Genomic DNA, 115,343 nt, shown 5'->3' on the forward strand with positions numbered 1-115,343 from the left:
GAAGTTGCCAACAACGCGCCTACCGCAGCCTGAAGCGCTGACACCACCGGCCTCACACCGACACGGCCAGGTCCTCCAGGCGGACCGTGCTGAGCGACTGCTCCGCACGCTCCCCGCCCACCGGCTGGGCACCAGTCTGACCAGTCACCTTGCTGCTCCGTCGATACATCAGGCGATCGCGCTCGATCCGCGCGACCAGCGCAAGTCAGCCTGAACGATCAGTCCCGCTGACCAACCCAACGCGACACATGTGAACGATTTGATCTGAAACACAGAAGCGAAGCAGGAAACGAGACACATGACCGTCCGATTCGGACTCGGATCCGTACGGCGCAAACTCGCCGGACCTGGACACGGTCTCATCCAGACACGGCCACTGCGGCGAGAAGTTGTCCGTTCGCATGCGGTCGATCGCGCCGAGCGCGTGTCTTTGACGGGTATCTGCCGATCGGCAGATACCGCCGACCGGCCGGGAACAGCACCATCGAACGTATGCGAAAGATCTTTACCGTTCTCGCGGTCGCGGTCAGCGCCGCAGCGGCACTGCCCGTGCCCGCCGCCGCCACCGTCGGCCTGTCCTGGGGCGACTGCCCTTTCGAAGGGCCGGCTGAGTGCGCGATCGTGGACGTGCCGCTCGACTACCGGAACCCGGGAGGTGAGCGGCTCGGTGTCCACGTCTCCCGGCTCCGTAGCACCCGCCTGGACCTGCGCCGGGGTGTGCTGGTCATGAACCAGGGTGGGCCGGGCCCGCATCTCGCCGACACCGCGACCATCCACGAGCTGGTGCCCAGGAGCGTGCTCGACGCCTACGACATCGTGAGCTTCGACCAGCGCGGCTTCGGCGCCAGCGCACCCGTCCGGTGTGGACTCGAGCCGTCGGAGCAGTTCACCTTTCCGTGGCCGCTCCCGGGCGGCGAACCCGCGATGCGGCAGCGTGCCCGCCGGATCGCCCAGAAGTGCGCCGGTCAGGCACGCATGCCGTTCCTGGGCACCGCCAACGTCGCGAGGGACGTGGATCGGATCCGGGCCGCGCTCGGGGAGGAGCGCGTCAGCTTCCTCGGCGTCTCCTACGGCACCTATCTCGGCGTCGCGTACGACAGCATGTTCCCCAGGCGGGTCGACCGCATGCTGCTCGACAGCAACGTCGACCCGACCGCCGCGTGGCGGGGCACCTTCCGCGAAAGCATGACCACCGGGGTCGAGGTCCGGTTCGGCGACTTCGCCGCCTTCCTCGGGCGCGACCGTGCCGAGCTGCAGCACGAGTACCTCGACCTGGTGCGGCGGCTCGACCAGGCCCCACTCCCCACGCCCAGCGGCATGCTGACCGGCAGCCATCTGCGCATCACTCTGTTCGCGAGCCTGTACGACGACGACACGTTCCCGCTCGCCGCGCGCATGCTGGTGGCCGCCCGCGACCGGGACGCCGCGGCCACCGCCGAAGTCGGGGACCAGCTCGGGGTCTGGTACGACGACGACAACGACGCCTCCGGCGAGCTGGGGGTGTTCTGTGCCGATGGCACGTTTTCCCGGAACGCCGCGACCTACGCCGCGCAGGCAGCGGTCGATGCCCGCCGGTACCCCTTGACCGGCGGGGCCGGCGCCGCGATCGTGCCGTGCGCGTTCTGGGCGAGCGACCCGATCGACCAGCCGATCCGCGCCAACCCGCGGGGCCGGTCGAACATCCTGCTGGTCAACAACCTCCGCGACCCGGCGACCACCCATGGCGCCGCGACCGCGCTGCGCCGCCAGTACGGCGACCGGGCCCGGCTCGTCGGCGTCGACAAGGGAGGGCACGCCGCCTACCTGTTCGGTGGCAACGCGTGTGCACAGCGGATCGGCACCGACTTCCTCACCCGTGGTGCCCGTCCACCGGACCTGACGTGCCCGAGCAGGCATGCCGCGCTGGCCGGGGACCTCGAGCATCTCACCGGTGTCGAGGGGGCGCCGGGTGCGGCCGCCGAGATCCGCGACTCCGCCGGGGTGGTCCGGTTCCAGAGCGGGGTGGCCGACCTCGCCACCGGCAGGCCGATGCTGGCAGGCGACCGGGTCCGGGTCTTCAGCAACACCAAAACGTTCGTGGCGACCGTGGTCCTGCAACTGGTCGCGGAACGCCGCGTCGAGCTGGATACCCCGGTCGAGCGGTACCTGCCAGGATTGTTACGTGCCACCGGCAACGACGGCCGGGACATCACGATCCGCCAGCTGCTCCAGCACACCAGCGGCCTGCCGGACTTCGACTCCGCGGTGTTCGGGCCCGGCGGCTACCCACGCCACCGGTTCGACCACCACACCCCGGATGAACTGGTCGCCGACGCCGTCACACGGCCCCGGTTGTCCGTGCCCGGCACCGAGTTCCACTACACGACCACCAACTACGTGGTCGCCGGCATGATCATCGAGAAAGTCACCGGCCGCCCGTACGCCACCGAAATCGAGAACCGGATCCTGCGTCCGCTGGGGATGCGGGACACGACGCTGCCCGGCGATCGGGCGACGTTGCCGGGCAGGCACGCCCGCGGATACGCGCACCTGGACGGTGACGGCCGGATCAGCGACACCGGCCGCCGGATCGACGTCACGGTGCTCAACCCGTCGCTGGTGTGGGCGGGCGGCGAGGCGGTGTCCACCCTGTCCGACCTGAACACGTTCTTCGCCGCGCTGCTGGCCGGACGGCTGCTGCCGCCCGCGCAGTCCGCCGAGATGCGCCGGACGGTGCCCGCGGACCTCATCCCTGGTGCGGCCTACGGGCTCGGACTCATGCGGGTGCCGCTGTCCTGCGGCGGCGAGTACTGGACGCACGGCGGCAGTGGCCTCGGCTACCAAACCCGCGAAGGCGCCACCGCCGACGGTCGCCAGGTCAGTATCGTGATCACCACGTCGCCTGCCACCCGCGCCCAGTCGGACGGAATGCTCGAAGCCGTGGACACCGCGCTGTGCGCGGCGCGGTAGGGGAGGATACGCATCCGTGGTCCCGCTCGTGCTTTCGACGGCGGTCGCCGCGACGACCGCCGTCGGCGGCGCCTTCCGGTGGCCCCGCTACCTGGTGCACGGGGCAATCGTCGCTTTCGGACTGTCCGTCGTGGTCACCGCCGCCTACCGCGGTCCCGGCGACAACGCCAGCGCCGCCTGGCTCCTGGTGGAGACCGTCGGGCAACTGTGCGTGCTCGTCCAGGTCGTGCGCAGACCAGTGGCGCGCATCGCGATCGCCATGGCCGTGTTCGGGATCGTCGCGGTCGGCAGTTCCCCGCTCCGGATCGGCCTGTGGCTCACTCCGCCTTCCCCGCCGGTCGAGATAGTCGCCCTCTGCGCCGTGTGGACGCTGGCGGCCACCTCGGTCGTCGGGATCGGCGCCTACCTGCGGTCACTGGACCGAGAACGCGACAGATCGGTCGCCACCGCCCGGCGGGAACAGCGGCTTCGCCTGGCGCGGGATCTGCATGACTGGCTCGCCCACGAGATGACCGGGATCGTGCTCGCCTCCCAGGCCGGGCAGCTCCACGAGGCGGACCAGGCCCACACCCTCCACCAGATCGAGGAGGCCGCTACCCGTGGGCTCGCCGCGATGGACCGCGCGTTGCGGCTGCTCCGTTCCGCCACAGACGGGCCGGTGGACAACGCCGCGACCCTCGACGAGGTGCACGAGGTCGTGACGCGGTTCGCGCACACCAGCCGCGCGACGGTCACCTGTGTGATCGCCGACCTGGGCACACCGCGCCCGGAGATCGTGGCGACCGTGCACCGCGTGGTGGTCGAGGCGCTCACCAACGTGCGCAGGCACGCGCCGACCGCGACCACCGTGCTGGTCAAGGTCGCCCGTGCCGGCACCGACGTGGCAGTCGAGGTCGCCGACGACGGCACCACCCGCCCACGGAAGCAGCGCCGCGACGGCGGCACCGGCCTGGCCGGGCTGAGCGAATGGGTCACCGCGCTGGACGGCTCGCTCACTGCCGGGCCGACGCACCCGAGCGGCTGGACGGTGCGTGCCGTGGTGCCGACGTGATCCGGGTACTGATCGCCGACGACCAGGAAATGGTGCGGCACAACCTGCGGCGCATCCTCGAGTCGGCGCCGGACCTGCGTGTGGTCGGCGAGGCGGCGGACGGTGTCGCGGCCGTCGAGCGGGCCAGGGTCCTGCGCCCCGACGTGGTGCTCGCCGACATCCGGATGCCCCGCCGCGACGGGCTCGCCGTGGCCCGGGAACTCGCCGGACCGGACGCGCCCGACCCGATGCGCGTCGTCGTGATCACGACGTTCGAACTGGACGAGTACGTGTACGCGGCACTACGGAACGGCGCGTGCGGCTTCGTGCTGAAGCGGTCTGGCCCCGCGCTGCTGATCGAGGGCGTGCGGGCGGCCGCCGCCGGGGACATGCTGGTCAGCCCACAGCTGACCCTGCGGTTGCTACGCCACCTCACCCAGCAGCGATCCCCCGACGGCGACGTGTTGACCGAACGCGAGCTGGCAGTGGCCCGACTCGTCGCCCGAGCCAGAACCAACGCCGAGGTCGCCGCCGAACTGTTCATCACACCCGGCACGGTCAAAACCCACCTCGCGAACATCCAGCGCAAAACCGGCGCCCGCAACCGCGTCGCGATCGCGGCATGGGTGTGGGAGACCGGCAATGCCGGCTGACCGGTGTCACCGCGGTCACCGCCGCCGTCATCGACGTCATCGACGACGAGGGGGAGCCGACCAGGGAGGAGTGAGCACCCGGTCAAGGGTTGCAGGCAATCCGGGCCCACACCGTCTTCCCGCCGGTGCGGGGATCATCCGGTGTCCCCCAAGCGTCGGAACACTCGTCCACCAGCTGCATTCCCCGGCCATGCGGAACCAGGCCAGCCGGGTGTCGAACCACCGGCTGAGCAGGGGAAAGATCGTAGACCTCGACAACTACCCGGCACGGTACCGGCCGGTAGGCCAGCCGCATACACGACGGGCCGGACGTGTGCTCGTAGGCGTTGGCGAGTAGTTCGTCCGCGACCATGAGCACATCAACCAGCTGATCCTTGTCGAGGTCCCGCAGTGTCCGGGACATCCAGTGACGCACTTGGTGCAGCTCCGTGGACTGTGTTCCGCGCAAATCCAGACCCCACGATCCGGCATACCCGCCGGGCTTTTGTTCAGGCATACAGATCGCATTCCCTCGCATTCGAACGCCAAACCCCGATGTCACCGCAGCAGCACCGATCGTTTCGAGCCCTCACCTGGTCGAAGGAACACCTTCGACCCATGGCGAACTCCGCGTCGAATGCGTTCGAGATCGCCTTCGATGGCGCCTCACCGTCGGAGGCAAATAAGCTTCCTCCCATCGGAGCCGCGGCGTTCGTTCGGAAACCCCGTTCTCGTGCGTTTCGTCTTTTATCGATGTGGTCGATCACGGCCGCAGGTCCTATTTCGGTAATAGCGGCACGATCCGACCCGGTCCGGCACCTGTTTTCGATGATCCGCTGCTGCTGCAGCGTGTTGGTGCTCCCTGCGCGACTTCGACGATTTATAACGCTTCAGCAGTGCTAATCAAGAATGTGTAACAAGAGGGCTGATGTGGTCGACTTCATGGTGACGGCACACGGATTCACCTGCTCGGTAATGATCGAGACACTGAATGGGTAGCCGCCAGCTTCAACAATCGGTGAACGCGACTCTGCGAGGCATCGCCGCACGCCGGTTTGCCACCCCCATGATGTGGCGAGGGTGCGAATTTCACTTTTCCACGGACAGCCGAATCAACTCGGCCCGGAATTCCAGCGAGGAAGAACGACCCATCATGCCTACAACGGGCCAGCGGTTCGCAAGTCCCCCACCGAACGATCGTGGTCGTCGGCGTGCCCTTCGGCGGGGCACGGTCCTTGCCCTGACCGTCGCCGTCGAACTCGGCTACCCGGGAGCCGCGGTCGGTGTGGCGGGGGCAGCCGGGTTCGACCGGATCATGGTGACAGTGTCGATCGACGGCACCACCGGAACCTGGGCACCGACCCAAACCACGGCCACGGCACCAGCGGCGACCGAGACCACGACGGCATACCCCGGACCTCTTCCGGATCAGCCGGGCACTCCGGCCGCACCCGAGACGACACCGGCCACACCTACACCGTCCGGCACCACACCGGTCGACGAACCACCCGGCCCAAGCGAGTCGGAACCGCTGACCCGGCCCTGACACATCGGGCCACCCACCCCGGCCGGTGCGACCTGCCCCACCCATGCGGCCTCCCGGCCACGGTTTCCACCTCTAGAAGGAGAATCACCATGCGCATCACCAAGAGAGCCAAGCCTGTCATCGTCGTCGCCGTCGCCGGCACGGTTTTCGGTCTCAGTGGCTTCGCGATCGCGTCGTTCGTCCAGGACAGCACCGCGGGCGGAGTGTCCGGCTCGGCCGAGGCGATGTCTCCCGCCACCGTGACCGGCGCGCAAACCGGTGTCCTGCTGCCAGGGGAAAAGGGATACGTCATCTTGACGCTGTCCAACCCGAACGCCAACGTGAAGATCAAACTGGTGTCCGTCACCGCGGGCCAGGTCGTGATCGACACCGTCGCGAACGAGACCGACAAGCCCTACTGCCAAGGCCAACTCGAACTGTCCACCGCGGGCGCGGACCCACTGCAGCCGACCCTGGCGGTAAGCGAAGCCAACTTCCCCTACAAACTGACCGACGCCGTGACACTCAAGCCCGACACCGACATTCGCTGCCAGGCCATGACCTACCACACCACCTGGATCACCCAGTTCCAGGCCGTCCGCTAAGCCCCAGGGCGACAATCAGGAGGCCAACGGGCTCGTGATTGTCGCGCGGACCTGCACCCACTGGCCTCCCGGCCGCCCGGCCGGGAGGTTCCGGCTCCAGGCAAGGAGAAAGTCCATGACTGGCACCAGGAGGGTCACCCCTGTACTCGTCATCACCGCCGTGGGTCTCAGCGCTGTCATGCTCGCCGCGTTCGTTCAGCACACCACCGCGGCCGAAGTGGCGGGCTCGCCGGAAGCCGTCACCCATGCCACGGTTCCCGGCACTCAGGTCGGTGTTCTGCTACCCGGGGAGAAGGCGTACATCACTTTGACTCTCACCAACCCACACGCCAACGTGAAGGCCAAATTGCAACCCGTCTCCGCCGGGGATGTCGTGATCGACACCGTCGCGAATCCCGCCGACAAGGCCTACTGCCACGACCAGATCGAACTGTCCACCGTCGGCGCGGCCCTCCACCGGCCCACGCTCGACCCGAACGAAACCAATCACCACTACAAAATGGTCGACGCCGTTGCTCTCAAGGCAGATACCGACATTCGCTGCCAAGCCATGACCTACCACACCACCTGGATCGCCCGTTTCAAACCCGTGCACTGAGCCCCTGGGCCCCACCGCCTGAGCGGCCGCGGTCGAGGAAACCTCCAGCCGCCCACGCCTCTCCAGCGGTCGGGGACCGCAACGCGATTGGTGTTTCCCGACCGTGGTTGCCGGTAGCTGTAGCCGGTTCACCCACCAGCACCGGGCAGGAATAATTCTGCCTGTGTCGGCGACATGAAAAAAGCTTGGTAATTCCGCCTTGTAAACAAGGCGGACAACCCTCGTGAGTGGTCGTCGACCGGAGGACCGGCCTGGGTGATCCTGGCCGTATTACTTCCGCGCTCGAGACCGGCATCCGAACGTCACCCCAATGCCGAACGGCCGCGCCGTTCCCGAGGCGCGGCCGTTCTCATCGTCCCTGTTTGTCCGGGTCAAGTGACTGGATCAACGGATGGAGTGGGTGGCTTGTGGCGTGGCCGGTAGGAGGCAGCTGTAGCTCAGCGGAAGCAGGTTCACGAACGTTCCGCCTGCTCCGACGCAGATGCCGCCGGCTTCCTGGACGCGGCGGTTGGCTGGGTTGAGGGGGTTGAACACGCAGACGTAGCCCACCGGGTTCACGGTGAGGGATAGAACGCCGCCGGTCGCGGTGCACAGTTGGGTCGCGTTTCCCGTACCCGAGCCTGGCCCCGTTGTCGGCGGCGTGCTCGTGTTCTCGCAGCTGGCGTGAATGTCGGGGTCAGGCGCGGGACCTTGGCAGGTGTCGATGCCGTCACCGCCGTCGAGACTGTCCTGGCTGCCGTCATTGGAAGCGCCGATGAGGGTGTCGTTGCCCGTGCTGCCGGAGATGGTGTCGATGCCAAGGCCGCCGTTCAGGGTGTCGTTACCGGTGCCGCCGGTGATGGTGTCGTTACCGTCGCCGCCGTTGATCGTGTCGTCGAAGTCCGAGCCGGTGATGGTGTCGTTTCCGCCGTTGCCGTTGATCGTCTTGGCGGGGTTCGTGCCGCCGCAGTCGATCGTGTCGTTGCCGGGACTTCCGGTCACGACCGTACTGGTCTGGGTCACGCCGGCGCTGACGACGCAGTTGACGGCGGCGTGGGCGGTCAGCGGGGCAGCCACCCACAAGGCCGGGGCCGCGAGGGTTCCGGCCAGCATGGCGACGATTCCCCGGCGGACCGGATTCTGATGAAATCTCATGATCTTCATTTCCCGAAACAGAGTGAGCGATGACTCGCACGGGCGCGGTGCGCCGGCGGAATAGAGTGGTTCGAACAGTGCGCCGCTGCGTGGATATATTGTCGACGTTCGCCTCGTTCGCACAAAAAACCTCGGTTCGTGATCTTGAACCGCGATCTTCGCGGATATGTCACGTCACCGAGGTCTAGGGGTACAACAGGCAATTTACTCCAGCGGTCGCGGAAACCGATACGGCTGTACCCCGAATGGGCGCACGCCGTCCGGGGTCGACACGAGACTGTGTTGTCCAGGCTCGGCCGAGTTCGGCATGACGGACTTCGCCTGCTGACGGAGTTCGACGCGACATCATTTCGCGAATTCCTGGTGAAATAAGGGAATCGAGGCTTCACCTCTGGGCCACCCTCGGTCTTCCGGATCGTCCGGTGGCGCTCCTGGGGACGCGTGTGCGACACCGCGCGGCCAGCGCCTCGGCTACCTGGGCGCCGCCCTCGACCCGGAACACAACGGATCCGCACACGGCGCCACCGACCTCACTTCCGCGGGACGCCGGCAGATGCACCGGATAAAGAGAGGGGCTAAACGAGTTCGGTCGGTTCATTCTTCGATTTCGAGCCTGACGTGCGGCGAAAGTGTTGTATGCGGCGGGTGAGAGGGCGCCTCGCGGCGGATATGGCCGACGGCTGACGAGGCCGCGATCGCTGGCATCCGTGGGGTTTGGTCGCGTATGGGTGACTGGCCACGGTTGCGCTTGCAAACCCTGGTGAAGGGGCGAAGGGTCGGTCGTGTCGAGGGTGTCGGTTGGTCCGGTGCCTTTCAAAAACGGCATTGGGCAGTGGCCCCAGACTTCCGGTCATCACACCACCTCGCAGGTTCGTGGCATCAGTCCCGGATTCCTTTTATCCCTTGGAAGGTTGATCATGAGATCGACAACACGCATCAGTACGGCAGGCCGGGTCGGCCGGGCCGTGATCGGTTTGGGCACCGCGGCCGGGTTCGCTCTCGCGGTTCCCTCGCAGGCGTGGGCGCTCCCGCCGGGATGTACCCAAAGCGGCGCCAACTTCACTTGCACCGCCGGGATTCCCGCCGGTCAGGTGCTGGACGGCACCGCGGGGAACAACATCATCACCATCACCGGTGGGGCGGTGAACGGGACCGTGAATGGTCTTGCCGGTAACGACACGATCAGGGTGACCGGCGTCGCCGGGGCCCTGGGCGCCAACGGTTCTCCGGGTGCGGCCGGTAACGCGGGCACTCCCGCGGGTACCGCGGGTGGCAACGGCGGGGCCGGGAACGTCGGCGGGTCCGGGGTGGGGGCGACCGGTGTCATCAACGCCGGTGACGGCGCGGACAGCGTCACTGTCCTCGGTGGTGCGGGAGGCAACGGCGGGAACGGCGGCCAGGGCGGGGCGGGCTTCGCCAGCGGTGCCGGTGGCGCCGGTGGGAATGGTGGTGTCGGCGGGATCGGTGGTGCCGGTAACGCCGGGACTGTCACCGGCGGCGTCGGCAACGACACCGTCGTCCTCACCGCGGGCAGGGGCGGTAACGGCGGTCTTGGTGGACTTGGTGGTAACGGTGGTGGTGTCGCCGGGGGTGCGGGTGCCGGGGGTATCGGTGGCGCGGGTGCGGCCGGTGGTGTCGGGAACTCGGGAGCCTATAACGATGATCTCGTCGATCCCGGGCTCGACAACGTCACCGCCAACGGTGGTGCCGGTGGTACCGGCGCGGCCGGTGGTGTCGCCGGCTGCGGTCAGGGCGGTGGCGCTGGTGGTGTCGGTGGTGCCGGTGGAGCGGGTGGTGTCGGGAATTCCGGGACCATCGGTGGTGGTGCCGGTGCCGACACGGTGAAGTCCAATGGCGGGGTCGGCGGTAACGGTGGTGTCGGTGGCAAGGGCGGCAACGGGTCCGCCTCTGTTCAGCCCGGTGGCGCCGGTGGCGTCGGCGGTGCGGGTGGTGCCGGTGGGATCGGGAACTCCGGCACCCTCACCGGCGGAACCGGTGTCGACGTCATCACCGCGACCGGTGGCAAGGGCGGCAATGGTGCCGTCGGCGGTAATGGTGGCACTGGTTGCAGTGGTCCTGGTGGTCCTGGTGGCATCGGCGGTGCCGCGGGTGCCGGCGGTCTCGGGAACTCCGGGACCATCAACGACGGGGCGGACACCATCACCACCCCGTCCGGCGCCAGTGGCCTCGCTGGCGGCAACGGCGTCGCCGGAGTCAACAACGGCGGCGTCTGCACCTGCTGACCAATGATCTCGAACCGAAGGCGACATCACCGGCAACACCGGGGATGTCGCCGTCGGCAAACCTGTCCCACCGTTGTTGCCGTACGACCACCGCCACGCCTCTGTTCTCTGGCACCCGGCCGGGAGGACCCACGATGAAGATGCCGGACCGCGATCGCACTCCGATACGGTTCGCCGTGCTGACCACGGTCACCGGTGGTCTCGTTCTCGCCGGGGTTCTCGCGATGCTCCGTAGCGATGTGCTGATCGCGAAGGTGCCAGCGTGGACTCTTCTGGTCGCGGGCGTGCTGGCCGCAGCTCCACTTCTGCGGCGGGTGCTGTGGACCAGACGCACACGTCGGGCATTCATCGTGACGTCGGCCTTCAGGCAGAAGTACTGGCTGGCGGGCTTCGTGCAACGCCTGCACCGCACGCTGGACCGCGACAACATCGACCTGGTGCTGAAGGTGCCCGACCGGGATTACGACTCCGCCGCACAGGCGCATCACTTTCGAAGGATCTTGGCCACGCGCCACAGCTACCTCGGCGGGGTCATCGTCGCGACCGAAGTAGACCGTCTCCGGCCGGATCTGGTCGACTTCTGCTCCGAACTGACCTTGCCGGTGGTCTTCACCGACATCGAACCGTTCGACGACGAGAATCAATACCCAAGCAACGCCGCCTTCGTCGGCTACCTCAGTTCAGACCTCGGAACTCTCGCGGGCCGCTGGCTGGTGGCACACCTGCGCAAGGGCGACAGACAGCGAGCACACGTGCTGATCGTGGCCAGCGGGCAACATCAGGCCCGGCAAAGCCAGTGCACGGCTGTCTTGCAGGCCGAGTTGCCCGGCGTTTCGATCACCGTCAACGACACCTGCGCCTTCCATCGCGCACGCGCCTACGACGCCGTGCTGTCCCACACTCGACTGCTCGACTCGCGGCAAGATCGTCTGGATGCCGTGTTCTGCACCAACGACGAGATGGCGCTAGGCGCTGTCGACGCCCTCCGAGCGATCAACTCCTTTGTCACGACGGACACCGTGGTCATCGGCGTTGACGGAACCATCGAGGCGCGGACCCTGATCGACGCCGGCACGAGCCCCCTGCGAGCCACCGTCGTCCAGGACTCTCATCGCCTTGCCGAGAGTGTCGTCGATGTCCTGGAGAAGATGCACAAGCGCCGCAAGACAACGAAACGCACCATCCTGGACCCGGAAGTCCACGAAACAAAATAGCGGTTGCTTTCAGGGGAGTCGCTTGTTACGTCGGCCTACCGAGTGAAGACTAGTGTCGCGTGATCCTGCCTGCTTGATGTTGGGTTTTGTTCCTCGGACGGCGATCTCGCGTGATCAGACGGCGGTTACGCGTGATTGGACGGCGATCTCCGGAGATCGCCGTCTGATCACGGGTAAGACCTGCAGGATCACGCGACACTAGGTTGTCACAGGCCGATCGTGAGGCCGAGCACACCGGAGATCAACGCCAGGATCGTGTCATTCGCGTATGAGTACTCACATTCGAATATATCGCTAGTTGCCAGGAGAACGCGACGGTTCTGTCCACCGGTCCTGCTCGGGTTCGAAGAAGTTGCTGACGTTCCTCACGCGACCGACCACGCAACTACTCTTCTCGCTCAGGATCACGCCGCCGCGGATTGCGTTGTCTGCCTCGCTCTCCCCGCCGCGAAGCTGAGGAGCCGGAGCGTGACCACGTGGAACCGGTGGACGGTTGCGCTGGTGGTGCTCACCGCCGGAGCGAGGGTGGTCGTCTTGACGTCACGTTCCCCTGCGGGGCTGGACTCCGCAGCCAGAGACGGCCTGATCGCCGGACTGGTAGCTGTCGCGCTGGCGATCACCTATTAGGTACGTCGAGCACCGAAACCAGTGGACGACGGACCCGATCTCGGTGTCCGAGGCGGTCGTGATGACGAGTCCCTGACCGCCACCAGAGGACCTGCGCCGCTGTCGCACGCAGACGGCAGCACTTTGGCCCACAGTCGAACCGGCGGTAACAGGATGCGGGCCGAGCGCGACTGGGGGAGGGGATCGCTTCGATGAGGGGTGGCTGAGTATGAGGCTGGCTGTCGGAGGGGTCGGCGGTTGGCTGGTCCAAGCGTTGCCCGATATCTCCAGCAATCTGATCGCGGCGGCCATCGGGGGTGTGCTGGTCTGGTTGTCGACGACTGTGAGACGGCGCCTCAGGCTGGTCCGCGCGCGGAGGTTCTGGCGGGCGTTGGGGGGCCGTCACCCGTTGATCGTCTTGGGGGCTCATGACTTCGGGCAGCAGCGGCGGTGGGCCAGAGCCGGTGTGGTGGGCATGGGGGATATCGGGGCGCTGGTGGAAATCGAGGCCCAGCTTCGCAAGCTGGGCTTCGCTGGAAGGATCGCGGAGTCGAAGCAGTTGTCGCCGCGTGAGCTGAGTTCGGACCTGGTCCTGATTGGTGGGCCGGTGGCGAATGCTGTGACGAGGACGATGTTGGCGAAGCTGAACGGAGTGGTCTCCTTCGCTTTCGCCGAAGATCCGGAGCACGCGGCGGCTGTGGTGCGCGATGTGAGCACCGGCCGCGTGTTGGCACCGCGATACGACGAGTCAGGCTATCCGGTCAGTGACTATGCCTTGATCATCCGGACGCCGAACCCGCTGGCTCCGGATACGTCGGAGATCGTCATCGTGGCGGGGTGCTGGGAACATGGCACCGCGGCCGCCGCGGAGAAGCTCGGAGACCGGAAGTTTCTCCGCAGGATGAAGAAGATGAAGCATTTCGAGGTACTCGTCGAGACTACGGTCGTGAACGGTGCCCACTACAACGCCAAGCTCGTCGAAACCCGGCGGATCCCGGCAGGTTGACGCTCCGGGCCTCCCGAGAAATGGGCCTCCCGAGAAATTCACGGGCTCCGTAGAGCACGTCGGTGACACCTTCGGTGCGGAGTCGTCGACGCCACTTGGACATCCGTAGTATCTGGCCTCGTCTGTCGCGGTCTGGTCATCCAAACTATGGGGCCGCAGAACTCGCCCGAGCCCAGGACTTCTCGAGTGTGGTGCAATCGACACAAGCTCTGGACCGCACGATCGTCGGGTGGACGGCGAGGGCTTCACCTCCCGGGGCTGGAATCTGCCAGCCCCGGCGCTCGCGGAGAACTCACCAGGGATGCTGCTCTCGCACTATGCCTTGGCGCAGGCGACGAGGACACCGATGGTCGCGGTGGCGGCCGTGGCGTACGCGGCCGCGCTCGCCGCCGCGGCCGTGGCGGCAGCGGTGCTGAACGCACCCAGGTTGGCCGCGGCATCGTTGATCGCGGCGGGCGTCCCGGTGAGCACACCCTCGGCGAACGCCTTGGCCGCGGCGGCGGCGGCGGCCGAGTCGGCGACCTTGGCCGCGGCGACGGTGGCCGAGTTCGCGGTATCGACCGCGGCGGCGATAGCGCTGGCACAGCTTGCGGGAGGGGCGTTCGCCGGTGCCAGATCCGTAGTGGACGCAGTGGCACTGGCCGGCGCCATGGTCAGCATCGCGAGGGCACCGACAGCGAAGGACGAGGCCGCGATACGGCGAAGGTTCATATTCATCAGCGGAACTCCTGGATCAGGAATGAAGAGCGAGTCCCGGCCGACCCGGTGAAAAACCGAACCACCGGAACAAAGACGGCTGAAAGTGAACCGGCTCATACAACAAGTGGAGCACCGAACGCATATCAAATACGAAAAGGCACCCGTACGTGTCCACCTGGCGAGAGTGCTCGGCGCCGGTGTTCACCGGCCGATCTCCGTTCAGTGGCGCGACGACCTCGACGAGTTCAACTCGTCACCGAGCACGTCTTCGCGCTCGGTTCAGCAGCGTGCCGGCAGGACTCACGACTCCGTCGTGGCTGCGGTCTCACCGACGAACCGCGATGCTCCGCCTGGTCGTCAGCCACCGAAGCTGGGCGTTCGCGCTTACCGGGCTCGGCAGGTCCTGAGGTAGCTGAGGAACGAGGCTTGCAGGCCGGTCACGTGCGTTTCGCGCAGGACCGCGCTGGTGACGGCTCCGCCGCGTGAGGTGAGACGGTGCAGCAGGGTGGCTGTGTTCTTCGTGAGGTTTTGGTAGATGGCCAGGTCTCCGAGCAGCTCTCGCTCGTTGAGGGTCACGTGAAGCTTGACGGCATGCTGCCTGTCGCCCATCTCTTGGAGCTGGGTGAAGATCTGACTGTTTTCACTGGCGACGCCGGGGCTGCCCGCTCCGATGCTCTCGAAGAGCGTGCCGCCGGTGAGCCAGGTGTAGAGGCTGAAAAGGCCGCCGTAGGAGTAGCCGAAAAGGCCGTGACCGCTCGTGGCTGTGCCGTAGTCGCGTTCGATCCGCGGGTGCAGTTCCGCGGTGAGGAAGCTCAGGAACGCGTCGGCGTGGGTGTCGCGCAGTTCGGCGAGGTAGGCGTCGGATTCCTCGCGTGTCCTCGCGCCCGCTTGAACTCCCATCTCCACGGCGTCGATGAGTTCCTTGGCGATGGGCTCGCCGGGTGGCACGAGGTCTCTGTTGCGCAGCCGATCCCAGTGCTGCGCGTCTTCGCCCGCGTAGCCGACGCTGACCTGGATGTAGGGCTGGATCCGCTGCATGGGGTCCGCCTGGGTGACGATGAGCGGAGCCGTCATGCCCACGGCCCAGTTGCCGTCGAGCACATACACGGCAGGCGCTCGCGTCGTGGCGGGGTCGTAGCCCGGTGGCGTGGTGACCCAGACGCCGTAGTCGTGCCCACCGCTGGAGCGCATCTCGAAGTAGTCGGTGTCGGCGAGGCAGCCGTGCCACATGGTGCTCATCGGAGGTCCTTCACAATACGTCCGGCTTGGACGACGAGTACGGCGTTGGCGGGGTCGGCGAAGAGCTTCGGATGTTCGAGCGGGTCGCCGTTCCAGAGCGCGCGGTCTGCCCGCGTGCCGGGAGCGATGGCCCTCACCCGGCTGGCCAGGCCAAGAATCTCGTGGCCGCGATGAGTGCTTCCATCGGCGTCTCCAGCTCTGCGCGCACCATGAGTTCTTCGCCTCGACGGTCCTGAGCCGGACCGAGGAGATCGGAACCGGACTACCTGAAAACTTCTCACGAGTCTTTCCCTCCACCGTTGCGAGCCGACTGCGACCATGTGCGAGGCGGCACGGCGCCGTCGGTCTCTCTTTTCCAATGGATAAACTGTGGGAGTGATCCTGTCAAGCACGGAACGCAAGGGCGACGCACGCGAGCGGCTCCTGGCTCGGCTTCTCGACGCCTTCGACGAGGACCTTCCCGCACCGGAGGTGTCGCTGCGCGAGATCGCCGCCCGGATCGAGACCAGCCACGCCCTCCTGCGATACCACTTCGGGTCGCTCCCGGGCGTCTTGGCGGCCATGCTCAAGGCCCAGCGCGCTCGTGACAACGAGGCGCTTTTCGAGGTCGCCCGGCAGGGCACCTTCGACGACCTCGTCGTGGCGATCTGGCGGACCTACACCCGTCCGGAGCAGCTGTCGCGTGTCCGCGGCTTCTTTCACGTCGTAGGTCTGGCCGCGTACAGCCCGCAGGACTTTCGGGAGTTCATCGACTCACTCGACGACCTGACCAAGACTCTGGCCTCGCTCGCGGAACGCGGAGGGCTCGACGCCAAGGAAGCGCTGACCACGGCCTCCGTCACCATCGCCGCGATTCGTGGCCTGCTCCTCCAGGAGGTCCTGACCCCGGCGGTCGCCTCGGAGGACGCGGTCGCCTTGATTCTGCGCATGAACAAGGGCCAATCCGTTCCACGGACACATCCGGAGCCTTGAATAATTTGGGTTATCCCAGGGCGGAGTTCTTCACTGCCACCCTTCCGTAATTGGCTGGCCAACAGATGTATGCGCGGCTACCTGAGCCGGATTCGTTGTTTCGCAGAGAATTGGCGAAGAACCTCGCCGTATTACGTCGAACGCCGCGTGGCGTTCGATTATAGGCACAGTTTGCTCGCGTGACGACATGACCTCGCCTTGGCGCTTGTGGTTGCCGGCGCCACTCGTTCATGCGAACAACCCGGTCCGGAAGATCACGCTGAGAGCGCCTCAAGCCGCCATCCGGATGACCGAATCGTGCCGAAGGCAACCTGTGCGTGTGAACTCTCCTCGCTCCGGCGGTTTTACACACGGTGACTGTTAACGTGCCGAGAGAAGTCGAATCCGGAAGTGGAGGCATGCGATGAATCGTCTTGTCCACGCGGCGCTGTGCGCGGCGTCCGCGAGCGCACTGCTGGTCGCGTCGAGTCCGGCGGCCCAGGCCGCGACGGGCAACGTGGTGGTGTTCTCCACCGAGTTGGAGCGGCTGGAGACCTACGAGAATCCCGAAGGCTGCACCAAACTCGCCCCCTCCGCCCATGTGCTGGCCAACCTGACCTCCTCCAAGCTGGTCGTGCACGGAGATCCGCTCTGCCTGACCCCCGGCGTGACGGTCGACCCGGGGTATGGCTCGCACGTCCAGCCGGGCAGCGGTGCCTTCTCGATCAGCCGTTGAGCGTTTCGAGTGACGAGACCGAGAAGGGCTCAAGTGTCTGTCGACCTTGTCGTTGTTGGAGTCGGTTACGTCGGACTACCGCTGGCGGAAGCCGCCAGTGCGGCGGGGTTGTCGGTCCTCGGATACGACACCTCGCCGCTGGTGGAGGCCACCGTGGCCGCGGGCCGTTCCCATGTGCCCGACGTGTCCGCGAGCCGGTTACAAGCCATGCGGGCACGAGGCTTCACGGTGACGACCGACCCCGCGATCCTCGGCGACGCGGACACGATCGTGATCTGTGTTCCGACCGGCTTGACCGCGAACGGCGGTCCGGATCTCGCCGCGGTGCGGGCCGCGGCGGCGACGGTGTCCGAGCATCTGCGGCCCGGCACGCTGGTGGTGCTCGAGTCGACGAGCTTTCCGGGCACCACCGACGAGATCGTCCGGCCCATCCTGGAGAAGCACGGCCAGACAGCGGGCGAGGACTTCTCCCTGGCCTATTCACCCGAGCGGGTCGATCCGGGGAACCACCGGTTCGGTGTCCGCAACACGCCGAAGGTGATCAGCGGGCATACCCCGTTGTGCGCCAAGCAGTGTGCGGCGTTCTACGACCGGTTCGTCAAGAGCGTGGTGGTGGCGCGGGGCACCCGGGAAGCGGAGATGGCCAAGCTGCTGGAGAACACCTACCGCTATGTGAACATCGCCCTGGTCAACGAGATCGCGATCTTCTGCGACCGGATCGGCGTCGACGTGTGGGACGTGCTGCACTGCGCGGCGACCAAGCCCTTCGGCTTCATGCCGTTCGTGCCGGGCCCCGGCGTCGGCGGGCATTGCATCCCGGTCGACCCCAAATACCTGCTGGACAAGGCCGAGCGCGAAGGAACGCTACTCGGCGTCGTGCACGCGGCTCGGCTGGTGGACGACCAGATGCCGTCGCACGTGGTCGACCGAGTGACGCGTTTGCTCGCCGAGCACGGCAAACCCCTGCGAGGAGCGAAAGTTCTGTTGCTCGGCGTCGCCTACAAGGCCGATGTGCCCGATACGCGTGAATCCGCCGCCATCCGGATAGCCGTGCGGTTGCGCGCGCAGGGCGCCGAGCTGTCCTACCACGATCCCGTGGCCGCCGCGGTGCCCCAGCTGGGGCCACCGGCGGACGATCTCGACGCGGCGCTGCGTACCGCGGATGTCGCCGTGCTACTGGTGGCGCACGGTGCTTACGACCTCGGCCGGCTGAGTTCGACGGCCAGGCTGCTGTTCGACGTGACGGGACAGGTTCCCGGAGAGGAGGTCGTTCGTCTTTGACCGTGCCGCCCGGAGATCAAAATCCGGCGGCCGCGTACCGCAAATTCTTCTGAAATTCCGCGAAAAGGAGAGTGCACGAATGACCACTGCGGTCAAGAACGACAGGCTCAAGAAGCGTTTCGAAAAGTGGGACGTCAACGGCAACGGCAAGATCGAGAAATCCGACTTCGAGGCCGAAGCCACTCGGATCATCGGCGCGTTCGGCGAGGATTCGTCGTCACCCCAGGCTCGCGCGGTGAAGGACTCGTTCGCGACGATGTACGAGTATTTGGCGACCAAGGCGGGCGTCGGCCCGACGGGCTCGTTGAGCGAGCGTCAGTTCACCGAAGTGATCGAAGCGCAGATCTTCCAGGGAGGCGACGCGGGATTCGATCGAGTGGTCCGGCCCACCATCGCGGCGATCGTCGGATTGTGCGACACCGATGGGGACGGTGAGGTCAATCAGCGGGAGTTCGCCAAATGGCTGGACGCCATCGGCGTCGAAGCCTCGGCGGCGGCACCGGCGTTCCGCGCCATCGACGTCAATGGCAACGGCAAGCTGACCGTCGACGAACTCGTGCGCGCGGTACGCGACTACCATCTCGGCAAGATCGACGTGCCGCTGCTGGGCAAGTGACCGAGGCATAGCCCTTCGGTGGTGAGTGGCCCGTTCCGGGCCGCTCACCACCGGCCGCGGAACCGCACCTCCAGTTCCGGTTTCAAGCCGATCTCCTCGCCCGAAACCGGTACCGCGGCGTGAATGAGAATGTTGTAGTGGTTGGGAAAATGGCATCCGTCGAAGCCGAGCACGGTGCCGATCAGTTCGGTGCCGATCCACACTTCGTCATCTCGGTCGATCACACCGGCGCGCTCGATTTCCGCGAAGCCGAGGAAACCGACACGGTCGATCCGTGTGCCCGGGGCCGTTTCATGGTGGCTCGTCGTCACCAGCTCGTGGACCTCGCCGACGCGAACGCACCGGCTGGCGAAGGGTTCGAGGCTCATCCCCCGGTCGTCACGGCGGTGCACAAGCACTTTCACCACCACGCCGGTGATCTCTCGCTTCGGCCCGTCCTCCCGCATCGCGCTCCCTTCGGTAGCATTCGTCCACCATGGACAGTATGGTGTGGCCCGTGTCGTGCCGGGGTTCTCTCCCACGCACCGTGTTCGCGAACTCGCGGAGCAACCCCGCGTACTCGTGCCAGAGCGATCCCTTGAACTTCGGGAAGCCTGCCAGCATGTCGGCACACAGAACGGTGCCGTCTTTCAGCCGGACCTCGATGTCCTTGGTCTCCCCGGGAAACGACCAGTCGAGTTCCACGACCGCGCCGTCGAGCACTAGCGTCGCCTGCCGGTCGACCCCGTCCGCGTCCCGCTCGATCCGTACGTCACGCAGCGCCACCGGGCCCAGGAACAACTGGACGAGGTCGAGCGCGTTGGGGCCGTTGTCCGCCACGCAGCCGCCGCCGCAGCGCGCCGCGTCGAGGTACCAGCGGTCGCGGCCGACGTGCTCTTCGATCTTTTCCAGGTACCGCACGGTCAGCGACTCGATCGGTGCCCCGCCCGCGAGCTTGTCGTGCAGGGCACGCACGTTGCCGTTGTATCTCCGATGAAACGCGGTGAACAGAGCGACACCCTGTTCCGCGGCTCTGGCCACGAGATCCTCGCCGTCCTCGAGCCTGGTGGCGAGTGGCTTCTCCACGCAGACCGGCAGGCCCGCGTCCAGCACGTCCCGGCACACGGTGGCGTGCACATCGTTGGGCGCGGTCACGAGCACCGCGTCGAGGCCCCCGGCGGCGAGCAGCTCACGATGATCGCCGTAGCCCGGCACCGGGATGTCCCGCAACGCGGCAGGATCGAGATCGCAGACGGCGGCGAGTTCGATGTCCCGCGACCGCTCCACCGCGGCGAGATAGAACCGCGAAATGACCCCGAGACCCACGATACCGACCCGCATCATCCGGTCGTCCTCTCCATCGCCGCGGTCAATTCCCCGTACACCGCGTCGGGCACCGGCACACCCTGCGCACGACGTCGGGCGGCGCGCTCCCCTTCGTGCCAGCCGGGGTAGACGATAGGGGCGGCAGGATCCTGAGCCGGCCAGTCCCGCACCGCGGCGAAGAGCGCGGCCGCGTCGTCGGCGAACCCGGCGCGCAACAGGTCCGGAGCGAGCGCCAGCGCCATCACCCCGATGTCGTCGTCGCGGTCCCCGTCGGCCGACATCGCGCCGAGCGCGGCACCGGGTAGCAGCGCTCCCAGCACCTCGACCAGCAGGCCGAGCCCGAATCCTTTGTAGGCGCCCGTTTCCGGATCACTCCCCAACCAAAGCAAGCGGGCCTCACCCCGGTCGAACGCGGCGGGGTCGGTCACCGGCGAACCGTCCTCGGCGGCCAGCCAGCCCGGCGGGATCGGCTTGCCCTCCCGGGCCGCGGCACGCACCCGGCCGGTCGGTACGACCGTGGTGCTCATGTCGAGCACGAACGGATGCGCGTCACCGGCGGGACAGGCCAGCGCGAGCGGATTGGTTCCGAGCATCGCGGCGGCGCCACCCGGTGGCGGAGCTATCCGTTGCCCCCCACAGTTGGACGCGATCAGGCCGATCATGCCGTGGGTGACGGCCCGCCCGGCGTGATGGCCGGCGCAGCCGATGTGGGTGGCACCGCGCAGCGACACCATGCCGATGCCGTGCCGGGAGGCCCTGGCGCACGCCAGTTCCACGGCCTGCGAGGCCGACCACAACCCGAGCGTCCGGCGGGCGTCGGCGAAGACACACGCGCCGAGGTCGGTCCGGACGACCATGTCCGCCCGCGGGTCCGCGCGCCCTTGGTCGAGCAGGGGCAGGTACAACCGGGCCAGGTTGACCAGGCCGTGCGAGGTCACCCCGGTCAAGTCACCATGACACAGCGCGGTGGCGGCGATCGCCGCCCGATCTTCCGGAACACCGCGGCAGGCGAAGATCCTGGCGACCATGGACAGAAGCGCGCGGTAGGGCACCAGTACGGTCATGCTCCTCCGTTCCGGCTGAAGCCGACGACGATTTCACGTACGAGGTCGCTGAAGTGGTCGAGTTCCGCGACGTCGGCATATTCCCCGCTCGCGTGGGCGTTGTTCGCGCCCAAGGAGCCGGGACCGAGCACGGCCGTCCGGGTGCCCGGGACACCGGCGAGCCAGATGGCGTCGCAGGTGAAGCCGGGTTCGTCGTCCGGCCACCGCGGCACGAACTCGTCCAGCAGCGGGATGTTCTGCGCGGGCAGGGCCGGAAGGCCCCGTTTCGGCCAGTGCAGGCCGGTGATCGCCGCGGCGTCGACCGCGGTGCGGCGGAAGGGCGGTGAATCCCGGAACCGGGTGCGGAACTCGGCGATGCCGGCCCGTAGGCCGTCCTCCACCGCCGCGGTCATCTCCGACGCCGCTTCTTCGCAGTCGTAAGGCAGGTTGAGCAGCAGCTCTCCCCGGCCGTACACCCTGTTGTGCAGGTGCCCGGTGTGCAGGCCCGCCACACAGATCCGGCCGTGCGGCGCCAGGTCGTGCGCGAGGTACTGGGCGAGGAAACCCAGCAGGACCGTCGCGTTGTGCCCTCGGTGCGGCTCGTCGTCGATCGCGTCGTCGCCGTCCACCCGCAGGCACGCGGTCATCGACGCGGAGCAGCGCGGCAGGTACCGCGACCCCGTCGGTTCACAGAAGATGTTGAGCTCGCCGTGAAATCCCGCCTCCACGAGCGGCCGGGTGCCGAACGTCCCCATCGCGCCGCCCTCCTCCCCGGCGACCGCCTGGATGAGCACCCCGGTGTCCTTGCCGACCGCCGGATCCGTCGCGATCGCGGCCCGGACACCGGCCAGCAGGGCCACCGCGGGCCCTTTGGCGTCGATCGCGCCACGGCCGGTGAATCTGCGCCCGTCGAAACCCGCCGGTTCGAACGGCGCCACGGTGTCGAGGTGCACGTTGAACATCACGGCCGGAGCGGCCGGGCCGATCCGGAGCACGAGGCTCGGCTGGCAGGCGAGGAAGTCCGGCCCGGCGTCGCGGACCGCGTCCGGAACCCCAGGCCGGTCCAGCACCGACGGTGCCGGGGCGGCGAGGTGCACTGTGCCGAAGCCGATCCCGGCCGCCGCCTCGGCGTAGACGCGCATCGCGTCCCACAGACGGACTTCACCGGACGTTTCGAGTGGACCGGCCGTCGGCAGGTCGAGCAGCCGGAGCAGCAGGTCGTGGTCTTCTCCGATCACCGGACCAGCCCGGCCATCGCCCGGCCGGCCGCGACGAACGTGGATGCCGCGTCCGGCGCCAGCTCACCCGGCTCATGCGGCTTGATCGCCAGATGCGGTTCCAAGGACCACGCACCGCTGTATCCGCCGGCCCGGAGCAGTTGCACGCAGTCCGCGACCCGGGCGGCGCCCTCACCTGGGAGGGTGAAACCGCGCTCGTCGGCGTCTTTGATGTGCACGTGTTCGACATGGTCGACGATGTCGGCCAGGAGATCGAAGCCGTCATAGCCGTGGGCGACCCCGTTCCCGGTATCGAACAGCAGCTTCAGCGCCGGGCTCGCGACCTCGTCCAGCAGTTCGAGCATCCGTTCGGCGCTCGTGCCCGCCCAGCCCGAGCAATTCTCGTGCAGCAGCGTCACGCCGTGGCGCTCGGCACGGTCGGCGAGGTCGGCGATCCTCGCGATCACCCGCGAGCGCCAGTCGGGATCGGGGAGACCGTCATTGGGATACGACATGATCCGTAGGTAGGGCGTGCCCAGGACACGGGCCCGCTCGGCGAGAATGTCGAGTTCGGTGAGGTCATGATGCAGCTCGGTGGTGACCGGGCGGGCCCAGCCACCGATCCGGGACGCCAGGCAGACGACGCGCAAGCCGCTGTCCGCCAAGGCCGTCGACACGGCCGTGAACCGTTCGTCGGTGAGCTCGGCGACGGCGACTCGATCGACGGTGCGCAGTTCGATCCCCTGCCATCCGAGGGTGTCCAGTACCGAGATCTGGCCGCCGATGTCGTACGCCGCCTCGTCGGTGATTCCGGCCAGTACCGGGTCACCCAGCATATGTCGCCACCACTCCGGGTTCGGGGGTCGCGACCGGTTCCGCGCAGATGTTCTTGGCCACCGAGAGCAGTTGCACCACCTCGGTCGCGAAGGTGAATCCCAGTGTCTGCTCCCCGCCCAGCCGGAACTTGTGGTAGGCCTGGAACATCCACTCGGTCATCGCGTCGTCCCGCAACACGGTGTGTTCGGACCGGCCGTTCGCCCGCAGGGTCAGCTGGGAGTGGTGGTCATCCCCGCTCACGGCGAAGTGGCCGACCGCGCCGCCGTTCTCGAATTCGACGGTGACCCGGCGTTCACGCACCGGGGAAGTCAGATCCGACCGGATCTCGGTGTGGATACCGGTGTTGTGCCGGAGGCCGATGGTGGCCCCGCCCATCCGCGGGCCGAGGTTTCCTTCCACCTCGAGATCAGTTCCGGACGCGTGGGTGACCCGGGCGGCGCCCGCGAGCCGTAGCGCGAGCGCGACACCGTGCGGCAGTTCGACGTCGAAGGCGGTCGGATGACCGGGCATCACGAGCGAACGGCGGAATCGCGGTTTGTTCTGCACGATGTCGATCGACTTCGGAGCGCCGAACCTGCCATCGCGGATCAGTTCGACCAGCCGCCACGTGAGGGTACTGGTGAGCCACGGCTCGACGACCTCGATGTGCAGTCTGTGCTTGCGGCGCAGGCGGATGATGCGGGCGAGATCGTCGATGTCGGCGGCGAGCGGCTTCTCCACGATCACGTTGCGGAAGCCCAGCGCGGCCAGTTCGGCGAGCACCGTGAGGCGTTCGGTCGGCGGTGTGCAGACGTGCGCGACGGTGTCGGCGGGGTCGAGACCGGCGGCCGCGGCATCGAGCGTCGACGCGACCACCAGACCCGGCCGGTCGGCGATGTTCTGTCGTGGTTCACATGCCGCGATGGGCGCGTCGCCGAACAGCGGCGGAGTGCTGGTACGAAGTTTGGCCAGGACGGGGAGATGCAGTCCCGCGCCGGCTCTGCCGAGTCCCACGACGAGTGAACGCACTGATGAGCCTACCCCTCGAGTTTCGCATTCGAAATCCACGGCAAAAGTGACACCCGGGAAGATGAACTGTCAATACTTTCCCTTGAGTTCACCAGGAAGTGCGACTCTGCCGAGGTAGCCGGATTAACTGTCCTACGCTCGGGAACGGTTCCTGTCCCCCCGGAGGTGGGTACGCTGGCGGTGTCTTTCTACGACCAATCGACCACATTCGCGCAACTGTGGGCCACCACTAGGCGCCATATTCTCGACGTGCTGGAAAATGGCAAGTATTCGCATGGCCGCAAGGTGGCCGAACTCGAGGCCGCCCTCACCGCCTACACGGGTGCGCGATTCGTCATCGGGGTGAACAGCGGAACGGACGCGCTGGTCCTGCTACTGCGGGCGGCGGGACTGAGGCCGGGCGAAGAGGTGGTCGTTCCCGCGTTCTCCTTCGGGGCTTCGGCGACCTCGGTGGTGCTCGCGGGCGGACAGCCGGTCTTCACCGATATCGAACAGGACGGGTACGGGATCGACCCAGCCACAGTGGCCGGGGTGGTCGGCGAACGCACGCGGTTCATCATGCCGACGCACCTGTTCTCGCAGCTCGCGGACATCGACGGGGTCCTCGGCGAGGCTCGGCGGCTCGGCCTCACCGTGGTCGAGGACAGCGCGGAGGCCATCGGCATGCGCCGTCGCGGCACCCACGCGGGATTGTTCGGCGCCGGTGGGGTGCTGTCGTTCTTCCCGACGAAGACGCTGGGCGCGATCGGGGACGCGGGCGCTGTCGTCACCGACGACCCGGGGATCGCCGAGAACGTCGACGCGCTTCGCCATCACGGTCGGTTCGGCGCCCCGCTCGGCGACTTCCCCGCCATCTCCACCACGACGGGCCTGCCAGGGGTGAACAGCAAGATGGACGACATCCAGGCCGCGGTCCTGCTGGCGAAACTCACCAGGCTGGACAGCGACATCGCCCGCCGCGCGAGCCTGGCCGCCCGGTACGCGGAATCGCTCGCGGACGTGGCGGGCGTGCGCAAGACGCCGGTGCCGCGGCCGGACAGCGTGTTCTACGTCTATGTGGTCGAAGTCGACTCGCGGGACGACTTGGCGGCGCATTTGTCGGCGAAGGGCGTGCAGACCGAGGTCTATTACCCGACGCCGCTCCACCTGCAGCCCTGCTTCGCCGGACTCGGATATCGGGAGGGTGATTTCCCGAATGCCGAGAACGCGTGCCGCCACACCCTCGCTCTGCCGTTGTATCCGGATATGTCGACCGGCGATGTCGACCAGGTCTGTGCCTCGATCGGCGATTTCTATCACGGGCGGCGGGCATGACACTTCCGTTCTTCCCGCCGGATTTGTTCGAGGACGACCGAGCGGCACTGTTGGACATCGTCGAGCGCGTCGGTCTCGCGCCGGAGCAGAAGTTCATCCTCGGCGAGTACACGGCCCGGTTCGAGGCGGCCATCCGGGATTCGATCGGCGCCGCCGACGCGATCGCGTGCGGCAGCGGCACCTCGGCCCTTCAGCTGGTGCTGCGCGCGATGGACGTCGGCGCCGGGGACGAGGTGATCGTGCCCGCCTTCGGCTGCGCTCCGCTCGCGGCCGCACCGGCGCTGGCTGGCGCGACACCGGTCTTCGCCGATATCGACCCGTGGTCCATGGTCGTCGATCCCGGCGCGGTCGCCCGGCTGATCACCCCGCGCACCAAGGTGATCATGCCGGCGCACATGTTCTCGGTCATGGCGGACATGCCTGCCTTGCGCCGGATCGCCGACGGCGCGGGCGTACGGCTGCTGGAGGACTCGGCGGTCGCGCAGGGAGGAATGCTGGCGGGTACGCCTGCCGGGCGTTGGGGCGACGCGGGGGTCTACTCGTTCGTCCAGGTCAAGACGTTCGGTATGCCAGGTGAAGGCGGCATGGTCGTCACCGGTGACCGCGAACTCGGGTCGGCGGTGCGGATGCTGCGCAATCACGGCCAGGACGGCAAGACCCGGTTCCGGTATCACCGCATCGGTTACAACAGCCGCTTCGACGAGATCATGGCGGCGTTCCAGCTGCACCGGTTCCCGACCCTGCCGCAGCGGCTCGAACGCCGGGCCCGCATCGGCGAGTATTACACCGGACGATTCAGCGAGTTGACCGGGTGCGGCGTGCTCGCGCCGCCTCCGGCACGCGACGGGCGTTGCTACTACGTCTATTCACTGCTCAGCGAGCGCAGGGACGAACTGCGTGCGTTCCTGGCGGCACGGGACATCGGTTCGCATGTCTACTACCGGAATCCGCTGCCCCGGCAGCCTGCCTTCGCGCCCTACGCCCGGCCAGGTGACGCATGGCCGTCGGCGGAACTCGCCGCGCGGCGGGCACTCGCCATCCCGATCTACCCCCATCTAACGGATCAGCAGGTCGAACGCATCGCGGACGCGGTGTGCGAATTCGCGAAGGAGTCGTGATGCAGCAGGTCACCCGGACGCCCGCACCGAGCGAGGTCGCCGACGAGTGGCGCAGGCGTGCCGAGCGTCCCGGGCTGGCGCGTGTCATGCGTGCCTCCCAGCCGGCCGCACTCGCGGCCGAGACGACCGACCGCACCATTCGCCTGGTCACCGGCCTTCTGCGGTCCCTCGGCGAGGTCGAGGCCGCGCTGGAGATCGGATGCGGGATGGGCAGGCTCACCCCCTCGATCGCGGCGCGAGCGCGTACGGTGACCGCGATCGACCTGACCCCGCGCATGCTCGCGCTGGCCAGGGAGAAGTGCGCCCAGCTGTCCCATGTGGACTTCCGGCATGCGGCGGTCCAGCGGCTTCCCTGGAAGGACAAGCGATTCGACGTCGCCGTCTGCGTATGGGTCCTGATGCACGTGCTGGACGACGACGAGATCGCCGAAGCGTGCCGGGCGATCGCCGCGGCGGCACGTCATCTCGTTCTCGTCGAATACGAGGAGGCCGACATCCCGGTCGGGAGGTTCTCCCGGTTGCGGACCCTGGAGGACTACCTGGCCTTGCTTCCCGGCGCCCGGTTGCTGGAACGACGGGAACTGCTTTACGGCGGCGACCGGTCGTTCGTGGCGCTGATCGCCTTGGACGATCCGCGATGACGACCTTGGCCGTCACTCGCGGCAAGGCGTATTTCAGGCTCGCGAAACTGGACATCGTCGACTACTACCTCGGTGTGGCCGTGGTGTGGACGCTGCTCGCACCGATGTCGAGGTTCGATCCCGGCGTCCTCTTGGCGATCGGCGTGTTCCTGCTCGGCGAGGTCTTCGTGATCGCGGCGATGGTCGCGCTGGACGACCTCACCGGATACCGTGACGGCAGCGACATCACGAACTACTCGCCGGACGATCCCCAGCGCAAACGGTATCGCAAACCCCTGGTCGCGGGCACCCTCGGCGAGGCTCAGGTGCTGCGGTTCGCGTGGGTGACCGCGGTCATCGGGGCGGCACTCTGGCTCACGGCCATCATGCTGGCACCACACCGGCCCGCGTGGACCGTCCTGCTGATCGTGGTCACCTATTTCTTCTCGTTGCAGTACTCCTGGGGCGTGAAGCTCAGTTACCACGGCTTCCAGGAGTTCTTCATCGCGGCGCTCGGCTGGGCGCTGGTGCTGGCGCCCTACGGCCTCGCCACCGGTGAGTTCACCGGGTTCGCGCTCGCGCAGGCCTTGCTCTTCGGGCTGGGACCGCTGCTGTTCGGCGTCTACTCCAACACCAACGACGTCGACGGTGATCGTCGGGTCGGCAGACCGACGGTCGCGGCCCTGACTTCTCCGCGCGGCAACATGTTCTTCGTCATCGCCGTGTCGGCGGCCGAATTCGCGCTGATCGTCGCCGTGCCCGCGCTCGGTGGTCCCTTGTGGTTCCCCTTCGCGCTGCTTCCCACGATCGGGTCGCGGATGCGGCAGGTGTGGCTCGGGTTCGCGCTGGGCGACATCATGCGGGCACGGATGCTCGGCATCCGGATCCACCGGATCACCGTCCTGACGCTGGTCGTGGTGAACCTGGCGGTGAGCACATGACCGACGTCGACGTGGCGGTGGTGGGCGCGGGCGTCGCCGGGCTCACCACCGCGTACCGGCTGGGCGGGTCGGGGCGCGAAGTGCGAGTGTTCGAGGCGGCCGACGTGGTCGGTGGCCGGATGACGACGGTGCGCGAGGACGGCTATCTGATCGACACCTGCGCCGAGCAGCTGGCCGAGCGGGGGTATCCGGCGACGTGGCGGCTGCTGGCGGAACTGGGCATCGACGCCACCGCCGCGCCCAGAATCGGCCGCGGCATCGCGATGTGGCACGGCAGGGCCCGGCCCGGCGTCGCGCAGCCGCGAGGGTTGCTCACCGGAGCGGGGTTGTCCCTCCGGGCCCGGCTGGACGGGGCGCGGGTGATCCGGGGGAGTTTCGACACCGAACGTCCGGAGCTCTCCCGGCTCGGTGACCGCACCGTCGCGGAGTTCGCCGCGCCGCACCATCCGGATTTGCTGGACTACCTGCTGCAGCCGGTCGTTTCGGGCTTCTTCGGCTGGAATCCGGCGCGTTCGGCGGCCGCACCACTGCTCGCCCTGCTCACCTCGGTGGGCTCGCCACGAACCTGGCGGGCGTACCGCGACGGCATGGACACTTTCGCCCGTGCCCTCGCCGAGCGAGTGGACGTCCGCACCGGGTTCCGCGTCGATCAAGTCGTCGATGACGGTGGCACGGCTCGCATCATCAGCGGTACGCAGGAAATCAGTGCCAGGGCGGTCGTCCTGGCGGTACCCGCCCCGGTCGCGGCCGAGCTGTACCCGCGGCACGGATCCGAGTTCCTCGGCGCGTGCTCGTTCACCCCGGTGGTCAAGGCGCACCTGCTGCTCGACCGCCCTCTCGGTGGTCCCGACTACGCCCTGCTGGTGCCGACCGCGGAGAACGGCACCGTCTCCACGGTCATCTTCGACCATCTCAAACACCCCGGACGCGCGCCGTCCGGACGGGGCCTGGTCACGCTCATGGCCCATCCGGCCGTGCTACCGGACCTGCTGGCCGCCCCCGACGAGGAGGTGGCCGTCCGCTTGACCGACGCCGGCGAGCGTCTCGTTCCGGGCCTGCGAGCGGCGACGCGTCGCGCGATCGTCCGGCGGGTGCGGCACGCGGCACCCGAGGTGACGCCCCGCGCGCTCGCTTTGCGTGCTTCCTTCGAGGCGGGTCTCGGTGGCGGTGCCGTCGACTACGCGGGCGACTGGGTGTTCCTGAGTCCGTGCAGTGAGGCGGCGGTCCGCTCCGGGCTGCGCGCCGCGCAGCGCCTCGCCCGCCTCGCCGTGCACCCCAGTGGCCGATGAGAAGGACCCGATGAAACCACACGACATGGGAACGTTGTTCGACGAATGCGCGCACCTCCGGACGACCGTGCACCTGGACCGGCCGTTCGACCTCGCTCCCGCGCGCGGTACCACCTACACGGTCGCTCAACTGGCCGAGCTGGTACGGGACGCGGCGGGCTGGTTGCACGAAGCCGGTGTACGGCCTGGAGACCGCGTCGCCATCGTCAAACACAACCACTGGGACTACGACCTGCTGGCTTGCGCCGCGGTGCGGATCGGCGCGGTCGCGGCGAAGCTGTCCGGCCACCTTCCGGACGAGACGCTGGAAGTCCTGGTGAAGCGCCTGGATGCCGCGCTGCTGGTCACCGATCGCCGGTCGCTGCGAGCGGACCGGGTCCTGCTCATCGACGATTTCGCCGCCGCCCGGCCGCCGTCGCCCTACCGAAGGCACGACGACGAACCGTTGATTATCTGCCACACTTCGGGAACGACCGGCACCCCGAAGCTGGTGGTGCACACGACCAGGACGATCATCGACCGGCTGGCCCGGCCGGAATCGGTGCGCTGGCCCGTGCTCGGCGTCCGGCGCGACGATGTACTGGGCAACGCCAGCGCGTATGCGCATGGCCGCACGTTCTGCTGGACGGCTTCGGCGGTATGCCTCGCGCCACGCGAACTGGTGATACTGAGTGAGCACGCTTCGGCGGCCGAGGTGTTCGGGCGGCATCGGCCGACCGTCGTCGAGGCCCTTCCCTCGGCGTTCGTGCGCTGGCGCCCACTCGTGAACACCCCGGCCAACCCGTTCCGCCGGGTACGGAGGTTCGTCAGCACCTACGACGCCGTGCATCCACCGGTGATCAGGACGATGCTGCGCGCCACCGACCGCCGGCGTCCACTGTGGATGCAGGGCTGGGGGCAGACGGAGACGGGACCGCTCTCGTTCCGGTTCTTCACACGGCGTTCCGTACGCGCGACGCGTGACCTCGGCAGGCCGTTGCCCGGCCTCGCGAAGCTCCGGGTCGTCGACCCGGAGACCGCCGAGCCGGTGCCGCACGGCACGGCCGGGCTGCTGCTGGCACGTACCCGCGCCCGCTGCGTGGGCTATGTGGGTGAGCAAGACCGCTGGGAAGCCAAGGTTTCCGGACCGTGGTGGAACACCGGCGACCTCGGTGCGGTGAGCCGGACCGGTGCGGTGACGCTGCTGGACCGCGAGGTCGACACCGTTCCCGGGGTGAGCTGCCTGGCGGTGGAGGACACGGTCGAGGACCGTCTTCCCGCCATCGCCGAGTGCGTGGTGCTTTCCGCGGCGGGCCGGGAGCCGATCCCGGTCGTGGTGACCGACACCGGGCTGGATCCGGCACAGTGGCGGGCCGCGGTGCTCGGCCTGCCACCGATGGGGGAGCCGGTGGTGCTCTCGTGGGACGACGTACCGAGAACCGGGACCGGAAAGGTACGGCGTAGGGAACTGCTGGCGCGGCTCACCGGGACGGCCGACACGAACGGATCGGGAAGGTGGACGTGACAACGGCCTACGTGTTCGACAACCACAGTGGACACGCCACTGAGCAGCATCGGTGCCTCTCCGAGGCGTACGATCCGATCACTCTCGCGCGGCTGGCGCAGACCGGCGTCGGGGCCGGGTGGTCCTGTCTCGAAGTCGGTGCGGGTGGCAGCGGCGTCGCGCATTGGCTCGCCGCGAAGGTGGCACCGACCGGGTCGGTACTGGCGACCGACATCAAACCCGACCACATCGCACCCGGGCCGGGCCTGACCGTCCTGCGGCACGACGTCGTCCACGATCCGTTGCCAAGTAGGGAATTCGACCTCATCCACGCCCGGCTGGTGCTGCAGCATCTGCCCGAGCGGGAGGCCGTGCTCCGCAAGCTGGCGCGTGCCTTGAAACCGGGTGGCTGGATGCAGATCGACGAGTTCGACCTCTCCTACGGTCCGGTGCTGCTGGCGCCGGACGCACGGGCGGCGAGTCTCTACGAGGCGTTTCTGACCGCCAAGGAAAGGACGTTCAAGGCCGCGGGCGGGGACGGCACCTGGGGCCGTCGCGTGGCCGCGTCCATGGTCGCCGCGGGCCTGGTCGACGTCGACCCGGTGCCGCTGCTCTTCCCGTGGCAGGCAGGCTCGCCCGGCGTGCGGCTGCTGATCCACCACACCCGTCATCTGCGGGACCGGCTGCTCGCGGCGGGCATGACCGACGGTGACCTCGCCGAGGTGCGCGCGGTACTGGCCGATCCGCGATTCCGGGCATCGTCGTGTGTCGTGTACTCCGTGCACGGACGGTGTCCCGAATGATCACCGCACCGGACACCGTGACCGTGGCGGGCCCGGTCGGCCTTTCGCTGGCCGGTGAACTCGACGTGCAGGCCGCCTGCGGGCTCATGCACGTACACGGCCGGAGATTCGGTGCACCGACCCCGCTCGGCCTCGACTATGCGTCCCTTCTCGCGGCCGAACTCGCCGAAACGGGCCACACCGCGCTGAGCCTGGCCAGGAACCGGGGAATCCCTCTGCGTGCCGTCTCGACTTCGCTGGCACAGGCCGCTTTGCTGGCGATCTCCCAGTACCTCGCGGCGGCGACCACCGTGGACGACCACCAGGAACCGTTCCTCCCCGGCGGCCCGCCGTTTCGCTCGGCCGACGGTGTCGCGTTCGAGGTGGAGACCCTCGATCCCGCGGTGTGGCAACGATTCTGGACCGCCCTCGGCGCCGCCGAGGGGGCGATTTCGAGCGGCTGGCGGCCGTTCATGCACAGGTTCGCGACCGCGACCTGCCCACTGCCGCCGCAGTTACCGGAAGTACTCGCCACCCTGCCGATCGCCTCGCTCGAACGGGCCGCCGTCCGCACGGGCATGACGCTGGTGCGGGTGGCGGACCGGGCGCTCGACGGGTTGCCAGCCTTCGTCGTGAGCGGGAACGGACGCGGGCACCGGCCCGTCCGGCCGACTGAGCCGCTTCCGTTGTGCGGCTTGGTGGTTCTCGAATCCTGCCGCCGGGTGCAGGGGCCCATGGCAGGGCATCTGCTGCGGCTTCTCGGCGCGACGGTGCTGCGGGTCGAGCCACCGGGTGGTGACCCGCTGCGGTGGGTGCCACCGATCGCCGGTGACACCTCGTCCAGGTTTCGCGCGCTCAACCAGGGCAAGGAAGTCATCGAGCTCGACCTGAGTACCTCGGGTGGCAGGCGGCAACTGCTCGAGGTCGCCAACGGGGCCGATGTGTTCCTGCACAACTGGGCGCCGGGCAAGGCGGAGCAGTGGTCGTTGGGTGCGCATGACCTGGCGCGCGCCCGACCGGGGATCGTGTACGCCCAAGCGTCGGGCTGGGGCACCGAACTGGGACCGAAACCTCCGGTGGGCACCGATTTCGTCGTGCAGGCCCACGCGGGCGTACCGCCGTCGCTGATGACGATCGTCGACGTGTTCGGCGGCGTCGTGGCCGCACATGGGATCGTGACCGCGCTGGCCCGTGGTGCCACGCGCGTCGACTCGTCGCTCCTGTCCGCGGCTTGCCTGCTCAACGCGGGCGCTCGGCGGCGCTGCACCCGGCCGTTGACCGTCCCGGTATGCGAGGACCTCGCCGCGCTCGCCGCGGATCCCCGCTTCTCACCCGCGCTCGTCCGGGACGAGTGCGTTCTCGTCGCCTCGCCGTGGAAGTTCACCGCATGACCTGGATATCCGCGACCGGGGTGGTCCTGCGCGATCTCGTGCCCGCCGCACTGCGCCGTGAATGGGTCCGGAGTGGACACTGCCCGGACCGGGACCTGTACTCGTTGTTCCGCGACCGGGTGCGCGAGCAGCCAACTCGCCCGGCGGTGATCGACGACGAGGGAACGCTCACCTACCTGGTGCTGGACGCCGCGGTGCGGGAGCTGGCCGCCCGGCTGGAGGCCGCCGGATGCGGCCCGGCGGACATCGTCGGGGTGCGAGAGCCTGCGGGACGTGCCGCCGTGCTCGCCGAGCTGGCCGTACTCGCGGTCGGCGCCGTGGTCTTGCCGGTACCACCGGGGTCGGACGAGCTTCTCGACCGCGCGGGGGTGCGGTTCGTCATCGGGAACGGGCGGATAGCGGGTGCGGCGAAATTTCGTCGCGGGGCCGGTTCCGGTCGTCCCCATCCGGAGGCTCCAGCGCGGATCCTGGTGTCGTCCGGCTCGGAGTCGGAGCCGAAGATGGTCGCCTACTCGCACAACGCCTTCGCCGGCGGCCGGGCCAACTATCTCCGCGCCGTCCATGGCACGACCTCGGTGCCTCGTGATCTGGTCCTGGTCCAGCCGACGTCGGGCTTCGGCTCGTTCGGGGTGCCGGTGACGCTGTGCTGCCTCGGCGGCACGCTGATCGTGACGCGCTGGTTCGAGCCGGGCGCGGCGCTGCGGTCGATCAGCGAGCACCGCCCCACCCACGTGTTCGCCGTACCCACCATGTGGCGGCGCATGGTCGAGCACCCCGCCGAGGTGGACACCGGCGGGCTCGCGGCCATCGTGTCGAGCGGTGACACTCTGCCGCCGTCCACGCTCGCCGCCTGTCGCGAGCGGTTCAGCGTTCCGATGATCGACATCTACGGCTCGTCCGACGGCGTCAACTGCCATACGACGACGCCCGAGAACGGTGTCGGCGTGCCGGATCCCGCGGTCTGCGAGATTCGCATCAGCGACGGCGAGATCTGCGCACGAGGTCCGATGACCCCGCTGTGCTACGTCGCAGCACCGGAACTGGACGCGGCATACCGGCTCGACGGCGGCTGGGTGCGGTCGGGCGACAACGGCCGGTTCGACGACCTGGGCCGGTTGCAGGTGACCGGCAGGCGCAAACGGGTGGTGATCCGCGGTGGGTACACGATCAGCCCGGCCGAGGTGGAGCGCGCGATCGGTGACCATCCCGCGGTCAAGGAGGTCGCCTGTGTCCCGGTGCCGGACACCGAACTGGGCGAACGGCTCTGCGCCAGTGTGACCGTCCGGAATGGACATCCGCCGTCGCTGCCCGAACTCACCGCCTTCCTCGCCGCCCGCGGTGTCGCCACCCCCAAACTGCCGGAGTTCCTCGTCGTCCTTCCCGAACTTCCGATTGGCCGCACCGGCAAGGTCTGCTACCGCACCCTGACCCGGCTCGCGGCCCGCCGATGCGGTCAGTGAAATCTACGATCGCCGTGAGCACCGCACGAGCATCCACCGTTATCCTGCCACCGCCCTGCGGACGCGGCACAAACACCGGCACCCACAACTCGTCCGGCACCAGCCGCAACGACAACCGATCAACCACGGTCAAGGTGATCGCTCACAAGCGAGCGATCACGACGTAGGACACGCTCCAAGTCGGTCGAAGCGTTCAGCAAAGTGTTGCCAGACTAGAGGCGGTGGCCTCGCCAGTTGAACTACCCATTGTAGAAGATCTTGTTCAACCTCTGCTCGATACTGCAAACGATGCGCTGACGGGCCCCAGTGAGCAGGACAACGTATGGCTGACAGCTGTCTCTGTCGTCTGCCGGGCTAGTTGTCGTACCGCGTCATCAATGCTCGTCGTGACGTCGTTGTCGGCAGCCGATCGTGCCTGGAAGTCCTCCGCTGCCTACCGTCGGGCGGGGATGTGGGCGTTGCACCTGCCCGTATCCCGGTTCGATCAGATCTTGGTGAACAGCAGATCGCTCGGGCCGGCGGTGGCTTTGACTCCTTGTTCGGTGTAGCAGGCCAGGACGTCAGTGGTCGCCAGGACGATCACTTGACGGAAGGCGTAACCCTGGAACAGTCCACCGGTCACCGTACCCTGCTGGATGACGACGTTGTTGCCGTTGGGCCGGGCGGTAACGAAGGTGATTTGAATGGTGCTGAACCGGCCGGTGTTCCAGTTGATCCGGAAGGTGCCTGACCCGGCCCCCGGCACCAGACAGGAGAACAGGCCCCGGCCGCTGACCGTGGAGTTGCCGGTGACTGGCAGGCGGGGGTCTGGCAGCACGCCGACACAGCCACCGAAGGTGCCGGTGCCGTCGAAGGCCACGTCGCGCAGTTCGACATTGAATCCTGGGTTGAAACGGGTGGCCTGAGTGCCCACCGGGCACGCGAAGGTCAGCGGTTGCGGGTCGGCGCCGGGGAGCGCCGCGGCGCCGGCCGCCGCGGGCGTGATCCCGGTGATCGCGCCGACGGCAAGGCAGGCCGCAGCGAGCAATCTGGCAGTCAACATGGGGATGCCATGATCCTTTCGTCATCCGGTCGTCTCCGTCGAGATACGGCACGCCGGTATACGGTGTATCGGCGGCTGGCGCTCCAAGCGGCACGGAAACAAAACCCCTACCCTCCATGCCGGGAGGTCCATACGTCAATTTAAATTCGGTTCAGGACTTTCTCGTTTCGGTGGCACCAATGATCGCGAAACAATTTATCACCGGGGCGGGTGTTTCAGTCGAAACAATGCGTTCTGCCGAGCCTGTTCCGCAAGTCGACGATGCGGCGACCACACGAACGCCTGCGCCTCGCACCCGATCGGCCCCGCTCAGTCGCTACCGAGCTGAACGTGGGTTCGGCCTTCATCACCTGATCGTGCGCAGTAAGGGCTCCATGATCATGGGTATGGTTGGATGCCGTTTCCGGTCGATCTTCGGTGAGGAGTGGGCTGGGTGGGGGAGCGGCGTCCATGGGAGGTCGATGCTGGTCCGTGGGAACGGATCGAGCGGGCACCGCCACCTTCACCAACCGGACGGTGCTTCTCGAAGGAACTCCGCACGCCGTCGGGTGTGGCCGATCTGTCTACGGTTATTCCTACGCGGGGTCCAACTATCTCGACACCGCGAGTTCGACTCCGCGCTGTAACGGAGACTGGCCGATCGATGTCCCGGTCCCCGCGAACAAGCCGGGCGGTGCCGACAGCGTGTTGATCCAGTTGGCGCCCCGGCCCGGTCGTTCTTCCCGCGCGATCGCGCCTCCTGCGGTATCCCCCAAGCTCATCGACGCCGGGAGGCGAGGAGCGAACGCCAATCGTGCCCTGCTCCGGTGCCCGCCGCTGATGGCCTGACATCGGGGGGCACGATTCCGTGGGCAGGGTGAATGGTGCGGGCATCGCTGGCACCCGCCGTCATTCGGCGTGGGCCATTCGCCGAACGGTGCGTGACAGGTATTGCGAGAAGAGTCCACGCGCAGGACCGGCGACCCTGGTACGGGGTGGGTCCTGCGCGCGGCCAGGTCGGGCGGGGGTCAGGCTTTCAGTGCGGGCTCGGCGTCGTCGTCGGCCGTCTTCGGGGTGATGGCGAACCGTTTCGGTGCCTCGCGTGGTTTGATCGCGTACCCGTCGGCGACCAGCTTCTCCAGGGTGTTGTGACCGGCCGAGACCCTTGCCGATTCTGGCGGGCCGAAGCTTTCACCCGGGTGTTCGGTCAGGTACTTCTCCACCATGGCTCGCAGTCCGCCCTTGGACAGTGGTCCGGCAGCCACGTGCATTGGACGTGCCGCAACCTATTGAGGGGAAGGGCAAACGTAGCGTGGCCGCGGTCGTGCGGGTTGAGCTGGCTCGTCCGCCCGGCTCGATCCAGGGAGTCGTGAGTGGCGATTCGGCTTGAAAGTCGAACCGCCACTCACGACCACTACGTCACCTTTGCCTTACTTCTCAATGAATCGGGTCAATATGTTCTGCCTCCGCTATCGACAAGGAGGTTCGACCGCAGGTCGACACTTGCCCTGAGCCCGATCGGAAACGGATCGGGCTCTGTTGCCGCTGGAGGATCTGTTTCGCGTACGGCGGTTATGCGGGCAGGTCGTTGATCCATTCGGCGGTGATCTTAGCGCCGGGTGGGCTGGCTACCTCGTTTAGCCCGCCTTCCATGTTGACGAACACTGACGTCCCGTTGACCCTGCCGGTAGCCGGGTCGACCACGAAGCGCCGGCCGTCGGGCAGCAGCAGACCTTGGCCGCCGGGTAGGTCACCGAGGCTCCGCACGCCTGGATACGAGGCGAGCGCGCGGAACGCCGCAGCCCGGACCGCGGGCGGCGCCGGCAGTGTCGAGGCCAGCGAAATCAGCGACAGGAATGCTGCCTCTTCCCGGTCGGCCGCGGTGAACGGGCCCGCACTCGTACGCGCGGTCGAGTGTGTCAGTGCTTCGGTAATCCATGCCGTCAATGCGTCCGGGCTGGTGGGTAGGCCACGCAGTTGCTCGAGAGTCAGATCGACGCCAACCAGCGAGAACGGTTTCGCCTGGGTTAGCTCCATGGGGATGACCTGGTTGCCGGACTTCGTACCCCGGAACCACTTCTTGCCGTCGGCCTTGACCCAATATTCGTAGGTGATAGCTGGGGTCGTGACGTGGACGTGCCAGTACGTGCCCGCCCCTTCGGGTGTGTGCTCGGCCACAGTGGCAGCCGCGAGCAGAATCTCCTGGCCGGTGACCGTCTTGGCTGCCGCCGGGGCCGGTGACCCCGCCGACGGGGGGCTGCCGGCCCCGGCGGCAGGCAAAAGGACGAGCACCGCGGCGGCGGCCGCGGCCGCGGTGACCCCCGATCCGGCGACCAGCCACCCGATCCGCTTGCGGGGTGTGGAGACGCCACGCAAATGGTTCTGCAGTCGGTGCCGACTGCGGTCGATCACCTCCTGGGTCGGCTCGTCACAGACCAACGCGGTGCGCAGTACGTCCAGGTCATTCATCGTGAACCTCCGGGGAAAGGACGGTGTTGAGCTTCTTGCGGGCCCGGCTGATCCGGGAGCCGACGGTGCCTGAGGAGATGCTGAGCGCCGAGGCCACTTCCTCATAGCCGAGCTGCCCGATCGCGACGAGCAGCAGCACGTCACGTTCTCCCGGCGACAGCCGAGACAACGCCACTGCGAGTTCTGGAGCCAGTCGCCGTGCGGCCACGGAGGCGACTACTCGACTCTCGTGTCCCTCGGCGTCCGGAGTGGGAGCGATCCGAGCCAGTGCCCGATAGCGGCGCGCCTCCTGGCGGCGATGCCTGGCCACCAGGTTCGTGGCGATGCCGAACAACCAGACTCGCAGGTCACCACGTTCGGCGTCGAACGTGCTCCGCCGGTCGAACGCGACCAGAAACGTTTCGGATGCGACGTCCTCCGCGGCCTGAGCGCCCAGACGAGCGGCCACATACCGAAAGATGAGCGCGAAGTAGCGGTCGTGCACCTTGGTGAACGACTCCGGATCCCGAAGTAACTGGCTACCCAGGCCGACCCCGCTCACGTCTGCCTCAGCTGTCATGTACCCGCCTCTGTCATGGGGTCCTTCCGGTTTGGGGCCTGCTTACACCACTACTTCACCGAAGACGGGTTTCTTCTTCCCGCCGGCGAGCGTGAGTGGAAGGGTGTTCGAGGAGAAGATCAGCGGCAAGCTCGTTGACGGCGCCCGGCCCGGCCTCCAGGGCATCGCTTCCGGCGAGCCCGCTGAGCGCTGCGTCCCCAGTCGTCGCAGGGCCGCCGGTCCCCGCGGCGGCGGGGCCGGGCCTTGGGCAGATCCGAGCCCGCTTCGCCGAGCTTCCGCAGCGTCGGCTGCAATGCCTTGAGGTCGGCGACGAGGTCTTCTTTGCTCTTGTTCACCGTGTCGACGGCGACGCCGGAGAGCGTCGAAGTGGCGATCCGCACGCTGCGTGATTCCCGGGCAGAACTACCCGGTCCGATCACATCGCTGGAGTAGAGGATGTGACCCCAGTTGGCGTGGCTGAGACGGTGTGCCCCAGATTTGCTCCAGTTCGCCACGTCGATTCTCAAAGTGGGGTGAACGAAAAAACCGCCCTACCTCGGCAAATCTGTCAGGAGGGCGGTGTTTCGTCACTGTGGACCTTCAAGCAGGGCGCTGACCTGCGGTTATCGAGAAACCGCTGGTCGGTTGGAGCAGTTGTAGCCTGACTGATCGGCGATTCATCGTTGTCCTCGAGTTCTATCGCGGCGGCCTGATACTTCGGTCGCGATGCAGCATGATTGGGTGTTGTATCTGGCAAGCTCCAGTTGACTGGTCACCAGTCACGAGTGTTCAAGCCAGCATCGAACGCGCACTCCGCCTACGCCACAACTGGTTCCTCGACACCGTCGGCTAGCAACTCATCGGTAGTCGGTTCGTGGACGCCGTCGGATCCCCGTCAGGTGGACCCGACCGGGATCAGTGCCGGTGCGTCGGCCATTCGAAGACGACCCGACCGGTGACCGTCTGGTTCCTCTACGGTACTGGGGCATACGCGCCGAATCACCACAAATGGCTTGGGTTTCCGGCCCGCCTCTGCCCGGCGGTGGTCGTCGACGGGCCCCTAATCCGGCAGGCGCTAGAGTCCCAGCCTGATCAGGACTTCCTCGAGGATGTCCGGCGCCGACACGACCACGAAGCCGAGACCTCCCAGTGGGATTGCGTAGGCTGCAACCTGGATGCCTTGGCGCAGCGAGCGAATCCCTCGAAAGCCCACGAAGCCGATCGCGACTACCGTCGCGAGCAGTAGGACGCCGATGCCTGAGCGGCCGGACTGGCGGACAACGTCCGCGACCAACAGTCCGACTACCGCCGCGGTCGCCACTGTGCCGCGGATATCGGTTCGCCCGATCATACTCAACAGGAAACCGGCGAGCAGGCCGCCGGCGATCGCCAGTGTGCACCACAGCACTGTCGTTGACGCGTCAATCTGGTACGGCATGCCCGCATACTTGATGCCATAGACCAGAGCCTTGCCCCAGTAGAAAGCAAGAACGGCCGCGATCAGTGCTCCGGCCGCCCGAACCGCTGCACGCCGACGAGGTGCACCGGCGGTCACGGCGACGACCAATACGATCCAGATGGTGAAGCTGTGCGCCAGTGGCCTCAGCGGGTCGCTGTAGTAGGCGTAGGCGCCTGCGGCACCAGATGCCACACCGGCCAGGACCGCGCCGAGATCGGCGACGCGAAAATAGTCCGACCGGGGCATTCGCGTCGCATCGTCCTCAGTCTGAACCGGCACACTTACCCCCAGTTAGTGCATGAAGCGACGACTCACATCCTCCTACTAGGAGCGACGGTCGGACACTATCCGTAGTCGTTTCGGCAGTATACCGTCAGGGTCGGAACCTGAACGTGACGCGGGACGCCATACCACGTCGCGTCGGAGACCTGACAACAACGCGAGTGTGGAAGCTATCGTGAAGCGTCCCGTCGCTGCTCCGGCGAAGGTCGCGAAAGCAGGCAGACGCGGGCGCGCCGGAAGTTCGCTCTCCAGTCGTGATCGTGAACGACGAATCCCTGGGGACTCGGAGAGTAGCTGCCTGTGACTAAACAGGCGTCTGAATCGACTCTGATTCGACAGTGGTCCGCGCTGGGCGGGGCGCTAGCTTCTGTCGCGCCGGTAGGAGTAATGGATGAGTCCCTGGTGGAAGTCGGCCACCTTGTCGTACAGCGCGCGAGCCGGGGCGTCCTTCAGCGTGTTCCAGTAAACGCGAGGGAATCCGTGCGCCTCGGCGTCCCCCGCCACCCAATTGATCATCGCCGTCGCGACACCTCGCCGCCGGACTTCCGGGTCCACGTACAGGTCCGCCAGGTAGCATCTGCCCCCGGCCTTCCAGACGCTCGCGTGGAACACATAGTACGCGATGCCGACCATCTTGCCGTCGACCCACGCGGCTGTCCCCCGCGCCTGCACCCCTTCGATCACGCGTTGCCAGGCCTGTTCGTAGCTGTCGTCGCCGACCACGGTCTCGAAGTGGGCGTGGTGACCACGGGCCAGCACTTCCCAGCTGGCCCGGTCGGATTCGGTCAGGAGGCTAATCTCCACCATGGTTCCATCCTTCCCTACAGCCAGGTCGACATCGCCTCGAACCTGACGGCTGGCCGAGCCAGCGATAGCCGCCAGGCACGTACGGTGGCAGCAGAGGCTGCTCTATCTGGGGCTTAAGACTCTGACGGCATCTCGACACTTTGGGAGCCGGTGCGCGCCGCCGGGATTCCTTCCGGTACCAACCCGCCCAGACGAGCTCGCACACGGCATGCAAAGAGGTCATACCGCGTGGCCATTCGTGCGGTTGCGATTCGGATCGGCCGCTGCACGGACGACTCGCCGAAATATTCGCCGTCTCGGAACTGATCACGAGTGAGGTCGAGTTCCAAGCCGCTCGGCAAACGATTCCAATAGTGGAGCCCGTCGGGCCGCCATCGCGTCGAAAGACCTCCGACCAGAGCAAGACACCGCCAAGGAGCTCCGTTACGGCCATCGATGTGACACCACAGTGCCCAGCAGCAGGGTTAGCGGAATCCCACGAGATGGCAGGGTCACAGGTTCGCTAATCCCAGGATCGCCGGAACACGGCGTCCAGCTCCGACAAAGACCAGACAGTAGTCATCCGCACCCAAAGACCGAGTTGCTCAGCACAGAGACCCTATCGACTGAACCAACGGTACGGAAACACCCAGAGGAAGATCAAGAACCCGCCTTCCCTCATCGAGACATCGGAGAATCCACTGGTCATGCGAGATCGATATCTCGCGACATCCGGACACCCACACGAACTTAGCGGCTGAATGCCCGGTGTCCACACGGACTCCACAACATCGCCGAGCCGAGCCCGTGCAGGGGACCGAGAGCGCGTGCGCAGTCGGTTAGGCAGGCTCGACCGCGAGAGTCAGGGATGAGGTCGGTCAGGATCGGTCGATGGCGGCCAGGGTCTTCGCGCACAAGCGCAGTAGTTCGTCGGACGCGATACTGGTTTGATACAAGTCGACATACGCCGAGATACGCCGCACAGTGTGCCGTCGGACGGACCTGAGTTCGGTGCGCAACAGTGCTGCGGCTGCTCCCATGTCAGCTAGACAGGTCACGATCGGCCGCCGGGTGTGCGGTTCCGCAGTCCACGCAGCTGTCAGCACAGGCAGCGCGGTCTCGCCGTCACCCGTGATTCGCCAGAGTGCCTCGGCGATCCAGTGCTGGCGACCCGTTTCCGCTCGGTCGATCCACGCGCGCAGGCCGGGAGACAGCGCGGCCGCTGCCGACCCTACCTCGCCAATCCCGTCCAGAGCCGAGTACGCGGCCGGTGTGTCGTTGCCTAGATGCCGCGTGAAGACTGACAGGAGTGGCTCGGGATCGCCTTCGACACTCCACAAGGCACGCGCCGCCGCCACGTCGTTGTCCGGATCGTCGAGCAGCAAGCGCAGCATCGGAATCGCTTCGGCGGCCGCAGGCCCCTATCTGCCTTAGCGTGTCCAACACGTACCAGTTGGGTTGCAGACCCAGCAGCTCCGGCACGGCCGGAGCGGCCGCCGGGCCCATCGCGGACAACGCCCTGAGCAGGCCGATACGCAACGACTGGTCATCATCGGATAGTTGCTGAAGGATTATCGGCAACAGGCCGGTCGCCTCCGCGCCGAGCCCACTGATCATCCCACCGAAGCCGTCCGGTCTCCGCTCGTGCTCCAGCATCCACCCGAGCATCGGCAATACCCGTACATCGCCGGTCCGGGCCAGAGTTTTCACCGCGGGGCTCGGATCGGAGTAGCCCGGATAGACAGTGAGCCACGGCGGGGGACCGTTACGCAACCGCTGAGTCGCCTCACGAGGCGCGGCTTGCAGGCTCAGGACGAGTGCGTCGGCCGCCGGCTCGGCGACCTCACGAGGTGTACAGGCTGAGCTGGCTGGTGAGGGAGCGTGCCACTGGGCGTGAGTGGCATGTCGAGACAAGTGACGGGGCATGGGAGGTCGGCGGACACGATGCTCGTCCAGAATAACGTCTCCGTCGAGATCCAGCGGCGAAGCTTCCGCGGATTGTGGTGGCCCTGCGGATCTCGATCGCACACTGATGGGCCACTGAACGGGGATCGAACGACGGTCAGGGCCGAACACTCGGTCGGCGAAGAACTTTGCGACAGCGTCCTGCGGGCGTTTTCTCGAAGGTAGAGAGCGTTCTCGTGGTCGGTGGTTCCGTCCGAGCGGCCACGGTTGTTGTTACCGGTTCTCTCACCGCCACCAGTACGGGCACGGCCAAGGGCAGGTGCGGGGCGAGCCGGAGCAGCCATTCGGCTACCTTCCTCGCCTGGTCGATCGCGTCGGCAGCGCGTCATGGCCTCCGCAGGTCTATGCGAATCGTCACGGATGGGCACCTTGAGCGACGTCGAGTCGATCTCGGCGAAGGACGAGCGTGACCAGCAGCTCTGTGTCGGGCCGCCAGCGCCCGGCTGGTCGTGGCGGGCCACATCCCGACCAGCTACTGGTCGACGGGCCGGGCCGCACGGCGAGGGAGGTATCGCCCACCGCTGACCCGAAGTGGCCAGGCGCACGTCGCGACTTGTTTAATGCTCGTCCGGTGGGGAATTCGGCGATGGTACGACAGGTCGCCCCAGCCCCGGCGACGCAAGCTTCGGGGAAGGACGTCCATGGCCATCTCTTCAGTGGCGCCGCCGAGCGAAGCAGTCGCTCATGCAAGGTCTCGCGACGTCGTCCGTCATTTTGCGCACCTCCTCCGTCGTAAAGGCCTACTCGAACGCCGATACGGCTACTACGCGGCGAAGATCTGTCTTCGCGCGGCAAGATCATGAAGTCGCCGACCGCGCCGCTGAGAGAACTCGTAAGCGCTTGGGCCTCTTTGGCACAGGCGGCTTCGCAGCTGCCCGCCTCGCTCACCCGGGACCTCTGGTCGAGCTCGATCCTCGAGTCGGCTGCCGGGCACCAATTCGTCGGCATCGCCCAAGGAATGTTCAGATCGGGACGATCCGCGAGCGATCGTAAGCCTGACGGTGGCATGACCGTCCGCATCGGACGGCGACCGGTCGGACTCGACGCTCGATCGCTCGCCGCGGCCTTCCCGGAGGCCGACGGGAGTTTGGTGGTCCTTCTGCACGGACTGGTCGAGACCGAACGAGGCTGGTTTCGCGGTTCCAAGCCTGGGGGTGACTTCGGGGCGCGCTTGGCAGGCGACCTCGGTGGCAGTCCGGTTTACGTGCGGTACAACTCGGGCCGCCACGTCTCGGAGAACGGTGATGAACTGGTCGCCTTGCTTTCCCGGCTGGTGGCCGCGTGGCCAGTACCCGTCACCGAGATCATTCTCGTCGGGCATTCCATGGGCGGCCTCGTGGCACGAAGCGCCCTGTACCGTGCGCAGGAACTAGATGCGCCATGGCTTTCCCTCGTGACAAGGCTGGTGTGCCTGGGCACACCACACGGTGGCGCGCCACTGGAACGGGGCGTCGCCCAGCTCGCGACACTGTTGGGCGAGACGCCTTTGGCGACTCCGCTGACCAAGTTGTTCGCTCTGCGCAGCGATGGCATTCAAGACCTCGCGCACGGCTATGTCCATCACCGGCAATGGGCCGAGGATCCAGACCTGCCCGGTGAAGCTTCGCCCTTGCCTTCCAGCGGTATCCACCGGCTCTTCGTCTCCGCCACGGTGTCACGGACAGAGGGAAGCGTGTGGGGCCGGTTGATCGGCGATCTCCTGGTGAGTCCGGTCGCGGCCGACGAGCTGACCGAGGACGCCGATATCGTCTGGCTCGGCGGGCTGAACCATTTCGCTTTACTCCACGACGATGTCGTCTACCGCACGCTTCTCGATTGGCTACGCGAGGACAAGACGACCGCCTCGCCTGCCGGAACCAGTCTCACCGGGGGGCCGGGCTGAGGCCTGTTCTTCTCGCGACACGCGGTGACACCCCGCCGGACGTGGGTCAGGCCTCAGGTCTGTCGCACCCGCAACCGATTCCACGATCATCGTGATCGCAGTCTTCGTCGTGGGGGTGGCGGGCTTTTCATCCTGCGGGCGCTCGACCTGTTCTGATCGCACCGGCCGACCCGTCCGCTGAGCGGTGTCACCGAAGTATCTCCCTGTATTTCCTCGATCACGACGAAATAGCTCACTCATCTCGGTGTGAGAGGCCGCACCAGGGGTACTCGACACCATGTTCGCCCGATTCCGGGTTGGAGAAGGCCGGCCCGGAACGACATCCAGGTGTGCGGCTCGTCCATTTTCACGTGTATCGAAAGGAAGCACCATGACTGCATCGGCTACCAAAGTCCGGCGAAGTCCACGTCAGCTTTTCGCGATGGCCGTAGGTGCGGTCTTCCTGCTCGTCGGCGTTTTGGGATTCATTCCCGGCGTCACCACGAATTACGATCAATTGACGGGTGCAGGCCACGAATCCGGGGCCCTGTTGCTGGGTATGTTCCAGGTTTCGATCCTGCACAACATCGTCCATCTGGCGTTCGGGATCGCGGGGATTCTGCTGTCGCGGACCGTCAAGGGAGCGAAATCCTTCCTGATCGTCGGTGGAGTGATCTACCTCGTGCTCTGGCTGTACGGGCTGTTGATCGATCACGGTTCGGCGGCGAACTTCGTCCCGCTGAACAGTGCCGACAACTGGCTGCACCTTGGGCTCGGTCTCGGAATGATCGTTTTGGGTGTCGTGCCCGTCTCGGGAGCGAAAGCACCCATCGCCGACTCCCGCTGACACCTTTTCATCCGTTGGAGGCTACTTGTGTTCCGTCATACCAAACTGTTGCAGTTCGAAGCCAAGCCGGAAAAGCCCGACGCCCTGTACGCCCGGAAGCTGCAGGAGCTGATCGGTGGTGCGTACGGTGAGATGACCGTGACCATGCAGTACTTGTTCCAGGGTTGGAATTGCCGGATCGAAGGTAAGTACAAAGATTTGATCATGGATACGGCGACCGAGGAGATCGGGCATGTCGAAATGCTCGCCACGATGGTCGCCCGGTTGCTGGAAGGCGCGCCCGCGACGGCGACCGCCGAGGCGGCGAAGGATCCGGTGACGGCGGCGATCCTTGGCGGGATGGATCCGCAGCAGGCGATCATCGCGGGCGGTGGTGCACTCCCGGCCGACAGTCAGGGTTATCCGTGGAACGGCCGGTACATCGTGGCGAGCGGGAATCTGCTGGCCGATTTCCGGGCGAACGCCGCTGCCGAGGCGCAGGGGCGACTGCAGACGGCCCGGTTGTACAACATGACCGACGATCCCGGCGTGAAGGCGATGCTGCAGTTCAATCTCGCCCGCGACACGGTGCACCAGAAGCAGTGGCTGGCGGCCATCGAAGAACTCGAAGCCGACGGCCTCGGGGGTGCGATCGTCCCGGACGCCTTACTCGACGAGGAGAACCAGGAGCACAACAACACCGTCTGGCGTCTTTCCGACGGCACAGACGGCGCCGAGGGCAACTGGAGCTTCCGCGGAGAGGAGATCGAGTACCTGGTCGACCCCGAACCGCTCGGCGGCCCCGGCACCGCTCCTAAGCCCGATCCTGCACTGTACGGGACGTATTCGACGATTCAGGACGCCGTCGGAACGGCCAAGGGCAAGGCCGATTCGGCCAAGAACCAGGCCGTGGCGGAGATGAAGGGTTCCAAGAGCTAGAAATAGGACTGATCCCAGAGGGCTCTTCGAGCACCGATCACGAATTACGCTCTCAGCCGCTGACGAGAAAAATTCGTCAGCGGCTGGGACCGTGACAACGCGCGCCAGGGGTACGGCCTGCCGATCTCCGCGCGGACGCCGCGACCGGTGTACGCGGATCACCACATCGGTTCGGTTCGTGGCCCGACGGTGCTCGGCTTGGCCGTGTCGACGGCGGGGATCGCGCTGGCCCCCGGCGTCGTCGCGGTTCGCGTACCGCCTCTGGTGACACCGTCAACGCGGAGCCTGTGCCGATCCGAAGGGCCGAGCGCTGCCGTGTACCCCAATCAAGTACCTCGCGGACCTCGATCGTCAAACTCGCCCATCTGGCTGACGTCCGCGGTCCGGGTTGTGACCGGTCAAGGCGCGATGGGGCCTGCTACCTGCGACAACGACCCTCGAGATTAAGTCTGCGTGGAGTTCGAGGCCGGCCAGGGACAGAGGGTCCACAGGCACAGCGCGTCATCGCCACCTGACGTCTACCCGACCGAAGACAGTCGAGACCGGGGTTCGCTTGATGCTGTCGTATCGGTTGTTCGTCAGCGAGACCACCCTCGGCTCGTTGAACCTCCACTCACGCGCCCACAACGCCTTCGGTGACCAAGCCGACGACGACGGCGGGCTGTTCGCGACCCACGCGGCGATCGCGCTCATCGGTGCCAAGACCAAAGCCCGATTGCATATCGCGGAGGAGCACCGCGATGCACCCTCGGGCAACAGAGCTGCGGCAGGTCGCCGAAGGGCTCGCCGCGAAGTCTGACCTGACACTTAACGAATTCTTAAGGGCTCAGGAGGGCGAAGCGGCTGGAACGGCGAACGTCCCACCTCGCAGAATTCGGCCGTAAGCACGGAGACAGTCGCTGGCCACTCGATCCCAAGAGTACCGTGCTCGGACCCGATCCACCCCGGCCAGCCCGAAGGCTTCCCTTAGCGACGCGTCCTTGATCAGCCGGCCGAGGGCGCTCGCCAGCTCCCTCGGCTTGCGGGGTGGTACGAGCAGACCGGTCGTACCGTCGATGACGGTGTCGGTCAGGCCGCCGACAGCTGCCGCCACGACCGGGACTTCGCACGCCATCGCTTCCAGCGGAACGATCCCGAACGATTCGTACCACGGCGTGCAGACGACGGCGTCGGCCGACCGCAGAAGGGCAGGCATTTTCTCCCGGGAGACCGCGCCCGGAAAGGACACGCGATCGCCGACCCCGGCGTACGCGGCGGTCGCCCTCAGCCGCCGGACTTCAGGGGAATGCGCGAACGCACCGGACTCCGGGCCGCCCGCGATGACCAGTTCCGTCTCGGGCAAGGCCGCAAGCGCGAAGATGGCGGTGTCGAATCCTTTGCGCGGAACGAGCTTCCCGGCGCAGACGACCCTGTGTCGAGCTCTACGAGGTGCGACGTCTCCAGCCGGGGTGAACATCGAGAGGTCTACTCCGCACGGGATCACCGCGGCGCGCGAACGCGGCAACCCCATCCGGACGAGTTCGAACACCTCCTTCGAACTGGTCGCGATCACTTGGTCGACTTGCTTCGCGATGATCCGTTCGAGCCGGACACGGTCCGCCGGGCTCGTGTCATGCGGGCCCTGATGATGCCGTTCCACCGCTCCGAGAGCGTGAAAGGTCTGAGTCACCGGGATGTCGAGATCCTTCGCCGCGAGCACCGAAGCGAGGCCCGACATCCAAAAATGCGCGTGGGCGACATCCGGCCGATCCTTGGCCCAGCGAGAACGGAGGATCCGGCCGAACTCCCCCATGAACGGCAGCAAATCGTCTTTCGAAAGTCTCTTCGCTGGTCCTGCCGGGACGTGGACGACTCGGTAACCGTCCGGCACTTGAACCATCGCAGGGACGCGACGGCTCTCTCGGCGCGTGTAGACGGTCACTTCATGCCCTTGCCTGACCAACGCGGCGGAAAGCGCGGCGACGTGGATGCTCTGGCTTCCGGCGTCGGCTCCGGCGGCGAGCGGGCTGGCGTGTTCGGAAATCATCGCGATCCTCATGCGGTCACCTCGGTCAGCAGGGCGTCTCAACGGTGGAGGAGCGTGTCTCGACCGACGCGCACCCGCGTACAGCCGTTTCGCTCGAATACCCGGTGAAGCGGCGCTCAATCGTTCGGGCCCCGAGACGGGCGGCAAGGGAGCCGCGGGCTATTTGCAGGGGTCATGGCCCCAATTCATCAGCGAGTAACGCCATCGTGTCTCCCGCACGTCGCCCGACGGGCGTTGCGCGAGATGCCGGTGGACGTAGCCCACGACCTTGCGCATGTGCTCCTCGTCTTCCGCCGTACGGTCGGCCTGCTTCTCACGCAACAGATCGACGATCCGGCGGCCTGATTCGTGTCCGATGGATTCCCCGTCACCGCTGTGCTGACCGGCACCCTTGGACTCCTCGGTATCGAGCCATTTTTCCAGTTCGGAAGCGGTCATGTTGACCGCTTCCTCGAACTCGGAGCGAACGTCATCGGAGGTGGTCATCGTGGGGTCCTCAAGATCGGGAACGAGCGTCCAACCGGGACAGTCGCGCTGACCGGCTGTTACCCGGTTACCCGCTTGTCGTCGGCGCAAACCGATTCGTAAACGATTCGATGCCGGAAAATTCCTGGTCCGGGCCGCTCAACCGGCCACCACGTCCTTCAGTTCGGCAGGCCGTGACGGCGCGTCGTGTTCGCCCAGGGTTTTCGCGACGTGACCGAGAAGTTCCTCGGGTGGGTCAGCGGCAAAGCCGAATTTCTGCAGACCGAGGTCTTGGGGTCGGTAGAGCAGAATGATCTTGGCGGGTTCGCCGTCGCGTCCGGCTCGGTCGAGCTACTGGTAGTAGGGCGTCGTGCGTACGAATCGCACGTAGGGTTCGTCGATGCGCATGCCTACCCCGGCAGCATCGCCCGAAACGACGAGGGAGACACCGGGTGCCGAGGAGCAGCCTTGACGTTACTCCATCCGGGTGGTCGCGACTTTTCGATGTGTTTCGACCCGGGCCACGGGTATGCGGGAGAACACTGCCCGAGCAGGGAGATCCCGTGCCGAACCGCATGATCATCAGCCGCGACAGCACCGCCATCGAGTGCGAGGTTTGCGGCTACGCCGCTGTTCGCGTGGCGCGACTCGTCGCCGACAATGGCGTTGAGGTGGCGAAGACCCTCGTGTGCACCTCCTGCCACCGTCACCGCGCCGCGGCGGACAGATAAGCCCCTCGCGGGTGACCGGAACGAAGGATTCGTACGAAGATGAACGGATGGTCATCGTCTTCACGAAGTGATGGACGCCGAGCCGGGCACGCCGCGGGCGGGGCCGGAGGCGGCTGGGATCCGGAAAAACTGTATGCCGCTACCCTGGCGACGTGTCTGCATCAGGCAACTTTTCTCCTCTTTCCTTGGCTACTGGTGCTGAATCTCGGGCTCCGGATAGTCACCACGCTTACGCTCGATCGCGGTCGTGATCACGCCCAAAGCGATCATCCCGATCCCCAGACCGAAGTGCAGCCAGTTGTCGGCGGAGTTCAGCGGAAGGAAGTTCGCGGCGCTGTGCTCGGATGTGCCCAGGCCGTAGACGCTCAGGAGGAGGTAGATGCCTCCACCCACCATCAGGAACACGCGGGAGCCCGAGCGCGATTTGGCCGCCACCAGGATCCCGACGACGCCGAAGATCAAATGAACCACGTTGTGCAGAATCGAAACGGCGAAGACGCCGAACAATCTCGCGTCCGAGTGTGCACCGGCGAACCGCATTTCGCCGTAGTCGGTGGTGATACCGGGGATGAAGCCGGCCAACCCGACCAGCAGGAATATCGCGCCGACAACGGTAGCGGCTCGTTGGGGTGGATACCGCCGCTCGGCGCCCTCGGTTTGAGTCATACGAGCCGACTACCCGGCTTCGTGGCCGGGAAACATCTTAGGGACGGCCGCTCGGCAGGATCCGAAGTCGCGCTGAAATTCTTTTTGTTTGCGCCGAAACCGCCCGGGTAGCCCTGACTGAGATGAGCCGGTGAGAAGTACCGGATCATCTCGGATCACTCCGAAGTTCTTCTCGTGCAGGAGGTTCATATGTCACAGGGACCGGATGGACAGGCGCCACCGGCACACGGCACCGACTCGCCGTCGACATCGCAGAGAGCGAAAGACGAGGCGAAAGAAGTCGCCGGAACGGTGGCCGAACGAGGCGACTCAGTGGTCAAAACCGCTGTGGCGGAAGCGAAGCACGTCGCCGAACACAGTCAGCACGAGGCCCGCGATCTCCTGCGGGAGGGCAGGGGTCAGTTGGAGGAGCAGGCCCGCAACGGCCAGCGGCAAGCGGCACAGAGCCTGCACGGCCTGGCTGGGCAACTCGACCGGATGGCCGAGCGGGCGGAATCTCCCGGTGTCGCGACGGATCTCGCCCGGCAGGCGTCCGGGCACGTCGACGCGGTGGCGCACTGGCTGGACGAACGCGAGCCGGGACAGCTGGTCGATGAAGTTCGTCGGTTCGCCCGTCGGCGCCCCGGCACGTTCTTGGTGGGCGCCGCGATCGCGGGTGCCATCGTGGGCAGGCTGACTCGCGCCGCCGTCGCCGGTGAGCCGAAGGAATCCGGCTCTCGGACAGAAACCGCTCAGCACCCGGGCCAAGCCTCCGCGAGTCCGGCACCGGGCGCTCCGTCGCTGCCTTCCGAACCGTCGCCGGTCACCCCCGCACAGCCCGCCATCGCCGAAGGTGCGTTACCGAACGCCGCGGCCGGCCCGGCGGGTTTTTCCGCCCCGCAACCGCCGGCACCCGTGCCCCCGATCGGAGCCCGAACTTCCGCTTCCGGTGAGATGCCGTGATGCCACAGGTTCCGGGCGGCACGCCTGCCACAGAACAGCACGCCGACGTCTCGGACACGTCCGTCGGTGAGCTCATGACCAACGTGATGAAGGACCTCTCCACCCTGGTCCGTCAGGAGGTCGAACTCGCGAAGGCCGAGATGAAGGCTGAGGCGGGCAAGGCGGCCAAAGGGGCAGGAATGCTCGGTGGCGCCGGATTCGCCGGTTACATGGTCCTTCTCTTCCTGTCGCTGGCACTGTGGTGGGGCCTCGCCAACGTCATGGACCAGGGTTGGGCGGCGCTCATCGTGGCCGCGGTATGGACCGTCATCGGTGTTGTGCTCTACACCACCGGGCGCAGCGCGATCCGCCGGGTTTCTCCGAAACCCGAACAGACCATCGACACACTCCAGCAGGTTCCCGCGGCAGTGAAGGGTGAGCGACCATGACCGAGCCGGACAGGATCCGCGGGGAAATCGAGCGGACACAACGCACTTTGGGCACTGATGTGGATGCCTTGACGGAGAAGGTCACCCCCGGCCGTATCGTCGAACGCCGAGTCGGCAAGGTCCGGAACGCGGTGACCCGTGCGAAGGACAGGGTGATGGGCACAGGCGCCGAACAGGCTTCGAAAGTGGGCGACAAGGCTGGTTCCGTCGCCTCCACGGCCCGGGACGGCGCCGGTTCGGTCGCGTCCGAGGCCGCGGACCGGGTGAGTTCGGCCGCGGAGTCGATCGGCGAAGCCCCCGCGGCCATTCGCCGCGGTACCCAAGGTAATCCGCTGGCCGCGGGAGTGATCGCCTTCGGCGCGGGGTGGCTGATCTCGTCGCTGCTGCCCGCCAGCGATCCCGAACGCCGACTGGTCGATCAGGCGACGGATCTCGCACGAGAACACGTCCAGCCGGTGGCCCAACATGTCGCCGAGGAAGTGAAGGACAACCTGCGTGAGCCGGTGAAGCAGGCGGTCGAGTCGGTCAAGTCCGAAGCCGCCGATTCCGCGTCCACGGTGACCGACGAAGCACACGCCGCCACCGATGAAGTCACCGAACGCGCGCAAGAGGCCAAGCAAAACGTGCAGTCTTCGAGTCACGGTTAACGAGCCGCAGCCTCGGCCCGCCGAGTCGATCGGAGGGCCGGGGCGATCCGGACCATACCGCCCGCGGAAGGTGCGGGGGTACCGGACACGTGTACAGGATCACCGATCCCACCCTCGGCCAGGAACCCCCACTCACACAGGGGTGTCTCACACCACGGAGGCGGGTAAACAGGGAACACGATGGCACTTTGACGAGCGACGGATGGCCATCTCGCGTTCTGCCTGTCGACTTGCAGCGGACCGAAGCGGTGCGGCCGGGTGTTGTCACGGTGTAGAAAAGCGACATGCGTCAGGAGCGCTCGACCAGCACCTCCAGCCATCTGTGCCGCCTGTACCGGCTGGCACCTGGGCTGGGAATCCGAAGGTAAGCGGTTTGCAGCACATCACCCGCCGGCGGCGTCTGATCGCGCTGCACATCGCGACAGTCGTGCTGTGCAGGTTGAGCGTTGCCGTCCTGTAGGGACGCCGAGTTCTCCGACGGTCTGGTCGGGTAGCCCTGCGTAATCGGAGCGGCCGGAGCGCTGTTTGTGTCCGGCTTTGCAAGACGACTGTCCAAGCGGTTCGGGCAGCTGCGGGTCCCAGTGGTGCGACAACGTGCGTCGGGCCCACGTTCGTCGCGCGGTGATGCCGGGTCGAAGGCCGTTGGAGCTGATCCGACAAGCGGAAGACCACGGGCGTGAGAAGACCGGGTCCGCCCTCGCAGCGCAGTGTTGCGCCATCGGGGCTTCTCTGCCGTATGTTGGCCCGGGCCGGACATTGCCGCTGGACAACTGGTAGGCATGTGCTTATGATCAGCACGTGCCTATTGAAACGTTTCGTGCCGAAATACGGTCAGTGTCCATCAAGGCAACGCCAGGAGTCGTCCTTGACCTGGTGTCCGATCCGCGCAATCTGCCTCTGTGGGCTCCGGGCGCCGCGTCCGCTGTGCGTCCTGATGACGGAGCGTGGCTGGTCGAGAGTGGTGGAACCGAGACACGCATGGTCGTGCGCGTCTCGCGGGAGCATGGGACCGTCGACCTGTTGATCGCCGAGGACCCTCCTCAAGGAGTGTTCACGCGTGTCCTGCCCAGCGGGGAGGGCGCCGAGTACCAGTTCACCCTTCTGTTCCCAGAGAGGACGCCGGAGGAGACCGTCGCGCGGCAGATGACCATTGTCGAAACAGAGCTGCGGGCGGTGCGCACACTGTGTGAAGAACGACGTGGCAACAAGCAGTAGTTCAGGCCCGCTGTGGCTCACCCGCGCGACTGAATAAAGTCCATCGATGTCGCGTTTCGGGATCGCCGTAGACGGAGGAAGCTCAGGGCCGAACTGGACTGGGCTTTCCGATCGTGCGGTCCCGCCTTCACTGATGGGACCAGGGAGCAAGAAGATCGGCACGGAATGCACTCGCGGCCGGTTCGGTGTGTCAGCGAAATCGCGCTAGGCAGAATATTACGGAGTTTATTCCATGTCCGGCCTCGACGCTGGAGCAGGGCCCTCGAGTGCGATGCAGCTGCTACGTGCCAGCCTGCCGCTGCGGGCTCTGTTCTCAGCACGAGTGATCTCTTATACTGGGGATTCGCTCAGCCTTGTCACGTTGATGCTTCATGTGGCAAATTCCACCGGCCAGGGTCTGGCGGTGGCTTTGCTGCTACTGGTCGGCGATTTCGTGCCCTCACTGTTCGGCCCGCTCGCCGGAGCGATCAGTGATCGGTTCGACCTGCGTAGAGTAATGATTACTTGCGAGGTCGTGCAGGGAGTGCTGATTTTGCTTATCGCACTGACACTGCCGCCACTACCCTTTCTGCTGGTGCTGGTAGGTGTCCGTGCCGTCGCCTCGCAGGTTTTTCAACCCGCCTCCCGGGCAGCCATTCCAACCATGGTGGGCGGTCGGGACCTGGAGACCGCGAACTCGGCTGTCGGCTTCGGCTCCAACTGCGCCGAAGCCTTCGGTCCTCTTATCGCCGCCGCCATGCTGCCCCTCCTCGGTATCCGCGGCGTATTGGTGGTGGATGCGGCGTCGTTCTTGTTGTCCGCCGCGATACTGACTGCCACCAAGCCAATGTGTCCTGAGCCGGATCCAGACAACCTGACGTTGCTGGCTCAGGCGAGAGTCGGTCTCGGCTACATTTCGCGCACCCCTGTTGTGCGGATCCTGTCCCTGGGTTTCTGTGCGGTGGTAGCCTTCAATGGGATCGACGATGTGGCACTGGTGCTGTTGGCCAAAGAAGAGCTGAAGTCAGGCGATGCCTCCGTGGGCCTGCTGTTAGGGGCAGTCGGGATAGGCCTCCTGGTCGGGTACGCGTTGTTGAGCCGGTTCAGTAATAAGGTCGCGATGCCTATGCTTCTGATCGCCGGGTTCTTCGTGAGCAGTGCGGGCAATCTCCTGACGGGTCTGGCCTGGTCGGTGACCGCCGCGTTCGCCGTGCAGGCCACGAGAGGGCTCGGCCTTGCCGGCATGGACGTGGCCTCCTCGACGATCCTGCAGCGAATCGTGCCGTCGAAGATGCTGGGAAGAGTGTTCGGTAATCTGTACGGTGCGATCGGAGTGGCCGCCGCATTATCCTATATCGGCGGCGGCTTGTTGCTCGACCTCACCGACGCTCGAGTCACTCTTGTGATTGCAGGCGCCAGTGGAACGGTGTGCACAGTGTTAGTGGCACTAATGCTACCAAGAGCCATGCGCAAACATCGCTGACCGGTGTTCGAAAATCGCGGCGACAAAATTGGATTCACCCCTTGATAAGGGGAATTGTCTTCCATATGTGATGACGGGTGATGTTCCACTGCGGACGGCGTGGGGCACGATGTCGGGCTCATCGCATGACGCAAGTGCTCGATCACCGTGTAAGGCACCTGGCAGTTCATTCGCTGCCAGGTGCCTTCGGGTTCGATCTGCGAGGTGAGAAGCCGGTGAAGATCACGTTGCTAGCGTTACCATGGCCAGTTCTAACTTGGATCGCAGGTTTGTGATTCGGATTGTTGTGATTGATGAACAACCTCGATCGGCGAATCAATGAGTGGGAAGTTCGAGAACCTTCTCGACCAGTGCGGAGTTGCAATACTCGACGACCTCGACGATGCGATTGTTTGCCAGGCGGAAGATAAAACAGTATGTCTGATCGTAAGGCTTTCCATGCTTCGTGGTGGCATGGCCGCGTGCTTGCACGATCACTCGATCCTCGGCCGCGATGATCATGTCGGCTTCGCTACGGTAATTGTCGGAGAACTGCGCCATCAGCGGTCGGAGCAACTTGTGCACCACCTCCGATTTCGGTTCCCAAACGCCGCCCCACGACCAATCACCAGGAAAGACCCATCGGCACTCGTCGGCCATGGCATCGGTCAGAGCGCGAGCGTTTCCCGCTGCCAACTGGTCGAACACCGTTACGAGGAGTTTCCTGTTGTTCTCTGTGCTCATGAGCCTGACGCTACGCAGGCGCCAGTCGAGCGACAAGTGACATCTGTGCATATCTGATATGATTGTCTCGCATGAGTGACTTCACGATTCTGGGTTTACGGGTGGTTCGGGCGGCGGTACGATATGGTTCGTTTTCGACGGCGGCCGAGAACTTGGGATATACCCAATCTGCTGTTTCCCGGCAGATAGCTTTGATGGAGAAAGCAGCCGGTGTTGCTCTATTTGATCGGCAGGCTCGTGGCGTCCGACCAACGGATGCAGGACGAATTGTCGCGCAACATGCGGACACCATGCTCAATGAGCTGAGCGTAACTGAACAATTGCTGCGCGAACTGGGCTCCCGGTCCGTTCGCCGATTACGAGTCGGTGCCTACTCCACCGCGATGGCGGCTCTGGTGCCGGCTGCCATCAACGAGTATGCAACCCGCGAGCCGCTGACTCGCATCACGCTACGAGAAGGGCTCTCGGCAGCACTGCTGGCGTCACTGGTAAGTGGGCGGCTCGACATGGCCATAATTACAGAACCTCACCGTCAACCAGCGGGAATCGACTTCACTCCGATAATCGAGGACCAGTTGTATGTGGCCATGCCTGTCACTCATCGGCTTGCCGGCAGGCGTAGCGTCACTGGCGAGGAGTTGCGCGAAGAACGATGGATTTCCGGAGCCGCCCACCCGGTCGAAGGGCTGCTCGGTATCTGGAATCAATCAGACAAGCAGCTCAACATAGACTTTGTCGTCCGTGATTGGGTCTCCAAGTTTGGCCTGGTGACGGCGGGATTAGGGCTGGCTGTCGTCCCTGGTCTGATGGTTTCAGCCTTACCCGAAGGCGTCGTAGTCGCCCAGATCGGGGAACCAAGCGCGAAACGTGTCACTTTTGCCGCTACGTCGGCGACCGCAGAGGGAGAAGAGCGTTGTCGCGCATTCCTGATCACGCTACGTGAGTCAGCGGCCGAAGTAGGGCTAGGAGCAGCTCGACGACTGCGGCACACTCGTTATCCTAGGAGGTAGCATGCTCTGTCATGGAGGCCACTGGAGTGACGAGTACGACGAACTGCGGGTCGAAGCGATACGGCGAAAACATGCTTCTGGAAACAGGTGGAACCTACGCGGTCTTGAACTCCCGGAACTTTCATGGCAGCAAAGTATGAATCCAGATCAAGGTGGTCTCTGTCGACCCCGGCTGATCCGGTGAGATTGTCTCGTTCGAAACGGAAGTAAGAAAGCATGGGTGTAGCGAGTGCACACGAGTTGCTGACATCGGATGTTCAGGCAAACCGTGTCCGGAGTGGCTGATCCGTGCGAAGCTGGGGATGGGGTACAAATGAACCACTGGAATGCACCGACAGTGCACCAGCTGAGAACCTTTTTCGTCTTGGCCGAGGAGTTACACTTCGGTCGCGCAGCTGCACGGCTGTTCATGAGCCAGCCAGCGCTGAGTCGGCAGTTCACCGTGTTGGAACAACGTCTCGGAATCCAACTTCTCGACCGAAACCAACGGTCCGTCAAGCTGACAGCGGCAGGCAAGGTCGCCCTCCCCAAGGTCGCGGCAGTCCTCGCGGCGACGGAGGAACTCCACCGAGTCGCAATCGATTACTCCCAAACGGCGACAATGAACCTGGTCGTGGGAACGATTGGTGCCGAGGCGGCCATGGAACATACCCGCGTCGTGTTGGCCGAAGTGGTACGGCAGCATCCGGACATGCGCATCGAGGTCCGGCTGCTCAGCGCTACAGAACATTTTCAAAGTCTTTACACGGGGGACGTGGACGTGGTCTTCTGTCGCCCGCCTGCGCCCGAGCAGATCCAGACTCATCATCTCGCGACCGAACCTCGCGTCGTGTGTGTGCCGGCGGAAGACCCGCTCGCCTCCAAAAAGAAGGTATCTCTCGCAGAACTCCGAGGGCGAGTGATGATCGACTACCCGCCCGAATGCCCACAGGTATGGAGGAAGTTCTGGGCAGTGGACCCACGTCCGGACGGTACCCCGGTCCAGTACGGGCCAGTCGTGAGAGATGTCGAGTCACTGCTGGCCACGGTAGCGCAGGGCAGAGCCATCGCGTTCCAGCCCGCGGCGGCCAGAGATTTCTTTCCACGCCCGGGCATCGCGTTTCTCGACGTCACCGGAATAGATCCGTGCACTTCGGCACTAGCCTGGCATGCCGAGGGTGGTCAACGCCCCGCTGTCAAGGCCATCCGGCTAGCTGCCGAGAAGCTGTTCCCTTCCCGCACCTGACAGTCGCGACGCCCGCGGTTGCTCTGAGCGTCGGCCACCGCAGCGGATGAACCAGCCGCCCGGTTGCGCATCTTGCCGACGAGTGCCGGGCGCCGTGAAGACGGGTCCTTCCCATCGGTGGAAGAATTCGAACATTTGACCAATGATCTTGGTCACCGGAAGCGCTAGAACGCAAACAGTTCGGTCATGCTCATTGTGAAAAATCAATAACATTTTGTATATAACACGTGTTCAGGGCTCTGTTCGCTGCGATTTCCGATTTGCGTCAGGTCGTGAACCCGTGACACGCGCCTGTGTTGCTCATGGCGTCCTCTCATTTTCAAGATATAGCGCACAGGGGGGCTTGTGGCAAGCCCTGGTCGGTGCCGCAGAATAACCGGCAAGATCCAGATCCCAAAAAGTTGGAGTGAGTAATGAGCCCTGTCTCCGCCGGTCGATCCGCGACAGGCCAGGATGTGCCACCCGAAGTCGATGTCGTCATTGTGGGCGCCGGCCCGGTCGGTCTGATGCTGGCCGGTGAATTGCGACTGGCCGGTGTCCGACCGTTGGTTCTGGAGCGGCAGGCACAGCTCCGCGAAATCCCGAAAGCCAACGGGCTCGGCGGGCAAATCTTGGAGCTTCTTCGTTACAGGGGTTTGCTGGAGAAGTTCGAAGAGGCCTGTACCGCGCCGAGTCATCCTGCCCCTCGCTACCCGTTCGGCGAAGTACATGTGGACTTCTCGCCTCTGCCCGAACCACCGCTGCGAGGCCTTACCCTTCCTCAGCCAGAACTCGAGCGTCTTCTGGACGAGCGGGCTCGCGAATTGGGTGCGGTCGTTCGCCGCGGACACGAGGTGGTCGATCTCACGCAGGACGGCACTACAGTGACCGCCGAAGTGAACGGACCTGACGGACGCTACCAAGTGACCTCTCGATACTTGGTTGGTTGTGACGGGGGGCGCAGCAGGATTCGTGAACTGGCCGGCATCGCGTTCCCAGGGGCGACCTATCCCGAGGTCAACCGGCTCGGGCAAATCACGTTGCCTGATTCATTGGCAGGACCCGGCGCCGGCGAAGCCCTTGACTTGCCCGGGCGCGGCACGATCAAGGCCGGCTTCACGCGCACAGAGCGAGGCGTCTTCGGATACGGGGCACTCACTCCAGAGGTTCTGCTCGTGTCCACCACCGAGAATGAGGACGCCGAGACTGACGACAACGTACCGATGACACTGGCCGAGTTCCAGGACAGTGTCCGCCGTGTCCTCGGCGTAGAGCTGCCGCTGAAAGAGACGATCCGGCTTTCGCGCTACCACTTTCAGGCGCGCCAGGCCGAACGATATCGCAGCGGCCGAATTCTGCTGGCCGGAGACGCGGCGCACCTCTTCCCCGCTACGGGTGTGGGCCTGAACACCGGCATGCTGGACGCGGTCAACCTCGCGTGGAAGCTGGCGGCGGACATCAACGCCTGGGCACCACCGGGACTGGTGGACACCTATCACGGCGAACGCCAGATGGCCGGCATGAGGACTATGCTCCACACGCAGGCTCAAGTGGCTCTTCGACGCGGCCAGGACGCGGCGGCCGACGCACTGCGGACGCTCTTCCTGGAACTCTTCGCTGATGAGCAACCACTACGCCGTATCGGAGGACTGCTCGCCGGTACAGACATTCGTTATCCCTTGCACGTCTATGATCACCACGCGCTGACCGGGACCTTCGTTCCCGACTTCACGCTCCAAACCGAACACGGCACTACCACGAGCGTCGCGGAGCTGATGCAGACCGCGCAACCCATCCTGCTCGATCTCGCCGATCGGCCGGAGCTACGCGAGGCCGCACGAGAGTGGGACGCCCGTGTCATCATCCAGACCGCAAAGACCCGTGACCGGCCCGCCGATGCCTTGCTGATCCGGCCAGATGCCCATATCGCGTGGACCGCGGCCATCGACGAACCGACGAACACAGCCGTGCTTGCGTTGCGAAAAGCCCTTACTGCCTGGTTCGGCACACCACGGGGGGCCCGAACGGAAGCCCCGGTCAGCGAAGCGCCGCAGAGTAAGGCTTCGACGTATGGCGAGAGTGACGTAACCCTATGAAGCCTTGAACTTCAGCGTCATGTCATCTCGGCGGCGCGAGGGCGGCGGCGTCAAGGTGTGCCAGAGCCGAGCAGCCGACACTGCCGGTTAGTACGCTGGCAGGCATGGCTCCTTTATAGGTGAATGACCCGTGACGATATCCGATAGCGCATCGTAAGGTGAGCACATCGCATCGCGGAATCATTGCCTTTCCCGCGGTGCTGGACAAGGCTGAATCCTGCGGACGTGCTTGGATCGAGCGGTCGCTCTTCCGGCAATTCACGTGGCCACGGCCGCCAGAACGAAAGGTTCCCGCGCGGTGCCCCGGCGGCAAGCCTGATTGAAGCGCTCTACGTGGCTGGTGTTGTCGCCGAGGAACAGGCTTGGCGTGCGGGGAGGCGCTCGCCGTCTCCTGCTTGCATCGCTACCACTTGGCGAGAATGGCGAGATGATCGTCAGTCTGGGCACGAACCAAGAAGTAGCTAAAACAGAAAGGGAGCAGATGTCGATTTTCAAGAAAAGTCTCGGGGTTGCGGTGATCACATTGGCCACAATGGCCGGAACCGTGACCGCGGCGGACGCTGCCACGGGATACGACCGTTGTCCGGCGGGGCATATGTGCCTGTTCGCGGGAGATGACGGCCAAGGCGCTATGGCGTTCTTCCAGGTCGGTTCACCGGACTTGTCAGCGCAGAACTTCGATGATCGTACCAGGAGTTGGAACAACAGGAACTCGGGTTCATTCTGTATGTATGTCAACAAGTACTATGACAACAGTGCGGGTGCGGGTACGTTTCAACCGGGCACCAAGGGAAATGTCGCCGAATTCAACCGGTATAGCTCGCTTCGCCGTTGCTGAAGGAAACTCACCCTGCTGTCGCCCTGTTCGATCAGATCGATGGCACGGTTGAGCCCTACGTTCGACGCGATGTCCGAGTCGTACAGAACATCGGCTGGACGTTCGGCGACACCCGCGAGGCCGGGCCGGAGCTGGCCACCCCGCTGGATTTCGTGGCGGCAGGAAAGCTGTCCCCGGAGGTCGCCTAGCCCGGCTTGTGGGAACGCTTCATCGAGGCCGCCTGAGCACTGCTGGACCCGGCGCATCGCCGCCAAGGTGGTGCTGGACGTGGAACCGGGGACCGACTGACACCGGCCCGCCACCCTGTCGACTCCCCGCTGCGGTGTGGCTTTCAGCCGGCGGAACCGAGGGTGACCGGGTCTCGACCGAGCGGAGCGAGTGGGCGTTGCTGTGAAGCGATGATTTCACCCAGCCTGGTCGGCAGCGCGGGAACGCTGCCGACCAGGCCCGGCTTCTACCGGATTACAACGTCCACCGCACGGCTCTGGAGTTGCCCTGCGATGTCAGGGCGCTTCCCGCGGCGAAGGTTTTCGCGGCGATGGAGACCGCGTGGCTGCTGGTGCCGCCGGGGAGAGCTCCGAGGGGGGTGACGGCGCCGCCGGCGTCCCATGTGACGGCATGTGCCTGGCTTCCGCTGAACGAGGCGCCCGAGCTATTACCACTGGCGTCTACGCCCCATGCGTAGCTCGCGGAATCACCGGGCAGGACTCCGAGGTCGGTGACCGCCCCGGTGGCGCTCCAGCGGACGGCGTGAGTTTGGCCGTTCACCGTGGTGGAGTTGCCGACGACGACGCCGTCGTCGTTGATGCCCCAGGCCACGGTTGTCGATCCGCCGAGGCCGGGGAGTTCGGTGGCGGTCCCGTTCACGGTCCATCGGACAGCTCTGCTCTGAGCTGCCAGTGTGGATACGCCGACGACCACACCGTGATTATTGACACGGCGGGCTTCGCTGGCACTATCTCCTGGAAGCGTCCCTAGGTCGGTTACGCCGCCGGTGGCGCCCCAGCGCACCGCGTGCCGCTGGCCGGCACTGGTCGTCGCGTAACCGCTGGCAGCGCCGCTGTCGTTGATTCCATAGGCGTAACTGCTTGTTCCGCCGATGCCGGACAGGGCGGTGACGACACCGGATGCAGACCAGCGGACGGCACGCGGATTGACTTGTGAATCGAGCGACGCGCCGGCGGCCGTCCCAGCGGTATTGACGGCCCAGCCGTAACTGCTCGAATCACCGGGCAGCGCTGCAAGGGCGGTCGCCGTGCCGTTGGTCGACCACCGGACAGCACGAACACGGCCGTTCGTGTGCGAAGCGCCGACGACCACACCTTGCGAGTTCACACTCTGACCCTCGCTCCACGAGTCTCCTGGCAACGTGCCCAGGTCTGTGATCGCAGCGAGCGCCGGAGACGCAGGCTCCGGCGCGGCGGCGGCGGTTCCGCCCCACAGAGCGATCGCGGCTGTCGTTAGACCTACGACGCCGACTCTTCCCCAGAACTTCGACATGGTTTCCTTCCAACGATGAGAGTTCTGTTCACTTGCCGATCATCAGCACGGTTTTGATCAGATCGCATTCTCCTTGGGTTGATTTTCTCGGCTGACCGCGTCAAGGCGCGACACTGCCGAGGACTGTTGGTCCTCGGTGTGCAGGCAGACGACACAAGTGCATTTCCACCCAGCTCCTCCCGCGTACCCACAAGCATCGACCACGCCGGTGACCTCCGGAGTGTTGGCGACGCTCGCACCCGGCGGCACATAGGTCACGTAACAGTTCACCGGGTCTCCGGGACAACCGCTTCCGGTGAGCATCAGCTGGTCAGGCCATTTCGCGTTGGTGATTTCGCCATGGTGTTTGCCGGTATCGGTGTTGCGCCAGAGCTTGACGTGACGGCCTTGCGTCTCTATTTCCTGCACGAGGGTATAGCCGGCGGCGGCCGCCGAGTGCGCATCCGAAGCGAACCAGGTTGACACCAGTGTCATGATTCCTGTTACCACACTGACAATGAGCCTTCGGTTTCTTGTTAACCGTTGCATAGAGTACGTCCTTCGTCGAAGGAGTCTCAGGTCGCAAACCCAGCGCCCCGAGTGAATGCTCCGGCCTGAAGCCGGAAACTTCACTGTAACCACGTGAATTGGGCGGGACCAGATGCTCGGTGATGCGAAAAAAGATGATGCGATACCTCTTTGGTTGTTGCGGCTGCCATCGTCGTTGGCTGGCCATCTCCGCGGATACGAAGCTGCTTCCCGGTATCTCGGGCGTTTTATGAATTTTCAACGGAACTATGATGGGAAATACGAAGCAGGTTGTCATCACGGTCGGCGGTCACGACGGCGTCGTTGAAGATTGCTCTCGTGGACAGGCCGGTCACCCTGGATGAGGGTGCCGGACAGGCATGGGTCAGCACAGCGAGGGCGCGTCGGGGCGGGAGGCGTCGAGAAGGCTGCCCAGATACCTCTGAAGGGTGCTGTCATTCGGGACAGGTGAGGGCCTGCCGACCCGCTGTTGGACCATCAGGCTCGGCCGCCGCACACGATTCCAACGACGACGCGAACTGGCCCTCCGTCTTCGCCGGAAGTAGCCCAGTTCTGTGGCAGCGTCGCGGCGGTGCCTTGATCTACCGTAGCGGCGAGAAGTGTCGGCCGCATGGCGAGTCGTGTTGCCCTGTGGGCGTTGTGCGGGAATCATCAGGAGATGACTGCTGTGAAGATCCCGCGTCCCGTCGCCGGTGATGTCGTAGACCTGATTTTGGATGATCACCGGTTGTTCGAGCAGCTCCTACGTGATCTGCGGGACGCGACTGCGGACCGTGGTGCTGCCCGGGCTGCGCTGTCGGCGGCGTTGATCGCGCACGGTGAGGCTGAGGAGGACGAGGTCTACCCGGCGCTGCGACGTAAGGACGCGATCGACAAGCACGAGCAGGAACATGGTGAGGAAGAGCACGCCGAGGGCAACCGGGCACTGCTGGACTTGCTGGAATGTAAGGGGACCGATACGCAGAAGTTCGACGACGCGGTCGAGAAGCTCGCCGAGGCGCTGATGCATCACATCGGCGAGGAAGAGCAGACGATTCTCAACCCGGCACGCACCGACGTGAGTGAGAAGGTGCGGCAGGATCTGGGAACGACCTGGGCCACACGCCGCAACGCGTTGCTCGACCAGGACTGCGGTTCCCTCGACTTCGTCAAGAAGGTCGTGGCCCAAGCCGAGAAGAAGGGTCTGTTGTCAGCTGAGGGCGAGAAGGGCTAGGCCGCCGATCGCCGGACACCACAGCACCTGTTCGACCACGTGAAGGCCAGCGGTCGAGGACGAGTTGGTCCGGTCCAGCGCCGCCGCGGCACTCGGGCGGACTACCCACGTGAAGACGCTCCGCTGCTGCCCCGAGGCCCTGCGCGACCCCAGGCCACGCGTCCGGGCCAACGGCGACTGCTCTGGGCCGAACCGCCCCCAGACAGCCTGCGCTCCCTCCTCGCCGACAGTCCGGACGACCCCCACCCGGCCGTCCGGTCAGCCGCCGCCGTGGCACAAGCGGCCTGATCTCGCCCTCGCGAGGAAATGCCACGGATTTGAGACTGATCATGGGTGACAAAGCCGTGAGACAGCCGAGAACGCCCGGGCTACCCAAGATCGACATATCGCGAACGGTGAGGCCCTATGACCACGGCGGCGGCCATTTCTTGGTGGGTTCGAACGAGAGGCCTGTTCGTGTGTCTTCGGGACGCGGGCATTCCAGTAGCTGGGACGTTTCGGAAATCGCGGCGTCGTGGGCGACCTGCCCGCCGAGCCAGGCGATTGCCAGGTCGATGTGCTGACTGCGGGGTGCGCGACGTTGTGCAGTGTCATGGTCGCGGTGCGGGCGTTCGAAATCAACTGATTGGTTGATGCCAAGCTGCGTCTGGATGGCCACTGTGGACTGCATGAGGCGATATCTGGGGGCCCTGTTCGTTGTCCTGGGACTCGTGGTTGGAACAGCACCTGCGGTGGCGGCGCCGGGCGGTGTGGTGCGAATCGAGTCCGGGTCGGTGCGGGGTGAGGTGACCGGTGGTCTCCGGATTCATCGAGGTGTGCCCTACGCGGCCCCGCCGGTCGGTGAGTTGCGCTGGCACGCGCCGGTCGCACCGGGGCGGTGGGATGGTGTGCGTGACGCGACCCGACCGGCCGATCGCTGTCCGCAAGCCGCGTTGCCCAACAGGCCGGCCAGTAACACCGAGGACTGCCTGTACCTGAATGTGGTGGCGAAGAAGCGCGTGTGGAGGGCGCCGGTGCTGGTGTGGGTGCACGGCGGTGGACTGGTGTCCGGTGCCGGTGGCGATTACGATCCGTCCCGGCTCGCGGAACGTGGCGATCTGGTCGTCGTGACGGTGAACTACCGGCTGGGGAACCTCGGGTTCCTGGGGTTCCCCGGTCTCGCCGATGGTGGTGCGTTCGGCCTCGAAGATCAGCAGGCCGCGTTGCGGTGGGTCAAGCGCAACATCGCCGCCTTCGGTGGCGACCCGGGGAACGTGACGGTCGCGGGTGAGTCGGGCGGCGCCCATTCGGTCTGTGGCCTGCTCGCGTCCCCAGGGTCGGCCGGGCTGTTTCAGCGAGCCATCGGACAGAGCACACCGTGCGTATCGGATGCCTTCGCCGGCGCGGGTGTCCGACCGTTGCTCGACGTGCCGTACTTCGTGCCGCCGGAGTGGCAGCAGGGACATGGGCAGAACCTGGCGACCCGATTCGGCTGTACGACACTGGACTGCCTCAGGCAGGTGTCGGTGGCGGATCTGCTGGCCGCGCCGGTCCTGCCCCTGCCGGCCTATGGCAACGCCGTGCTTCCGGAGGATCCCGCAGTCGCCGTGCCCGCCGGACGTTTTCAGCACGTGCCGTTCTTGACCGGCGTCACCAGGGACGAAGGAACCCTGTTTTCGCCCTCGATGTTCCCAGGGCTCACCGAGGCGGGTTACCGCAAGGCGTTGGACACCCATTTCGGTGACAAGGCCGCGGCGGTGGCCGCCGAGTACCCCGTCGCCGCGCACGGCACGGCGGCACAGGCCATCGGTGCGGTCATGAGTGATCTGGACTGGGCCTGGGCCCAGCAGGCGAGTGAACGACGGTTCTCGGCAACGGTGCCGGTCTACGCCTATGAATTCCTGGACCGCACGGCACCGCCGATTCTCGAGTTCCCGGTGGGTGTCCAGCCGCTGGCCGGACACGCGTCCGAGCTGAAGTACCTGTTCGAGTTTCCGTATGACGATCGCCCGTTGACGGCGGCTCAACGAAGACTGGGGGACCGGATGATCGACTACTGGTCACGGTTCGCTTCGGCAGGCGACCCGAACAGGCACGGGCTCCCGCCGTGGCATCCCGTGACCGCGGCCACTCACTACGTACAGGGTCTGGACTTGTCCAGGATCGGCAAGGTCGACCGGGCGAAACTGCATAACTTCGAATTGTGGGACCGGCTCGTGGCGCGGAACTACAGCGTCACCGTCGCGCCCTCCCAGGTACTCCACGCGACGGCGGCCGGCCCGTGCACCCCGGGGTCGGGGTCGGCGAGCAGCTTCGCGTACAACTCGACAGGATCGCCGTCGAGCCCGGCGATCGGCGCCGTGAATTTCTCCCACAGGTCCGGGAAGACGTGCGCCGCGCCGCGCCGGTAGTACCAGTCCACTTCGGATGAACGCAGCGTGAAGACTCCGCGCAGCACCAGCTCCGGGTACTTCTCGGCGTACGCCAACGCCAGCGTCGACACCCAGGACCCACCGAACACCTGTCACCGCGAGATGCCCGGCGACTCCCGCAGGTGTTCGATGTCGTCGACGAGATGCCAGGTCGTGTTCAACGAAAGATCGCCCGACGCCGAAGCGTGCGGCAGCGACCGCCCGCACCCACGCTGGTCGAACAGGACGATCCGATAGGCGGACGGGTCGAACAGCCGACGGTGAGCAGCCGCCGCCGGGGCCGCCGTGCAGGAACACCGCCGGCTTGCCGTCGGGGTTTCCGCATTCTTCCCAGTACACGAGGTTGCCGTCACCGGTGTCCAGGTGGCCAGAGGCGTGGGGCTCGATCTCCGGATACATGAACCTATCGTCGGACACATGGCGCAGTTCTCGGAAGAGACGTCGACCACGGAGGCGTTCGCCCGGAGCCCGAACCCGACCACTACCGGCCCGCCGCCGGCTCGCCTGTCCATGGGCGCGCCGCGCGGTCATCGTACGCAAGCTCCCGCGACTTCAAGACACCAGCTCGCGCACCATCGTCGACTGTGACTGAGCGCCCGAGTTCGTCAGTCGAGCACGAGAGTTGACCGCTGCCGCTGGCCCGATGACGAACGGCTCGACGATGCACGCTCTGCGGTACGAGAGTGCGTTGGACGCGTTATTTGAGGGCAGGGGTGGCGTCGGATGAGGGGGTGTATGAAAACAGGGACACTCGACGTCCCTGTTTCCACACACCCTTCCGGATCCGGTGGTCACTGGGACTGTCGTGCGGGACTGTGTGGATTTTCAGTCATCAAACGCCCCGAAGTCCGCACGGTGAGGGACCGGACAACGGCGCTGCGCTCGAACACGCCACCTTCGCCTGACTCGCGGTTGTATTCGACCTCTTGAATTCTGTGCAAGGGCGGGACATCCGGTGTCAGCGGAGCCGGTAGGCGTGGATGATGCTCTGGGTCGTGGTGTTCCCGTCGGCGTCGGCGGCTTTCGCACGCAGGGAGACGGATCCGGTCGCTGGGTGGCTGAGTTCGGCGTTGTACCGGCCGTCCTGCCCGCTCACCTTCGCGGGCTGCCAGTTGACGCCGCCGTCGTAGGACGCTTCGACCTGCAGGCCGGTGATCGCGGCGGGACCGTCCTGCCGGGACACGGTCACCGGGACGGTGAAGGTGCCGCCGCCCGGGGCGGTGTTGGCCAGATCCACTGCCGGGGTGTAACGCACCTCCAGCAGCGGCAGCGCTCGGGTCGGTCCCTGGACGTGCCCGCTGCGGAAGGTCCATTCGGCGGAGACCTTGGTGGACAACGGCGCCCAGGGTTCGTCGCGCTCCGCCTCGGTGGTCAGCCGGTAACCGGCCTCCTCGGTAGGCGCCACGAACACCGCGCGCCCGGGGGTCGCCTGACTACCGAAAAGCTTGCCTTCACGGTAGAGCGCGGTGGTGCCGCGGTCACCGGGCGCGTCCAGGTCCGCGGTTGCGGTGTGCCCGGCACCGTCGGAAAACAACGGGATGCTGATGTTGATCTCCTGCGCGGTGCGTGCAGCCCAGGGACTGTCGGCCGGATAGGCGCGCTTGCCACGGAAGCCGGGGCCGGTGACCGCGCCGTTCCAGGCCAGCCGGTAGCTTTTGCCCGCCGCGAAGAGTTCCTCACCGCGCAGGTCACCGCCGACGCTCGGAGTTTGGCTCACCAGGATGTTGAGGAAGGCCCACGTGCCCGGGGTGTAGTACTCCTGGCGTTCCGCCTGCACCAGCCCCGGTGTTCCATAGCCCAGCCGGGACATTCCCAGGCGCACCCCTGCCACCCGGTGGATCGCGTGCACCTGGGACGGGGACTCCGCCGAGTAGCCGTGAAACGCCATGGTCACCGCCGCGAGTTCGGACTTGCGCACCGAGTGCTCGAGTTGTGCCGGGACCCGCCCGGTGGCCGGAAAGGACAGTTCGTAGGCGTCCCGGATTTCCGGGCGGGCGATCATGGCCGCGGTGCCGTCACCGGTCCGGGCCAGCGCGGCGAACCGCTCGGCGTTCGCGCCGGCGATCTGGACAGTCGGCAGTGCCAGTGCCCCGGCGGCCTTGGAGCCAGTGAGTTTGCTGGACAGTTCCGCGGCGGCCGCCGCGGCCGCGATTCGGCTGCCCGGCTGCCCGGCAAGCTCCGTGCCCTGGCGCGCCGCGCCGGTAGTGGACAGCCATGCGGCCACCATCGCGCCACCATGGTCGCGCACCGTGGTGACTCGCTCGGCCAGTGTCTCCGGGGTGGTGTCCCAGGGCAGTTCGAGTACCACCAGCCGGTCGCGCACCTCGACTCCGGCCAAGTCTTGCGGGCGACCCGCGCCGCCGAACGCCAGTGCGGGCGTCCGCGACCCCACCGGCAGGGGTGCGCCGATCGTCGCGGTGAGGACCGGGAAGCGCTTCGGCTGTTCGCCGAACAGTTCCAGCCGTGGTTGTTCCAGGCGGTGGCTGGCGCCGAAGTAGAAGGCGGCCGACGAGGTGCCCGGCAGGGTGCCGGCGAACATCTCCTGGAAACGCTGATCGAACGGGAACACCATCGACTGCGTCTGGTCGGCGCCCAGGCGCACTCCCATCTCGACCGCCGAACTGCCCCCGGTCACCTCCGGCTGGTCGACGTTCGCGGTGACCTTCGCGGCCTGGCGGGTGTCCAGGGTGACGGTGGTGTTGCGCGTCAGGTTGAGCTCCGGGTGGGCCATCGCGGCCATCGAGGGGTCCAGCCCGGGGCGCGGGGTGATCAGGCTGCCCACCAGCGCGTAACGGTCAGCGGGCAGCCGCAGGGTGCTCCCGGCGGGCACGTCGCTTTCACGGCCGCCCCCGCTGAGGCTGATCACGTCGAACGTCGCGCGAGAGTTCGCGGTCGCCACGGCGCCGTTGCGGTCGATCATGCGCAGCGTCAGCTGGTAGACCGGTGCCGCCACCGCCTGTACGCCCGATACCGCCAGCAGCCCCGACACCAGCGCCGTACTCAGTAGAGCAGTTCGCCGGAAATGCTTGCTCGCTCGATTCATCAATTGCCTCTCGCTCGATGAGTGGACCATGTACCTCGTATCCGCTCGCGGGCGAATACGAGTTCACGCGGTCTCGGCACCTCGAGTTCTCGCCACCGGCCGCGGGTCCTGGGGCTGATCACCCCGACACCCTCATCACCCACCACGAACTCGCTTACCGGCGGACCGTCGAGAGCCAGATGACGTCCGCTATTCAGCAGATCGGGAAGTTCCGCGAACCCGGAACCGAGTCGTCGCATGCCAACCAGCGCCTGTTTTGGTGCCAACCATCATCTGTCGTTCGAGGCGATCACCAGGTCGCACACGTCCGCGATGCCAACTATCACCTGTCGTCAGTGCAAGCTGCCAGGAAGTGTTCGGCACCGAATATCCCTCGACCGAACTGAGGTTCGATAGAATGCATACTGCGGGTTGTGCCTGCTCAGCCCGTGCCCAGCTCGTCGGACGACGGCTATCCATTCCGTCCGCCGCGCGGCATGCGCGGTGTCTCCACGGTCACCCCCTCGACATCACGGGTCGCAATCAGAGCTGGAGCCACGCTGTATCTGCCGATCGCTACCTGCGAACTCTGCTATCGGCTCCAGTTGCCGGGCGCGGCCGCCTTCTGCGACGATCTGATCAAGGACTCGCCCACCTACGCGGACCTCTATCAGGAGTCCTTCACCTGGCAACCCGGCACGGCGGGGAAGTAGCCACGTGAATCCGGTTGCGTTCGCCGCTGGGGTGGAGGCACGTCGGACAGCCTCCGCGTCATCGTGAAAGTCCGGCTGCCATGCGCACCCACCGCGTCCGCGACCTCGGCCCCGTCCGGTGGTCCTGTTCTGTTCGGGAATCTCCCTCACTCGTCCATGACGAGCCCTTCACCCGAGCGGGTACCTGGCCTCAGCTGACAGCAGGTGACCGTCATCCGCGCCGACTGGCCAGGTGGCGGACCCCGGGTTCGCAACCGACTCGTGAAGCCGTTGTCGTGAGACGGAAGTGCCGTCTGGTGTCGATGTCTTCAGTGGCCGGTCAGATCCATTGTGAACAGCAGCAGCCCGAAGAACAGCTGGAGTGCGGCGATGCAGACGCCTGCGATGACAAGGCCGTCCAGTCGATACCGGCGGTCCGTCAGCATCGATATCGCTCCGGCGGCCACGGCCAGTGCCGAGACCACCTCGCCATAGGGGAGCAGCCAGCCGAGCAAGCTGAGTACGAGACAGACAGGACCGAGTAGTCCTTTGACTCCGGGGCGGTCGCCGGCTGGCAGTCGTCGAGTCACAGTGCCCGGAATCCCTTCAGCTCGTCCGGCACACACGCTACCTCGAACTCGGTCGGCCGGTGTCCATTCAGCGAGCAGCCCGGTGGATGGCTGGCTTACCGTCAAAGCGGAGTTCGTGGTCGCAAGGTGGTTGCGCTGGTACGGCTGACGACCTTGCGGGACCGTGGTCACCGCCTCCTGGCCGCCGTCACTACAAACGGAACGTCTGCTTGTCGCGCGACATTGATGTTTTCTTTACGGCCGGCTCGGTGATTTTTGGCGCCGGATCGTTAGTGTCCGCGTCGGTGCGCGGCCGTCACGTCGAGGTGGAGATGGCGGGGCAGGTGCGGCCCACGGGAATCTGGGGAGGACAGGGGTATGACCGAAGAAGCCGAATCCGCTGTTCCGGAGCGGGTGGACAGCCCGGTCCGGCAGGCGGCGCCGACGGGCAAGGTCGGCCGGTGGCTGATGGAGCACCGGGTTCAGCCGGTCGGGCCGGAGAGCCATGAGGAGCACGCCACGCCGCAGTCGTGGTGGAAGGTCATGTGTCTCACCGGCGTGGACTACTTCTCCACGTTGTCGTATCTTCCCGGGATCGCGGCGCTGGCGGCGGGCGCGCTGTCGCCGCTGGCGACGTTGCTGATCGTGGCGCTGACGTTGCTGGGCATGCTGCCGATGTACCGGCGGGTGGCGAAGGAGAGCCCGCACGGTCAGGGTTCGGTCGCGATGCTGGAGAATCTGTTGCCGTTCTGGCGCGGCAAGATTTTCGTCTTGGTGTTGCTGGGTTTCGTCGCGACGTCGTGGATCATCACCATCACGCTGTCGTCGGCGGACGCCACCGTGCACGCGTTGGAGAACCCGATCGCGCCGTCGTTCCTGCACGGGCACGAGGTACTGATCACGGTGGTCCTGCTGCTCATTCTGGGCGGGGTGTTCCTGCTCGGGTTCAGTGAGGCGGTCGGTGTCGCGATCCCGCTGGTGGCGATCTTCTTGATCCTGAACGCGGTGGTCGTGGTCGCCGGGGTCGGCGAGGTGCTCGCCGATCCCGCCGCGTTCGACCGCTGGGTGGACGCGCTCACCTCCGGGGGAGGCGGCTTCGGTGGGGTCATCGGCCCGGCGATCCTGGCGTTCCCGTTGCTGGTGCTCGGTTTGTCCGGTTTCGAGACCGGTGTGAGCATGATGCCGCTGGTGGCGGCGAAGGGTGAGAACGCCGAGCAGCGGCTGGCGAACCGGATCCGCAACACGCGCAAACTGCTGACCGCCGCCGCGCTGATCATGTCGGTGTACTTGATCGCGACCAGTTTCGTCACCACGGTCTTGATCCCGGCCGATGCGTTCAAACCGGGTGGTGAGGCGAACGGCCGCGCGCTGGCGTACCTGGCGCACGAATTGCTGGGCGAATGGGTCGGCACCGCGTATGACATCAGCAGCATCCTGATCCTGTGGTTCGCCGGGGCGTCGGCGATGGCAGGGTTGATCAACATCGTGCCGCGGTACCTGCCCGCCTACGGGATGGCCCCGGACTGGGCCCGTGCCGTGCGTCCGGTGGTGCTGGTCTACACCGCGATCTGCGTCCTGGTGACGATCATCTTCAACGCCGACGTCAACGCCCAGGCCGGGGCCTATGCCACCGGGATCCTCGCGATGATGGTGTCCGCGTCGATCGCGGTGGCCATCTCCGCGGCGAAGAAGCGGCAGCGCAAGGCCGCGATCGCGTTTGCCGTGCTGAGCTTGATCCTGATCTATGCCTTGGTGGAGAACGTCATCGAGAAGCCCGACGGCCTCACCATCTCCGCGTTCTTCATCCTCGGGATCATCGTCGTGTCGCTGGTCTCGCGGGTCACGCGCACCACGGAGCTGCGGGTGGAGCACATCAAGTTCGACGAGCCCGCGCGCCGGTTCGTCACCGAGTCGATCGCCCACGACGGCGCGCTCACCATCATCGCGAACCGGCGCCAGGCCGGGGACGCCGAGGAATACCGGGCGAAGGAGGCCGAGCAGCGCGGTCTGAATCCGGTGCCGGGTGCCGCTGACGTCCTGTTCCTCGAAATCGACGTGATCGACCCGTCCGGGTTCAGTGACGTGCTGAAGGTCCGCGGGTTCGAGATCGAGGGTTTCCGTGTCCTGCGCGTGGAAAGCCCCGCCGCACCGAACGCCATCGCGGCTGTCCTGCTCGCGCTGCGCGACGCCACCGGCGTGCGGCCGCAGTGCCATTTCGAGTGGAGCGAGGGCAACCCGCTCGGGCATCTGTTCCGCTACCTGATCCTCGGCCGCGGCGACACCGCCCCAGTGGTCCGCGAGATCATCCGCACCAGCGAACGCGATCCGGCGCTCCGCCCCGGAATCCACGTCGGCTAGCTGCCATTCCGATGTCACGGGCGCCTGGATCGCCTGCTTTCGCGGGGCGATCGTCGATACCGGGAACCGATGGTCCGGGCTTCGAGTACTGCGTCGGGGCCCGGGGGGTGCTGGATGGGCTCGTCAATCCCGCTGCTCGCGGCTCGGAGTCTGGAGTAGCCGGTTCAGTTCCCGGTCGGCCTCGTCGTATCCAGCGTCCGCGATGCGCTGCAGTTCACGCAGGTCCCCTGCCGCGACCGCGTGGTGGGTGAGCAAGTGTCCGGCGCGCATGCATCCCTCGTCCAGCAACCCGCTGAGTTCCTCGATGTCCTTGCGAGCGTCGGCGAGGTCGGCCAGCCGGTCCAGGGCGACTTGGTTGCCCTCGTCGGCCAGTGCTCGCAGTGTCTCCTGATCGAGGTTCGCATTCACCATGACGACATCCTGCAACCTTGCCCTTGGGGCAAGGTCAAGTGCGATCATGGTCAGGTGATCACCATCGGACGGCTCGCCAAGTATGTCGGGGTGTCGATCAAGACGATTCGCGTCTACCACGAGAAGGGACTGCTGCCCGAACCGGTCCGCGACGCCTCCGGGTACCGGCGGTACGATGCCGGTCATGCGATCGACCTGATCAAGATCCGGACACTGGCCGAGGCCGGGGTCCCCTTGGCCCGCATCCGTGACCTCCGGTCAGCCAGCGACGGCGAGTTCCGGCAAGCCCTTCGGCAGATCGACACGGACCTCTCTGCACGTATCCGTGGCTTGCAGGCGTCCCAAGAGCGTCTTCGGCAGTTCGCTGACGGACGTCTGCTTGCGATACCGGGCGAGGTCAGAAGCCATCTCGAGGAGTTACCTCGCTGGGGGTTCAGCGAAAGATGGGTGACGCTTCAGACCGACTTGTGGATCCTCGTGTTCACCGTGCACCCCGTTACGTCGGTCGCCCTGTTCCGCGACCAGGCACAGATCCTGGCTGACCCGGCGTTGCGCCAGATGTTTCTCGATTACGACCGCGCGTACGATCTCGATCCTCGGGACCGTCGTATCGATGACCTTGCCCGCCGGATCGTCGCCGCTACCCATGCGCGATACGGAACTGATGACTTGCCTGGACACGACATCGACACCGAGGTCCCAGCACTGATCCAGGGTGCCGTCAACGCCTCGTCGCCGACATGGCGTCGGCTCGATACCCTGATCCGCGAACAGTTACGGTCCTGACGCGGGCGGGCTTTGAGTACCACACTGCGGAGGTCCGCGGCTGATTCGAGAAAGGCTTCAGCCCGAAAACTGCCCGTCATGCCAGGCTGTTCACCTTCTTGAGTCGAGGGCGTGATTCTTGCGCCCCGCGAGGCAGTCTCGCCGCATTGACAATCGACGGCTGCTAGTGTCGCGTGATCCTGCAGGTCTTACCCGTGATCAGACGGCGATCTCCGGAGATCGCCGTCCAATCACGCGTAACCGCCGTCTGATCACGCGAGATCGCCGTCCGAGGAACGAAACCCAACATCAAGCAAGCAGGATCACGCGACACTAGTGCATTTGCCGACTTGTGGCGTCGAGGGCTTCGTCGACGGTGTGGTAGAGCCGGAGCACGACGTCGAGGCCGGTGACTTCGATAGGGCGGATCACGGGTCTGTTGGAGTCCACGGCGAGACGAAGGGGTTTTCGGTGTCTCTCCGCGTATTCGTGAGAGGTCATCGAGCACTTCATAACAACAGCAACCCCGCAAACCTATGCGGTCACAGCACTAGCTGACGACGACTCGAAGGTGCTCTCGGTCCTGGAGGGAGGAATTCCTCGTCCTGGACGCAGTGCCGAAGGTGACGTTCGTCATGCGCGATTTCAGGCTGAGATCGTCGAGCTGTGCCAGCGCGGGGATCGCTCGATCGGTCAGGTCGTGAAGGACTTCGACCTGACCGAGACCGCCGTGTGGCAGTGGATCGCGCGGGCCGCGGGGGTCCGCACGGACGGGCTGAGCACTGACGAGCGGGGATCTGCGCGGCTCAAGTAAGAACATTGCCTAGGTGCATGACGATCGTGGTGGTGCCCGCCGCCGTGACGAGTGCGAGTGCTGGTCGGTGCCAGGTGTGGGTGCGGAGCCATCGGCTGGGGAGCAGGGTGATGGGCAGTGCGAGGCAGAGAATCGCCAGGGTGGTTAGGGACATGGTCGAGATGAGGTAGGGGATGAGGTCGTGCTGGGGGTCTCGTGTCAGGAGGCATCCAGTGATGGTGAGGAGAGCGGCCAGCGGGGCCGCGGCGAGTGAGTTCGCGAGCCCGATGCGGCCGTGGAGTGCGGCGAGGGTGAGCACGCATGCCGTTGCCGCGCTGACGGCGACCCACCAGTCGAGCCGGTCCAGGGCGAGCGGGTCGGTGTGATTGACGTTGACGGGCAGCGCCCAGCGTCCGGCGAGTGCCGCTGCCGTAGCGGCGAAACTGACCGCGAGCAGTGAGAGCCGTTGGCGGTTCCAGTACCAGGCGAGCCCGGCGACGACGATCAAGCCGATCGCGGCCGGTTCCTGCCACGCCGCGGTCATGCCCGCGAGCGCTATCCCGTAGAACCAGTTCTTGGCGGCGGTGATCAGGGTGCCCGAGGTCATCCCGATCCACCAGGCGCCGGTGAACAACGCGGTGTTGAGTACAGCGGCGAGGAACCAGATCCGGCGTGGCGGGGGGACGGTGCCGGAGTGGGCGGCCCAGAGTGCGGCGAGGGCGAGGCTCAGGCAGGCGGCTCCGGCCATGGCGAGTGAGACCGCGACGAGTTGTGGCCAGTCGCCGAAGGGGCTCAGGTCGGTGGTGCCGGTGCGGGAGAAGTCGGTCAGGAAGCCCAAGGCCACACCTAGCGGCAGGCTGAGGGTGACACCGGCCAGGGTGAGAGCGGAGCGCTGGGGGGTTCGCCAGAGCGCGGTGCCCCAGCCCGCCGCGGTCAGCGCACCGGCCAGCAAGCACGACAGCGGTACCGCGTAGGTCTGGGAATCCTCTCCCGTGCCGAGGAGCGTGGGGAGCGCCACCAGGGTCGCCGTCTGGGCGGCCATCGCGGCGAGCGCACCGTAGATGACACCGTCGAGCACCCGGGTCTGCCCGGGAAGATCGCCTGCGTCGAGCACGGCGATGCGCCGCGCGGGTGGAGGATGGATGGCCCTGGCCCGGTGCCACCAAGGCATCCGCCTGGTGGTGGTGCGGCTGAGCAACGCGCGCAGCGGTGCCGACGGGATCCCGTGGACAGCGCGGAGGTCGGCTTCGTGCTCGCGTGAACGCAGCACGCTGGTGGAGACCAGCGCGGTCAGCGTGAGCACCAGGGCCGCGCGAGCGGCGTATTCGGCCCAGAACGGTGCCCACAGCGTGTGCGGGGACGCCGTGTCACCGCTCAGCAATACCCGGATCTCGGTGGTGACCATGGGCAGCAGGAGGACGGGCGGTAGCGCCCACCACACACCTCGGGTGAGCCACACCAGGCCGACATCGCCTGCCGCGACATGGGCGCTTTCGTGCCGCACGATCGCCTCGGCCTGCTCAGCGGGCGCGGTCACGATTCCGGGTGGGAGCACCATCCGGGTCCGGCGCAGGAAACGGATGGTGAACGCCTCCCGCAACGCCAGCGAGCCGAAGACGACCTGCGGGGGTGCCGCGCGGCGGTGCATCGAGCGCACCGCTCGCTCCGCGCGTTCCTGCCACACCTGCGACGCGGCCCTGACCGGACCCGCGCGGCGAAAAAGCCGCCACGGCAACAACTGCGTCAGCGCGAGACCGAGCAGAAGAACCAGGACCGCACCGCTGAGCGATATCAGTCCCCTGCGTCGTTCGGCGGGTGCCAGGCACTGCAGGAATTGCTGTGACTTCTCCACGCTTTGGGCTGGTGTGTCTCCGGCAGTGACTGGAGGTGTCGCCGCCCGGCAAGCCAGGAAGGCATCCCTCCACGCCAATCCCAGGAACTGGCCGTGGAGAAGGCTTCCGACGAGTACTCCGGCGAGCAGCAGCACCACGATGAGCAGTGCGTACCGCCCGCGCCCCGCGGACGGTACGAGTACGGTTTCCGCAGTGACGCCGGGCGGTCGCTGATCAGTCGTTGTCACTGGGAGGTCTTCCGGGCAGTAGCGCGTCGCTGACCTTGCCCGCGATTTCGCGTGCCACCTCGGGGCTGGCTCCCGTGCCGGTCAGATGGATCGTGATGACCATGGTGAGGTCGGCGTCGGCACTCGTCACCGGGCGAACGACGTCGTCGTCGGCTCGGCGTGCTTTGCGCGCGGCCCACGCCTCGGTGAGCCGGTCGCGTACCGCGTCCAGCGTCTTGTCGGCGGCCTTCTCCACGAGCATGTTCCCCAGATAGGCCGCCGCCGCGAGAACGTAAGGCGTCATCAGCACCAGATCTACACCGATACCCACCGGCGCACGTAGGGTCTCCGGATTCAGCAGACGGTCCGGGTCACGCCGATACTCGTCCACGACGGCGTCGAACAGGTCGAGCTCCGGCGGATAGTGCGTGCCGACGATCTCGCGGGCAAGCGTCAGCACGTCCGGATCACCAAGCGGAACCGCCGAGGGCGACGGACGGCGCATGCTCATAAGGAGTCCCTATCTTGTCGGCACGGCCGCACGCCGCGATACCGGTATCTGTCGCGACGGACACCGCCTCTGTTACAACAGACCACAGTGGACACACCGGATGAGACGTCCGGCACTCCACCCTGACCACCAACAAAAAACAAGATCAATAACACTGGCGAGATCAACACCCAAACACACCGGTGGATCCAGGGTCGACGTGTTCGGAAGACGATCGACTTTGCTGATGTGGACTGCCGGTTCGAACGAACCATTCCGGTCGCGGCGCAACCAGTTCAACCGGGCCATTCTAGGTGGAAAACGGTTTTCGGGACCTGCCGTTCCGAGAATTCCCGGACCCGTTCCCGGCAGGGTCTCCTTTCTCATACCCGAGATGATGGATCATTTCGGCGTCCAGCGCCCGCGCAGGCACCCGTCCTGGTCATCTCGTTCAGCAATTCGCGCGCACCCAGCGCCCCGCCATTCGCATACGTGTCTTTCACCAACGAATCAAACGTTTCCGGTGACAACACGCGGGCGAGCGCCTCGCCGGCCGCGGAACCCGCAGCCCGATCAGATGTGTTTCTCAGTCACAGATGGAGCCTTTCCGGGTCGCCGTCAGCGACCCGATCCTGGTCCATCCGCGGCTTACACGGTTGTCATGACACGGCCCGGTGGACTGACACTCTCGGTCGCCGTCTCCGCCGCGAACACCAACGACTCCTACGCGCTCAAGCCACTGGTCATGGCGATCCCGGCAATCAAGTCCCGCCGCGGCCCACGGCGCCGCAAGCCCGCCAAACTGCACGCCGACAAGGCCTACCACCACGCCGACCTTCGGGGCTGGGTCCGGTACCGCGGCATCGAAGTCCGTATCGCCCGCAAAGACATCCAATCCAAAGACAAATTCGGCAGCACCGCTGGGTGATCGAACGAACCATGGCCTGGTTCACCGGATACCGCCGCCTCACCCCCTCCAAGAAACTCCGCAAACTCACCACATGAGGCAAGCTCTGAGCAGAATGGGCTACGGCAACGTGAAAGAAGTCGTTTGGCGCTGTGGGGGCTCACAGGTCGGGAAGGTCCAGGTCGACGTTGAGCGCGTGCAACCCGCCGTCAACCTCGATCACCTTCCCGGTCAAGTAGGCGCTCGCGTCCGTAGCGAGGTAGAGGACGGCGGCTGCGACGTCCTGCGGATCGCCGATACGCCTTAGCGGCGTCGACGCCTCGGCGCGTTCGCGCGTCGGCCCCTCGCCGACCAGCTTCTGCAACGCCAGCGTGAGCACGGTGCCCGGTGCCACGGCGTTGACCCGGACCCGGGGCGACAGATCTGCGGCAGAGAGGCGGGTGTAGTGCGTCAACGCCGCCTTGGCCGTCCCGTAAGCGAGGAACCCGCGACCGGCGACGCGTCCGATCACAGACGAGATGTTGACGATCGCGCCACCGTCACCGCGCAGCATCACTTCAGCCGCGGCACGCGTCAGCGCGTCCGCGGTAGACACGTTGAAGCGGAAGGCTTTTTCGAGAGATTCTGTTGAACTGCGCCCCAGCGGACCGGGTCGACCCCCGCCGACGTTGTTGACCACCACGTCGAGTCGGCCGAATTCGGCCTCGGCATTACCGGCCAGCGCCGCGCCGGCATCCGGGTCGGACAAGTCGCTTTGCACCACGTGCGCTCGGCGACCCTTCCCCCGCACCGCCTTTGCCACCGCGAGCAGTTGTGACCGCGTGCGCGCGGCGAGGACGACATCCGCTCCTACTTCGGCGAGCGCGATGGCACTCGCCGCGCCGATGCCGCGACCGGCGCCGGTCACCACAGCGACCTTGCCGTCCAGGCGAAACCGGTCAAGAATCATGAATTGACTCCTTGGTGTCGTTGTGCCCGACGACCGGAGGGCGGCGGACAGGTCTCTGTGCTTTGCGGAGCCTTCTTGTCAGTGGCCAGTTCCTTCTCCCCACTGGCGGCCTGTTATCGGGGAGCTATCCGGCCGTCAGCGAGGGGCGCGTTGCGTAGTCGCGGATGCGTGCCGAGGCAGGACTGAATCCGAAACGACCGGAGTGGCGTCCGCGTGCTTCGCTTCGGCGATGCTCCATAACCCAGGTCGGGGGCCGGACGTTCGGGGAGTGATGTTCGCGCCCGGCGCTCGGACCGGGCATCTCGGCGTTGACCGGTAGCTCGTGGAGGCGCTACCGAGCGTGCAACTGGCCGTTAGTCGGGAACCACGATGGCCGTCCTCGTGTGGCCGCCCGGGGGAGGGGGACTCCAGCTGACCGCTGACACCTTCCGTCACCCGGCGAGGAGTGAAGGTGCTCACGCTCTTCCTCCTCGGGTTGACGACTTGGTCTGTTGTTGTGATGAGCATCGGGCGCCCGGTCAGCGCGATCGCACGTGCTGACCTGGCGCGGGACCGCCGGCGGGATGCCGGGCGCTCCCTGCGGCACGGGCGGGCACAAACGGTCCCGAACGGGGCGCGAGCCACCGGGTCCATGCCTGCCACCAGGACTCCTGCTGTGGCACCGAGTCGGCCCACCACTCCGAGGGGTCGTCCGGTAGAGGAGTTGGTCCTGTCCGGTAGGCGGCTTTGGGGCGCGGCGGGCTGATGATGCTGCCCACGTGCCCAGAGGGCACCAAGTGGAACGCGACGTCACCGCCGAGCAGCCCGGCGCCGCGGCACACCGTCTGCCAAGGGACGATGTGGTCCCGGACACCGGCGACCACAAAAGCGTCCTGAGTGGCAGCGGCAAGGTCGACTGGCCGGCCCGCGAGCCGCAGCCGGCCGCGGGCCAATGTGTTGTCGATCGACAACCGCAGCGTCTGCTCGAAGAGGACGCGGGGCACGGACACCCCGTCCTCGCTCCACGCCCAGATGTCGAAGGGCTCCGGCCGGTCCCCCATCAGCCAGCCCGAGATCGACGGTTGCCACAGCGTGTCCCGCGAGCGCAGCAGGTCGAACAGCAGGCTGATGCGGCCGGCGTCGACCAGGCCCTCGCGGTTGGCCAGGACACGGGTCAGCAGCTTGATCTCCAGGTCCGACCACCGGTTCACGCCGTCCTCAGGCGAGAGGTGATCAAGGGCGGACACCAGCAGCGTCAGCGACGCCGCACCCGACTCACCGGCCGCGCCGAGCCAGGCGGCGAGGGACGCCGCGAGCATGCCGCCCGCGCACACCCCGGTCAAGTGGACTTCCGAGGAGCCGGTGATCTCCCGCGCCACATCCAGAGCGCGTAGCGGAACCCGCTGAAAATACTCGTCCAACCCCGTTTGTTCGTGGTGGGGCAGGGGGTTCCGCTGGCTGACGGCGAACACCGTGAACCCTTCCCGGACCGCCCACTCGACGAGGCTCCGGCCCGGGGCCAGATCGAAGATATAGAACTTGTTCACCCACGCGGGGATGAGCAGGAGGGGAACCTGACGCACCTCGGTGGTCCGCGGCTCGTACTGGAGCACTTCCATCAAGTCGTCGCGGTACACGACCCAGCCGGGTGTGGTGGCCAGGTTCGTGCCCAGGCGGTAGGCACCTGTGGGCATCTTGGCCGGACGGCCCCCGCGGTGCACCACGTCGTCGAGGAAGTTGCTCGTGCCGCGGACCAGGCTCGCGCCGCGGGTGGTCACGACGCGGCGAAGCGCTGCGGGGTTGCCGATGAAGGTGTTCGCGGGCGCCGACGCCTCGGCGACGAGTTCCGCCAGGAGCCGTGCCTGCGGCCGACGCCACGCCGGGACGAACGGGACCTCGGCGCTCGCCAGCACCAGCCGGCGCCACACCAGGTATCCCCGGAGCAGGATCCGGTAACCGGGGGAGTTCCAGGCGGTGTCGCGAAACCGTTCGTCACCGGGGTCTGGCCCGGCCTCGACCGCCTTCAGCAGCTCGCGATACCACCGCCGTGCTCCGGCATTCGGTGGTGGCACCGGAGGTTTGGACTCATCCTGGGTGTGCTGCTCGGGGTCATGCGCTTCCACTGGTCGTGCTCCTCACCGGACCGGCGGTCGACCGAACCTCGCTGTGGTGGTGGCGGATGCCCGGCTCTGGAGGGCGGTGGCGGGGTCACGAGCCGTTGGCATTCACTTCTCCGCAAGACCGTAGAACCGCGTGGTGCGCGTCGGCAGGCACGTTGGGGGGTCGCGGCTTCGCCGGGAGCCACAGAGGTGTGAAAGGCGCAGCGAGGTGGCTCGCCGTGGGACCCGTGCCCCGACCACGACGCCGTGTGCGCCACCAGAGCGCTGTCTCACGTGGACGATGGGGCGACGTGCCGAAACCCGTCGTGGCCCCCGTTCCGCCGCTTCGCTGTCACAGGGCAGCACGCGGGACCCAGGACGGCAAGTTGTCCGGATAGGGCGGTGGCGAACGAGTGCGCGCCACGTGGCGATGGGCCCACCACACGAGACGGCCGCGACAGGCGACGCACGTCGCGTCACCGCATACGGTCGGTGGCACGGACCGCAGATCCGGGATCCGTATTCCGGAAGTGACATCGGCCTGGAGGATTTCCCATGCACAGCAGCATGCCCGCCGAGCCGCTCACCATCGCACGTATCGCGAGGTGCGGCCCCACAGCCAGGTACGGGCAAGGCCGGCCGGGCGTGGGCGACGAAGGAAGGTGACGGCGGGGAGCGCATACGACGAGCGGGCGTCGGCGGGCACGACGATGCGGATCAACCGCGGCACTCCGCCCGGGTGAGCGCGATGTCGACGATCGCTACCGCCCATTCCCGGTCGTCGCCGAGATCGGGGCGCCCCTCCAGCGTCCGTCGCAGGCACTCCCACACCCCCGCTTCGGTCCAAGCGAGGAAGCGACGGTGCGCCGTCGCGGGGGAGACACGGAACGTGTCCGGCAACCGGCGCCAGGCGCAGCCGCTCACGAGCACGAACACGATCGCCGTGAAGACGTCCCTGCCCTCCAGCGGGGTGGTCCCGCCTCCTTGCGGCCGTGGGCCGAATTCCGGTACCAGCGGCCCGATCACCGCCCACAACCGGTCGGGCACCAATCGCCGGGACAGTTCCTCTCCCATGCCGGAAAGCATGGGCAGTGGAAGAGGTTGCCACAAGGCGCAGCCGGGGCACGCACGCTCGACCACCGCACCCCGGTGCGCGGTCCGCACGAACCGGGCGCACCGCGTCCCGGCGGAACACCGGTGCGACGCCGGATTCCCACGCCAAGAGAGGAAAGCAGATGACAACCAGGCCACCGGAAACGAGCGCCACGGTGATCGACCAGATCCTGGACCGCTTGTGCGCCTTGGGAGTACGGCACCTGTTCGGTATGCCGGGGGACTACAACCTGAAGGTACTCGATCGCGTGGTCGCCCATCCGCGGATGGAGTGGGTCGGGACGACGAACGAGCTGGGCGCCGCCTACGCCGCCGACGGTTACGGACGGGTCAACGGTTTCGGCGCGCTGTTGACCACCTTCGGTGTGGGTGAGCTGAACGCGATCAACGGCGTGGCGGGCAGCTACGCCGAGCGCGTCCCGGTGCTCCACATCGTGATCGGACCGACCACGGACACCGAGGGGGCGGGCAGCGCGGTCCACCACACGATGGGGGACGGTGATTTCGACCGGTTCGCCCGAGCGCACCGGCAGGTGGTGTGCGCGGACGCGGTGTTGCGCGCCGAGGACGCCCTGTTCGAGGTCGACCGCGTGGTGACCGCCTGCCTGCGGGAGAGCCGGCCGGGGTATCTGCGCGTACCGCGCGACGTCGCCCTCGGTCCCGCGCCGCGGCTTCCGCCGCTGAATCGGCCGGATCTGAAAGTCGCCCACCCTGGCAGCCTGGACAACTTCCGCGCGGCTGCCCGGGCGCGGCTCGCCGAGTCGGACGACGTCGCGGTCCTGGCGGACTTCCTGGTGGACCGGTTCGACGCCCGCGCGGAGTTGGCCGAGCTGCTGGCGGCCGGGCCGCTCCCGCACGCGACGGTGATGGCGGGCAAGACGGTGGTGGACGAGCAGGCCCCCGGCTTCCTCGGGCTGTACGCGGGTGCCATGAGCGAGGCGGACGTTCGCGCCACCATCGACCGCGCGGACCCGCTGATCATGGCGGGTGTGCTGCTCACCGATCACGCCACCGGCAAGTTCACGCACGAATTCGATCCCGGGAAGGCCATCGAGCTCGGACCGGCGACCGCGCAGGTGAACGGCGTCGAGTTCCCCGGCGTGCCGCTGGCCGCCGCCCTGACGGCACTGACGGCGCTGATCAAGGAGCGCCCGCCGGCCCGCGCGTCCGTCACGGGGCCGCGACGGCAGGTTTCTTCGACGGCGAACCCGCCGGTGGGGAATCTCCCGACGGTGGTGAAGAAGTCCGCCACGGCCCTCTTCCGGACGTTGTGCGGACGCTGGACGCCGCTGACCCAGTCCTACCTCTGGAAAGCCGTGGGCGAGGCCGTGCGGCCCGAGCACATCGTCTACGCCGACAGCGGCACGGCGCTCATCGGCGTGGTGGAGCAGCGGTTTCCCGATGGCGCCCGCTTCGTTTCCCAGCCGCTGTGGTCATCCATCGGGTTCACCGTCCCCGCGCTGCTCGGCGCGCAACTCGCCGAACCGGCCCGGCGCGGACTGCTGCTCATCGGCGATGGCGCGGTTCAGCTCACCGCGCCGGAGCTGGGCGTGCTCGGCCGTCACCAGGTCAATCCCATCGTGGTCCTGGTGAACAACGACGGCTACACGGTCGAGCGGATCACCCACGGGGCGAGCGCCGTCTACAACGAGGTGGTCCGCTGGCACTGGTCCGACGTCCCGGCCGCGCTCGGCGTACCGAACCCTCTTGTGCTGTCCGCCCGTACCCCCGCCGAGCTGGACAGGGCGCTCACCCGGGCCGCCGCCACCACGGACCGGCTCGTCCTCATCGAAGCGTTCCTGAAGAAGGTCGACGTGCCACGGGCGTTCCACCGCATGACCGCCAACCGGCCCGACAAGGCCAAGTGGGTACCGTGAGCAACGCCGCGTGTCAGCCGGTCCGGCGCTGTCCCGTCGCCGGACCGGCTCGCGCACCGGGCAGGTCAGTTCGCCTCCGGCGCGGCGGCGAACTCGCGTGCTTCCTCCGGGTGGCCCAGCGCCCCCAGCCGCCCGCTGAAGTCGACGAGGTCGACGGCGCATTGCGCGGAGTGCACCCCTTTGAGCACCTCGACCGCCTGTTTGGCGGTGCGACAGGCATGCTCGACGTCTCCCATCTGCAACTGTGCCGTGGCCAGGAGCATCAGCCTGAGCGCACGGCGCCGTGACCAACCGGGGGGACATCCTTGAACGGCTTCGCGAGACCAGCGCACGACGGTCGCGAGCTGGTCGAGGTCCCGGGCGCACCGGGCAAGTTCCTCGGCCAGGTAGGCCTGATCGACGTGCGCGACCCAGGCCGGCTCCCAGCCCCGGCCGCCGCGCTCCAGCGCCGTGATCGCCCTGCCTGCGGCTCGCTTGCAGGCCTTCGCGTCGCTCAGCATGGCGTGGCCACGCGCCTCGGCGACATGGCAGACCGCTTCGACCTCGGGGGTTGCCCCGCCTCGCGTCCCTTCCTGTGCCACCCGGGCGAGTTGGACGGCCTCGTGGGGACTGCCGAGCGCGAGCGCCATCCGGCTCATTCCCGATGCCAGCAGATACGCGCCCATGCTCCGGTCGTCCGCGGCTTGGGCGAGGCGAAGAGCCTGGATGTAGTAGCGCTGTGCGAGGCCTGGCTGACCGGTGTCGACCGCCATGTACCCGGCCAGTTCGGTGAGACGGGCGGCGGTGCCGAGCAGTTGCCGCCCGGCCGAATCGCGGTGAAAGTCCACGAGCGGCCGGGCAACGACGCTGTCGAGGTAGTGGACGACGACGGGCCGGATGCCGGCGCTGCCATAGCGGTGGTCGAGATCGGCGAACGCGGCGGTCGTCGCGCGCACCGCCTCGACGTCGTCCGTGGCGGGCCCGTCGTCGGTGGCGACGTCGTCCGGGACACCGATCAGCCAGTCGCGACTGGGCTGCACGAGCACGGAGGCCGGCAGCACCTCGCCCGTCAGCGGGCCACTGCGCTGAGCGTCGCTGTGCCACAGGGCGCGAACGTGGTGAAGTGCGTCTGTCAGGACGGGCTCGAACCGCAGCCCCGCGGCGGGTGCCGTGCTGGTGTCCGGCGCCATGCCGATCTCGTCCACGGTGACCGGGCGGCCCAACTTGTCCCCGAGCGCATCGGCGATGACCGCGGGCGCCGGGCCGCGCGGTTGCTGGCCCCGTAACCAGCGGGCCACCGATGTCTTGTCGTAGCGCAGATCCAGCCCCCGCCCTGCGCCGCACATGTTGACCCGGCGGGCGAGCCCGGTGTTGGAGCACCCCGCCTCCTCCATCACGGCTCGCAGTCGCTCGTTCGCCTTCCGACTCGCTGGCGGTCGGCTACTCATGACCTTTGTCTCCTTCGTGTCCTGGACGAGTGAAACCGTGAATTCGGTGGCGGCTGCGTGCTGGTCAGGCGGTTTTCCCGGTGCGCCGTCCGGCGATGGCAAGGCAGGCAGGGGTCGCGTGACGCGGGTGAGCACGCCGGGCAGGTCGCGTCCGCTGGGTCACGACGCAGAGCTAGCGGAAAGACCCGTGTCCGCCAACGACATCTGCTTGCCGCGGAAGAGATTCCGGTTCTGGTCGAGCAGGGTGGTCGGCGACTCGCACCGCGTTCCGCAAGGCACCGGGGCGACACCGGTGATCCACAGCTCGGCGAACCACGAGTGGCGACCCGGTTCCGGCACGATGATCGCCTTGCGCCGCAACGGTTGTGCGATCTCACGTCGCTGGCTCCGGCGTCACTCACGCCATAACGCGGCAGTGCCGGCGTCACGGCCATCATCCTCTTCCCTGCCCGCACAGCAGCCCCTTCATAAACCACCCGGGAGGTGCTCTCACCGGACGGCCGCGGCGAAATCAGACGGTCCGATGGCCGTCGGGGCTCCCGATGTCGAATCCGGATTGACGGCCGGGAGACGGCCGGGGCGGATTTCTTTCCCGGCTACGTTACGAAGGTCGTAGGAGAAAGTCGTCACGCATCCGAACAGCGCAATCGAACGTCGCGAACCCGCATGATCGAGGTGCCTACTCGGCAAATCCGGCTTCGCCACTGCGAAAGCCCGGAGAACTGCCAAGGAATGAAATTGAGAGCGATGTCACATTTTTCGTCGCACATCGTGCCGAGGGCGGGGGTGGACGTCGCACTGTCCGCGAGCCCTGCTCTGGCGCTGTTTTCACCCCTGTAGGCATGGGTTATAGGCATGGAAAGTGATGTTAGGCGCAGCTTCGAGCCGCTTAGATAAGCCGTTGGAGTGAAAGTCTCCATTTGTCTCTAAACGTGCGGAAAATAACCCGTTCGGACTCATATTCGACGCGGTCCCGGCTTATAGCGGCCGCGATCGCCACACATAGTCAAGAATCCCGCACCGGTCGACGGCGCCGGTGGCCGATTGATTCTGCGTGAACGGCGCGCGGCCACGCGGTATCTGCGCCCTCGAGCGCCTCAAGTGCGCCTGCCCGCGCCGCGCGGCGCGTATTACGGTCTGATCGTGGGCTTTCCCAGGTTGTCGCGGGAGAGCCCGTACAGGTGTCGAGCCTCCGCACCGTGTGGTCCGGAGTGTCCGCACTCCTACGCGAGGAGAACCCCATGACCACTTCCGTCGCCGAGCAAGCGCGAGAGATCGGGGAGCATTGGATCGACGTGGACGGCACGGCCACCCGCTACCTGGCAGCCGGCACCGGTCCGGTCGTCCTGCTGCTCCCGGGGCAAGGGTCCGTGTCCGAGGAGTGGTACGACGTGATCCAGGGCCTCGCGGGCCATTACCGGGTCATCGCGGTCGATTTCCCGGGCTACGGCTACACCGAGCCGATCGCCGACGCCTCGGTCGCGGCGCTGGCGGCGTTCGTGTGGCGCTTCGCCCGTGTCATCGGCTTGCAGCGGCTCGTGCTCGTCGGGCATTCACTGGGAGGAGCGGTGGCGGTTCACGCGGCTCTGGACCAGCCGAGTCGGGTGTCGGCTCTGGTGCTGGTCGATTCCGCAGGCCTGGGACGCGCCGTCAATCCGTACATGATCCTGCAATCTGTCACCCCTCTGGGAGATCTGACCCCGCTGCTGATCCCGGTGCTGCCGCTGGGCCCCCTGCTGCTCGTCACGGCGGTGGCGCTGGCCGGATCGTGCCAGCCCTGGCGCATCCACGCGGCCTGGTGGGCAAGCCAGACCCTGGTGGCCTCCACCCCGGTGGCACTGGAGACGAGCCTGCGTTTGCAACGCGCCACAATCGGGCTCTTCGGACAGCGCGACCCCTTTCTGCGCCGATTGCGGGAGTTGCCGATGCCGACCTTGGTCGCCTGGGGCGTGCAAGACCGGCAATTGCCTTTCTGGCAAGGCATCGCGGCCCGCCGGAGACTGCGCCACGGACGGCTGGTGCTGGTCGCGAGTGCCAGCCACCTGCTGCCGTCGGAGGCCCCGGAGAAACTGGTCCGCGCGGTTCGTCGATTCCTCGCCGACGTCGGCGGCGACCAGGTACACGGGGAGCTGCTGTCATGAGCGATGCGGCGGACGTCATCGTCGTGGGTGCCGGGCTGGCCGGGCTCGTCGCGACCTTCGAGCTGTCCAGGGCCGGACAGCGGGTGCTCGTGGTCGAGCAGGAGAACGAAGCCAACCTCGGCGGGCAGGCGCACTGGGCGCAGGGCGGCCTGCTGCTGGTGAACAGCCCGGAACAGCGGCGAGTGGGCATCAAGGACTCGCTGGAATTGGCGTTGTCCGACTGGCTGGGCTCAGCGGGGTTCGACCGCGACCGGGAAGACCAGTGGGCTCGCGCCTGGGCCGAGGCGTACTTGGGCTTCGCCGCCGGTGTCAAGCGCGACTACCTGCGCATGCTCGGGTTGACCTTGATGCCCAACGTCGGCTGGGTCGAGCGCGGGGCGGGCACCGCGACCGGGACGGGCAACTCGGTGCCCCGGCTCCATGCCACGTGGGGCGCCGGACCCGAGGTCGTACGGGCCTTCCGCGACCCGGTGCTCGACGCCGCCGCACGCGGGGCGGTGAGCTTCAAGCACCGGCACCGGGTCGATGAGATCGTCGTCGAAGGCGGAGCCGCGGTCGGTGTGCGCGGTGCGCTGCTGGCACCCTCGGACGCGCCGCGCGGCGCGGCCTCCACGCGGCAAGAGATCGGCACGTTCGACCTGCGAGCGCAAGCGGTGGTCGTCACCTCAGGCGGTCTCGGCGGCAACCTCGACCTGGTACGCGCCAACTGGCCGACCGGCCGCTTCGGTGCTTACCCGGAATCGATGCTCATCGGCGTACCGGCGCACGTCGACGGGCGGATGCTGGAAATCACCGCACGTGCCGGTGGCTCGGTAGTCAACCTGGACCGGATGTGGCACTACCCCGAGGGGCTCAAGCACCACAGCCCGACCTGGTCGCGCCACGCGGTGCACTTCCTGGCCGGCCCCTCGGCCCTGTGGCTGGATCCTGCGGGACGGCGACTGCCGCCACCGCTGTTCCCGGGCCACACCGCCGGAAACGCGCTGCGGCACCTGACCCTGAACGGCCACTCCCACTCGTGGCTCATCATGACCCAGACGATGGTGGACAAAGAGTTCGACCTGCTGGGATCGGCGGAAAACCCCGATATCACCGGCAAGAACTGCGCCCTGTTGCTGCTGCGGGCGAAGAAGAGCCTGATGAAGCCGGTGCGCGACTTCCTCGAACGCGGCGAGGACATCGTGGTCGGCCGGACGCTGCCCGCGCTCGTGGAGGCGATGAACGCACTCACCCCCGGAACACCGCTGGACCTCGCGGGGGTGGAGCACGAGGCCGCGACGCGCGACCTGCAGGTGCGGAACGACTACTCCAAGGATCTGCAGCTGATGTCCTTGCGCAACCTGCGCGAGTACAAGGTCGAGCGGCTGATGCGCACCGCCCGCCCGCACCGGTTGCTCGACCCCGCGCACGGGCCCCTGTACGGGATCCGCCTGAACCTGTTCACTCGCAAGACCTTGGGCGGAGTGCAGACCACCCTCGACGCACAGGTGGTGCGCCCGGACGGGTCCGTCGTCGACGGCTTGTACGCAGCCGGTGAGGCGGCCGGGTTCGGCGGCGGGGGAATGCACGGCTACCACGCCCTGGAAGGCGCGTTCCTCGGCGGTTGCATCTTCTCCGGCCGGGTCGCCGGGCGCGCACTCGGCAGAAGGCTGGCCTGAGCCGCCCCACGATCACCCCATGCTGAAGCAAGGCGTCGCCCGGTCGCCCGACGACCGGGCGACCGAGGAAAGGACGGGAACATGAAGCGCTCGGAATCGCGAGGAAGAACGCGGTGGGCCCGGTTCGCCGGGATCTTCGGACTGGCGCTGGCGGGGGTGGCGCTGTTGCTCACCGGGCTTTCACAGGGAGCGCTCGCGGCGTCGTTCGCGGTGTCCGGTGGCTCGTTCAAGATCAGCGCGGACAAGCTGGTGGGCGAAGGTTTCGTCCAGTACGGGGATGTCGACCAGGGCAGCGGTCAAGCCCACGCCGTCGCGGTGAGCGCTTTTCGCAAGGCCACGCTGGACAACTTCTGCCAGTCGGTGTTCTTGCCGAAGGTGCCCGTGGTCGGGGACGTCACCCTGGTGCTCCTCTCGGGAGGGCCGGGCGGGATGGAGTCCACGGACATCATCATCGGCATCGCCTCGCTCACCGGCGATCTCCGCCTGACCGACACCCAGATCGGCATCGACGCCGCTCAGCTGACCAAGGGGCCGGAAGCGGCGAAGGGCAGGCCGGGAGCGTTCGGGCTGCAGGCCACCGGCGCGACCATCGGCCAGCTCCGGCAAACGGCGTGGAGCACCAATGCGCAGACGCTGCGGCTGAAGAACCTCGCGTTGTCGCTGAGGAGTGGCAAGAATGAATGCTTCTGAGTTGGCCGACGGCCGCGGGCCGGACCGATGATCGGCCTTGCTCCGCTCGGGCGGATCAAGGCCGGATGGCGGGCATTCCGCGGCTGGCGACGGCACCGGCCCTTCGGTGCCGGGATGTTCCTGCTGCCCGCCTCCGTCGTGATAGGACTTCCGCCGTACGCCTCCTTCCGGCTGGGTGACCTGGTGCTCTCGATCAGAACCATCGGCGGGGTGTCGGCGCTGCTGATCGGCGCCCTGCTCCTCATCTGCGCGGTGTCGCTGTGGATCAGGCCGCAGTACCGGGTCGCCGCCGGCGTGACCGCGATCCTCGTCTCGCTGGTCGCGCTGGTCACCAGCAACCTCGGCGGATTTCTGGTGGGCACCGTGCTGGGACTCATAGGCGGGGCTCTGGCTCTCTCCTGGGCGCCACCGGCCACCGGCGAGCGGGATCGCGACCAGGAAGACGGGCCGGGCTCAGCACGGACCAGGGCCGCGGGGATCACGGTCCTCCTCGTCGCCGCACTGGTCGTCGCCCCGGCGGCTGCCCCCTCGGCCCGCACCACCGCTGCTCCGGCAGGCCGGGTGTGGGTGCTGACGGCCTCCGTCCTGCAGTTGAACGGCCTGCGGTACCACGGTGTCGGCACCACCAGGGTGGGCGGCGTGCCGGTCGAAGTGCTCAGATTCACCGCCAGCCGCATCGACATCACCAGCCTGGTCCAGACGAGCGAACTGGTCGACGGCCACCTTGGCAGGATCACCGCACCACCCGGAAGCGTCTCGACCGCGACCGGCCACCCCATCGAGCTGCTCACCCTGCGGCTGAAGGGGACCCTGAGCGTGCTCGGGCTCATCGGCCTCCCGGTCGATTTCACCCCGGACCGTCCTCCGCCGCTGGTGTTGCCCAGCCTCACCTTCACCGACGTGACCGTGGTCAACACCGACCTCAACCACGCCCGCCTGACCATTCCCGCCGCGAAGATCACCGTCACTTGACCCGGCTTCCCAGACCAATGCGTCGGCCGGGCGGCTTCCGTCACCGTGCCACTGGGCGCGCAAAACACAGTCCCGGTGGCGGCGAACGGCCGTTTCGTGGCTCCGAGGGATCGTCCCCCTGACGTCGATGGGCTGCGTTGATCACCGCGTCGTCCGGTTGCGGTGCTTCGTGAGCCTTCTTCGGGAATTTCGCGACGCAGCAGGCCGATACGTGCCGACCCGGACGGGCGGCGGCCTTCCCGCCCGGCACCCGATCACTCAGGACGACAACCGTTGCGCGGCAGGGCATTGATTGCACGGCTTCGAGCCGCCGTCTCGGCCTACCCGGACAGTGCGCACGGAGTTCTTGCGCTCAGCAGGCCCGGTGAGTCCTGGAGTGACCATGCCCCAGGAACCTATTGAGAGGTAAGGCAAAGGTGACTTGTCTCGTGCGGGTTGTGGCCAAGGCGGCGCTGGGGTCGTGACAGTCCACTGATCGGTCCGATCGGGTCTCCCGCCCAGTGCACGCCTCTCTGGCCCGAGACGAGGCGTAGCCCAAGTACATGAACTTGCGCCTAGCTACATGAAGGGGCCTTTCACAACAGATAGCTCTCTGACCTGCGCAAGATCGTGGCATACCCCGGTTGACCAGGCGAAATAGCTGTCATCGGTTGTGGTCGGTTTCCGTCCCTAGTTGTCCTCGCGCGTACCCGGCGCGTACCGGTAACCGCCCAGAGAAGACCAGCGACCCCGTACCCGTTCGCCGGGTACGGGGTCGCTGCCTTGTCCGGCCTCGCCGGGGCTCGTACTAGGTCACCCGATCGGGCAGCGGCTACCCTGGAAGGTGCCTCTTCGCGGAGGAACGCCCCTGGTCGACGGGCCCGGAGCACGCGGAGGGGTTGACTCCGCGAGAGGGTGGGTCTAGATGGATCATGCCGAGATCGGTGAACGGCTTGCGAGGATTCGCCGTCGCCGGGGTATGAGCATCGATACGGCCGCTGGCCTCGCTGGCATCAGCAAGGCGTACTGGTCGATGCTGGAGAATGGCAAGCGCCGGTTTGAGCGGCGTGGCCTGCTCGAAGATCTTGCTGCGGCGGTCGGCTGCGCCGTGTCGGATCTGACTGGGCAGCCGTACTTGCCGGGTGACCGCGTAAGCGCCGAAGCTCTCGCGTCCCTGCCGCCGATATCTCTAGCCCTGTTCGACTCGACGCTTGACGACGTGCCCAGCGACATTCGAGTGCGGCCCGTCGGCGAACTTGCGCGCCTGGCCACTCGGGCGAACGCAGCGTCCGCAGACTCCCGGTACGCACTCGCCGGAAACGACCTTGGCGCGTTGCTCACAGAGTTGCATGTTCACGCCGTCACGGGGGACACAGACACTCGACGGACCGCACTGCGCGCACTGACCGAAGCGTGCATCGTCGCCATCGGCGCCGCGCGAACCCTCGGGAACAACGACCTAGCCGCTATGGCAGCGCGCCGCGCCCAGGACGCCGCCGCACGCCTTGAGGACGCCGCCCTAGGTGGCTTCGCAGCGATGTCCGCCTCTGTGGTTCTCGGTCGCATGGGTGCCCGCCATCGTGCTCAACAGGTCACGAGCATGGCTCTCGACGCAGTGAAGGCCGCAGACCCCCAAGCAACCGACACCGCGCCAGCCGAAGCCGCCGGAATGCTGCATTTGGCGTCGGCTCAACTCGCCGCGAAAGACCGCGACGCGGACACCGCCGAGACCCACCTAGGTGCTGCCGCCGAGCTAGCCGCGCGTACTGGGGAATGCAGCACGCTGCACTACGACTTCGGCCCGGCGAACGTCCAGGCGTGGAGCCTGTCCCTTGCGGTTGAGCTAGGCACTGGTCCCGAACGCGCCGAGCAGATCACGCGGCACACCGACTACGACGCCGGTCTGACCTCGGCTGAACGCCGCGCCGCGCTGCACTTTGACCTTGCTCGGGCCTTCGTGCAGGCCGAAGGTGCGCGCGACGGTGAGGCAATCCGTCACCTCGATATCGCCGATCGAGTGGCACCGCTGCGAATCCGGCATGACCCGATCGCCCGCGAAGTGGTTGCCGAGTTGGACGCGCGGGCGCATCGGCGGGCATGGGAGCTGGACAGTCTCAAGTCACGCCTTCAGGTTAGTTAACAGATTGTGAACGCGTAACGCGCGATTGCTTTTAGTGTCCGACGTGTGACGACGAGTGGCGTGGACGCGTTCAACCAGTACCCGGAGTTGCGGCGTCTGGCGGATCTGCGTGACGCGGGCTGGCTGTTCATGCCGACGTGTGACGCCAACGGTGACGTGATCAAGGTGACTGGGTTGCGCCCGTGGCCGGAAGGTGTCGCGGACGCGCTGCACGTCGGGTCGCAGACGGACGCGGGCGCGCTTCGGATGGATCACACGGGCGGTTTGCTCTGGCAGCGTGATGGGACTGTGGCCGACGTGGTGGGCGCGCTTCTCGCGTTGCCCGCGCCGAGTCATCCGCTCGCGCCTCGTTTGGTGCGGGGTACGGCACCGACGCTCTGGACTCCGTGATGGGCTATTTCAGCCGTCGCCGGGCACGGCGAAACGCGGCTGTCCACAATGCACGGACCGCACTGATCAGTCTTCCCGTTGTCACGTGGTTTCCGCGTGAATACACCGAAGACGCACATCGGGACATCTTGACTGTACGGGCGACTGTCAAGACTGCGCGCGGCCACGTGCGGCGTTCATCTGCCGCTGGCCTTCTGTTGCGAGACGCGGACGTGTGGCTTACCGGGTGGATCGACCTGTGGGGGCCGGAGAGTATCCCACCGCCCCACCTGTCCGCACTCTATGGGCGGATGATCGAACACTTGGCGCGCGTCTCGGAACGACTGTCCCTTGTGGACGATATGGAGAAGCGCAACGTGGACAGGGGCGGATGGCCCGATGGTTCCGAGTAGCACAAGGACTATGAACGGAATCGCATCGAACATGGACCGTCGCGCGACGCTCTCAGGCGGCGAACGGGTTGTACTGCAAACCCTTGCCCACAAGACGACCTTCGGGATGACCTTCCGCGAGATCGCGAACCTTGTCCAACTGGAGGATCGCGACGTGTACGGGATTCTTACATCACTGCATCGCAAGCGGTTCACGGCGAAACACACGTTTGTGAAGCGGCAAGGAAATGCCGTTGTGCTGCACCTGTCCACCCCGGCAGGGCGGGAACGGCTCATGTCCAGCTTGGAGCTGGAATACAAGGACCTGGTGCACACCATGGGCGTAGTGAAGGACATGGCATGACGCAAGCTGTCGAATCCATGGGGTGGGAAGAATTCCTACAGGTCAACGACTTCTACATGAAGTACCGGGGCTGGAGGCTGTGCGAATCCTCGCACGACAACACCGTGAGGTACGTGTTCCCGGAGAGTTTGCACGGCGCGCTGGACCACGCAGAGAAGATGACGCTCGGAACGAATATGACGCTCGGAATCGCTTTATTGCAGGTGGCGGAATGTCACTTCACGCGGACCCGTCGCGGGCTTCGGATCAGGATCATCACCTCCGGTGCTCCGGGCGGTTGCCGCAAGCATGACAGTACCTCGTTCAGGGTCGAGATGCGCAAGGTCTGCTCGGTCGACAGGCTCGTGAAGAAAATCGAGGAACGAGCGACCGCTACGGCGACGGTCGAACTGGCGTACTGCCTGATATTCGGGGCGTGCGCCAAGCGGGTACCGGCCTTACTGGAACCGGCGGCGGCCAAGTACGGAGCCGTCGACTAAAAGGTGTCCGGCGGGGGTCGTCTCGACGCAATATGTGCCCCTCGACTGCCCCTGCCGGGCTTGACATCCCTCGTGTCTCCCGAGGGATGGCGGGTGATGGTAAAGCACGGTCCCCCGCGCGAGCCCGGTTTCCAGCCGGGCGGGCGCGGGGGACCGTGTCCATAGTAGATATTTGATTTTAGCGATGGGGATCTTACGGGCTAGGCAGACAAGTCCAGCTTGACGATTCCAGCCGGGCGTGTCACCGCGAAGCCGAACCGCCCTTCGCAGCGGAAGCGGATCATGTTGGCCTCAAACAGGTTTCCGTCCTCGCCTTCGCCGAACAGGTCCTTCTCGTGGGTGTTCTCCGACCATGTGATCGACGCATCCTCGCGCACCTTGAGCACGGTGGAACCGGCGAAGTCCGCCAACCATCCCGTCCCCACTGCGACCGAAGTGGACAAAGTAACCGGCAGCGACCACAACCGGCGGGCCGCGCGATCCACCGGTAGAGCCTGCCCTGCTTGGGTGAGCAGGTAGCCGTTGGCGTTAGCGGCAAGCTCGATGTTCTGCCAGTCAACGGGATGCAGAAGCCACCCAGAACCGTTGAGGGACAACACTTCCAGCTTAGTCACGGCTTGCCGAGTGGTAGTCAGCAAGTCTGTCGCCCATGCCTGACTCTGGGTGCCGGACGTGAAGTTCAATCCGGTCGGCCGATCGCCGATTCCGGTGCCGTTCACGACCTCGTCCTCCAGCGCCTCTTCGAGCCCAAGGCGAAGCTCGGTGTCCACAAAGGTCGTAAGCATGGGAGCGTCGGCGAGATCTTGGCGTGCAATGGGTTCCGTCAGGTGCGCGACGGTTCCGGACCTGCCTTCTCGACGCTCCAGTGTGTACCGGCTGGTCGGCTTCTTGGCTCCCCGCGGAACGACCTTCGCGTTGTTGTCCCGGAGAATTTGCCGCATGTACGCCCAGACTCCAACCGTGTCCTTTTCGGACGGAATGAGCTGTCGCAGGGCGAGCACGGGTTCGGACTCGCGTACCGGCTGGGTGGCGAGCGGCACCGACACCATCACGGTGCCGGATGGCGATAGGGCCTTGAGCCGTCCAAAATGGTCGCTGTGCTGGCGAACAATTTCGCTGCCCCACGTGCTGCCGCCCAGGGACTTCAAGCGGGGGTTCCCCTGAGAGGCTCCGACGGTGCCCGCTGGTCCGTCTGTCGCGTCGGCGAATTCCTTGATCCAGTTCGAGACTTTGCGATCGTTCGCCTTCTGTTCCTCGGCTTTGGCTTCGGCGAGCAGTGGTTGGATTCGCTTCGCCTCGTCCATGAAGTGCTCGACGGCGTTCCGTTCCTCGCCGGTGAAGTCGCGGCGCTCGTTCTCCGCCTTCGCTGCAATGTCCTTTGCTGCCAGCAGGTTTTCGCGCATTTGCGCGCGAAGACGATCAGCTTTGGTCATCATCGAAATGGGTCCTTGAGATCAGGTGTGGTCACTGATCGGCGGACTTCGCGGGGCGCGTGCGGGGCGCGGAACATGCGCGGGCACGGTCGCAGTGGCGTGCTGGCCGATTCGGCGGGTGTCCGACTGGCCGTGGCGTACCACGGCGGACCGTCACCCCCGACAAGATCACCTTACCCGACGCGACCGATGTAGCGCGAGATCTCGAACCCCGCGCACCACTCGGCGGCTTCGGCCAGACCGTCGCGGAGCGGCACCAGCCGAACCGCCCTGTCCGGATATGCCCACCAGTTCGCGCCGTCGGACGTCATCACCTGAAAGACACCATCGTTGTCCACGCATGCCACCGTGGGCCGTCCAATCTCGACAGTCAGGGGAATGTGCCGGGACATGGCCATTAGGCCGTCCTCGGCCGTCTCAGGGCTGCAATTCAAGGTCTTCACGAGCGTTCCTCCGTGTCATCGTTCAACAGTTCCCGCAACCGGGTCTCCAGCCGGTCCCGCTCGGCTTCGATCAGCGGCAGGCGGTCCGCGAACACCTCCGGCCAGTTCAGCCGGATATCGCGGTGCTCTTCCTCCAGCGCCTCCAATGCGCGCTGAATGCGCCGTAGCTCGTACTCGGCGGCCCGGCGGCACCCTGGCGAGCAGTACGCGGGCTTGCGGCCCGGTCCAGTGCGTTCGGCGAGCTTCCGGCCGCACTTGCAGCACTTCACCATTTCTCCACCTTCCAACATCGGGTTTTCCGGGATGCTGCGCACGCCGCCACCGAGGCGGTCTAGGTGCCGTCAAGCTCCCGTGATTTCGACGCCCTACCCTCGTTCGGCCGCCCGAAGGTTCCGAAGGTGCCAGGGCCTTGGAACGTGGAATCTTCGGAACCTTCGAGGAACCTTCGGGGGTGAACGTGTCCATCGTGGAATCTTCGAAGGTTCCTGGGGATCTACTGTGGAATGTTGAAGGCACCAGGAAGGTTCCGAAGATTCCAGGTTTCAGGGTGTGGACTCTTCGGAACCTTCGGGCGGCTGGTCGATCGGGTGCCGCCACCACCACGGGCCGCCCATGCTGTCCTTCTGCTTCTGTACGCCCAGTTTGCGGGCGGCACGGTGCAGCGTGGTCTTGGAGAAGCCTGCTTTGCTGGCTTCCTTCTGTACGTCGCTGGCCTTCGCTGTTCCGCCGTTGTCCAACAGGTACTTGTCGAGGAAGTCGAGCGCGTCGTTGCGTTCGACGGCTTCCTCGGTGGTGAGGTTCAGCAGTTCGCCCGCGCGGTGCGTGGACTCTCCGCCCCAGACGACGCGGGCGACGTGGCTGTCCGGTGTGGACTCCAGGCGGTAGGTCAGGCTGGGCGGCGTGGGAGCGAGGTTGTTCTTCGTGCAGGCGAGTACGCGCGTGGATTCGGTGTCGTCGCTGGGATCGAGGGCTACGACGTATCCGGCACGGGCGGCGCCGATGATGCCGATGGACCCGCCACCCCGGTAGACAGCGTTTCCGCCGGACGTCTTGTTCAGGTGCCGTAGCAAAAGGACAGTGCACCCGGTCTCCTCGCCGATCTTCGCGAGACGCGAGAGGATGACACGGACGTCCTGGTCTCGGTGAGAGTCCACTTTGCCCGGTAGGTAGGCCATGAGCACGTCCACAATGAGCAGTCGGGCACCGACGTCGCGGACGGTGTCGGCGATCACGTCGGTGTCGGCGAGGGTCGGAGGGCGTCGGCGGGCCTCACCTCCGTCATCCACATAGGACACTTCGGTGAGGGCGTGCACCCGGTCGGGATCACCTTCGGCGGCATCGAGTCGGGGCCGGATGGTGTCGGCGAGACCGTCTTCGGCGGACATGATCACAACGTCGCCCTGTGGGCAGGGACGTCCGTCCGGCCAGTCGCGACCGGTCGACACGTGAGCGGCGAAGGTGAGCGCCAAAGTGGACTTGCCGAGCGACGGGTCACCGTCGAGCATCACGAGTTTTCCCGCTGGGAGTCGGTCTGACCACAACCAAGTCACCGGCTCCGGCTTCACGTCCGCCAGCCGCTCCGTGACCGCGTACGGCTTCGGCGGGGCGAGGTCATCGAGGTTCACGACGCACCACCGGCCCGGCGAAGAGCGGAGTTCACTGTGGACTCGGCCTCCCGGCGACTTAGTCCTGTTTGGATGGCAGCGTCAACAAGTAGATCAACTTCGCCCTGGCCGCCGGCCTCGACCGCCCGGTTTGCCGCCCAGTAGAGGGCGTTGTTCCGATTGCCTTTCTGGCGTAGCGCAAGCCATCGAGCAAGATTCTGGACGGCCTCACTTCGACTTCCCTTGTGTGGCAACCGGGTCGTGCGTGGCGGCATCACCAGCCGCTTGCACGCCTGCCAGTCGAGTGCCCGGCCTCGCGCGTCGGTTCGCCAGTCGACAACCTCGTACGCTGCGTCATCCACTGTGGACGGCGGGATGAGCACATACCCGCCGAGCCCGCGAAAATCGATTCCGTGACCGGGCAGGCTTCCGTTTCCTTGCCGGGTGCCTCGGAAGTAGACGTGTAGCCCGCCGGAAGGCGTCCGCACGATACCGAGTGCCCCGGCGAGTAGCCCGGCGGCCTTAAGCCGGTCCATTGTGGCCAATCCGTCGACGTCGGCTTTCACGTCGACGTCGAGCACATCGAACGCGGGCGCCCCGGTCGCTACCGCGACGTTGGCGCCGGGCATCCGGCTCCACCACCGCGTGATCACTCCGGGGTCGGTGCTGGCGTCCTTGAACCCGTGCAGCGTCGCCGGTTGCTTCGCGCCGGGCTTGCAGGGGAACACTGGCCATCCGTGCCGCGCGCACGCCAGTGCAGCGCGGAGTGCGGTAGTGTCCACAGTGGTCGAACAGTCCTCAGTGTCGATCTTGTCAAGTGGGGCCGCCCGGTTCGCGCGTGCCGGGCGGCTTTCTTCTGCCGGGGGGCCGTTCACGCGACGCGGCCCCCTTCGGCCTCGTGAGCCCTCTCCCACTGTTCGACGTCGGCCAGCCGGTACCGGACGTACTTCCCGATCTTGAGGTAGCGCGGGCCGTCGCCGCGCGAGTTCCATTGGTAGACGGTCGCCTGGGGCACCCCTACCCGTTCGGCGAATTCCTTGATCGTCAAGTGCTTGCTGACCGTCATCAGCTCTTGCCCTTCCTGGTGATCAACTGTTGACGGTTGCCATGATGTACATGGTTGTGTCATGGTGTCCTTGGTCAAGCCCGACAGATTGGTGTCAAGGTGGAGAAACCAGCACGACGACGGATCAGGTTCCCCCAGGGGTGGGCCGAGTTCGATGACGTGAACCCCTCGTGGGTGCGCGTGCGCGATCAGCTCATCCCCCCGGAGATCACGGTGGTGATGCCCAGCGCGCCCGACCTGCCCTCGCTCACGATGAAGATCGAAATGCGCAAGGAGGTGCCGGTGTGCACCGAGGTCACGATCCAGGCGAAGGAGGACGGGCGAGAGGTGCGCACGACGGACCTTCGCGCGGTTCAGCTCCAGGACCTCATAGAGCTGATCGTGACCGCCGTGTCCAGCAAGATCATTTCGGCGGGGCCGGACGGCCTGGTCCTTGGCGACAACCAGGGCGCGACGAGAGAGAACTTTGACGCCGCCCTCGCGACCATCCGCGCGGCCCGGAAGGGCACGCGGGCGCGCATCACGGATGACTTCCTGCGGGAGGTGGCCGAAACCTACCGCGCCAATGTCGACGGCAGTCCCACCAAGGCCGTCGAGGAGAAGTACGGCGTCGAGTACCGAACCGCTGCCCGGTGGGTCGAACGGGCACGCGCCAAGGGCTACCTCCCCGCAACCACCCCCGGCAAGCGAAAGGCGTAACGATGGCTGTTGAAGACCGTTGGCACCACAAGGGAACGCGGAAGCGCACCAAGGACTACGGACGCGGTAAACGCTGGCGTGTCCGGAATTCCGGAACCCCGGTGCGTTCGTTCGAGAAGAAATCGGACGCGGAGGACTACGACACGTCCGTCAAGGCGGACCTGCTGAAAGGCATGATGCCGTTCGACGTCACCAAGGGGCGCATCCCGTTCCGGGAGTACTGCGAAAAGCACTGGCTCCCCAACCACCCCGGCACGCCCAACTCCCTGCGCACCATCCGGTCACGCCTCAAGAACCACATCTACCCGCACTTCGGCGACAAGCGCATGTACGACTGCCGCCCGTCCACGGTGAACGGCTGGAAGACGACCATGCGCACCAAGACCGCGAAGCGCGGCGGCGGGAAGCTCTCGGACGCGACGATCCTCGCGTGCTGGATCCATCTCGGCGGAATCTTCCGGTCCGCGAAGATCGACGGCGTGATCGCGGTCCACCCGTTCGAGGGGGTGGAACGGGTGGACGAACCACGCCGGGGCCACATGCGATTACTGGAGGACGAGACCGTAGACGGCATCCTCGACGCGTTCCCGGACCGCTACCACGGGATTCCGCTCGTGTCGGCCACCTGCGGGCACCGACAGGGCGAATCGTTCGCCGTCGCCGTCGAGGACCTGGACTTCCTCCGACGCAAGATCGAAATCCGGCACCAGGTGCAGGTGATCGACGGGGAGTTAAAGCTAGTACCCCCGAAGCGCGGGTCCGTGCGCACGGTGCCGCTCCCGACCCCCACAGGAGACGCCCTGGCCGCGCACATCGAGCGCTACCGCACCACCGCTGTCCGGTGCGAGTGCTGCAACCGGATCAACCACCTGCTGTTCGTCACCGAGTCCGGCGAACTGCTCAACTACACCAAGTTCAACCGGACGCTCTGGCACCCCGCGATCAAGGCGGCCGGACTGGACCCAGCAGCCGACGACGAGACCGGTCAGCACCTGCTACGGCACTACTACGTGTCTCTCCTGATCGACGCCCGCACCAACCCGAAGGCCATTCAGCAGTACGTCGGCCACAAGCACATGAGCACCACCATGGACGTGTACGGCGGCCTGTTCGAGCGGGCACACGAACAGGCCACCGGAGTCCTTGACCGCGCGTTCGCTGGACGCACCCGCTCGTACCCTGCGCGTACCGCGAAGGGCGCCTGAGGTGGCTTCGCGCAGGTCAGAGCAGGTTTCTGTCGTGAAGGGGGCCTTCACGTACTTATTGAGGGGTGGGGCACAGGTGGCAGGTTGCGAAAGCCACTTTCGCAACCTTCACCGCTGCGGAAGCCACTTTCGCAACGTCGGGGGCAGGGTGTGGTAGCGAAGAGGGGGCCTTCGCTACGCCGGTGCCGTGGCCCTCGCTGAACCCATGGTCGAGATGCGTCGCGAAAGCCACTTTCGCGACGCCTGATGTCCCGAAAGTGGCTTTCGCGACACCGTCGCCCCACAGCCGCGAGCGAATCCCCGCGACCCGACACCTTTGCGTTACCCCTCGATAGAACACGATTCGCCACTCACGACCACCGCGCGGGCGCGCTCACCGGAAGCTCACGGACAAGCCACCTTTGATCGCCTCAAATGAATGTAGGCGTATGTCCTGCTCGCCGGTAGGCGCATTCGTTGCCAGGGTGCCCTTTTGGCGCGCGGGAGGTACTCGGCACACAGCGAAAGCGAGCTGTCGCTTCGCGTCACTCCCGCGCGCCTCCAATGCGACAAGCGGATCTCGTCTCATGTGGAAGCGGGAGAAAGCCGGGTTCACCTGGTGCGACCCCGAGCCCCGGTTCTCTCTCGCCGTACTTTTCCGTGTGCTGACAACGATTGCGGAGTGCCGGACGTAGTCGCCGGAGAAGGCACTGAACTGCTGGGGAAGGGCGCTGGAACACCTGCCGGCAACCGGTTCTGGGACCTCGGCCAGTGGCCACGCAAGACAACCGCGCAGGGTTGCCGGTGATGAGAACACCGGAATATGTTTCCTGTCAACGGATCGCGCCGCTCGGCGAACCGCCGCCCGATGCAGGCACCCAATTCCGGAGGCACGCTATGCACAGCACGATGCCGGACACTCCACTGACCATTGCCCGCATCCTGCGGTACGGCGCTACGGTTCACGCTTCCTCCCACGTGTCCACCTGGAACGGAACGGGGTTCGACAGAAGGAGTTACGCGGAAGTCGCCGAGCGGGCCGCCCGGCTGGCGCGTGCGCTCCGTGACCGGCTGGGGGTGCGCCCCGGTACCCGGGCGGGGAGCGAACAGGGCGTCGTCGGCACCCTCATGTGGAACAACGCTCGTCATCTCGAACTCTTCGTCGCGGTTCCCGCGATGGGTGCCGTGCTGCACACCCTGAACTGGCGGATGCCCGCGGACCAGCTGGTCTACACCATCGGCCACGCCGGGGACGAGGTCATCATCGTGGACGCGGGCCTGACAGAATCGCTCGCCCCCGTGCTCGCGCGGTTGCCGGAAACCGTGCGGCACATCATCGTCGCCGGTCGTGGCGGCCGTGAGGCGCTGTCCAAATTCACCGGTGAAGTACATGACTACGAGGAGCTGATCAGCGACCATCCCGGCGATTACCCCTGGGAGGAGCGGTTGGACGAGCGTGCCGCCGCGACGATCTGCTACACCACCGGAACCACCGGCAAGCCCAAGGGAGTGGTCTACAGCCACCGTTCGATATTCCTGCACTGCTTCCAGGTGCTGTCGCCGAGTCATTACAACATCAGCTCGCACGACACCCTTTTCCCGATAGCGTCCATGTTCCACGTGATCGGATGGGGCATCCCGCACACAGCCTTCTTCACGGGCGCTGATCTGTTGCTGCCTGACCGGTTCACCCACGCCGAATCGCTCGCCCGCATGATCGACAAGGGGCGGCCCACCTTCAGCGCCGCCGTCCCCACCGTCTGGTCTTCTCTTTTGGAGGAACTGGACACCCGCACCTACAACACCGAAAGCCTGAGGCGGGCGTATGTAGGCGGTTCCGCTTGCCCGCCGACTTTGATGGCCGCATACCGGGACCGGCATTCCATCGAGCTTCTGCACGGCTGGGGGATGACCGAGACCATGGGGCTGGTGAGCGCGGCGGTGCCGCCCCGAGGGGCGGACTCCGACGAGGAATGGGCCTACCGTGTCAGCCAGGGGCGGTTCCCGCCGTCGGTGGAGTTCCGGCTCGTGGGCCCGGACGGCGCACTGTTGCCCTGCGATGGTGTGGCCACCGGGGAACTTCAGCTGCGCGGCCCCGACGTGACGTGTGCCTATCACGGCGGTGACGAGGCTGCGTGGGCGCGGCCGGCGGAGAACTTCACCGCGGACGGCTGGCTGAGGACCGGCGACGTCGGCGCGATCACCGCGAACGGCTATCTGAGGTTGACCGACCGGGTGAAGGACGTCATCAAGTCCGGCGGTGAGTTCATTTCCAGCGTGGGATTGGAGAACACGCTGATGGAACACTCCGCGGTGATCGAGGCGGCCGTCATAGCGGTGCCCGACGACCGATGGGGCGAACGTCCGCTGGCCACCGTGTCACTGCGCCACAACGGCATCGACCCGGCGGAACTGCGTGATTTCCTGGCCGAACGTATCGACGCGTGGATGGTGCCCGAACGCTGGGCGGTCCTGCCGGCCGTGCCCAAGACCTCGGTGGGCAAGTACGACAAGCGGGCCATCCGCGACCAGTACGTGCAGGGTCTGCTCCCCATCGTGCGGCTCGGCAGGCACCGCGGCGGCCGCCCTGCCATGAAGCAGTAGGAACTCGTCGGCAGGTGACGCCCGCGTTCCTGCCTTCACGGTGAAGCCCTCGACGGCTCGAGCACGTCCGGGTACGCGGCCCGAGAGGGATACCACGCGCTGGAGGACATCTTCCTCGACGGCGGCGGGTCTTCCGGCTGGGTCGCCGACCGCGCTCCCGCCCGGAACCATTTCGCGTTCTCGTGCCGGAACTTCGCCCGCAGCGGCGGGGTATGGCGCCACGGAAATCCAGGAGAGAGGAAGAGATGAGCCCTTCACCACATCGGCACCGCGCCTTCCGCGCCCAGGACATGGGTGCGCAGACAGCCAGCGGAATGCCCGTGCACAAGTACGCTCCTTATCAGCCGATCGGGCTGGAAGACCGCACCTGGCCCAGCCGTCACATCACCCGCGCGCCCCTGTGGGGCAGCGTGGACCTGCGTGACGGCAACCAGGCCCTGCTGGAGCCGATGGATGTCGCCCGCAAGCGCGTCATGTTCGACCTTCTGGTGTCCATGGGGTTCAAGGAGATCGAGGTCGGCTACCCCGCCTCGTCCCAGGACGACTACGACTTCGTGCGGCATCTGATCGAGACGGGCTCCATCCCTGACGACGTCATCATCCAGGTCCTCTGCTCCATGCGGACCGATGCCATAGACCGGAGTGTCGACGCGGTACGCGGAGCCCGCAAGGCGGTCCTGCAGTACATCAACCCGACTTCCGTCGCGCAGCGGCGGGTGGTCTTCCGTGCCAGTCGCGAGGAGACCGTGGCGCTGGCCCTCGAGGGCACCCGGCACGCCGTCCGGCTCCAGGAAACGTTGGCGGAGACCGAGCTCTACCTGTCCTACGTGCCGGAGTCCTGGAGCCAGACCGAACCCGACTTCGGCGTGGAGATCTGCAACGCGGTACAGGAGTACTGCGCTCCGCGGACCGACCGCACCCTCCGCATCGCCCTGCCCGCGACCGTGGAGTGTTTCCCGCCTCATGAGCTGGCGGACCGTATCGAGTACACGTGCCGGAATCTGGCGTATCGCGACCGGACCATCCTCACCCTGCACCCGCACAACGACCGCGGCAGCGCCGTCGCGGCGACCGAGCTGGCCCTCCTCGCCGGCGTCGACCGGGTGGAGGGGTGCCTGTTCGGAAACGGTGAGCGCACCGGCAATGTCTGCCTGCCCACCCTGGCGATGAACCTGTTCTCCCAGGGGATCGACCCCATGCTCGACCTGAGCGATCTGGACGGCATCCGTTCCGTGGTCGAGGAGTGCAATCAGCTCCCGGTCTCCGCTCGCCATCCCTGGGTGGGCGAATTTGTCTACACCTCCTTCGCCGGCACGCACCAGGACGCCATCGCCAAGGGGCTCAAAGCCCGGGAGGAGGCGGGGGATCCCGGTGCCGTCTGGGAAGTGCCCTACCTCGCCGTCGATCCCCGCGACATCGGGCGCAGTTATCAGGCGCTGATCCGCATCAACACCCAGTCCGGCAAGGGCGGCATCGCCCATCTGCTGCGCAGCACGCGGGGGCTGACCCTGCCCCGGCCGTTGCAGATCGACTTCGCCCATGTCATGCAGGAGTTCTGCGAGCAGCTTGGTGGCGAAGTGGGCGCGGACGAGCTTTGGGAGCTTTTCACGGAGCGGTATGTGGCACCGGGCACGGAGTCCGACGAGGGGACGACGGACGCCGTGGAGATTTCCGCCGCCGACTGGACACCCGCCGACTGGAAGATTTCGGTGTGCCAGGCGTTCTCCGCCCTGGAAACCCCCGGCGCGGTCCAAGGCGTCACCGTGGAGCGGCTCCAGGGGCGGCCTGGATACGCCGCCTTCTGCGAGACCGCCCTGAACGGGCATTCCTTGTGGGGCGTGGGCATTCACGAGGAGGAGACGGAAGCGGTCCGGAGGGCCGCGCTGGCCACTGCCCGGCGAGCCTGGGACGAGAAGCAGTCCGCACCGTATGTCACCTCGACCGCGGCCGCGACGGAGCCCGCCGTCTGAGTGCCCTGGAGTCCGCGGCCACGCGCGGACCAAGGAAGCCGGCAGCGGTCTGCCGCCGATCCGGGGCACATCGGGCCGGTTCTCGACAAGGGACCGGCCCGTTCCGGGCCCAAGAGCAAACCTCGCGAACAGCTGCCACCACCCGAATGAAGGAGAGAGATGCCAATGCCGACCAGTCGTAGCATTCGCCTCGCGGTGATCCCCGGTGACGGCATCGGCCCGGAAGTGGTGGCAGAGGGACTGAAGGTCCTGGCCGCCGTGCTTCCGCCGGACGTGAAACTGGAGACCAGCCCATACGATCTCGGCGCGCGGCGGTGGCACGCCGCCGGGGAGATCCTGCCGGACGCCGAACTGCAGTCGCTCAGGCACCATGACGCGATCCTGCTGGGCGCCATCGGCGATCCCACCGTCCCTTCCGGCGTTCTGGAACGTGGCCTGCTGCTCAAGCTGCGTTTCGCCTTCGACCACTACGTGAACCTGCGCCCCGGCAAACTCGATCCGAACACCGGCGACCGCCCGCCCGTCGACTTCGTCGTGGTCCGGGAAGGCACCGAGGGTCCGTACACGGGCAACGGCGGCGCGCTGCGCGTCGGCACCCCCGCCGAGGTGGCCACCGAGGTGAGCGTCAACACCGCCTACGGCGTGGAGCGGGTGATCCGGTACGCCTTCCAGCTCGCCAACGCCCGGCCGCGCCGGAGCCTGACGCTGGTGCACAAGAACAACGTGCTCGTGCACGCCGGCAACCTGTGGCAGCACACCTTCGACGCGGTCGCCGCCGAGTACCCCGGCGTCAGCACTGACTATCTGCACGTCGACGCCGCCACGATCTTCTTCGTCACCCGGCCCGAGCGGTTCGACGTGATCGTCACCGACAACCTCTTCGGTGACATCCTGACCGACCTGGCCGCGGCCGTCACCGGCGGCATCGGCCTTGCCGCCAGCGGCAACATCAACCCCACCGGCGCCCACCCCTCGATGTTCGAGCCGGTCCACGGCTCCGCCCCGGATATCGCGGGCACCGGCAAGGCCGACCCGACCGCGACCGTCCTGTCGGTCGCGCTGCTCCTGCGCCACCTGGGCTATGAACAGGAGGCACGGCGGATCGAGGCCGCCGTCACCGCCGACCTCGCCGAACGCGACACGGCCGCACCCCGCGGCACCGAGCAGATCGGCGACGCACTCGCCGCGCGCCTGGCGGGCTGATCCGCTCTGCCTGCCAATGCCCTGACCTGGCATCGGGCGCTGCTCGAGCAAAGCGGTGCCTGTTCAAGAAGTTCCTCGATGTCTCGTGAAACGAGGCATTCCGCACGAGCACAGCGTGAAATCCGGTGCCGGCCCGGCTCCGGTTCCATCCATTCGCTCGAAGGGAAGTCCATGGCCAAGACAATGGCGGAGAAGGTCTGGGACGACCATGTCGTCCGGCGCGCCGAGGGCGAACCGGATCTGCTCTACATCGATCTGCACCTGCTGCACGAGGTGACCTGCCCGCAGGCGTTCGACGGGCTCGGCAAGGCCGGACGGCGTGTGCGGCGCACCGATCTCACCATCGCGACCGAAGACCACAACACCCCCACGATCGACATCGACAAGCCGATCGCCGACCCGGTCTCCCGCGCAATGCTGGAGACGCTGCGGAAGAACTGCGCGGAGTTCGGGGTCCGCCTGCACCCGCTGGGCGACGTCGAGCAGGGCGTCGTCCACGTGGTGGGGCCGCAGCTGGGCTTGACCCAGCCTGGAATGACCATCGTCTGCGGTGACAGCCACACCTCCACCCACGGCGCATTCGGCGCCCTCGCCTTTGGCATCGGCACCAGCCAGGTCGAACACGTGCTGGCCAGCCAGACGCTGCCGATGGCGCCGTTTCGGACCATGGCCGTCACGGTCGAGGGCGAGCTGCCCCCCGGTGTCACGGCCAAGGACCTGATCCTGGCCGTGATCACCGAGATCGGCACCAGCGGCGGCCAAGGCCACGTCATCGAATACCGCGGCCCGGCCATCGAGAAACTCTCGATGGAGGCCCGGATGACCGTGTGCAACATGTCGATCGAGGCGGGTGCCCGGGCCGGCATGATCGCCCCCGATGAAACCACCTTCGCCTATCTCAAGGACCGCCCGCACGCGCCCAAGGGCACCGCCTGGGACGCCGCCGTCGCCGACTGGCGTGCCCTGCGCACCGACGAAGCCACTTTCGACCGCGAGGTCGTCATCGACGCCTCCGCACTCTCTCCCTTCGTCACGTGGGGTACCAACCCAGGACAAGGTGCTCCGCTGTCGGGCTCCGTCCCCGACCCGGCGGACTTCGCCGACCCCAGCGAGCGGCTGGCGGCCGAGAAGGCGCTGGAGTACATGGGCCTGAGGGCGGGTCAGCCACTGCGGGAGATCGCGGTGGACACCGTCTTCCTCGGCTCCTGCACCAACGGGCGGATCGAGGACTTGCGCGCCGCGGCCGCCGTGCTCCAGGGCCGCTCGGTGGCCGACGGGCTACGGATGCTGGTCGTGCCAGGGTCGGTGCGCGTCGCGCTCCAGGCCGTCGAGGAGGGGCTGGACAAGGTGTTCGTCGCCGCCGGAGCCGAGTGGCGCCACGCGGGTTGCTCCATGTGCCTGGGCATGAACCCCGACCAGCTGGCCCCCGGCGAGCGGGCCGCGTCCACGTCCAACCGCAACTTCGAGGGCAGGCAGGGCAAGGGCGGTCGCACCCACCTGGTCTCTCCGCAGGTGGCAGCCACTACCGCGGTCCTCGGACACCTGGCCTCGCCCGCTGACCTGTCCGAACGGCCCCTCACCACCGGAGTCTGAACCTCATGGAAGCATTCACCACCCACACCGGCCGGGTCGTCCCGCTGCGCCGCAGCAACATCGACACCGACCAGATCATCCCTGCCCACTGGCTGAAGAAGGTCACCCGGGACGGCTTCGAGGACGGGCTCTTCGATGCCTGGCGCAAGGACCCGCAGTTCGTGCTCAACCAGCCCGCCCGCCAGGGCGCCACCGTGCTGGTGGCCGGGCCGGACTTCGGGACCGGCTCCTCGCGCGAGCACGCCGTCTGGGCACTGCAGAACTACGGCTTCAAGGCCGTCATCTCCTCCCGCTTCGCCGACATCTTCCGCGGCAACTCCCTCAAGAACGGCCTGCTGACCGTGGTGCTGCCACAAGAGACCGTGGACCGGCTCTGGGAGCTGACCGAGGCCGACCCCGCGGCCGAGGTCACCGTGGACCTCTTCGGCCGCCAGGTTCGTGCCGAGGGAATCACGGCTGATTTCGAGCTTGACGACAACGCCCGGTGGCGTCTGCTGGAGGGGCTGGACGACATCAGCCTGACCTTGGAACACGAATCCAGCATCGCGGAGTACGAAGCGCGGCGCCCTTCGTACAAGCCTCGCACCCTTTAACAGTGACGGATGCGGAGCCGGCACCGTGTGCGGTGCGCCGGGCGGGGGCCGGAGGTCTCCCGCCCGGCCGCACCGCACACGGTCAGGTCGTCGGCCAAGGAGCGGTGAGCCCTCGCGTTCGAGTTCACAGTGGACTAACTAGGAGTCGTTCGACGACGGACGGCGGGCGGCCCGGCCTGACTGCGGAGCGCCCGGAGGATCGCGACGCGTTCGGCGCGGGTGGCGTCGTGCAGGGCGATCTCAAGTTCGCGTCGCTGACTTTCAGCGCGGATCTTGGCCAGGACGCAGCGCGCGATCGCGGTGATCCCGGTGGCGACGACAGGGCCGGCCAGTAGCCAACTCCACGTGACAGCGTTCCTCCGGCGTACTGGGTGATGGGAAGCCCTGCCGAATCGGCTGGGACTGCCCAACGTTTACGCAGGTCAGATCGCATCGTGCTGCTGCTTTACATAGGCTGACGCCGGATTAAAGAGGTTTTGACCGAATTTTCGAGGTGGGGCGGCTGGGGTGAAGCCCTCTCTCCGAGGCGGGGTTTTACAGCGGTTTATAGTGGCTGCCAGCATATTGTGAACTGGGCCACGTCAGGGAAGACGCCGTGGGGGTCTGGCGCCAACCGGAGTTGCCCGATGGGCCGTTGCGGGACCTGAATCTTGAGCTGCATCGGCTGCCTGTGTTGTCCGGTTACCGCAGCAGCTACCGGATCGCGACCTGGTATCGAGCACGGCGACGCTATCCCGACGTCCGGCCCGGCTTGGCGCGGATGCGGGAGCCCGGCTTGTGGGTGGGGGTAGCCGGGAACCAGACCGCCCGCGGCCGAGCTAATTGCGTGCGCTGGGTCTGCCGTGGACCAGGTCGCGACCTCGGGCGAGTGGGGTGTCGCCAAGCCTTCGTCCGAGTCCTTCGCCCGCGTCGCAGAGATGGTGCCCGACGGGCCAGGCGAGACGATGTACGTGGGTGACCACCGGGACAACGACGTAGCGATCGCGGCTGGACACGAGCGGGGATCGGAACCCGGCGTGGGAGCGGGTCACTCCGGCGAGGGGTCACCGGCGAGGGCCTTCAGGCCGCGAATGACCGTTTCGGCGCTGGGAGCCCGCTCGGGAGCGACGAGGTGCTGCATCATCACGCCGGCGATGAGGGCGAACTGAACGGCGCCGGCCGCGTCGGCGTCGGTGCGCGACAGGCGTTCGCCGAGGACCTTCCGGGCTTCGTCCTGCGCGTCGGCTAGTCGTTCGCGGAGGTCCGGGAAGCGGACGGCCTGGGTGGCGCTTTCGAGGACGGCGGTCCACGTGTCGCGCTGCTCGGTGAAGGAGCCGATGAGGCCTTGCCAGATGGCGGTCAGCGACGTTCCGGCCGGTTCACGCAGCCGCTCGACCGCCTCGGCCGAGAGTTCGATCATGGCCTCGTTCATGAGGGCCTCTTTGGAGCCGAAGTGGTACCCGATGGAGCCGAGGTTCGCACCTGAGGCGGCGGTGATGTCGCGCGCGGTGGTGTGCGCGTAGCCGCGTTCGACCAGGCAGCGCTTGGCTCCGTCGAGGAGGTCCTCTCGTTGTCCCATGCCCCGATCCTAGTGGGAGACTGTGACAAGCGTCTTATACGTTCGTCTTATACAAGTGTACAAGACGCTTGTATGGTCGGCGGTGCCGGAACAAGCTGGCCTCGCACAAGGGAAGACGATGAACCCCAACCGCTACATCCTTGGCAACTTCGCCCCGGTCGCCGAAGAGATCACCGCCTTCGACCTGCCCGTCACCGGGAAAATCCCGGACGACCTCGATGGCCGCTACCTGCGCATCGGCCCGAACCCGCTTGGTCTAGAAGACGCGGCGGCGCACATTTGGACCCTCGGGGAAGGCATGGTCCACGGCGTGCGCCTGCGCGACGGCCGCGCCGAGTGGTACCGCAACCGCTGGGTCCGGTCGGCTTCCGTGGCCGACCGGCTCGGAGAACCGCGCCGCGGGCAGGTCGCCGACGAGCGGATGGACTTCGCGCCGAACGTCCAGGTCGCGGGCCACGGTGGCCGTCTCTACGCGCTGATCGAAGGGGGTTTGGCCCCGTACGAGCTGACCGGTGAACTCGACACCGTCGGACCCGCCCCCCTCGGTGCCACGGCACAGGGCTTCTCGGCCAACGCGCACAGCAAGTACGACCACGCGACCGGCGAACTGCACTCACTGGCCTTTCGTTACGGTGCGGATTTCGTGCAGCACATCGTGATCGGGCCCGACGGGGAGAACCGGAGCGTCACCGACATCCCGGCGCCGACCCTGCCGTACATGCACGACTTCGCGCTCACCGAGCACTACGTGGTGCTCTACGAATCCCCGATGGTCTTCGACCCCGAGCGCCTGGCGACCGGGGTGCCGTTCCACTGGAACCGGGACCTGCCCTCACGGCTGGGTCTGCTGCCGAGAGCGGGCGGGACGGTGCGCTGGCTGGAAACCGCACCGGTCATGGTCGGCCACACCCTGAACGCCTTCGAGGAGAACGGCAAAATGGTGGTGGATGTGGTCGTGCATCCCCGGCCGCTGGACTTCGCCGACATCGGTGCCTCGAAGCCCGTGCTCGAACGCTGGACCGCCGACCTCACGCTCGGCCGGGTCACGCGAACGCTGCTGCACGACCGCCCGCAGGACTTCCCGCGCCTGAACGGCCGTTTCAGCGGCAAGCCCTACCGCTTCGGCTATTCGGCGGCGGCCGAACTCTATGCCACACCGAGCACCACCGAGCCGGACCGCCCTGACGAGGGCTTCAGCAGCGCTCTCCTCAAACACGACCTCCTGACCGGTGCCACCGAAACACACGAGTTCGGCCGTGACGCGAGCGCGGGCGAGACCGTGTTCGTCCCCGCGGGCCGGACGAGAGCGGAGGACGACGGCTACAACTTGGCCTACGTCCACAACCCCGATCGGGGCGCGGCGGACCTGGTGATCCTGGCCGCCCAAGACTTCGCGGGCGAACCCCTCGCCAGGGTCCACCTGCCCGCACGCGTCCCACTGGGGTTGCACGGCAGCTGGATTCCCGTCGCGTGATTCGGTCACCGAATGTGAGAGATATCGGTCACCAGGGGGCTCACTTTCGCCCCGTCAATGACGGTCTGTCGTCCGTGCTGTCGCTGGCTTCATACGTCAGTTCTTGTGCTCATCGTGCGGATGGGCCGCGAGGTCGCTGGTAAAGGGGGCGCTGGGCTGCTGGAGCCGCACCGGTCCGGGGCCACGGCCCTGGAGGGCGTCGTCGGGGTTGAGGAGCAGGCACGCCTTCATCGACAGGCAGCCGCAGCCGATGCAACCGGTGAGTTCGTGTTCGAGGGACTCGAGGGCGCGGCGGCGTTCCTCCAGTTGTCGCTTCCAGCGCCGGGAGACCCGCTGCCAGTCCTGGTGGGTGGGGGCGCGATCGGCGGGGAGGCCGACGAAGACCTCGGCGACGTCCGTCAGCGGAATGCGGAGGCGCTTCGCCACCAGGATCAAGGAAATCCGGCGGAGCATGTGCCGCGAGAAGATCCGCTGATTGTTGCCGGTGCGTTCGCTGAAGATCAGGCCCTTGCGTTCGTAGAAGTGCAAGGCGGAGGCGGGCACGCCGGTCCGGTGGATGACCTCACCGATCGTGAGATGGTCCTCGGGACTGGCGCGCACTTGTCCGCTCCTCGCTCGTTCGGGACGCCGGTGGTCAGGTGCGGCGACGGGACGTCGCGGCGCGGCGGTGGATCAGGACGGCCACGACGATCGACAGGACCAGGCAGAGCAGGCCGACACCGAGCTGGGTCAGCTGCCATGACCAGGTGAAGGCGTCCAGTTCCACCGCCTCGGTTCCCTCGGTGAGGCGTCCGGCGCCGACCTTGGCGGCGTGGGCCGGGTCGTCGAGCCTCGCCGTGAGGAGGCCGACGATGGAGGCACTGTAAGCGGCGATCACGAGAGCCTCGGCCGCTCCCCGCAGGGTGTTGAGGAAGCCGGCCGCCATGCCGACGGCGTCGGCCGGGACGAGAGCCATGGCCTGGCCGTCGGTGATGCCGAAGGACGCACCCATGCCCACCCCGATCATCACCAGCGGCGCCGCGACGACCGCGACCGCGTCCTCGGCGTTCAACGTCACCAGCCACAGATTCCCGGCCACGACCAGCACCAGGGCGATCATGATCAGCAGCCGGGCCGGTACGCCCTTGTTCACCAGCGCCACCGCGACCATGGGCATGATCAGCACCGGGGCCGTCAGCAACAGCATCGTCACCCCCGAGGCGGCAGGGGAGAGCCCGGCCGCTGCCTGCAAGTAGGTGGGCAGGAAGACCAGGACGCCAAGGAACCCGACGGACGTGGTCAGGGTCGCCAGGCTCCAGCCGAGGAAACCGCGATTGGCGACCAGTTCGGGTGCCAGTACCGGAGCGGCGCTGCGCCGCTGCACGACGCCGAAGACAACCAGCACGACCAGGCCTGCGGTCCCGGTGAGCAGGATGACCGGGTGGGACCAGCCGAGCGACGGCGCCTCCAGGAGCGCGAACATCAGCAATGCCAGCGCGGCGACGAACAGGACACTGCCAACCCAATCCGCCCGGCCGGTGTCGGTCGCGCGGGACTCGCGGGCACGGGTCCCGCCCAAGGCGACCAGCAAGCCGATGACCGTGAAGACCGCAAAGCTCCCCCTCCAGCCGGTAGCACTGATCAGCAGGCCCGACAGGGTGGGGCCGATGGCGATGCCGACCCCGGCCATGGTGCCCATCAGGGCAAAGGCGCGATTGCGGGCCGCCCCTTCGTAGCTGGAGGCGAGGATGGCACCGCCGGCCGCCATGATCCCGGCACCGCCGACACCGGAGACGACGCGGGCGACGTCGGTGACGACGATCGCCGGGCTCAGCGCCGTCCCGAGAAACCCGGCCGCGAAGACCAGCGCCGAGACGACGAACACCCGTCGCCTGCCGATCCGGTCGGCCGCCGATCCCGTGATGAGCGTCATGGCCGCGAAGGCCAGGTTGTAACCGGCCACGACCCAGTTCAACGGGGAGCCGGAGGTATCGAGATCACGGCCGATGCTCGGCAGCGCCACCGCGGTCCCCGAGATGGACATCGCCACCAGGACGACGCCGACCAGGACCACCGGAAGTGTCAACGGAGACGGTCGATCCACCGAAGCCGGATGCGGAGAG

At 66.6% G+C, this 115,343-nt stretch carries 103 protein-coding genes and 4 pseudogenes; 61 read left to right on the forward strand and 46 right to left on the reverse strand.

Features of this window, described 5'->3' with window-relative positions:
* The first annotated feature begins 492 nt into the window (after positions 1–492).
* From ACM6LR_RS23595 to ACM6LR_RS23605, 3 genes are read left to right on the forward strand one after another with little or no spacing between them, the layout of a single operon-like run.
* A complete protein-coding gene (locus tag ACM6LR_RS23595) occupies positions 493–2,949 on the forward strand; it encodes an alpha/beta fold hydrolase (RefSeq protein WP_414944500.1) in 2,457 nt (818 codons plus the stop codon).
* Between the two features lie 16 nt (positions 2,950–2,965).
* Positions 2,966–4,000: a sensor histidine kinase gene (locus ACM6LR_RS23600; RefSeq protein ID WP_414944501.1), complete on the forward strand. Its 1,035-nt coding sequence runs from the start codon at positions 2,966–2,968 to the stop codon at positions 3,998–4,000.
* Positions 3,997–4,632 carry a response regulator gene (locus ACM6LR_RS23605; protein ID WP_414942729.1) on the forward strand — a complete coding sequence of 212 codons (636 nt, stop codon included), beginning with the start codon at positions 3,997–3,999 and terminating at the stop codon, positions 4,630–4,632. Before ACM6LR_RS23600 ends, ACM6LR_RS23605 begins: the two co-directional genes overlap by 4 nt.
* A gap of 82 nt (positions 4,633–4,714) precedes the next feature.
* Here ACM6LR_RS23605 and ACM6LR_RS23610 read toward each other — a convergent pair whose 3' ends face one another.
* The gene (locus ACM6LR_RS23610; RefSeq protein WP_414942765.1) at positions 4,715–5,149 is read right to left on the reverse strand and encodes an ATP-binding protein; all 435 of its coding nucleotides are present in this window, start codon (positions 5,147–5,149) and stop codon (positions 4,715–4,717) included.
* 615 nt (positions 5,150–5,764) lie between these two features.
* Here ACM6LR_RS23610 and ACM6LR_RS23615 point away from each other — a divergent pair.
* The 3 genes from ACM6LR_RS23615 to ACM6LR_RS23625 all read left to right on the forward strand — a co-directional run bounded on the left by ACM6LR_RS23615 (position 5,765) and on the right by ACM6LR_RS23625 (position 7,339).
* A complete protein-coding gene (locus ACM6LR_RS23615) occupies positions 5,765–6,157 on the forward strand; it encodes a hypothetical protein (protein WP_414942730.1) in 393 nt (130 codons plus the stop codon).
* An 89-nt stretch (positions 6,158–6,246) separates the two neighbouring features.
* On the forward strand, positions 6,247–6,741 hold the full coding sequence (locus tag ACM6LR_RS23620; RefSeq protein WP_414942731.1) for a hypothetical protein: 495 nt from the start codon (positions 6,247–6,249) through the stop codon (positions 6,739–6,741).
* A gap of 115 nt (positions 6,742–6,856) precedes the next feature.
* Complete coding sequence (locus tag ACM6LR_RS23625; RefSeq protein WP_414944502.1) at positions 6,857–7,339, forward strand: hypothetical protein; 483 nt, start codon at positions 6,857–6,859, stop codon at positions 7,337–7,339.
* 384 nt (positions 7,340–7,723) lie between these two features.
* Here ACM6LR_RS23625 and ACM6LR_RS23630 read toward each other — a convergent pair whose 3' ends face one another.
* A complete protein-coding gene (locus ACM6LR_RS23630) occupies positions 7,724–8,473 on the reverse strand; it encodes a calcium-binding protein (protein ID WP_414944503.1) in 750 nt (249 codons plus the stop codon).
* Positions 8,474–9,390: 917 nt separating this feature from the next.
* Here ACM6LR_RS23630 and ACM6LR_RS23635 point away from each other — a divergent pair.
* The 4 genes from ACM6LR_RS23635 to ACM6LR_RS23650 all read left to right on the forward strand — a co-directional run bounded on the left by ACM6LR_RS23635 (position 9,391) and on the right by ACM6LR_RS23650 (position 13,542).
* The gene (locus ACM6LR_RS23635; protein ID WP_414944504.1) at positions 9,391–10,716 is read left to right on the forward strand and encodes a hypothetical protein; all 1,326 of its coding nucleotides are present in this window, start codon (positions 9,391–9,393) and stop codon (positions 10,714–10,716) included.
* A gap of 176 nt (positions 10,717–10,892) precedes the next feature.
* Positions 10,893–11,930: a sugar ABC transporter substrate-binding protein gene (locus ACM6LR_RS23640; protein ID WP_414942735.1), complete on the forward strand. Its 1,038-nt coding sequence runs from the start codon at positions 10,893–10,895 to the stop codon at positions 11,928–11,930.
* Positions 11,931–12,398: 468 nt separating this feature from the next.
* The gene (locus tag ACM6LR_RS23645; RefSeq protein ID WP_414942736.1) at positions 12,399–12,557 is read left to right on the forward strand and encodes a hypothetical protein; all 159 of its coding nucleotides are present in this window, start codon (positions 12,399–12,401) and stop codon (positions 12,555–12,557) included.
* 208 nt (positions 12,558–12,765) lie between these two features.
* A complete protein-coding gene (locus tag ACM6LR_RS23650) occupies positions 12,766–13,542 on the forward strand; it encodes a hypothetical protein (RefSeq protein WP_414942737.1) in 777 nt (258 codons plus the stop codon).
* A 315-nt stretch (positions 13,543–13,857) separates the two neighbouring features.
* Here the strand turns inward: ACM6LR_RS23650 and ACM6LR_RS23655 are convergent, their stop codons facing one another.
* The 3 genes from ACM6LR_RS23655 to ACM6LR_RS23665 form a co-directional block, all read right to left on the reverse strand.
* Positions 13,858–14,259 (reverse strand): hypothetical protein, encoded by a 402-nt coding sequence (locus ACM6LR_RS23655; RefSeq protein WP_414942738.1) that lies wholly within the window; start codon positions 14,257–14,259, stop codon positions 13,858–13,860.
* A gap of 366 nt (positions 14,260–14,625) precedes the next feature.
* The gene (locus ACM6LR_RS23660; protein ID WP_414942739.1) at positions 14,626–15,480 is read right to left on the reverse strand and encodes an alpha/beta hydrolase; all 855 of its coding nucleotides are present in this window, start codon (positions 15,478–15,480) and stop codon (positions 14,626–14,628) included.
* Positions 15,477–15,617, reverse strand: a complete 141-nt coding sequence (locus ACM6LR_RS23665; RefSeq protein ID WP_414944505.1) for a hypothetical protein — start codon at positions 15,615–15,617, stop codon at positions 15,477–15,479. The genes ACM6LR_RS23660 and ACM6LR_RS23665 overlap by 4 nt, the downstream gene beginning before the upstream one ends.
* 238 nt (positions 15,618–15,855) lie before the next feature.
* On the opposite strand from ACM6LR_RS23665, the gene ACM6LR_RS23670 reads away from it, so the two are divergent.
* The 4 genes from ACM6LR_RS23670 to ACM6LR_RS23685 all read left to right on the forward strand — a co-directional run bounded on the left by ACM6LR_RS23670 (position 15,856) and on the right by ACM6LR_RS23685 (position 19,064).
* Positions 15,856–16,452 (forward strand): TetR/AcrR family transcriptional regulator, encoded by a 597-nt coding sequence (locus ACM6LR_RS23670; protein ID WP_414944506.1) that lies wholly within the window; start codon positions 15,856–15,858, stop codon positions 16,450–16,452.
* A 403-nt stretch (positions 16,453–16,855) separates the two neighbouring features.
* On the forward strand, positions 16,856–17,167 hold the full coding sequence (locus ACM6LR_RS23675) for a hypothetical protein (protein WP_414942741.1): 312 nt from the start codon (positions 16,856–16,858) through the stop codon (positions 17,165–17,167).
* A gap of 33 nt (positions 17,168–17,200) precedes the next feature.
* Positions 17,201–18,448: a nucleotide sugar dehydrogenase gene (locus tag ACM6LR_RS23680; protein WP_414944507.1), complete on the forward strand. Its 1,248-nt coding sequence runs from the start codon at positions 17,201–17,203 to the stop codon at positions 18,446–18,448.
* 79 nt (positions 18,449–18,527) lie between these two features.
* Positions 18,528–19,064 carry an EF-hand domain-containing protein gene (locus ACM6LR_RS23685; RefSeq protein ID WP_414942743.1) on the forward strand — a complete coding sequence of 179 codons (537 nt, stop codon included), beginning with the start codon at positions 18,528–18,530 and terminating at the stop codon, positions 19,062–19,064.
* 44 nt (positions 19,065–19,108) lie between these two features.
* Here ACM6LR_RS23685 and ACM6LR_RS23690 read toward each other — a convergent pair whose 3' ends face one another.
* The 6 genes from ACM6LR_RS23690 to ACM6LR_RS23715 are packed head-to-tail and all read right to left on the reverse strand — an operon-like array spanning position 19,109 to position 24,474.
* Positions 19,109–19,510 (reverse strand): DUF6917 domain-containing protein, encoded by a 402-nt coding sequence (locus ACM6LR_RS23690; protein WP_414942744.1) that lies wholly within the window; start codon positions 19,508–19,510, stop codon positions 19,109–19,111.
* Positions 19,443–20,387: a Gfo/Idh/MocA family protein gene (locus tag ACM6LR_RS23695; protein ID WP_414942745.1), complete on the reverse strand. Its 945-nt coding sequence runs from the start codon at positions 20,385–20,387 to the stop codon at positions 19,443–19,445. Before ACM6LR_RS23695 ends, ACM6LR_RS23690 begins: the two co-directional genes overlap by 68 nt.
* Positions 20,384–21,433, reverse strand: a complete 1,050-nt coding sequence (locus tag ACM6LR_RS23700) for an Ldh family oxidoreductase (protein WP_414944508.1) — start codon at positions 21,431–21,433, stop codon at positions 20,384–20,386. The genes ACM6LR_RS23695 and ACM6LR_RS23700 overlap by 4 nt, the downstream gene beginning before the upstream one ends.
* On the reverse strand, positions 21,430–22,650 hold the full coding sequence (locus ACM6LR_RS23705; protein WP_414944509.1) for a M20/M25/M40 family metallo-hydrolase: 1,221 nt from the start codon (positions 22,648–22,650) through the stop codon (positions 21,430–21,432). The genes ACM6LR_RS23700 and ACM6LR_RS23705 overlap by 4 nt, the downstream gene beginning before the upstream one ends.
* On the reverse strand, positions 22,647–23,465 hold the full coding sequence (locus tag ACM6LR_RS23710) for a sugar phosphate isomerase/epimerase family protein (protein WP_414944510.1): 819 nt from the start codon (positions 23,463–23,465) through the stop codon (positions 22,647–22,649). Before ACM6LR_RS23710 ends, ACM6LR_RS23705 begins: the two co-directional genes overlap by 4 nt.
* Positions 23,455–24,474 (reverse strand): Gfo/Idh/MocA family oxidoreductase, encoded by a 1,020-nt coding sequence (locus ACM6LR_RS23715; protein WP_414942749.1) that lies wholly within the window; start codon positions 24,472–24,474, stop codon positions 23,455–23,457. The genes ACM6LR_RS23710 and ACM6LR_RS23715 overlap by 11 nt, the downstream gene beginning before the upstream one ends.
* 249 nt (positions 24,475–24,723) lie before the next feature.
* On the opposite strand from ACM6LR_RS23715, the gene ACM6LR_RS23720 reads away from it, so the two are divergent.
* The 9 genes from ACM6LR_RS23720 to ACM6LR_RS23760 are packed head-to-tail and all read left to right on the forward strand — an operon-like array spanning position 24,724 to position 34,872.
* Positions 24,724–25,788 carry a DegT/DnrJ/EryC1/StrS family aminotransferase gene (locus tag ACM6LR_RS23720; protein ID WP_414944511.1) on the forward strand — a complete coding sequence of 355 codons (1,065 nt, stop codon included), beginning with the start codon at positions 24,724–24,726 and terminating at the stop codon, positions 25,786–25,788.
* Positions 25,785–26,906: a DegT/DnrJ/EryC1/StrS family aminotransferase gene (locus tag ACM6LR_RS23725; RefSeq protein ID WP_414942751.1), complete on the forward strand. Its 1,122-nt coding sequence runs from the start codon at positions 25,785–25,787 to the stop codon at positions 26,904–26,906. Before ACM6LR_RS23720 ends, ACM6LR_RS23725 begins: the two co-directional genes overlap by 4 nt.
* Positions 26,906–27,547 (forward strand): class I SAM-dependent methyltransferase, encoded by a 642-nt coding sequence (locus tag ACM6LR_RS23730; RefSeq protein ID WP_414942752.1) that lies wholly within the window; start codon positions 26,906–26,908, stop codon positions 27,545–27,547. The genes ACM6LR_RS23725 and ACM6LR_RS23730 overlap by 1 nt, the downstream gene beginning before the upstream one ends.
* Positions 27,544–28,467 (forward strand): UbiA family prenyltransferase, encoded by a 924-nt coding sequence (locus ACM6LR_RS23735; RefSeq protein WP_414944512.1) that lies wholly within the window; start codon positions 27,544–27,546, stop codon positions 28,465–28,467. Before ACM6LR_RS23730 ends, ACM6LR_RS23735 begins: the two co-directional genes overlap by 4 nt.
* Positions 28,464–29,756, forward strand: coding sequence for a protoporphyrinogen/coproporphyrinogen oxidase (locus tag ACM6LR_RS23740; protein ID WP_414942754.1), 1,293 nt, complete (start codon positions 28,464–28,466; stop codon positions 29,754–29,756). Before ACM6LR_RS23735 ends, ACM6LR_RS23740 begins: the two co-directional genes overlap by 4 nt.
* A gap of 10 nt (positions 29,757–29,766) precedes the next feature.
* Positions 29,767–31,260: a class I adenylate-forming enzyme family protein gene (locus ACM6LR_RS23745; RefSeq protein ID WP_414942755.1), complete on the forward strand. Its 1,494-nt coding sequence runs from the start codon at positions 29,767–29,769 to the stop codon at positions 31,258–31,260.
* Entirely contained in the window at positions 31,251–32,042 is a 792-nt protein-coding gene (locus tag ACM6LR_RS23750; protein WP_414942756.1) for a class I SAM-dependent methyltransferase, read from the forward strand. Before ACM6LR_RS23745 ends, ACM6LR_RS23750 begins: the two co-directional genes overlap by 10 nt.
* Positions 32,039–33,412: a CoA transferase gene (locus ACM6LR_RS23755; protein WP_414942757.1), complete on the forward strand. Its 1,374-nt coding sequence runs from the start codon at positions 32,039–32,041 to the stop codon at positions 33,410–33,412. Before ACM6LR_RS23750 ends, ACM6LR_RS23755 begins: the two co-directional genes overlap by 4 nt.
* Complete coding sequence (locus tag ACM6LR_RS23760; RefSeq protein ID WP_414944513.1) at positions 33,409–34,872, forward strand: class I adenylate-forming enzyme family protein; 1,464 nt, start codon at positions 33,409–33,411, stop codon at positions 34,870–34,872. Before ACM6LR_RS23755 ends, ACM6LR_RS23760 begins: the two co-directional genes overlap by 4 nt.
* Positions 34,873–35,356: 484 nt before the next feature.
* On the opposite strand, the gene ACM6LR_RS23765 is transcribed toward ACM6LR_RS23760, so the two are convergent.
* The 8 genes and pseudogenes from ACM6LR_RS23765 to ACM6LR_RS23800 form a co-directional block, all read right to left on the reverse strand.
* Entirely contained in the window at positions 35,357–35,914 is a 558-nt protein-coding gene (locus ACM6LR_RS23765; RefSeq protein WP_414944514.1) for a hypothetical protein, read from the reverse strand.
* Positions 35,915–36,921: 1,007 nt separating this feature from the next.
* Positions 36,922–37,158 carry a hypothetical protein gene (locus ACM6LR_RS23770; RefSeq protein ID WP_414942760.1) on the reverse strand — a complete coding sequence of 79 codons (237 nt, stop codon included), beginning with the start codon at positions 37,156–37,158 and terminating at the stop codon, positions 36,922–36,924.
* Between the two features lie 307 nt (positions 37,159–37,465).
* Entirely contained in the window at positions 37,466–38,362 is an 897-nt protein-coding gene (locus tag ACM6LR_RS23775) for a CU044_5270 family protein (protein WP_414944515.1), read from the reverse strand.
* Entirely contained in the window at positions 38,355–38,921 is a 567-nt protein-coding gene (locus tag ACM6LR_RS23780; RefSeq protein WP_414942762.1) for an RNA polymerase sigma factor, read from the reverse strand. The genes ACM6LR_RS23775 and ACM6LR_RS23780 overlap by 8 nt, the downstream gene beginning before the upstream one ends.
* Positions 38,922–39,160: 239 nt before the next feature.
* Positions 39,161–39,343: pseudogene (locus ACM6LR_RS23785) on the reverse strand (mammalian cell entry protein); the annotation flags it as partial.
* 632 nt (positions 39,344–39,975) lie between these two features.
* Positions 39,976–40,638, reverse strand: coding sequence for a hypothetical protein (locus ACM6LR_RS23790; RefSeq protein ID WP_414942763.1), 663 nt, complete (start codon positions 40,636–40,638; stop codon positions 39,976–39,978).
* Positions 40,639–41,001: 363 nt separating this feature from the next.
* On the reverse strand, positions 41,002–41,448 hold the full coding sequence (locus ACM6LR_RS23795) for a GNAT family N-acetyltransferase (protein WP_414944516.1): 447 nt from the start codon (positions 41,446–41,448) through the stop codon (positions 41,002–41,004).
* A gap of 857 nt (positions 41,449–42,305) precedes the next feature.
* A complete protein-coding gene (locus ACM6LR_RS23800; protein WP_414942562.1) occupies positions 42,306–42,821 on the reverse strand; it encodes a hypothetical protein in 516 nt (171 codons plus the stop codon).
* 1,577 nt (positions 42,822–44,398) lie between these two features.
* Between ACM6LR_RS23800 and ACM6LR_RS23805 the strand changes: the two genes are divergently transcribed.
* The 4 genes from ACM6LR_RS23805 (at position 44,399) to ACM6LR_RS23820 (ending at position 47,817) form a co-directional block, all read left to right on the forward strand.
* A complete protein-coding gene (locus tag ACM6LR_RS23805) occupies positions 44,399–45,274 on the forward strand; it encodes an esterase/lipase family protein (protein ID WP_414944517.1) in 876 nt (291 codons plus the stop codon).
* A gap of 370 nt (positions 45,275–45,644) precedes the next feature.
* Entirely contained in the window at positions 45,645–46,100 is a 456-nt protein-coding gene (locus ACM6LR_RS23810) for a DUF4383 domain-containing protein (RefSeq protein WP_414944518.1), read from the forward strand.
* Between the two features lie 27 nt (positions 46,101–46,127).
* Positions 46,128–47,018, forward strand: coding sequence for a manganese catalase family protein (locus ACM6LR_RS23815; protein WP_414944519.1), 891 nt, complete (start codon positions 46,128–46,130; stop codon positions 47,016–47,018).
* Positions 47,019–47,574: 556 nt separating this feature from the next.
* Positions 47,575–47,817: a hypothetical protein gene (locus ACM6LR_RS23820; protein ID WP_414942559.1), complete on the forward strand. Its 243-nt coding sequence runs from the start codon at positions 47,575–47,577 to the stop codon at positions 47,815–47,817.
* Between the two features lie 27 nt (positions 47,818–47,844).
* Here ACM6LR_RS23820 and ACM6LR_RS23825 read toward each other — a convergent pair whose 3' ends face one another.
* Both ACM6LR_RS23825 and ACM6LR_RS23830 read right to left on the reverse strand, forming a co-directional pair.
* Complete coding sequence (locus ACM6LR_RS23825; protein ID WP_414942558.1) at positions 47,845–49,056, reverse strand: glycosyltransferase; 1,212 nt, start codon at positions 49,054–49,056, stop codon at positions 47,845–47,847.
* A 147-nt stretch (positions 49,057–49,203) separates the two neighbouring features.
* Positions 49,204–49,530, reverse strand: coding sequence for a DUF3140 domain-containing protein (locus ACM6LR_RS23830; RefSeq protein WP_414944520.1), 327 nt, complete (start codon positions 49,528–49,530; stop codon positions 49,204–49,206).
* Between the two features lie 542 nt (positions 49,531–50,072).
* Here ACM6LR_RS23830 and ACM6LR_RS23835 point away from each other — a divergent pair.
* Positions 50,073–50,240 carry a hypothetical protein gene (locus tag ACM6LR_RS23835; RefSeq protein WP_414942555.1) on the forward strand — a complete coding sequence of 56 codons (168 nt, stop codon included), beginning with the start codon at positions 50,073–50,075 and terminating at the stop codon, positions 50,238–50,240.
* A gap of 189 nt (positions 50,241–50,429) precedes the next feature.
* Here ACM6LR_RS23835 and ACM6LR_RS23840 read toward each other — a convergent pair whose 3' ends face one another.
* Positions 50,430–50,906 carry a DUF4383 domain-containing protein gene (locus ACM6LR_RS23840; RefSeq protein WP_414942554.1) on the reverse strand — a complete coding sequence of 159 codons (477 nt, stop codon included), beginning with the start codon at positions 50,904–50,906 and terminating at the stop codon, positions 50,430–50,432.
* 189 nt (positions 50,907–51,095) lie between these two features.
* Here ACM6LR_RS23840 and ACM6LR_RS23845 point away from each other — a divergent pair, with 189 nt between their 5' ends.
* From ACM6LR_RS23845 to ACM6LR_RS23865, 5 genes are all read left to right on the forward strand, one after another.
* Positions 51,096–51,848, forward strand: a complete 753-nt coding sequence (locus ACM6LR_RS23845) for a hypothetical protein (RefSeq protein WP_414942553.1) — start codon at positions 51,096–51,098, stop codon at positions 51,846–51,848.
* Positions 51,848–52,276 (forward strand): phage holin family protein, encoded by a 429-nt coding sequence (locus tag ACM6LR_RS23850; RefSeq protein ID WP_414942552.1) that lies wholly within the window; start codon positions 51,848–51,850, stop codon positions 52,274–52,276. The genes ACM6LR_RS23845 and ACM6LR_RS23850 overlap by 1 nt, the downstream gene beginning before the upstream one ends.
* Positions 52,273–52,923, forward strand: coding sequence for a DUF3618 domain-containing protein (locus tag ACM6LR_RS23855; protein WP_414944521.1), 651 nt, complete (start codon positions 52,273–52,275; stop codon positions 52,921–52,923). The genes ACM6LR_RS23850 and ACM6LR_RS23855 overlap by 4 nt, the downstream gene beginning before the upstream one ends.
* 834 nt (positions 52,924–53,757) lie before the next feature.
* On the forward strand, positions 53,758–54,138 hold the full coding sequence (locus ACM6LR_RS23860; protein ID WP_414944522.1) for an SRPBCC family protein: 381 nt from the start codon (positions 53,758–53,760) through the stop codon (positions 54,136–54,138).
* 232 nt (positions 54,139–54,370) lie between these two features.
* Complete coding sequence (locus tag ACM6LR_RS23865) at positions 54,371–55,600, forward strand: MFS transporter (protein ID WP_414944523.1); 1,230 nt, start codon at positions 54,371–54,373, stop codon at positions 55,598–55,600.
* A 315-nt stretch (positions 55,601–55,915) separates the two neighbouring features.
* Here the strand turns inward: ACM6LR_RS23865 and ACM6LR_RS23870 are convergent, their stop codons facing one another.
* Positions 55,916–56,323, reverse strand: a complete 408-nt coding sequence (locus ACM6LR_RS23870) for a nuclear transport factor 2 family protein (protein WP_414942548.1) — start codon at positions 56,321–56,323, stop codon at positions 55,916–55,918.
* A 71-nt stretch (positions 56,324–56,394) separates the two neighbouring features.
* Between ACM6LR_RS23870 and ACM6LR_RS23875 the strand changes: the two genes are divergently transcribed.
* The 5 genes from ACM6LR_RS23875 to ACM6LR_RS23895 all read left to right on the forward strand — a co-directional run bounded on the left by ACM6LR_RS23875 (position 56,395) and on the right by ACM6LR_RS23895 (position 61,659).
* Positions 56,395–57,333, forward strand: coding sequence for a LysR family transcriptional regulator (locus tag ACM6LR_RS23875; RefSeq protein ID WP_414942547.1), 939 nt, complete (start codon positions 56,395–56,397; stop codon positions 57,331–57,333).
* 313 nt (positions 57,334–57,646) lie between these two features.
* Positions 57,647–58,558, forward strand: coding sequence for a LysR family transcriptional regulator (locus ACM6LR_RS23880; RefSeq protein ID WP_414944524.1), 912 nt, complete (start codon positions 57,647–57,649; stop codon positions 58,556–58,558).
* A 413-nt stretch (positions 58,559–58,971) separates the two neighbouring features.
* A complete protein-coding gene (locus ACM6LR_RS23885; RefSeq protein ID WP_414944525.1) occupies positions 58,972–60,633 on the forward strand; it encodes an FAD-dependent monooxygenase in 1,662 nt (553 codons plus the stop codon).
* Between the two features lie 427 nt (positions 60,634–61,060).
* A complete protein-coding gene (locus ACM6LR_RS23890; RefSeq protein WP_414942544.1) occupies positions 61,061–61,471 on the forward strand; it encodes a peptidase inhibitor family I36 protein in 411 nt (136 codons plus the stop codon).
* On the forward strand, positions 61,465–61,659 hold the full coding sequence (locus ACM6LR_RS23895; RefSeq protein WP_414942543.1) for a hypothetical protein: 195 nt from the start codon (positions 61,465–61,467) through the stop codon (positions 61,657–61,659). Before ACM6LR_RS23890 ends, ACM6LR_RS23895 begins: the two co-directional genes overlap by 7 nt.
* A gap of 274 nt (positions 61,660–61,933) precedes the next feature.
* Here ACM6LR_RS23895 and ACM6LR_RS23900 read toward each other — a convergent pair whose 3' ends face one another.
* Complete coding sequence (locus ACM6LR_RS23900; protein ID WP_414944526.1) at positions 61,934–62,806, reverse strand: hypothetical protein; 873 nt, start codon at positions 62,804–62,806, stop codon at positions 61,934–61,936.
* 222 nt (positions 62,807–63,028) lie between these two features.
* Positions 63,029–63,445 (reverse strand): hypothetical protein, encoded by a 417-nt coding sequence (locus tag ACM6LR_RS23905; RefSeq protein WP_414944527.1) that lies wholly within the window; start codon positions 63,443–63,445, stop codon positions 63,029–63,031.
* 712 nt (positions 63,446–64,157) lie between these two features.
* Between ACM6LR_RS23905 and ACM6LR_RS23910 the strand changes: the two genes are divergently transcribed.
* Positions 64,158–64,712, forward strand: coding sequence for a hemerythrin domain-containing protein (locus ACM6LR_RS23910; RefSeq protein ID WP_414942540.1), 555 nt, complete (start codon positions 64,158–64,160; stop codon positions 64,710–64,712).
* 403 nt (positions 64,713–65,115) lie between these two features.
* On the opposite strand, the gene ACM6LR_RS23915 is transcribed toward ACM6LR_RS23910, so the two are convergent.
* Positions 65,116–65,370 carry a hypothetical protein gene (locus ACM6LR_RS23915; protein ID WP_414942564.1) on the reverse strand — a complete coding sequence of 85 codons (255 nt, stop codon included), beginning with the start codon at positions 65,368–65,370 and terminating at the stop codon, positions 65,116–65,118.
* A 10-nt stretch (positions 65,371–65,380) separates the two neighbouring features.
* Between ACM6LR_RS23915 and ACM6LR_RS23920 the strand changes: the two are divergent.
* A pseudogene (locus ACM6LR_RS23920) lies at positions 65,381–66,832 on the forward strand (carboxylesterase/lipase family protein); the annotation flags it as partial.
* A gap of 89 nt (positions 66,833–66,921) precedes the next feature.
* On the opposite strand, the pseudogene ACM6LR_RS23925 reads toward ACM6LR_RS23920, so the two are convergent.
* Together ACM6LR_RS23925 and ACM6LR_RS23930 are read right to left on the reverse strand one after the other, a co-directional pair.
* Positions 66,922–67,522, reverse strand: a pseudogene (locus tag ACM6LR_RS23925) (alpha/beta fold hydrolase); the annotation flags it as partial.
* Between the two features lie 559 nt (positions 67,523–68,081).
* A complete protein-coding gene (locus ACM6LR_RS23930; RefSeq protein ID WP_414944528.1) occupies positions 68,082–70,166 on the reverse strand; it encodes a hypothetical protein in 2,085 nt (694 codons plus the stop codon).
* A gap of 413 nt (positions 70,167–70,579) precedes the next feature.
* On the opposite strand from ACM6LR_RS23930, the gene ACM6LR_RS23935 reads away from it, so the two are divergent.
* A complete protein-coding gene (locus ACM6LR_RS23935) occupies positions 70,580–70,858 on the forward strand; it encodes a hypothetical protein (RefSeq protein ID WP_414942538.1) in 279 nt (92 codons plus the stop codon).
* A 308-nt stretch (positions 70,859–71,166) separates the two neighbouring features.
* Here the strand turns inward: ACM6LR_RS23935 and ACM6LR_RS23940 are convergent, their stop codons facing one another.
* Positions 71,167–71,352 (reverse strand): hypothetical protein, encoded by a 186-nt coding sequence (locus tag ACM6LR_RS23940; RefSeq protein ID WP_414942537.1) that lies wholly within the window; start codon positions 71,350–71,352, stop codon positions 71,167–71,169.
* Positions 71,353–71,784: 432 nt separating this feature from the next.
* On the opposite strand from ACM6LR_RS23940, the gene ACM6LR_RS23945 reads away from it, so the two are divergent.
* Entirely contained in the window at positions 71,785–73,764 is a 1,980-nt protein-coding gene (locus ACM6LR_RS23945; protein WP_414942536.1) for an amino acid transporter, read from the forward strand.
* Between the two features lie 123 nt (positions 73,765–73,887).
* Here ACM6LR_RS23945 and ACM6LR_RS23950 read toward each other — a convergent pair whose 3' ends face one another.
* A complete protein-coding gene (locus tag ACM6LR_RS23950; RefSeq protein ID WP_414944529.1) occupies positions 73,888–74,175 on the reverse strand; it encodes a hypothetical protein in 288 nt (95 codons plus the stop codon).
* A gap of 54 nt (positions 74,176–74,229) precedes the next feature.
* On the opposite strand from ACM6LR_RS23950, the gene ACM6LR_RS23955 reads away from it, so the two are divergent.
* Positions 74,230–74,961: a MerR family transcriptional regulator gene (locus ACM6LR_RS23955; protein ID WP_414942534.1), complete on the forward strand. Its 732-nt coding sequence runs from the start codon at positions 74,230–74,232 to the stop codon at positions 74,959–74,961.
* A 785-nt stretch (positions 74,962–75,746) separates the two neighbouring features.
* On the opposite strand, the gene ACM6LR_RS23960 is transcribed toward ACM6LR_RS23955, so the two are convergent.
* Together ACM6LR_RS23960 and ACM6LR_RS23965 are read right to left on the reverse strand one after the other, a co-directional pair.
* The gene (locus ACM6LR_RS23960) at positions 75,747–77,585 is read right to left on the reverse strand and encodes a M48 family metalloprotease (protein WP_414942533.1); all 1,839 of its coding nucleotides are present in this window, start codon (positions 77,583–77,585) and stop codon (positions 75,747–75,749) included.
* 214 nt (positions 77,586–77,799) lie between these two features.
* Positions 77,800–78,303, reverse strand: coding sequence for a hypothetical protein (locus ACM6LR_RS23965; RefSeq protein ID WP_414944530.1), 504 nt, complete (start codon positions 78,301–78,303; stop codon positions 77,800–77,802).
* 655 nt (positions 78,304–78,958) lie between these two features.
* On the opposite strand from ACM6LR_RS23965, the pseudogene ACM6LR_RS23970 reads away from it, so the two are divergent.
* A pseudogene (locus ACM6LR_RS23970) lies at positions 78,959–79,254 on the forward strand (transposase); the annotation flags it as partial.
* A gap of 95 nt (positions 79,255–79,349) precedes the next feature.
* Here ACM6LR_RS23970 and ACM6LR_RS23975 read toward each other — a convergent pair.
* The 3 genes from ACM6LR_RS23975 to ACM6LR_RS23985 all read right to left on the reverse strand — a co-directional run bounded on the left by ACM6LR_RS23975 (position 79,350) and on the right by ACM6LR_RS23985 (position 83,290).
* On the reverse strand, positions 79,350–80,138 hold the full coding sequence (locus tag ACM6LR_RS23975) for an SDR family oxidoreductase (protein ID WP_414942531.1): 789 nt from the start codon (positions 80,136–80,138) through the stop codon (positions 79,350–79,352).
* Positions 80,139–80,656: 518 nt separating this feature from the next.
* The gene (locus tag ACM6LR_RS23980) at positions 80,657–82,240 is read right to left on the reverse strand and encodes a PHA/PHB synthase family protein (RefSeq protein WP_414942530.1); all 1,584 of its coding nucleotides are present in this window, start codon (positions 82,238–82,240) and stop codon (positions 80,657–80,659) included.
* 693 nt (positions 82,241–82,933) lie between these two features.
* Positions 82,934–83,290, reverse strand: coding sequence for a transposase (locus ACM6LR_RS23985; RefSeq protein WP_414942529.1), 357 nt, complete (start codon positions 83,288–83,290; stop codon positions 82,934–82,936).
* 161 nt (positions 83,291–83,451) lie between these two features.
* Here ACM6LR_RS23985 and ACM6LR_RS23990 point away from each other — a divergent pair, with 161 nt between their 5' ends.
* On the forward strand, positions 83,452–85,206 hold the full coding sequence (locus ACM6LR_RS23990) for an alpha-keto acid decarboxylase family protein (protein ID WP_414944531.1): 1,755 nt from the start codon (positions 83,452–83,454) through the stop codon (positions 85,204–85,206).
* Positions 85,207–85,271: 65 nt separating this feature from the next.
* Here the strand turns inward: ACM6LR_RS23990 and ACM6LR_RS23995 are convergent, their stop codons facing one another.
* Positions 85,272–86,633: a hypothetical protein gene (locus ACM6LR_RS23995; protein ID WP_414942527.1), complete on the reverse strand. Its 1,362-nt coding sequence runs from the start codon at positions 86,631–86,633 to the stop codon at positions 85,272–85,274.
* 159 nt (positions 86,634–86,792) lie between these two features.
* A complete protein-coding gene (locus ACM6LR_RS24000; RefSeq protein ID WP_414944532.1) occupies positions 86,793–86,972 on the reverse strand; it encodes a hypothetical protein in 180 nt (59 codons plus the stop codon).
* 902 nt (positions 86,973–87,874) lie between these two features.
* Between ACM6LR_RS24000 and ACM6LR_RS24005 the strand changes: the two genes are divergently transcribed.
* The 8 genes from ACM6LR_RS24005 (at position 87,875) to ACM6LR_RS24040 (ending at position 95,817) form a co-directional block, all read left to right on the forward strand.
* The gene (locus ACM6LR_RS24005; RefSeq protein ID WP_414942525.1) at positions 87,875–88,774 is read left to right on the forward strand and encodes an alpha/beta fold hydrolase; all 900 of its coding nucleotides are present in this window, start codon (positions 87,875–87,877) and stop codon (positions 88,772–88,774) included.
* Positions 88,771–90,432: an FAD-binding dehydrogenase gene (locus ACM6LR_RS24010; protein ID WP_414942524.1), complete on the forward strand. Its 1,662-nt coding sequence runs from the start codon at positions 88,771–88,773 to the stop codon at positions 90,430–90,432. Before ACM6LR_RS24005 ends, ACM6LR_RS24010 begins: the two co-directional genes overlap by 4 nt.
* An 81-nt stretch (positions 90,433–90,513) precedes the next feature.
* A complete protein-coding gene (locus ACM6LR_RS24015; RefSeq protein WP_414942523.1) occupies positions 90,514–91,122 on the forward strand; it encodes a DUF6230 family protein in 609 nt (202 codons plus the stop codon).
* A 27-nt stretch (positions 91,123–91,149) separates the two neighbouring features.
* On the forward strand, positions 91,150–92,094 hold the full coding sequence (locus ACM6LR_RS24020; RefSeq protein ID WP_414942522.1) for a DUF6114 domain-containing protein: 945 nt from the start codon (positions 91,150–91,152) through the stop codon (positions 92,092–92,094).
* Positions 92,095–92,998: 904 nt separating this feature from the next.
* The gene (locus tag ACM6LR_RS24025; protein WP_076168599.1) at positions 92,999–94,213 is read left to right on the forward strand and encodes a helix-turn-helix domain-containing protein; all 1,215 of its coding nucleotides are present in this window, start codon (positions 92,999–93,001) and stop codon (positions 94,211–94,213) included.
* Positions 94,214–94,258: 45 nt separating this feature from the next.
* Positions 94,259–94,603 carry a hypothetical protein gene (locus tag ACM6LR_RS24030; RefSeq protein ID WP_414944533.1) on the forward strand — a complete coding sequence of 115 codons (345 nt, stop codon included), beginning with the start codon at positions 94,259–94,261 and terminating at the stop codon, positions 94,601–94,603.
* Positions 94,604–95,005: 402 nt separating this feature from the next.
* Positions 95,006–95,338: a hypothetical protein gene (locus tag ACM6LR_RS24035; RefSeq protein WP_414944534.1), complete on the forward strand. Its 333-nt coding sequence runs from the start codon at positions 95,006–95,008 to the stop codon at positions 95,336–95,338.
* Complete coding sequence (locus tag ACM6LR_RS24040) at positions 95,335–95,817, forward strand: hypothetical protein (protein ID WP_414944535.1); 483 nt, start codon at positions 95,335–95,337, stop codon at positions 95,815–95,817. The genes ACM6LR_RS24035 and ACM6LR_RS24040 overlap by 4 nt, the downstream gene beginning before the upstream one ends.
* 200 nt (positions 95,818–96,017) lie before the next feature.
* On the opposite strand, the gene ACM6LR_RS24045 is transcribed toward ACM6LR_RS24040, so the two are convergent.
* The 6 genes from ACM6LR_RS24045 to ACM6LR_RS24070 form a co-directional block, all read right to left on the reverse strand.
* A complete protein-coding gene (locus tag ACM6LR_RS24045) occupies positions 96,018–97,253 on the reverse strand; it encodes a phage major capsid protein (RefSeq protein ID WP_414944536.1) in 1,236 nt (411 codons plus the stop codon).
* A 170-nt stretch (positions 97,254–97,423) separates the two neighbouring features.
* A complete protein-coding gene (locus tag ACM6LR_RS24050) occupies positions 97,424–97,588 on the reverse strand; it encodes a hypothetical protein (RefSeq protein WP_414944537.1) in 165 nt (54 codons plus the stop codon).
* 101 nt (positions 97,589–97,689) lie between these two features.
* Complete coding sequence (locus tag ACM6LR_RS24055; RefSeq protein ID WP_414944538.1) at positions 97,690–97,983, reverse strand: hypothetical protein; 294 nt, start codon at positions 97,981–97,983, stop codon at positions 97,690–97,692.
* Between the two features lie 252 nt (positions 97,984–98,235).
* Complete coding sequence (locus ACM6LR_RS24060) at positions 98,236–99,318, reverse strand: AAA family ATPase (protein WP_414944539.1); 1,083 nt, start codon at positions 99,316–99,318, stop codon at positions 98,236–98,238.
* Positions 99,315–100,211 carry a bifunctional DNA primase/polymerase gene (locus ACM6LR_RS24065; protein ID WP_414944540.1) on the reverse strand — a complete coding sequence of 299 codons (897 nt, stop codon included), beginning with the start codon at positions 100,209–100,211 and terminating at the stop codon, positions 99,315–99,317. Before ACM6LR_RS24065 ends, ACM6LR_RS24060 begins: the two co-directional genes overlap by 4 nt.
* Complete coding sequence (locus ACM6LR_RS24070; protein WP_414944541.1) at positions 100,169–100,363, reverse strand: helix-turn-helix transcriptional regulator; 195 nt, start codon at positions 100,361–100,363, stop codon at positions 100,169–100,171. Before ACM6LR_RS24070 ends, ACM6LR_RS24065 begins: the two co-directional genes overlap by 43 nt.
* Before the next feature lie 180 nt (positions 100,364–100,543).
* Here ACM6LR_RS24070 and ACM6LR_RS24075 point away from each other — a divergent pair, with 180 nt between their 5' ends.
* From ACM6LR_RS24075 to leuD, 7 genes are all read left to right on the forward strand, one after another.
* Positions 100,544–101,062 (forward strand): hypothetical protein, encoded by a 519-nt coding sequence (locus ACM6LR_RS24075; RefSeq protein ID WP_414944542.1) that lies wholly within the window; start codon positions 100,544–100,546, stop codon positions 101,060–101,062.
* Positions 101,063–101,064: 2 nt separating this feature from the next.
* Positions 101,065–102,267: a tyrosine-type recombinase/integrase gene (locus tag ACM6LR_RS24080; protein ID WP_414944543.1), complete on the forward strand. Its 1,203-nt coding sequence runs from the start codon at positions 101,065–101,067 to the stop codon at positions 102,265–102,267.
* Between the two features lie 888 nt (positions 102,268–103,155).
* Complete coding sequence (locus ACM6LR_RS24085; protein WP_414944544.1) at positions 103,156–104,850, forward strand: long-chain-fatty-acid--CoA ligase; 1,695 nt, start codon at positions 103,156–103,158, stop codon at positions 104,848–104,850.
* A gap of 245 nt (positions 104,851–105,095) precedes the next feature.
* Complete coding sequence (locus tag ACM6LR_RS24090) at positions 105,096–106,820, forward strand: 2-isopropylmalate synthase (RefSeq protein ID WP_414942857.1); 1,725 nt, start codon at positions 105,096–105,098, stop codon at positions 106,818–106,820.
* Positions 106,821–107,003: 183 nt separating this feature from the next.
* Positions 107,004–108,023, forward strand: a complete 1,020-nt coding sequence (locus ACM6LR_RS24095) for a 3-isopropylmalate dehydrogenase (RefSeq protein WP_414942860.1) — start codon at positions 107,004–107,006, stop codon at positions 108,021–108,023.
* 171 nt (positions 108,024–108,194) lie between these two features.
* Positions 108,195–109,616, forward strand: coding sequence for a 3-isopropylmalate dehydratase large subunit (leuC, locus tag ACM6LR_RS24100; protein WP_414942856.1), 1,422 nt, complete (start codon positions 108,195–108,197; stop codon positions 109,614–109,616).
* Between the two features lie 5 nt (positions 109,617–109,621).
* Positions 109,622–110,209, forward strand: coding sequence for a 3-isopropylmalate dehydratase small subunit (leuD, locus tag ACM6LR_RS24105; RefSeq protein WP_414942855.1), 588 nt, complete (start codon positions 109,622–109,624; stop codon positions 110,207–110,209).
* Between the two features lie 1,027 nt (positions 110,210–111,236).
* On the opposite strand, the gene ACM6LR_RS24110 is transcribed toward leuD, so the two are convergent.
* On the reverse strand, positions 111,237–111,767 hold the full coding sequence (locus tag ACM6LR_RS24110) for a TetR/AcrR family transcriptional regulator (RefSeq protein ID WP_414942854.1): 531 nt from the start codon (positions 111,765–111,767) through the stop codon (positions 111,237–111,239).
* Between the two features lie 118 nt (positions 111,768–111,885).
* Here ACM6LR_RS24110 and ACM6LR_RS24115 point away from each other — a divergent pair, with 118 nt between their 5' ends.
* Positions 111,886–113,241 (forward strand): carotenoid oxygenase family protein, encoded by a 1,356-nt coding sequence (locus tag ACM6LR_RS24115; protein WP_414942853.1) that lies wholly within the window; start codon positions 111,886–111,888, stop codon positions 113,239–113,241.
* Positions 113,242–113,337: 96 nt separating this feature from the next.
* Here the strand turns inward: ACM6LR_RS24115 and soxR are convergent, their stop codons facing one another.
* A complete protein-coding gene (gene soxR / locus ACM6LR_RS24120) occupies positions 113,338–113,841 on the reverse strand; it encodes a redox-sensitive transcriptional activator SoxR (RefSeq protein WP_414942852.1) in 504 nt (167 codons plus the stop codon).
* A 34-nt stretch (positions 113,842–113,875) separates the two neighbouring features.
* Positions 113,876–115,306: an MFS transporter gene (locus ACM6LR_RS24125; RefSeq protein WP_414944545.1), complete on the reverse strand. Its 1,431-nt coding sequence runs from the start codon at positions 115,304–115,306 to the stop codon at positions 113,876–113,878.
* Positions 115,307–115,343 lie beyond the last annotated feature (37 nt).

The organism is Amycolatopsis sp. cmx-11-32 (assembly GCF_047608695.1).
GTDB lineage: Bacteria > Actinomycetota > Actinomycetes > Mycobacteriales > Pseudonocardiaceae > Amycolatopsis.

Coding starts and splice junctions, on each gene's coding strand:
- ACM6LR_RS23975 (WP_414942531.1), bottom strand. CDS start 80,138: ATGATTCTTGACCGGTTTCGCCTGGACGGCAAGGTCGCTGTGGTGACC.
- ACM6LR_RS23890 (WP_414942544.1), top strand. CDS start 61,061: ATGATCGTCAGTCTGGGCACGAACCAAGAAGTAGCTAAAACAGAAAGG.
- ACM6LR_RS23995 (WP_414942527.1), bottom strand. CDS start 86,633: ATGAGTAGCCGACCGCCAGCGAGTCGGAAGGCGAACGAGCGACTGCGA.
- ACM6LR_RS23810 (WP_414944518.1), top strand. CDS start 45,645: ATGACTGCATCGGCTACCAAAGTCCGGCGAAGTCCACGTCAGCTTTTC.
- ACM6LR_RS24035 (WP_414944534.1), top strand. CDS start 95,006: ATGAACGGAATCGCATCGAACATGGACCGTCGCGCGACGCTCTCAGGC.
- ACM6LR_RS23875 (WP_414942547.1), top strand. CDS start 56,395: ATGAGTGACTTCACGATTCTGGGTTTACGGGTGGTTCGGGCGGCGGTA.
- ACM6LR_RS23830 (WP_414944520.1), bottom strand. CDS start 49,530: ATGACCACCTCCGATGACGTTCGCTCCGAGTTCGAGGAAGCGGTCAAC.
- ACM6LR_RS23730 (WP_414942752.1), top strand. CDS start 26,906: ATGCAGCAGGTCACCCGGACGCCCGCACCGAGCGAGGTCGCCGACGAG.
- ACM6LR_RS23710 (WP_414944510.1), bottom strand. CDS start 23,465: ATGCTGGGTGACCCGGTACTGGCCGGAATCACCGACGAGGCGGCGTAC.
- ACM6LR_RS24115 (WP_414942853.1), top strand. CDS start 111,886: ATGAACCCCAACCGCTACATCCTTGGCAACTTCGCCCCGGTCGCCGAA.
- ACM6LR_RS23805 (WP_414944517.1), top strand. CDS start 44,399: ATGACCGTCCGCATCGGACGGCGACCGGTCGGACTCGACGCTCGATCG.
- ACM6LR_RS24055 (WP_414944538.1), bottom strand. CDS start 97,983: ATGTTGGAAGGTGGAGAAATGGTGAAGTGCTGCAAGTGCGGCCGGAAG.
- ACM6LR_RS23655 (WP_414942738.1), bottom strand. CDS start 14,259: ATGAATATGAACCTTCGCCGTATCGCGGCCTCGTCCTTCGCTGTCGGT.
- ACM6LR_RS24025 (WP_076168599.1), top strand. CDS start 92,999: ATGGATCATGCCGAGATCGGTGAACGGCTTGCGAGGATTCGCCGTCGC.
- ACM6LR_RS23865 (WP_414944523.1), top strand. CDS start 54,371: ATGTCCGGCCTCGACGCTGGAGCAGGGCCCTCGAGTGCGATGCAGCTG.
- ACM6LR_RS24005 (WP_414942525.1), top strand. CDS start 87,875: ATGACCACTTCCGTCGCCGAGCAAGCGCGAGAGATCGGGGAGCATTGG.
- ACM6LR_RS23880 (WP_414944524.1), top strand. CDS start 57,647: ATGAACCACTGGAATGCACCGACAGTGCACCAGCTGAGAACCTTTTTC.
- leuD (WP_414942855.1), top strand. CDS start 109,622: ATGGAAGCATTCACCACCCACACCGGCCGGGTCGTCCCGCTGCGCCGC.
- ACM6LR_RS23650 (WP_414942737.1), top strand. CDS start 12,766: ATGAGGCTGGCTGTCGGAGGGGTCGGCGGTTGGCTGGTCCAAGCGTTG.
- ACM6LR_RS24090 (WP_414942857.1), top strand. CDS start 105,096: ATGAGCCCTTCACCACATCGGCACCGCGCCTTCCGCGCCCAGGACATG.
- ACM6LR_RS23780 (WP_414942762.1), bottom strand. CDS start 38,921: ATGACAGCTGAGGCAGACGTGAGCGGGGTCGGCCTGGGTAGCCAGTTA.
- ACM6LR_RS23760 (WP_414944513.1), top strand. CDS start 33,409: ATGACCTGGATATCCGCGACCGGGGTGGTCCTGCGCGATCTCGTGCCC.
- ACM6LR_RS24040 (WP_414944535.1), top strand. CDS start 95,335: ATGACGCAAGCTGTCGAATCCATGGGGTGGGAAGAATTCCTACAGGTC.
- ACM6LR_RS23885 (WP_414944525.1), top strand. CDS start 58,972: ATGAGCCCTGTCTCCGCCGGTCGATCCGCGACAGGCCAGGATGTGCCA.
- ACM6LR_RS23910 (WP_414942540.1), top strand. CDS start 64,158: ATGACTGCTGTGAAGATCCCGCGTCCCGTCGCCGGTGATGTCGTAGAC.
- ACM6LR_RS23630 (WP_414944503.1), bottom strand. CDS start 8,473: ATGAGATTTCATCAGAATCCGGTCCGCCGGGGAATCGTCGCCATGCTG.
- ACM6LR_RS23615 (WP_414942730.1), top strand. CDS start 5,765: ATGCCTACAACGGGCCAGCGGTTCGCAAGTCCCCCACCGAACGATCGT.
- ACM6LR_RS23685 (WP_414942743.1), top strand. CDS start 18,528: ATGACCACTGCGGTCAAGAACGACAGGCTCAAGAAGCGTTTCGAAAAG.
- ACM6LR_RS23620 (WP_414942731.1), top strand. CDS start 6,247: ATGCGCATCACCAAGAGAGCCAAGCCTGTCATCGTCGTCGCCGTCGCC.
- ACM6LR_RS23740 (WP_414942754.1), top strand. CDS start 28,464: ATGACCGACGTCGACGTGGCGGTGGTGGGCGCGGGCGTCGCCGGGCTC.
- ACM6LR_RS23625 (WP_414944502.1), top strand. CDS start 6,857: ATGACTGGCACCAGGAGGGTCACCCCTGTACTCGTCATCACCGCCGTG.
- ACM6LR_RS23695 (WP_414942745.1), bottom strand. CDS start 20,387: ATGATGCGGGTCGGTATCGTGGGTCTCGGGGTCATTTCGCGGTTCTAT.
- ACM6LR_RS23985 (WP_414942529.1), bottom strand. CDS start 83,290: ATGGGAGAGGAACTGTCCCGGCGATTGGTGCCCGACCGGTTGTGGGCG.
- ACM6LR_RS23755 (WP_414942757.1), top strand. CDS start 32,039: ATGATCACCGCACCGGACACCGTGACCGTGGCGGGCCCGGTCGGCCTT.
- ACM6LR_RS23735 (WP_414944512.1), top strand. CDS start 27,544: ATGACGACCTTGGCCGTCACTCGCGGCAAGGCGTATTTCAGGCTCGCG.
- ACM6LR_RS23775 (WP_414944515.1), bottom strand. CDS start 38,362: ATGAATGACCTGGACGTACTGCGCACCGCGTTGGTCTGTGACGAGCCG.
- ACM6LR_RS23765 (WP_414944514.1), bottom strand. CDS start 35,914: ATGTTGACTGCCAGATTGCTCGCTGCGGCCTGCCTTGCCGTCGGCGCG.
- ACM6LR_RS23950 (WP_414944529.1), bottom strand. CDS start 74,175: ATGGTGAATGCGAACCTCGATCAGGAGACACTGCGAGCACTGGCCGAC.
- ACM6LR_RS23965 (WP_414944530.1), bottom strand. CDS start 78,303: ATGAGCATGCGCCGTCCGTCGCCCTCGGCGGTTCCGCTTGGTGATCCG.
- ACM6LR_RS23945 (WP_414942536.1), top strand. CDS start 71,785: ATGACCGAAGAAGCCGAATCCGCTGTTCCGGAGCGGGTGGACAGCCCG.
- ACM6LR_RS23870 (WP_414942548.1), bottom strand. CDS start 56,323: ATGAGCACAGAGAACAACAGGAAACTCCTCGTAACGGTGTTCGACCAG.
- ACM6LR_RS23990 (WP_414944531.1), top strand. CDS start 83,452: ATGACAACCAGGCCACCGGAAACGAGCGCCACGGTGATCGACCAGATC.
- ACM6LR_RS23595 (WP_414944500.1), top strand. CDS start 493: ATGCGAAAGATCTTTACCGTTCTCGCGGTCGCGGTCAGCGCCGCAGCG.
- ACM6LR_RS24080 (WP_414944543.1), top strand. CDS start 101,065: ATGGCTGTTGAAGACCGTTGGCACCACAAGGGAACGCGGAAGCGCACC.
- ACM6LR_RS23725 (WP_414942751.1), top strand. CDS start 25,785: ATGACACTTCCGTTCTTCCCGCCGGATTTGTTCGAGGACGACCGAGCG.
- ACM6LR_RS23795 (WP_414944516.1), bottom strand. CDS start 41,448: ATGGTGGAGATTAGCCTCCTGACCGAATCCGACCGGGCCAGCTGGGAA.
- leuC (WP_414942856.1), top strand. CDS start 108,195: ATGGCCAAGACAATGGCGGAGAAGGTCTGGGACGACCATGTCGTCCGG.
- ACM6LR_RS23855 (WP_414944521.1), top strand. CDS start 52,273: ATGACCGAGCCGGACAGGATCCGCGGGGAAATCGAGCGGACACAACGC.
- ACM6LR_RS24015 (WP_414942523.1), top strand. CDS start 90,514: ATGAAGCGCTCGGAATCGCGAGGAAGAACGCGGTGGGCCCGGTTCGCC.
- ACM6LR_RS23745 (WP_414942755.1), top strand. CDS start 29,767: ATGAAACCACACGACATGGGAACGTTGTTCGACGAATGCGCGCACCTC.
- ACM6LR_RS23825 (WP_414942558.1), bottom strand. CDS start 49,056: ATGAGGATCGCGATGATTTCCGAACACGCCAGCCCGCTCGCCGCCGGA.
- ACM6LR_RS23800 (WP_414942562.1), bottom strand. CDS start 42,821: ATGCTGCGCTTGCTGCTCGACGATCCGGACAACGACGTGGCGGCGGCG.
- ACM6LR_RS24070 (WP_414944541.1), bottom strand. CDS start 100,363: ATGACGGTCAGCAAGCACTTGACGATCAAGGAATTCGCCGAACGGGTA.
- ACM6LR_RS23845 (WP_414942553.1), top strand. CDS start 51,096: ATGTCACAGGGACCGGATGGACAGGCGCCACCGGCACACGGCACCGAC.
- ACM6LR_RS23660 (WP_414942739.1), bottom strand. CDS start 15,480: ATGAGCACCATGTGGCACGGCTGCCTCGCCGACACCGACTACTTCGAG.
- ACM6LR_RS23610 (WP_414942765.1), bottom strand. CDS start 5,149: ATGCGAGGGAATGCGATCTGTATGCCTGAACAAAAGCCCGGCGGGTAT.
- ACM6LR_RS24110 (WP_414942854.1), bottom strand. CDS start 111,767: ATGGGACAACGAGAGGACCTCCTCGACGGAGCCAAGCGCTGCCTGGTC.
- ACM6LR_RS23690 (WP_414942744.1), bottom strand. CDS start 19,510: ATGCGGGAGGACGGGCCGAAGCGAGAGATCACCGGCGTGGTGGTGAAA.
- ACM6LR_RS24085 (WP_414944544.1), top strand. CDS start 103,156: ATGCCGGACACTCCACTGACCATTGCCCGCATCCTGCGGTACGGCGCT.
- ACM6LR_RS24010 (WP_414942524.1), top strand. CDS start 88,771: ATGAGCGATGCGGCGGACGTCATCGTCGTGGGTGCCGGGCTGGCCGGG.
- ACM6LR_RS23820 (WP_414942559.1), top strand. CDS start 47,575: ATGCTGTCGTATCGGTTGTTCGTCAGCGAGACCACCCTCGGCTCGTTG.
- ACM6LR_RS24045 (WP_414944536.1), bottom strand. CDS start 97,253: ATGATGACCAAAGCTGATCGTCTTCGCGCGCAAATGCGCGAAAACCTG.
- ACM6LR_RS23700 (WP_414944508.1), bottom strand. CDS start 21,433: ATGACCGTACTGGTGCCCTACCGCGCGCTTCTGTCCATGGTCGCCAGG.
- ACM6LR_RS23635 (WP_414944504.1), top strand. CDS start 9,391: ATGAGATCGACAACACGCATCAGTACGGCAGGCCGGGTCGGCCGGGCC.
- ACM6LR_RS23840 (WP_414942554.1), bottom strand. CDS start 50,906: ATGACTCAAACCGAGGGCGCCGAGCGGCGGTATCCACCCCAACGAGCC.
- ACM6LR_RS23850 (WP_414942552.1), top strand. CDS start 51,848: ATGCCACAGGTTCCGGGCGGCACGCCTGCCACAGAACAGCACGCCGAC.
- ACM6LR_RS23930 (WP_414944528.1), bottom strand. CDS start 70,166: ATGAATCGAGCGAGCAAGCATTTCCGGCGAACTGCTCTACTGAGTACG.
- ACM6LR_RS24020 (WP_414942522.1), top strand. CDS start 91,150: ATGATCGGCCTTGCTCCGCTCGGGCGGATCAAGGCCGGATGGCGGGCA.
- ACM6LR_RS23675 (WP_414942741.1), top strand. CDS start 16,856: ATGAATCGTCTTGTCCACGCGGCGCTGTGCGCGGCGTCCGCGAGCGCA.
- ACM6LR_RS23905 (WP_414944527.1), bottom strand. CDS start 63,445: ATGACACTGGTGTCAACCTGGTTCGCTTCGGATGCGCACTCGGCGGCC.